The 83498-nt window shown below is 36.1% G+C and carries 52 protein-coding genes and 2 tRNA genes; 21 read left to right on the top strand and 33 right to left on the bottom strand.

The features are described 5' to 3' along the window. Positions 1–243 precede the first annotated feature (243 nt). From B0A80_RS09610 to B0A80_RS09695, 18 genes are all read left to right on the top strand, one after another. Positions 244–1815, top strand: coding sequence for a glycoside hydrolase family 10 protein (locus B0A80_RS09610; protein WP_089077151.1), 1572 nt, complete (start codon positions 244–246; stop codon positions 1813–1815). After that, on the top strand, positions 1802–3124 hold the full coding sequence (locus B0A80_RS09615; protein ID WP_089077152.1) for an MFS transporter: 1323 nt from the start codon (positions 1802–1804) through the stop codon (positions 3122–3124). The genes B0A80_RS09610 and B0A80_RS09615 overlap by 14 nt, the downstream gene beginning before the upstream one ends. Positions 3125–3146: 22 nt before the next feature. After that, complete coding sequence (locus tag B0A80_RS09620; RefSeq protein WP_070907089.1) at positions 3147–3488, top strand: hypothetical protein; 342 nt, start codon at positions 3147–3149, stop codon at positions 3486–3488. A 30-nt stretch (positions 3489–3518) separates the two neighbouring features. Continuing rightward, on the top strand, positions 3519–4406 hold the full coding sequence (locus B0A80_RS09625; protein WP_089077153.1) for an XAC2610-related protein: 888 nt from the start codon (positions 3519–3521) through the stop codon (positions 4404–4406). Positions 4407–4432: 26 nt separating this feature from the next. Next, complete coding sequence (locus B0A80_RS09630) at positions 4433–4882, top strand: GNAT family N-acetyltransferase (protein ID WP_089077154.1); 450 nt, start codon at positions 4433–4435, stop codon at positions 4880–4882. Positions 4883–4884: 2 nt separating this feature from the next. Further along, a complete protein-coding gene (locus tag B0A80_RS09635) occupies positions 4885–6498 on the top strand; it encodes a glycoside hydrolase family 3 protein (protein WP_089077155.1) in 1614 nt (537 codons plus the stop codon). A gap of 137 nt (positions 6499–6635) precedes the next feature. Continuing rightward, complete coding sequence (locus B0A80_RS09640) at positions 6636–7274, top strand: peroxiredoxin (protein ID WP_017495509.1); 639 nt, start codon at positions 6636–6638, stop codon at positions 7272–7274. A 226-nt stretch (positions 7275–7500) separates the two neighbouring features. After that, positions 7501–7809 (top strand): thioredoxin family protein, encoded by a 309-nt coding sequence (locus B0A80_RS09645; RefSeq protein ID WP_007805605.1) that lies wholly within the window; start codon positions 7501–7503, stop codon positions 7807–7809. Between the two features lie 84 nt (positions 7810–7893). Further along, positions 7894–8151, top strand: a complete 258-nt coding sequence (locus B0A80_RS09650; RefSeq protein WP_017495510.1) for a DUF6952 family protein — start codon at positions 7894–7896, stop codon at positions 8149–8151. A 392-nt stretch (positions 8152–8543) separates the two neighbouring features. Further along, positions 8544–9041 (top strand): thiol peroxidase, encoded by a 498-nt coding sequence (gene tpx / locus B0A80_RS09655; RefSeq protein ID WP_017495511.1) that lies wholly within the window; start codon positions 8544–8546, stop codon positions 9039–9041. Between the two features lie 9 nt (positions 9042–9050). Continuing rightward, positions 9051–9425 carry a diacylglycerol kinase gene (locus B0A80_RS09660; RefSeq protein WP_017495512.1) on the top strand — a complete coding sequence of 125 codons (375 nt, stop codon included), beginning with the start codon at positions 9051–9053 and terminating at the stop codon, positions 9423–9425. An 18-nt stretch (positions 9426–9443) separates the two neighbouring features. Next, positions 9444–11897, top strand: coding sequence for an FtsK/SpoIIIE family DNA translocase (locus B0A80_RS09665; RefSeq protein WP_089077156.1), 2454 nt, complete (start codon positions 9444–9446; stop codon positions 11895–11897). Positions 11898–11904: 7 nt separating this feature from the next. Further along, positions 11905–12597 carry a LolA family protein gene (locus B0A80_RS09670; protein ID WP_089077189.1) on the top strand — a complete coding sequence of 231 codons (693 nt, stop codon included), beginning with the start codon at positions 11905–11907 and terminating at the stop codon, positions 12595–12597. Between the two features lie 8 nt (positions 12598–12605). Then, complete coding sequence (locus tag B0A80_RS09675; RefSeq protein WP_070907093.1) at positions 12606–14060, top strand: LptF/LptG family permease; 1455 nt, start codon at positions 12606–12608, stop codon at positions 14058–14060. A gap of 2 nt (positions 14061–14062) precedes the next feature. After that, a complete protein-coding gene (gene ribB, locus B0A80_RS09680) occupies positions 14063–15196 on the top strand; it encodes a 3,4-dihydroxy-2-butanone-4-phosphate synthase (RefSeq protein WP_017495516.1) in 1134 nt (377 codons plus the stop codon). A 3-nt stretch (positions 15197–15199) separates the two neighbouring features. Next, the gene (locus B0A80_RS09685; protein WP_017495517.1) at positions 15200–15598 is read left to right on the top strand and encodes an acyl-CoA thioesterase; all 399 of its coding nucleotides are present in this window, start codon (positions 15200–15202) and stop codon (positions 15596–15598) included. Between the two features lie 150 nt (positions 15599–15748). Further along, positions 15749–15833: transfer RNA gene (locus B0A80_RS09690), tRNA-Ser, on the top strand. A gap of 213 nt (positions 15834–16046) precedes the next feature. Next, a tRNA-Ser gene (locus B0A80_RS09695) sits at positions 16047–16131 on the top strand. A gap of 188 nt (positions 16132–16319) precedes the next feature. Here B0A80_RS09695 and B0A80_RS09700 read toward each other — a convergent pair. The 31 genes from B0A80_RS09700 to B0A80_RS09845 form a co-directional block, all read right to left on the bottom strand. Beyond that, a complete protein-coding gene (locus tag B0A80_RS09700; RefSeq protein ID WP_089077157.1) occupies positions 16320–16979 on the bottom strand; it encodes a GNAT family N-acetyltransferase in 660 nt (219 codons plus the stop codon). A gap of 259 nt (positions 16980–17238) precedes the next feature. After that, complete coding sequence (locus B0A80_RS09705) at positions 17239–17748, bottom strand: hypothetical protein (protein ID WP_089077158.1); 510 nt, start codon at positions 17746–17748, stop codon at positions 17239–17241. Between the two features lie 157 nt (positions 17749–17905). Continuing rightward, complete coding sequence (locus B0A80_RS09710; protein ID WP_089077159.1) at positions 17906–21019, bottom strand: efflux RND transporter permease subunit; 3114 nt, start codon at positions 21017–21019, stop codon at positions 17906–17908. A gap of 2 nt (positions 21020–21021) precedes the next feature. After that, entirely contained in the window at positions 21022–21321 is a 300-nt protein-coding gene (locus tag B0A80_RS09715) for a DUF190 domain-containing protein (protein WP_026109881.1), read from the bottom strand. A 10-nt stretch (positions 21322–21331) separates the two neighbouring features. Beyond that, complete coding sequence (locus B0A80_RS09720) at positions 21332–22339, bottom strand: efflux RND transporter periplasmic adaptor subunit (protein ID WP_089077160.1); 1008 nt, start codon at positions 22337–22339, stop codon at positions 21332–21334. Then, positions 22336–23595 carry a TolC family protein gene (locus B0A80_RS09725; protein WP_089077161.1) on the bottom strand — a complete coding sequence of 420 codons (1260 nt, stop codon included), beginning with the start codon at positions 23593–23595 and terminating at the stop codon, positions 22336–22338. The genes B0A80_RS09720 and B0A80_RS09725 overlap by 4 nt, the downstream gene beginning before the upstream one ends. A 92-nt stretch (positions 23596–23687) precedes the next feature. Then, positions 23688–25055: a HAMP domain-containing sensor histidine kinase gene (locus tag B0A80_RS09730; protein ID WP_089077162.1), complete on the bottom strand. Its 1368-nt coding sequence runs from the start codon at positions 25053–25055 to the stop codon at positions 23688–23690. Continuing rightward, on the bottom strand, positions 25045–25734 hold the full coding sequence (locus B0A80_RS09735; RefSeq protein ID WP_017495525.1) for a response regulator transcription factor: 690 nt from the start codon (positions 25732–25734) through the stop codon (positions 25045–25047). Before B0A80_RS09735 ends, B0A80_RS09730 begins: the two co-directional genes overlap by 11 nt. A 221-nt stretch (positions 25735–25955) precedes the next feature. After that, the gene (locus B0A80_RS20770) at positions 25956–26102 is read right to left on the bottom strand and encodes a hypothetical protein (RefSeq protein WP_165769240.1); all 147 of its coding nucleotides are present in this window, start codon (positions 26100–26102) and stop codon (positions 25956–25958) included. Positions 26103–26366: 264 nt separating this feature from the next. Next, positions 26367–27419 (bottom strand): serine hydrolase domain-containing protein, encoded by a 1053-nt coding sequence (locus B0A80_RS09740; protein ID WP_165769241.1) that lies wholly within the window; start codon positions 27417–27419, stop codon positions 26367–26369. Positions 27420–27634: 215 nt separating this feature from the next. Beyond that, entirely contained in the window at positions 27635–28768 is a 1134-nt protein-coding gene (locus B0A80_RS09745; RefSeq protein WP_089077164.1) for a nuclear transport factor 2 family protein, read from the bottom strand. A gap of 44 nt (positions 28769–28812) precedes the next feature. After that, on the bottom strand, positions 28813–29274 hold the full coding sequence (locus tag B0A80_RS09750) for a nuclear transport factor 2 family protein (RefSeq protein ID WP_089077165.1): 462 nt from the start codon (positions 29272–29274) through the stop codon (positions 28813–28815). A gap of 103 nt (positions 29275–29377) precedes the next feature. Beyond that, entirely contained in the window at positions 29378–30409 is a 1032-nt protein-coding gene (locus B0A80_RS09755) for a helix-turn-helix domain-containing protein (protein WP_089077166.1), read from the bottom strand. Between the two features lie 397 nt (positions 30410–30806). Next, positions 30807–32057 carry a crotonyl-CoA carboxylase/reductase gene (gene ccrA, locus B0A80_RS09760; protein ID WP_089077167.1) on the bottom strand — a complete coding sequence of 417 codons (1251 nt, stop codon included), beginning with the start codon at positions 32055–32057 and terminating at the stop codon, positions 30807–30809. 116 nt (positions 32058–32173) lie between these two features. After that, the gene (locus B0A80_RS09765; protein WP_089077168.1) at positions 32174–32875 is read right to left on the bottom strand and encodes a 4'-phosphopantetheinyl transferase family protein; all 702 of its coding nucleotides are present in this window, start codon (positions 32873–32875) and stop codon (positions 32174–32176) included. Positions 32876–33175: 300 nt separating this feature from the next. Then, complete coding sequence (locus B0A80_RS20775) at positions 33176–33334, bottom strand: hypothetical protein (protein WP_157495779.1); 159 nt, start codon at positions 33332–33334, stop codon at positions 33176–33178. Between the two features lie 239 nt (positions 33335–33573). Then, positions 33574–33945, bottom strand: a complete 372-nt coding sequence (locus tag B0A80_RS09775; RefSeq protein ID WP_089077170.1) for a hypothetical protein — start codon at positions 33943–33945, stop codon at positions 33574–33576. Then, positions 33945–36329, bottom strand: coding sequence for a penicillin acylase family protein (locus B0A80_RS09780; protein WP_089077171.1), 2385 nt, complete (start codon positions 36327–36329; stop codon positions 33945–33947). Before B0A80_RS09780 ends, B0A80_RS09775 begins: the two co-directional genes overlap by 1 nt. 166 nt (positions 36330–36495) lie before the next feature. Then, complete coding sequence (locus tag B0A80_RS09785) at positions 36496–38148, bottom strand: cyclic peptide export ABC transporter (RefSeq protein ID WP_089077172.1); 1653 nt, start codon at positions 38146–38148, stop codon at positions 36496–36498. 169 nt (positions 38149–38317) lie between these two features. Beyond that, positions 38318–39040, bottom strand: coding sequence for a thioesterase II family protein (locus B0A80_RS09790; protein ID WP_089077173.1), 723 nt, complete (start codon positions 39038–39040; stop codon positions 38318–38320). A 37-nt stretch (positions 39041–39077) separates the two neighbouring features. Further along, positions 39078–41411, bottom strand: coding sequence for an outer membrane beta-barrel family protein (locus tag B0A80_RS09795; protein WP_165769242.1), 2334 nt, complete (start codon positions 41409–41411; stop codon positions 39078–39080). A gap of 100 nt (positions 41412–41511) precedes the next feature. Continuing rightward, a complete protein-coding gene (locus B0A80_RS09800; protein ID WP_089077175.1) occupies positions 41512–43137 on the bottom strand; it encodes an MBL fold metallo-hydrolase in 1626 nt (541 codons plus the stop codon). 173 nt (positions 43138–43310) lie between these two features. Further along, positions 43311–49256, bottom strand: coding sequence for a non-ribosomal peptide synthetase (locus tag B0A80_RS09805; protein WP_089077176.1), 5946 nt, complete (start codon positions 49254–49256; stop codon positions 43311–43313). Between the two features lie 86 nt (positions 49257–49342). Further along, complete coding sequence (locus B0A80_RS09810; RefSeq protein ID WP_089077177.1) at positions 49343–52408, bottom strand: type I polyketide synthase; 3066 nt, start codon at positions 52406–52408, stop codon at positions 49343–49345. Positions 52409–52428: 20 nt separating this feature from the next. Then, positions 52429–58722 carry a non-ribosomal peptide synthetase gene (locus tag B0A80_RS09815; protein WP_089077178.1) on the bottom strand — a complete coding sequence of 2098 codons (6294 nt, stop codon included), beginning with the start codon at positions 58720–58722 and terminating at the stop codon, positions 52429–52431. 87 nt (positions 58723–58809) lie between these two features. Next, positions 58810–59802 carry a TauD/TfdA family dioxygenase gene (locus tag B0A80_RS09820; RefSeq protein ID WP_035746294.1) on the bottom strand — a complete coding sequence of 331 codons (993 nt, stop codon included), beginning with the start codon at positions 59800–59802 and terminating at the stop codon, positions 58810–58812. A 179-nt stretch (positions 59803–59981) separates the two neighbouring features. Continuing rightward, positions 59982–64772, bottom strand: coding sequence for a non-ribosomal peptide synthetase (locus B0A80_RS09825; RefSeq protein ID WP_089077179.1), 4791 nt, complete (start codon positions 64770–64772; stop codon positions 59982–59984). A gap of 79 nt (positions 64773–64851) precedes the next feature. After that, complete coding sequence (locus B0A80_RS09830; protein WP_089077180.1) at positions 64852–66117, bottom strand: condensation domain-containing protein; 1266 nt, start codon at positions 66115–66117, stop codon at positions 64852–64854. A gap of 45 nt (positions 66118–66162) precedes the next feature. Then, on the bottom strand, positions 66163–77283 hold the full coding sequence (locus B0A80_RS09835) for a non-ribosomal peptide synthetase (protein WP_089077181.1): 11121 nt from the start codon (positions 77281–77283) through the stop codon (positions 66163–66165). Positions 77284–77542: 259 nt separating this feature from the next. Beyond that, complete coding sequence (locus B0A80_RS09840; protein ID WP_089077182.1) at positions 77543–78076, bottom strand: UpxY family transcription antiterminator; 534 nt, start codon at positions 78074–78076, stop codon at positions 77543–77545. 250 nt (positions 78077–78326) lie between these two features. Beyond that, entirely contained in the window at positions 78327–78959 is a 633-nt protein-coding gene (locus tag B0A80_RS09845; RefSeq protein WP_124020465.1) for a hypothetical protein, read from the bottom strand. Positions 78960–79266: 307 nt separating this feature from the next. On the opposite strand from B0A80_RS09845, the gene B0A80_RS09850 reads away from it, so the two are divergent. Next, the gene (locus B0A80_RS09850) at positions 79267–80025 is read left to right on the top strand and encodes a response regulator transcription factor (RefSeq protein ID WP_089077184.1); all 759 of its coding nucleotides are present in this window, start codon (positions 79267–79269) and stop codon (positions 80023–80025) included. Between the two features lie 258 nt (positions 80026–80283). Further along, the gene (locus tag B0A80_RS09855) at positions 80284–80703 is read left to right on the top strand and encodes a hypothetical protein (protein WP_089077185.1); all 420 of its coding nucleotides are present in this window, start codon (positions 80284–80286) and stop codon (positions 80701–80703) included. On the opposite strand, the gene B0A80_RS09860 is transcribed toward B0A80_RS09855, so the two are convergent. After that, entirely contained in the window at positions 80691–81236 is a 546-nt protein-coding gene (locus tag B0A80_RS09860) for a YbhB/YbcL family Raf kinase inhibitor-like protein (RefSeq protein ID WP_089077186.1), read from the bottom strand. The two genes, B0A80_RS09855 and B0A80_RS09860, sit on opposite strands and share 13 nt — an antisense overlap. 87 nt (positions 81237–81323) lie before the next feature. Further along, complete coding sequence (locus B0A80_RS09865; RefSeq protein WP_089077187.1) at positions 81324–82160, bottom strand: helix-turn-helix domain-containing protein; 837 nt, start codon at positions 82158–82160, stop codon at positions 81324–81326. A 259-nt stretch (positions 82161–82419) separates the two neighbouring features. Between B0A80_RS09865 and B0A80_RS09870 the strand changes: the two genes are divergently transcribed. After that, on the top strand, positions 82420–83442 hold the full coding sequence (locus tag B0A80_RS09870) for a proline-specific peptidase family protein (protein ID WP_089077188.1): 1023 nt from the start codon (positions 82420–82422) through the stop codon (positions 83440–83442). The last annotated feature ends 56 nt before the right edge of the window (positions 83443–83498 follow it).

Raw genomic sequence — 83498 nt, forward strand, 5'->3', positions numbered from 1 at the left:
CTCAGCCCGACAATACTTCGTTCAGACAGACAACCTTGACTCTGCTCAAACAGACAACTTTAATTTACAAACAACAAACTATAAACCATAAACAACAAACAATTTTACTCCGTTTATCAACCTACAATTAAACGAATAAACGATGAAACAATTAAACACTCCCCTTAAATTACTATTCTAAAATTATAATTTCTTATACTCATCTAAAAAAACTATTTTTGGTTTCTGTTAAAAAAGATTGAAATGCATAAAAATCAGCAACTATTATTCTCTATTCTATTTTTATTTTTCTTCGGATGGAAATCCGATGCACAGGAAAAAACACTTTACCCTAAAAACGAATTTAGAGGGGTCTGGATTGCAACTGTGGTCAACATCGACTGGCCTAAAACGGCTAAAGACAGCGTAGAAAAAGAAAAAGCGGACTATCTTGAGATTTTAGAAGCTTATAAAAAATTAAACTACAACGCCGTAATAGTTCAGATTCGAAGCGTTGGAGATGCTTTATATCCAACAGAACTCGCACCATGGTCCCGTTTCCTGACAGGGAAAGAAGGACAGGCTCCCAATCCATATTACGATACCTTGGCCTGGATGATCGAAGAAGCCCATAAAAGAGGTTTTGAATTTCACGCCTGGCTGAATCCTTATCGCGCTACTTTCGACCTGAACAAACAGCAGTTAAGTCCCGATCACGACATTTTTAAACATCCGGAATGGATGATTGAATACGCCGGAAAAATATATTACGATCCTGCATTACCTGAAGTTCAGGAACATTTAACTAAGGTGGTAAAAGAAGTAGTTGACAAATACGATATCGATGCCATTCATTTTGACGACTATTTTTATCCGTATACTGTTCCGGGAAAAACCTTTAACGATACTGCCTCTTATAAAAAATATGGAGCCGGACTAAGCATTGGTGATTGGCGTCGTGCAAATGTGAGCAACTTTGTACACACCATTTCGACCATGATCAAAACCAGCAAACCATGGGTACAATTCGGAATCAGTCCGTTTGGGGTGTGGCGCAATAAATCTCAGGATCCGAAGGGTTCCGAAACCCAATCGACTTCCAATTACGACGATTTGTATGCCGATCCTGTTTTATGGATGGACCAAAAATGGATCGATTACATCCTTCCTCAATTGTACTGGAGTATGAACAACCCAAGAGCTTCTTATTCAAAATTAGTCAAATGGTGGTCAGAGAACTCTAATAATACTGCGCTTTATATCGGACATGCCTCTTATAAAATCAGAGGAGACAATGACAAAAGCTGGAATTTTGCCAGCGAGATTCCAAATCAGATTGATTATGCGAGAAGCTTCAAAAAAGTAAGCGGAAGCGCGTATTTCAGCTCTAAATGGTTCATGAACAAAAACTTTGATATCGTTCGTCTTTTAGAAGAAAATCAATATAAATATCCGGCGCTTCCGGCTGCAGTACCCAATTTAAAGCACATTATAATCGATACACCGGTTTTCAGTGAGTATTCAAAAGACAGCAGTAAATACACATTCACGATCAAAAGTCCGTTGAATACAAAAGTGCGCTACATCGTAATTTATGGCGGAGATCATGTTTCGAAAGTGGACATTAATGACGCTACAAAAATTATCGATAAAATTACCGTTTACGAAACGAACGGAGTAATTTCATTCAGCATTCCTGCCGAAAAAATAAATCAGTACAAAGCCTGTGCCGTAACCTTTATTGATTATTATGCCAATGAAAGTACGCCCGCAGCTATCGACCTAAAAAAACCATTTAAACCTTATACCCCTGCCCAACCAAATGAAAACAGATAATAAACCATGGTTCTGGATTCCGTTTCTAAATTTCGCATCTGGATTGCCTTATGCCATAATTATCTCTGTTTCGGTAATTATGTACAAAAATCTGGGAATATCAAACGAAGATATTGGCGTCTACACCAGTTTATTATACCTGCCTTGGGTGATAAAACCACTTTGGAGCCCTTTTATTGAGTTGACAGGAACTAAGAGAAAATGGTTTTTATCGATGCAATTGCTCATCTCCATTGCTTTTTTGATCGTTGGATTTACGATTCCGACGAGTGGATTTTTCATGATGACTTTAGCCATATTCTGGGTTGCCGCTTTTGCATCAGCCTCCAACGATATTGCCAGTGATGGTTTTTATTTATTGGTTTTACCCAAAGAGCAGCAATCTTTTTTCTTAGGAATCAGAAGTACCTTTTACAGACTTTCGATGCTTGCCGGAAATGGATTAATTGTTTTGCTTGCCGGTTATTTAGAACATAAATATGGCGACAACACCAAAGCCTGGTCCTATACCATGATTATTGTTGGTTTATTAATGACATTTATTACCCTTTACAATTTCATTTTTACGCCGAAAGAAGAAATAAACGCCTTAGAAAGTACAGATAAAACACATCATCAAAACTTTGCAACTATATTTATAAGTTTCTTTCAAAAAAAACAAATTGGAATAATTCTCGCTTTTATTCTTGTTTTCAGACTTGGCGAATCTCAATTACTTAAAATGTTAAGTCCTTTTTTATTGGACGGAAAGGAAGTAGGCGGAATGGGATTAGATACCGAAGCTGTTGGAATAATCTATGGAACTCTGGGGATTTTTGCTTTGACTGTTGGAGGAATTTTAGGCGGAATCGCACTTTCTAAACATGGTCTTACCAAATGGATGTTTCCTATGTTTTTGACCATGCACCTCCCTATTCTTGGTTTTATCGGACTGGCTCATTTTCAACCACAGGATATTTTCCATCTTCATATCAATTTATATTTTTTCGAAATTAACTCTCCTTTAAACCTCTATACCTGTATTACTGTTATTCTGGAACAATTTGGATACGGTTTTGGTTTCACAGGTTTTATGATGTATTTAATTCATGTTGCAGAAGGAGAATCAAAAACGGCACATTATGCGCTTGCAACTGGTTTTATGGCATTAGGAATGATGCTTCCGGGAATGCTTAGTGGCTTTATACAAAAATATTTAGGTTATGAAAACTTCTTTATTTGGGTCGTAATCGCCACAATTCCGGGTCTTATTTTATCTCGTTTTTTAATATTCCCAAAAGATTTTGGAAAAAAGTCTGAAGAAGTTTAACCCCAAATCGAACATCTTACCTATGGAGATCAATGAAAATTTACAGGCCGAACGAAACCTGAAAGCAATTGAATTGGAAAAAGCAGGAGAAACGGAGAAAGCAATTGCGTTATACGAACAAAATATCAACGAAGGTTTTAAAGGAAATCATCCTTACGACCGATTGGCAACCTTCTACAAAAATCAGATTGATCTCGATAATGAGATTCGGGTTTTAGAAAAAGCCATTGTTGTTTTTGAAAAAATTACGCTCGAAGACCGACTCGAAGGTTTGCCGAAACTCTTCCGTTTCAAAAACCGACTCGAGAAAGCAATTGAAACTAAGAAGCAATTGGCAAAACAAAAGAAGGCAAAGTTGAAATAAAACATCAATCTCTAAAACTACAGAAAAAGCATGAAAACAAAGATCTGTATTATTACATTGATTATCCTATCAATATTATCATGCAGACAAAATGATGAAAATAAAAACAAACTGTCAGACCAAAAAAAGTCTGCTGCCAAAACATTTGAGCAAAAAGAAAAGAAACGTTTAGAGAAAAGGGCCGAAATCGAAAAACAGGACAGAATTGATAATTTAAAATTAGATAAAGTTTTATCTGAAGCTTTGAAAATTGCTATTCAAAATATTGGCAAAGATAAATTTCAAAAAAAATATACGGTCAAAACTGACCAGGATTACAACATTAAGGTTGAAATGAATATGGATAATCATTTCACCAAAAACGCTCCACACTTAATTATTTGGAGATATGGAGCAGATAAATTATGTATTGATATATATTCTAAAAATGGTAAAAAATTAAAAAAAGTACTATCGCACGATGAATGGTCGATGACTTATAGAAACGATACTATTAGAGACATTAATGGCGATGGATTAAAGGATTTCGTTGTAAATTGGTACGGTTCTGTGGGGTGTTGTCTAAAAGCATTTAGTAACGTTTATTTGCTTAGGAAAGACCATAAATCATTTTCCACTGATTTTGAATTTATCAATCCAACCTTCTCCCCTAAGGAAAAAATAATCAGAGGTATTTGTTACGGACATCCGGCAGAAACTGAAATGTATAAATACAAATGGAATGGAGAAGCTGTTGATACCATTGAATTTGTGAGCTATGAAAAAAATATCAAAGATCAAAAAACCGGAAAAATAATCATTTCGAAAAACCGCTCTTACAATAATAAAAAAATAATAGAACGACTCAATTCTGTACCAAACGAATATCAAAAAATTGAAGGTTATGACTGGTTTACTGGAAATCTTGATAATAATTAATCTTCAAAACTAACCTATTTAACATCATGAATAATCTAAAGCGAACAAACTCAGACGATACTGATTTTAAAAATTTAGTAGTTTTATTAGATCAGGATTTAAAGATCAGAGATGGAGACGACCATGCCTTTTACAATCAATTCAACAAAACCGATCTCATCAAACATGTTGTCGTTTTTTATGAAAATGATATAGCAGTTGGTTGTGGTGCTTTCAGGGAAAAAGAAAAAGATACGGTCGAAATCAAACGCATGTTTGTACATCCGGATTTCCGCAAAAGAGGAATTGCTTCTCAGGTGCTGGCAGAACTGGAACAATGGGCTAAGGAAATTGAATACCGTTATACGATTTTAGAAACCGGTAAAAATCAACCGGAAGCCATCAGCTTATACCAAAAATTAGGCTACACTATCATTCCAAACTATCCGCCTTACGAGAAAATGGAAAATAGTGTTTGTATGAAAATGACTTTATAACAATGAAAATGACAGCACAAGCATTAAGACAAAAAGTGGGACAATTCTTTTTTCCTGCAGTTTTTATAAACGATACCGAAGAAAACATTCAGGAAACTGAACGTTTAATAAAAGAACACAACATTGGCGGACTTACCTTTTTCCACAGTCGTGCCAGTGCTGCAACAAACTACGAAAGCAAGAAAAAAGTTGAATTCAATGACGACAGCTATCAAAAAATAAAAGCCCTGATTGTCCGTTATCAAAACGCTGCCACTACCCCTCTCCTAATCAGCATTGATGCCGAATGGGGCTTGGCCATGCGTATTGAAAAAACACCGCAGTACCCCTACGCCATTACGTTAGGCGCCTTACCGGAAGATAAATCGAATCTGGTTTATGAAGTGGGGAAACAAATTGGTTTAGATTTAAAAGCTGCCGGGATTCACTACAATCTTTCTCCTTTAGCCGACATTAACAACAACCCGAACAACCCCGTAATTGGCTATCGTTCTTTTGGTGAAAACAAAGAAAAAGTAGCTCATTTTGCTGTGGAATATCTTAAAGGCATGTCCGAAGTGGGAATTTTAGGCTGTCTGAAACACTTTCCCGGACATGGTAATACTAATGTCGATTCGCATCTGGGGTTACCGGTTTTAAGCGAGACTTTAGAAGAATTACTTGAAAACGAGCTATACCCTTTTATTAAAGGAATTGAACACAATGTCGATTCGATTATGATTGGGCATTTAGCAGTTCCAAGTTTGAATGAAGGAAAAAATACTTCGGCAACTTTATCAAAACCTATTATTGAAACACTTTTACGAGAAAAACTGGGTTACGATGGTCTGGTCATTTCTGACGCGCTGAACATGCATAGTGTTTCTAAATTATACGAAACCAAAGGGGAATTAGAATGGGAAGCCTTTAATGCAGGTAATGATATTTTATGTTTCGCCGAAAATGTACCCGAAGGAATCGAAGCCATTCTACAAAATGCTTCTCCGGAACGTATTGAAGAAAGTTTCAACCGAATCATCAAAGCCAAACAAAAAGTTGGAATTCTGGCTGAAAATCACTTTACTTCAGGTGAACTAAATTTCGAAAGAGCATCAGCTTTAAACCTTGAAATTGCTCAAAATTCCATCACAAAAATCATTGATGATTTCACCATCGAACAGATTTTTGAAGCGCAAAAAAACAACCAGTTAGCGAAGCTGAGTTTATACAAAAACACGAAAAATCCGTTTTTTCAGACTTTAAGTACCGTACTAAATTCAGCAGAATTTGCTTTTGAGAATGCCGAAGATTCATCCATTTCAGAAATCAAAAAAGGTCTCGAGCCATTCGAAACCGTTATTATTTCTTTGTTTGTTCCTAAAGCAAAACCAATGAATAATTTCGAAATCGATGATGAAGTTTTAGAATTACTTTCCGACCTTCTTCAAACCAAAAAGTGCCTGCTTTACGTTTTCGGAAATCCTTATGTTTTGCCAATAATTCCGAATCTTTCTAAAGCTTCCCGAATTATTCAGGTGTATCAGGATTTCGAAGAATTTCAAAAAAATGCAGGAATTCAATTTCTTGAAAATAATATCTACAGAGGAAACCTACCCGTAAATATTGAAATCCAATAACTTACAAAGATTAAATAGCTATATATAACCAAAAACTATCACCTAATAAATATTAATAATTACTTCTTATTGTAAGAATACGCACTTATGCCCTACTTTTGCACCAGAAATAAATTTTTAACTTTAAAACGAAAAATATGTCTTTAGTAGGAAAAAAATTCCCAAGTATTGCAGTTGATGCTATCTCTGAAATGGGTGATAATTTAAAAATCAACATTTTTGAAGAAGCAGTAAACAACAACAAAAAAGTATTATTGTTTTGGTACCCAAAAGATTTCACTTTTGTTTGCCCAACTGAATTACACGCCTTCCAAGCTGCTTTACCAGAATTTGAAAAAAGAAATACTATCGTAATCGGAGCTTCATGTGATACAAACGAAGTACACTTTGCATGGTTAAACACACCAAAAAACAACGGTGGAATCGAAGGTGTTACTTACCCAATCTTAGCAGATACAAACCGTAACTTAGCTAACATTTTAGGTATTCTTGACATCGAAGCTACAAGCTACAGCGAAGAAACTGATTCAGTTATCATCGAAGGTTCAAATGTACCATACAGAGCTACTTACTTAATTGACGAAACTGGAAAAATCTTCCACGAAAGTGTTAACGATATGCCATTAGGACGTAACGTAAACGAATATTTAAGAATGGTTGATGCTTACACTCACATTCAAACTAAAGGTGAAGTTTGTCCTGCAAACTGGGAAGCCGGAAAAGAAGCAATGTCTGCTGACAGAATCAGTACTGCTGAGTATTTGAGCGCTAATTAAGCTGCTAAGATACTAAGGTTCTGAGATGCTAAGTTTTTTAACTTAACTTTTGAATCTTACATATAGTTCTACAATAAAAGTCAAGAGATTCTAAGATTAAACTTAGATCTTAGAATCTCAACGACTTAAAAAACTATCAAATAAATCCACACAAAGTTATTCGGTTCGAGAGCAAAAACTTAGCATCTCAGAACCTTAGCAACTTAGTGTCTTAAAAATAAAAACTATGTTAATCGACTTAAACGAAGATACATTAGCAGATTTAGTTGCTAAAAACGAAAAAGTAGTAGTGCAATATTCAGCTTCATGGTGTGGAAATTGCCGTATTATGAAACCAAAATTCAAAAAATTAGCCACAGAAAACGAAGCTATCACTTTTGTTTTGGTTGATGCTGAAAATTCACCGGAATCAAGAAAATTAGCCAATGTAAGCAACCTGCCTACGTTCGCAACCTTTGTAAACGGACAATTGGTTGGAGAAACTCAAACCAACAAACAAGAAGTTTTAATCGACTTGGTAAACGCGATCGCGTAAATAGATTGTTAGATTTTTAGACGGTTAGATTTTTTGAACCTTATCTAAAAATCCAATAATCGAGTAATCTAAAAATCTAGAAAAATGAAATTACCCGTAATAAAGCAGTTAACCCAATTTATCGAAGAAAACGATCAGGATTATATCATTGAAACTATCGAAGTTTTAGAAGCAATGACTGAAATTCCGTCTTTAAAAGATGAAGAATTAGATGTAATTGGCGAATTAATTTCGAATATGTATGGTGCGCTTGAAGTACACAAAATGGTAGTTCAGGGCACTGATAAAAAAGAAGCTCTAAATGCGTTTATGAAACGTGTTTTAGGTTCCATCGATAAATAATCGAGCATACAAATAAAAAAAACATGACAAGAGAAAGCGTTTCAATTTTGAGGCGCTTTTTTTTAGTTTTCAGTTTTCTGTCTCAGTTTACAGTCACACTCTCAATTTAATCCACGAGTGTCCTCCTGAGCGAAGTCGAAGGAGACCCAAGCGATAGCGAATAGGCGAAGCAGATCACACAAGAAACTCTAAAATCAAAATTACCACTCTTTATCGATTCACTAGTGCGATTTCTCCTTCGTCGAAATGACCTACTTTGTGATAAATCCAAAATAATTCGTGAATTCGTGGCTATTAACCCCACCTTAATCTCTCCTTAAACCCATCAACAAATACTTTTAGATTCGAATATTAATCCTTACTTTTGAACCTCATTAATTTAAATAAAAATCATGGCTTCAATAACATTGGGAGGAAATCCTATTCATACTTCAGGCGAATTACCAACAGTTGGATCACAACTAGCTGATTTCAAATTAGTACAAAACGATTTATCAGTTGTTTCTTTAAGCAATTTTGCCGGGAAAAAACTGGTTTTAAACATTTTTCCAAGTATCGATACCGGAACTTGTGCTACATCTGTTAGAAAATTCAACGAAAGTGCCAGCAACTTAGAAAACACAACTGTATTGTGTATTTCAAGAGATTTACCATTTGCGCAAAAACGTTTTTGTGGTGCTGAAGGATTAGAAAATGTAGTTAACTTATCCGATTTCCAGGCTGGAGATTTTGGAAAAACAAACGGTTTAGAAATTGTTGACGGACCTTTGGCTGGTTTACATTCAAGAGTAATCATTGTAGTTGATGCTAATGGAAAAGTAACTCACACTGAACAAGTAGCTGAAATTGCAAACGAACCAAATTACGAAGCAGCTTTAGCAGCACTATAAGATCTTTAAATGGAATTTCAAAAAGACAATACCTTTGTTACCGGCCGACTAAAAAGTATGACCTATGCTTTTAACGGAGCGGTAAAATTAATCAAAACAGAACACAGCATTATGGTTCAATTCTCTCTGGGAATTATCATGACTATTGCCGGGTTTTATTTTCATATTTCACAAACCGAATGGCTGTGTCAAACATTAGCCATAGGCCTCGTTTTAAGTGTTGAAGGTTTGAATACGGCAGTAGAAAAAATTGCCGATTTTATTCACCCTGATTACAGCAAACGAATCGGTTTTATCAAAGATATTGCAGCCGGAGCGGTATTTTTTGCCGCGATGACAGCGATAGCAATAGGCTTAATCATTTACATCCCAAAATTTATATAGGCAACAGGAAACGCAAGAATGGCAAAAACAACCAAAAAGGAAACTTTAGACAAAAAAAACGAATCAAAGACTGAAAAGATAAAGTACGGAAACCTATCCAAACAACAAAAATTTGTTCTGGGATGTCTTCTGATACTCTTTTCTGTGGCACTATTAGTTGCCTTTATTTCTTTTTATGCCAACGGACAATGGCAATCTGACCAAAGTGCGGTAGGCCAGCTTGGCGATCGTACCGAAATTGTAGAAAACTGGCTCGGAAAATTTGGGGCATTCCTCGCCGATCTAATTGTATACAGAGGTTTTGGTATTGCCTCTTTTATATTCGTCCGTTTATTTTTCCTTACCGGAATGTTTCTCGCTTTGGAACTTTCTACCAAAAAATTAAAAAACACTTGGTTTTGGGATCTTTTTGCCCTTATTATTGTCTCTGTACTATTTGGATTTTTCGCCACTTCAGCACCTGAATTGGGCGGAACGATTGGATATGAACTTAATCTGTTTTTACAAGATTACATCGGAAAAACTGGAACTTTACTTACACTACTTTTCGGATTAATCGTATACCTTATTTTTAAAATCAAACTATCTCCTGAAAAAATTCAGTCTTATTTTGATTCTACTAAAAAAGAATTCAATTCTGAATTGGCTTCTATAAAAAAACCTCAGGAAGCCGAAAGTGCTTATAACTTAGAAGAATTTGCTATCGAGGAAGAAGATCCGGAATTGGACAACATTCATCTAAAATCTAATATCAGCCAATTCGAAATCAACAAAGAAGCTTTAAAACCAACTATTTCAAACGCCTCAGAAATTGATTTGAATCCGATTTTAAAACCAGTTCAAATGGATATCAATCCGGTAACTGTAAAAACACCTGTTCATACGGAAGAATTTGTAATCGAAAAAGCGGAAGAAGAAGATATTATCGAAGAGAATCTGGCTTCCCGTCTGGTAGCCGATTTTGGTTTATTCGACCCTACTTTAGACCTATCCAATTACAAATTCCCTACGCTTGATATATTGAAAGAATACTCAACTGGAGGAATTACAATCAATCAGGAAGAATTAGAAGAAAATAAAAATAAAATCGTTGATACACTTCGCAATTATAAAATTGAAATTGCGCAGATCAAAGCAACCGTTGGTCCATCGGTAACCTTATACGAAATTGTACCGGAAGCCGGGATCAGAATTTCTAAAATTAAAAGTTTAGAGGATGATATCGCATTATCACTTTCGGCGTTAGGAATCCGTATTATAGCTCCTATTCCAGGGAAAGGAACTATTGGTATCGAGGTTCCGAACAAAAACCCTACAATGGTTTCTATGAAAAGCGTTATTGGGTCTGCTAAATTTCAGGAAGCTGAAATGGAACTGCCAATTGCTTTAGGAAAAACAATCTCAAACGAAACTTTCGTGGTCGATCTGGCCAAAATGCCTCACTTACTGATGGCCGGGGCAACCGGGCAAGGAAAATCGGTAGGTTTGAATGCTGTTTTGACCTCTCTTTTATACAAGAAACATCCGGCCGAAGTTAAATTTGTACTGGTAGATCCGAAAAAAGTAGAGCTTACGCTTTTTAATAAAATTGAAAGACATTACTTAGCCAAACTTCCAGACACAGAAGACGCTATCATCACTGACAACGCAAAAGTAGTGAATACGCTGAACTCACTTTGTGTTGAAATGGACAATCGCTACTCTTTACTAAAAGACGCGATGGTACGTAACATCAAGGAATACAACGAAAAATTCAGAGCACGAAAACTAAATCCTGAAGCAGGCCACCGATTTTTACCTTACATTGTTCTGGTAGTCGACGAGTTTGCTGATTTAATTATGACTGCAGGTAAAGAAGTTGAAGTTCCTATTGCCCGTTTGGCCCAATTGGCCCGTGCTATTGGTATTCACCTGATTATTGCAACACAAAGACCATCGGTGAATGTTATTACAGGTTTAATTAAAGCCAATTTCCCCGCGAGAATTGCTTTCAGAGTAACTTCTAAAATTGATTCCCGAACCATTCTGGACACACAGGGAGCTGATCAGTTGATTGGACGAGGAGATTTATTATACACAAACGGAAATGATGTGATACGTGTACAATGCGCCTTCATAGACACTCCGGAGGTGGAAAAAATTACGGATTTTATCGGTTCGCAAAAAGCTTATGCCACAGCTTATTTGCTTCCGGAGTTTGTTGGAGAAGAAAATGGCATCAATCTTGATGTGGATATTTCCGAAAGAGACACTTTATTCAGAGAAGCTGCAGAGATTATTGTCAATGCACAACAAGGTTCGGCTTCATTACTGCAAAGAAAATTAAAATTAGGGTACAACAGAGCCGGTCGTTTGATCGATCAGCTGGAAGCAGCGGGTATTGTTGGTCCGTTTGAAGGCAGTAAAGCAAGAACCGTAAACATCACTGACTTAAGTGCTCTTGACCAATTTTTTAATAATGAACAAAATTAATCCCATCATGAAAACAAAAATTCAGGAAATCCAAAACAATTCTATTACTAAGATGACTAAAAAGTGCATTCAAATGGCGGTTTTATTGCTTTTGAGCTTCACTTCTATTCAGGCTCAGGATAAAAAAGCCAAAGATTTATTGAATGAAGTAACTTCAAAAATAAAAAGCTACAACAATATTGTTATTGACTTTAAATACACCCTGAATAACGCTAAAGAGAACATCAACCAGGACAGTAAAGGAAATGTAACCATGAAAGGCAATCAATATGTATTGAACTTTATGGGAGTAACAAAAATATTTGACGGTCAAAAAACCTACACCATCGTTCCGGAAGACGAAGAAGTTACAATTTCAAAAGTAAACGAGAAGGACGATACTGCTATTACACCTTCAAAAATGCTGACTTTCTTCAATTCCGGCTACAAATACAACATGGATATTGTGCAAAATGTGAAAGGAAGAAAAATACAATATATCAAATTAGCTCCTACAAACTCTAAAGACCAAAGAAAAGAGATCCTATTAGGCATTGATATTCAGACCAAACACATTTATAACTTGATCGAAACTGGAAAAAATGGAACAAAAACCACTTTAACCGTTAATTCTTTTAAAACCAATCAGCCTTTATCAAAAAATCAATTTACATTTGTAGCGAGCAAATATCCAAAATACTACATCAATAAATTAGATTAATTACAAGGTTGAAAATTTTAGACAAATACTTACTAAAAACATTCCTGATTACATTTACTACGGTATTTGTAATCCTTTTTTTTATCTTCATACTTCAAACCGTATGGCTCTTTATCTCTGAACTTGCGGGTAAAGATCTCGATTTGATTTTGGTTGTGAAATTCCTTTTATTCTCCATGCCGCGAATCATCCCGCTGGTTTTACCTCTATCGGTTTTACTGGCCTCTATTATGACTTTCGGAAATCTGGCTGAGAATTATGAATTTGCAGCGATGAAATCATCAGGAATATCACTTCAGAGAGCGATGCGAGGTTTGATCGTGTTTATCTTTGTTTTAAGTATTGTCGCTTTCTGGTTCGCTAATAATGTGATTCCGTATGCGGAATATAAATTTATTAATTTCCGAAAAAACATTGCACAAGCTAAGCCTGCCATGGCAATTGCCGAAGGGCAGTTTAATGATGTTGGTTTTTACAACATTAAAGTCAACAAAAAATCTGGCGAAAATGGAAACATTTTAACCGGTGTTACGATTCACGAAAAACCAACCAATACCGGCGAAAACAAAACCGTTATCAAAGCCAGAGATGGTGAATTGATGAGTAACGAAAAATCCAGTATTTTAAAATTAGTTTTAAATGACGGATATTACTACCAGGATGTTACTCCGAAAAAATACGAAGATCGCGCAAAACTGCCTTTCATAAAAAGTGCTTTCAAAAAACAGATCATTAATATTGATTTATCTGAATTAAACAAAACCGATGACGATAAAGAAAATATAAGCAACACAAACGGAATGCTGAACATTAACGAACTTCGTTACACACTGGATTCCCTGAACAAAAATCTGGATAATGAAATCATCTCTTTTTCAGAAAATATCAATCAACGTGTGGGTATTACCAAATCAGTCGTTCCTGTAAAAACAACCATCAAGAAAAAAAATCTGCCCAATGATCTTTTATCACGCTACACCAATAAAGAAAAGGCTGATGTGATAAGAATGGCTAGCAGCAATGTGACGAGCAATATCTATTCTATTGAATCAACACAAAACGATTTAAAAGAAAAACAAAGAGATATCAATCAACATTTAACGGCCTTATACGAAAAGTTTGTAATCGCTTTTGCCTGTTTTTTAATGTTTTTTATTGGCGCACCATTAGGAGCTATCATCCGTAAAGGTGGACTTGGTTTACCTATTGTATTTGCCGTTTTAATTTTTATCACCTTCCATTTCATCAATACTTTTGGAAAAAGACTTTCACAGGAAGGCGCAATGAATCCGTTTTTAGGAGCATGGATGTCCTCTTTTATACTATTGCCTTTAGCTGTATTATTAACGTATCGTGCTACTAACGACAACGGATTAATCAACTTTGATGCAATTACTACTCCAATCTCACAACTATTTCAAAAAATTTCCGAGCGGTTTTTTCCGGCTCAAAATCAAAAATAACTATGTCAACAACAAAAATACAACTAAACACCATTGAGGAAGCTATTGAAGACATTCGTCAGGGTAAAGTAATCATTGTAGTGGATGATGAAGATCGTGAAAATGAAGGTGATTTTCTGGCTGCAGCCGAAAAAGTGACTCCGGAAATGATCAATTTCATGGCTACTCACGGACGTGGATTAATTTGTGCTCCATTGACTGAAAGCCGTTGTAAAGAATTAGACTTAAGACCAATGGTAACCAACAATACCGATCATATGGAAACGGCTTTTACGGTTTCTGTAGATTTAAAAGGACATGGAGTAACGACAGGAATTTCGGCAGCTGACCGCTCTAAAACGGTTATAGCATTGACAGACTCAAATGTTAAACCACATGAATTGGCACGTCCCGGACATATTTTCCCTTTAGTAGCCAAACAAGGAGGTGTTTTAAGAAGAACCGGACACACAGAAGCCGCTATAGATTTTGCCCGATTAGCAGGATTTAAACCAGCTGGTGTTATTTGCGAAATTTTGAATGAAGACGGTACCATGTCTCGTTTGCCTGAATTGGCAAAAGTGGCTAAAAAATTCAATTTAAAATTAGTTTCGATTGAAGATTTGGTAGCTTACAGAATGCAACACGACAGTCTGATTGTAAAAAAAGAGGATTTTGATATTGAAACTCGTTTTGGAACTTTCAGATTAAGAGCATACGAGCAAACCACCAACAAACAAATTCATATTGCCTTAACAAAAGGAACCTGGAATCTGGGAGAAGCAATTTTAACAAGAATCAATTCGTCGCAGGTAAACAACGATTTACTAGGTACCTTAACTAATAATGCAGAACAGCAATTAGACGATATGTTTAAAGTGATTAATGAAAATGGTAAAGGAGCCGTGTTATTCATTAATCAGGATATGACGGCAGTAAATCTGTTGAACAGAATTTCCGAACTTAAAACTTTACAGGCAGGAGGAACAATGAAAGCTCCGAAAGTAATCATTGACAGTAAAGATTATGGAATTGGTGCGCAAATTTTACACGATATCGACATTTCAAAAATCAGATTGGTTTCTAACACGGAACAAACCAAACGTGTGGGAATGATTGGATACGGACTTGAAATTACCGAATACGTAAGTTATTAATATATGGGAACAGTAGAAGAAAGAATTATAAAATCGGAAACACGAATATTTAAAGCGGTTTTCCCGAGTACAACAAACCATTACGACACTTTATTTGGAGGAACAGCGCTTCATGTTATGGACGAAGTTGCTTTTATTTGTGCTACACGATTCAGCAGAAAAAAAGTAGTAACGATTTCAACCGGTCAAATCGATTTTAAAAAAGCCATTCCGGCGGGAACTTTAATCGAATTAGTAGCCAAAGTGATCAGTGTTGGAAGAACGAGTTGTAAAATTCACGTCGATATTTTTATGGAGCAAATGTATTCCGAGCTTCGCGAAACCGTAGTTTCAGGAACTTTTTCGTTTGTTGCGGTGGATGAAAACAAAAAACCGGTGCCAATTTTGGACGACCTGAACTAATTTTTCAAAAATCCATTTTTCGTAAATACTGATAACTAGATACTTGAAAATTATTTCAAAAAAGCTTAAAAAAAAGGCCTGAAAAAGTTTTGAGAACCGAAAAAGCATCTTATATTTGCACTCGCAATCAGCAAATGATCGCAACATACTGGAGAAATGGCAGAGCGGTCGAATGCGGCAGTCTTGAAAACTGTTGACTGTAACAGGTCCGGGGGTTCGAATCCCTCTTTCTCCGCTGAAGACGAAACCCTCAACATTGTTGAGGGTTTTTGTTGTTTTACAACTATAGTATTTCTTCTATACTTTTAAAAAAGCACCTAATCCCCTGAATGTGTTTATGTTTGCCTAAACATTAAAATAAATTAAATAAAAGGTTATCATTTATTTTTAATAATCAAAAAAGCATCTTATATTTGCACTCGCAATCAGCAAATGGTCGCAACATACTGGAGAAATGGCAGAGCGGTCGAATGCGGCAGTCTTGAAAACTGTTGACTGTAACAGGTCCGGGGGTTCGAATCCCTCTTTCTCCGCTGAAGACAAAACCCTCAACATTGTTGAGGGTTTTGTTATTTTATACCGGAATAGTTTCTCGAAACTTTTTAAAAATAGGCATCTTGAAAATTCTCTGTGCTCCCGCGGTTAAAACTGCAGGCAATATCTGTACTACGTGTATCGCATTTATTGATTATTGATATTACGTGACTTCTAAATTTTGTATTTAATCTGTCGTCATTTCATTTTGCTTTGGATCGTAAAGCATCGCCGTACATAAACAATTTTTCTTGTCCTTGTTTATCAGTATTGGGCAGTTTACACAGGATTTACAATTTTCCCAAAACATTTCGTCTGTAGTCAGTTCTGAGTAAGTGACCGGTTCAAAACCGAGTTCATGGTTCATTTTCATGACAGCAAGGCCTGTGCTCAGACTGAATATACAGGCATTGGGGTATTTCTCGCGGCTGAGTTCGAAAATTTTTGTTTTAATTCTTTTAGCAAGTCCAGTATGCCTGAACTCAGGAGCGACAATTAATCCGGAATTAGAAACATACTTTCCATTTTCCCAAGAGGAGATAAATGAAAACCCTGCCCACCTTCCGTCTGAGGTGAAGGCTATGACTGCCTCTCCTTTTTTCATTTTGGTTTCAAGAAACTCGGGAGAACGACCGGAAATTCCGGTTCCGCGGGCTATGGCAGATGCAAATGTTACTTCACAAATTTCTTTTATCCAAAAGGCATGGACAGGTCTGGCTTTTTCAATACTAAAATCCGGAATTTCTACAGCTTCCTTAAGTGGTAAAGAAGCTTGTTGTTTTTTTAACAGGGTTGAAAACGTAAAATGTCTTTCAATAGGTTCTATTTTATAGGTCAAGGTTCTCATAGTCGTTGAGTGTAGATCTTATTTGTTACTGTTTTTATTCCTAAAAAGAATAGAAATACAAAACACTACATCCAACTTGTATACCAATAATTCTTTATAATTTTTCAATTGCCATTAAAACCTTGTAAATCTTAGACATTAGATCCTAAACGGTATTTTTTGAGCACAAAAAAACGTCTCAAAATGATATGTTTTTATCATTTTGAGACCGCTTTAAAAGGAACTTATTTTTTAGGTATTTTTTCATTCTCTACAAAGATCACTTTTGCTTATTACTAAATAGCTTCAATATAAGATTGAATGCTATCAGAAAACAAAGTGCTCCTAAAATAGCGATCCAAAAATTTGCCTTCCCGGTAGTATGTGTAACGATGTCACTTTTCTTCTTGATCGCAGCCATATTCAATTTTATAATGTGAAAAATATCCTGACGAATTTTACTTTTTAAATTTTCATCTTTCCAATTACTTTTTAGAGCATCAAAATTAACCTGAAGATCATATGTCACTTTTTGCTCACCCTCTTCAGTAATATTTTCCATCTGTCTGGTCAGATTATTCTGAAATACAAGTATTGCATTTTCTTTATCAGAATTCATTTTATCCAATGAAAGAAGCATATTTCCGGAATAATCAAGCGTGTTGTAATTCGCCTTCAGAATATCCTTAGTATCGTTTTCAATAGAAAAATTATAATAGGCACTAACCAATGAAAGAATAACGATCATTACTAAAAGCAGAGCTGCTCTGAGATTTAAAAGTATTTTCATTTTTAAGATTATTTAGGTTACACAAGAAACTTCGCTTACTAAATCATAAAAAACTAAATATCAAATATTTACAATTTACAAATTTTCATTTTCAAATCCTAATAAAAAACCTCAGACCTTCTCACCAGAATAATTCAGAACATCTCCATGCCTGCGTTTACTTTATACTGCTCTTGTTCATCCACATATACAAGGGAGGTATTAATATTGGTGCAAAAATTAATGTACTGGTTAATCCGCCAATAATAACTGTTGCTAACGGTCTTTGTACATCTGAACCTATACCGCTGGAAATAGCCGCTGGAATGAGTCCAAGAATGGCTAAAACAAGAATACTGAGAATCGCCCGTAGTTGCTCCTTCGCTGTCTGCTGAATGAGCGATTGTGAAATTGGACTCTTAAATGTTGCTCTGTGAAGTGCTGAAACCAATAACACACCGGCCATTACCGAAATTCCAAAAATGGAAACAAAACCAACTCCGGCAGAAACATTGAAATAATATCCTCTGACTAACAAGGCCATGATACCTCCGCTCAAAGCAAATAAAACACAGCTCGTTGTTATTATCGTATGCTTGAAATTTTTATAGAGCATAAAAAGAAACACAAAAACCATAATTAGTGTAAGTGGAATTGTCAGAGCCAATTGTTTTCCGGCTCTTTCCAGATTTTCATACTGACCTCCATAAACTAGTTCATACCCTTTTGGAATATTCACATCGGTTTTTATTCTCTTTTGCAATTCTTTTACAAAACCGCCCTGGTCTCTGCCTCTAATATTGGTTCTTACGGTCACCATTCGTTTATTATTGTAACGGTAAATATTGGTCTGTCCTTCAGTAAAATTGATCTCTGCCAATTGTTCCATAGGAATAAGGGCTCCGTTTGCTGACGGAACGAGCAGCTTCTTAATCTCATCAATATTGTCTCTGAATTGTGGCAGGTAACGGATAACAATATCATAACGTTTGGTACCGTCATACACTGTAGAAATATTTTTACCCCCAATTGCAGCCTCAATCATATTTTGAATTTCGGAAACATTAATACCATATCGGGCAGCATATTCCCGGTTTATCTTTATCGCCAGCTGTTCCTGTGTTCCCTCCTGCTCTATATTTACTCCTTCGCTTCCCGGCATCGATTTCATAATCGCAACAATACTATCTGCTTTTTTCCTCATCATTCCCAAATCTTCTCCTACAATAGAAACGGCTAAATCTGCTGCACTTCCGGTAACAATTTCCATTACCTGATCAATAATAGGCTGTCCTGACGTAAATTTCACACTAGGGAGCTCTCTTTCGAGCTCTAAGCGGATATCTTTGACAAGTTCTTTTTTTGAAATGGTATCACTCCATAAATGATACTCTTTTAGTCCAATCAAAATCTCATTTCTATTAGCCGGGAAAGGATCAGTTCCGTCATCATTTCGGCCTGTTTGTGTAATCACAAAATCGATTTGCGGATATTTTGAAATGATACTTCTTATTTTAGGCGCATTTTTAGCATTTTCCTGTATGGTGATTCCCGCCGGAAAATTTCCTCTAAGAAAAATAGAACCTTCGTCTAATTCCGGTAAAAACTCTGTTCCTAATTTTAAACCAAATCCAATTAAAAGCAATACCAATCCAAATCCGATTACAACAGACTTTTTATAGTTCGTCAAAATTTTATGGAGGAATTTAGCATACAGCCGTTCAACAAACTCAAGCACCTTATTATTATGTTCCTTGAAAGATTCATCTTTAGCTGAAACTGCTTTATTGTAAACGAAAGAAATCAGGACCGGAATAAAAGTCAGTGCTGCCAACATCGAACCAACCACAGCGAAAGCTAAGGTTAATGCCATTGGAGAGAACAATTTACCTTCAACTCTTGTCATTAGCAAAATTGGCATGTAGGCCAATATAATGATGGTAACGGAAAAGAAAATCTCGCGTCCTACTTCCTGAGCTGACAGTAAAGTGATGTGTACAATGCCATTTTCTTTTTCTTCCGGTGTTGCTGTCCGGTATTTCCGGATTAGATGTTCTGCCATGACCACGGCACCGTCCACAATGATTCCAAAATCGATTGCTCCCAACGATAATAAATTCGCCGGAATGCCTGTAAACCTCATGATGATAAATGCAAAAAGCAATGAAAACGGGATGGTCAAAGCTACCACTAAGGCACTTCTCATACTGCCCAAAAAGAAAATCAAAATAATGATGACAATACTTACACCTTCAAAAAGCGTTTTACCAACGGTATGAAGGGAATGGTCAATTAAAAAACTGCGATCATAAAGCGTTCTGATTTTTACTCCTTCCGGCAGTTCTTGTCCTTGTAAGTCTTCGATCTTCTGTTTAAGTTCTTTGAGTACTTCACTCGGATTTTCGTATCTGCGCAGCAAAACAATTCCTTCAACCCCGCTATTTACATTCACTTTCTCATCGGCAATTGTGTATCCCAAAACCCCGCTTGGCGGAGGAGGGGCTATTTCGACACTTACGACATCACGAACAAATACCGGTACACCATTGACTGACTTCAATACAATATTTTCAATGTCTTTCTCGTTTTTGATTGCTCCTAAACCGCGCACGGCAAATCCTTGCCCGCCTCGTTCAATGACATTTCCTCCCGTATTCTGATTGTTGGCTCTGATGGCATTTTCAACGTCTGCAATCGTTAGTTTATACTTTTGCAATTTATCCGGATATGCCAGAATATGAAATTGTTTTAGAGGTCCGCCAAAAGTTACAATATCAGCTACACCAGCGGTCTGCAACAGATAAGGTTTTATAACCCAGTCCTGCAAATCTCTTACCTGCATTGGTGAGAGTGTTGGCGGGGCTTCTACAACATATCGGAAAATTTCACCTACAGCCGTCGAAAGAGGAGCCAATTCAGAAGAAACTCCTTCAGGAAGTTCGGCTGTTGCCAGGCGTTCCATTACCTGTTGTCTTGCAAAATAATCATCGGTACCGTCTTTAAATGTAAGCTGTACCACTGACAAACCAAAAATAGTCCTGCTTCTTCTGTCTAAGACATTTGGGGTGTTCTGCAACGCTCTTTCAATAGGAACTGTAACCTGTTGTTCTACTTCTTCGGCAGCGCGCCCCTGATACTGCGCCACTACTATAACATTTGTATCTGCTATATCCGGGTATGCTTCAATTTTTAACTGGGTAAAACAGATGTAACCAACAGCCATTAACGCGATGCTGATACCTACGACCAGCCAGCGATTTTTCAGAGAGAATATGAGTAAATTTTTAATCATGATTACCAGAGTTCAACAGAGTGGGTTATAATAAACCCGCCTCGGTATTGCTTTCTTAATTCAGTTAATACTTCTTTTATCTTTTTGTCCTCGTCGATAAATGTGAGGAGCATTGGTGTTTCATCAAATGAGAATTGTTGTCCCGGCTGCTTCAATCTGTTGTGTCTTCCAAAACCGGAATGACCTGTGAAAGAAGTTGCTCCCACAATACCATTTTCCAACAGTAAATGCATTATGAATTGATGTAGAGGTTTTCCTCCTTTCAATTCATCTTTGTCGATATAGATTTGTGCTTGTGTCATTTTTACTTTTTTAATAGCCAAACGATAATCCTTTTAGCTGCATTGCGCCTTTAACGACAACTAATTCACTGTTGTTCAATCCTTTAAAAACAATTATTCTGTCTCCTACTTGCTGACCGGTCTGAATTTCTCTTCTCTTAAAGTTATTTTCAGATTCTTTTACGAATACATAATTTTTTCCATTGACTGTAATTAATGATGTTTTACTTATGCTAATGAAATTCCCTTCCTTCAAACCAAAAGATACACTGGCAAACATTCCGGATTTCAATTTGTTTGATGGATTATGCACTGAAATTCTAATTTTTACCATTCGTGTTTCAAGATCAACCCTATCTACAACCGCATCTATTCTGCCTTTGAATGTTTCGTTAGGAAATGAATTAAAAGAAATGTCAGCTGTACTGCCAGATTTTACTTTGCTTATTTGATTCTCAGGAATATCGCAAATCAGATAGGCTGTTCCAACTTTTGCTTTTCTCAGCATATCCGGAGTGAAACCTCCCGAAATTAATCTCGATTCATGTTCTATCAGGGCTGCTTTTTCATTGGCCAAACTGGTTTGCTCTATGGATAAAGCGGTCTGTGCATTCAGTAAATCCTGACCTGTGGCTGCTCCGTGCCGATTTAAATCTTTAGTACGCTCTAATTCTGATCGTTTTTGTTTAATATTAATGTTTTGAATTTGACTGATACTAATCCGACTCTGCATAAGCTGCGTGTAACTGGCTGCCAGCTCAGAATTGTCAAACAGTACAACAGGCTGCAAAGCTCCTTCACCGGATGGTAACACGGTCGCCGCAATTTTTGCCGGTGCCGAAAATTGAGCTGTTATAGTGTTGGTACTGATGGTTTCTGTTTTAAAAAAATCAATCCCTTTTTTATCGGGAAAAAGAATAGACACTCCCTTATCTTTTATAATTGGTGCTGTTTCTTTCTCGGTTCGTTTATTCTCTTTTTTTCCGCAGGAAGTAAATAAGATTACTACTGAAAATGCGCAAACTATTTTTTGTATCATAATGCTAATTGATTGATTAAACCTGTTGTATAAAGTAATTGAATGTAGCTTTGCTTGTAAGACTGCATCGTATCGTAATATTGCTGCTGTGTTTCTAACCAACTGCGCTGTGCTTCTAAAAAGTCAACAATCGTGGTTCCTCCTTTTAGATAAGAATACTTGACATTATCTAAAATGGTTTTCGACTGTTTCAATAGTGACTCAAAATTTGCAATATTTTGTTTCTGCCTCTCATAGTTTTCATAAGCGATTTTAATTTCGGTTCTGACTTTTACTTCGAGAGCGGACAATTGATTTTCAACCTGATTTTTTACCAAAACCGATTTTTTAATTTCTCCCTGATTTCGATTAAAAATGGGCAAATCAATATTGGCATAAACCCCAAAGTACTGAACGGTATTTTGTGGGTTCCAGATAACTCCTAATTCGGGCTGTGGAAAAGAAAGCGATTTCTGCAGTTTAATATTACTGTCTGAAACGTCTATTAATGATTTTACGGACTGTAAATCGCTTCTGTTTTGAAATGCCTTAGCAAGCAGATCATCAATAGTATTGGGCATTGCAAATAAAAAATCATCTGACATGTCGGCACTAACATTCTCCTGCGTACCAAGCAATAATTTCAATTCGCTTTGATGGTTATTTACCTCCTGAAATGCCGTTTTAAGCTGAATGTCGTATTGTTTTGACAGTAGTTCGGTTCGGTATAAATCGGTTTGGGTAATTACTAAGTTTTTATACCGGTTTTGGTTTGTAAAAAGCAGACTGTCGATATTACTTTTAGCGGTACTGATAATCTCTAATCTTCTTTTAGCGGTCCAGACTTCCAGCCATTTATTAGCTACATCAAAAAAAAGATTGCGCTCTGTTTCACTATAGTTTTTTTCTGCAAACAAAACATTTTTGCCGGCCAACTCAATTTTATTTTTACGCTGTCCTGCTATTTGGAAGGGTTTAGTCAATTGCCACCAGACCTGACGATTTTGCTTGTCGTGCCATTGTGTGTTTTCATGAAATCCAGAGGATTGCATCAATTGCAGGGTCTGATTGTTCAGGCTTGGATTGGGACGAAGTTTAGCCGTGACTATATCCGATTCTGCAATCTTTACATTTAATTGCTCTGTTTTAAGAAACGGATTATTGCTTCGCGCGGTTTGAAGTGCTTTTTGCAGCGTACAATTTTCCTGTGCCTGTGTATGAAAACAAAGCCCCAGGGAAAAGAGTAAAAAAATAAACTGTTGTTTTTGAATTTGCATCGCTAAAAATATTTGATGCAAAATTCGTCTGACTATTTATAAAACGCCGTTAGAAAACAAATAGAAAAAAATTAGAATTCCATTAGAGCCCCTCACAAACTCTCTAATATTATGGTAAAAGTTGTTCCTTTTGAAGGTGTTGAAACTGCGGTAATAGTACCGTTATGCAGCTGAATAATCTTGTGGGTCAGAGACAATCCAATACCGTTGCCTTCTGCGTATTTTTTGTTGTCTCCTCTGTAAAAAGGTGTGAAAATGTTTTTTATATCGTTTAATGGAATACCAATTCCTTTATCTGAAAATTTCAATATGATCTTTTTTCTATCAAAGGAAACCGAAACCATGCTTTGGCGGTTCTCTGAAAACTTACATCCATTTTCGAAAAGATTGACAAAAGCAGTTTTTAATAAATATTCGTTCCCTTTTACTGAAATTTCGCTGTCATCTTCAAATTCCTGTTCAAAATGAATATCTACTTTATACTCTGAATTTGCCCTCTGTAATTGTTGTCTGGCATCCAAAAGAACCTCATCTATACGCACTTGCTTGAATGCTATTTCAGAAGGATCATAACTTGCTTTGGCAAAATCCAGCAAACTATTTGATAATCGGGCTAATTTTCGGGCATCGCTTAAAGCGCTTTGTATGGCTAATTGATATTCGCTTATTTCTCTGTTTTTAGTAATCGAAAGTTCTAATTCGGTAATAATCGCAGCAAGCGGCGTACGCAATTCATGGGATATATTGGAAACAAATTGTTTTTGGGCATCAAAAGAGTTTTCTAAACGATTAAGCATTTCATTAAAGGTATTGGCCAATTCTGAAAGTTCATCTTTATTTTCATTATCATTTAAACGTAAATCAAGATTAGTAGCTGTAATATTCTTCATCTGATCTGTCATTTCCTTAACGGGTTCAAATGCTTTTCTGGAGAAATATCTTCCTGCCGCGTAAATGAATAAAATAGAAAGTGTAAAGACAAAAATGATATTATGAAGCAGGTTATTTAATTTGCTGTAACCGTATTGATCATAAGAAGTAGCGGTAATAATGTAGCTCTTTTTTTCATACGTATACCTCAACCCTATCACCTGCCAATCCTGCTGATAAAAACGTTTTTCGCCCTTTTGGTAAATTTCCTTAACCATTTCGGGTGTTTCTTTTACAAAATCAATATCAACAGCATCATGGTAAAGAAGATTGAAATTAACATCATAAATCGCCACTTCAACTTCATTAAGCACTTTACGGTTGTTTCGATAAATACTTTGCAGGGTTTTTACCTCTACTTTGGCATTAAAAAACAAATTGGCCTTGGTAATTGCTTCTTTTTTCAGAACGGCATAAAACTCTTTTTCCCGGTCTTCTTTGGCTGAAAAATAAATAATTGCTGCAAATACAAGCAAAATTGCAGCTGTCATGATACTGAATAATATGGTTAAGTGCGTTCTAATCCTCATTATTTAATTTCAGGATAAATCCCATCCCAGATTTGGTATGGATAAGTTTCTGGTCAAAATCTTTGTCAATCTTTTTTCTTAGATAATTGATGTAGACATCAATAAAATTAGTTCCGGTGTCAAAATGAGTATCCCAGACCTTTTCTGCGATTTCTACTCTTGACAAAACTCTTTCAGGATTCAGAAGCATAAACTCCAAAAGATTGAATTCTTTTGGCGTAAGATTAATTTCTTTTCCATTTCTTTTGACTGTTTTTTCATTGAGATTCATTTCAAGAGTCGCATATTTTAAAACATTTCCTGAATTATTTCCTATGTTTATATGTCTTTTGAGTAGGGCTCTTATGCGAACCAATAATTCACGCATTTCAAAAGGTTTCACAAGGTAATCATCGGCTCCGGCATCAAAGCCTTCCACCTTATCGTCTGTGGTACCCAAAGCGGTCAGCATAATAATAGGCAAGTTGGGCTGGTTTTCACGAATGACTTTACACAAATCTAATCCGTCCATTTTTGGTAAAATGATATCGGTAATCATTAGATCAAACTCATTTTGCAGGGCCATTTTCTTTCCTGAAATTCCATCATAAACTAAAGTACAGATAAACCCCTGTTCTTCCAATCCTCTTCGGATAAGCTCAGCAACTCTTAAATCGTCTTCTACAATTAAAATTTTCATACTTACAAATTTAGATTTTATTTCACTTGCCAGTCCTTTTTACAAAATTTTTCTAATAATCCTCTTAGAAAAGTTCTGTAAATGTGCTTAAATAAACTTGATCTAATAAAGAAACCGTCACAAAACAAATTCTGTGACGGCTTCTCTATTTTAAAACTTCCTGATGATGCAAATTCATGAAATTTTAAAAGATGTAATGTGATGTCTTTATTCAACAGTGTCTACACTATTTGTGAAATCATTAAAAGTGCAATAAAAAAAATCGTAGTAAATACCATTAAATTGATAACCCTGTCTTTTTGCCGAATCGCTTTATTTGATATGCCCAATTTCTTTATTTTTTTCTTTCTTATTTTATCTTCATTCATGGTTTCTCTAATTTATATTGTTTTACACCTGTTAGTATCGGTATTCCGATTTGCATTTTAAAAACAATTGATATGCCAAAATATTTTTAACTAAACAAAACACTGACTAACAAACAACTAAAACTAAAAGCATATTTCTCAATTTACCAATACCTATCAAAATGATACGATCATCCATCCAAAATGGAAGGATTAAATTACTTTTCCAAAAAAAAAAATCTCAACCTGAGTAAAATAAATCCCTAAACGGTAAAAGTACCAAAGTTATGGAGAGGCAATACTTGCAATCTTGTTTACCACTTCGTTTATTCCGTTTAATTTGTCTGTGGGTATAAACATTCCGTTTGCCAGAAGAATTACGGTTACTTTTTTGTTGGTGAATTTCCTGAAAGCTGTGGACACGCCTCCGGAAAAACCATAAGATACTTCTCCTTTAACTTTTATGAAGTCCAGTCCATAAGTAAAATCCCTTTTGACTTCGTAATCAAAGGGTTTTAACAATTGAACTTTCGTTTGCTCTGAAATAAATTCGTTGCTGTCCAGTTTCCTATTCCATTCTACAAATGCATCAAGCGTTAAATTTAGGGCAGCAGCTCCGTATTCGTATTCCGGAAAGTTCCAGTTTCTTTTTAAAATCTGTCCACTATTTGCTGTATTGACATAGCCATAGGTTAAATTTTCAACGACTTTTAAATTATTACCTTCAAAGACGGCTTCTTTTTGTGATAAAGGAAACTGAGTATCCAGGATATATTCACTTAACTTTTTTCGGGTTACTTTTTGAACTATGCGATTTAAAAGCCAAAAGTTGGTTTGGTTGTAATCGAATTGGTTTCCTGGGCTGAACTTTATGGTATCGCTATATACTTTTTGTTTCGCATCTTCTTCTTTACTGTCCGTGTACTCAACAATATCCGGCAATCCTGATGAATGTGTTAAGAGATTTTTAATTTTCACCTTCTTCCAACTATCGGGTAAATCTTCTACAAAATCTGAAATAGTACTCTCCAACGACAGCTTGTTTTGTTCGATCAATTGATAAACGGCTACAACTGACATTACTTTTGTGGTCGAGAATAAGGGAAATAACGTTTTATCGGTTACCGGAACACTCATTTCAATATTTGCCAGTCCGTAATTTTTTTTGTGAATCAGTACTCCATTCTTTACTACGGCCACAGCCAAACCCGGAATATTGTACTGCTTCTTAATTTCTACTATATAGGCGTCAATTTTTTTATTGCTTTTGACTTGTGCCTCTATATTTATTGCCCAAAATGAACCTAGAATTATGGTCAATAAAAATCTGTTTATCATAGCATCTAATTGTTTTTTAATTCGTTTTTGAACTATTTCCGGAGACCTCATCTCTGTTAATACGTAATACTTCCAACTAGTTGCAGTTTGCCAAAATATCGGTTTTCAGGATATTTAACTTTTTAATTTACCCCAATATATTTAATCGAAAAAAATCCTGTTTTTTTGATTACCTTATTTGATCAAACTGCGTTTAGCGGATGTTTTTTTATGGTTTATTCTTTTTTAGGAATAGCTCTCCAACTGTAGCTTTTATGTACTATTCTCCAGTTTCCTTCGTATTTAAGAATTAGAAAGTAATCTGTAAAAGTGCGCCAATTGGGTACTTTAATTTCTACTTTCGCAATTGCGGCATCTTTCTCCATATCAATCGCAAGAATGCGTCCGATTCGGTTTAATTTTTCCCCAGTTTTTATGTTAGCGATGTATTGTTTACCGGAACGTGTCCACAGCGTATCATTGGTTATTGTGTACAAATTAAAATTGGGATGGAAGGCTTTTCTCAGTCTTTCTGGCTGTCCTTCTGCCGTACCTTCAATATAATCTATCAGAACTTCGGTGATTTGATCAAAGTCACTTTTTACAGTATTATTTCCTGCCTCTTTATCGTTTTCCCTGATTAATCTGAGTACCTCATTGGCCACTTTGGTACCTGAAGTAGGATCCTGCCCCGTTACAAACCTGCCATCTGTTACATAAAAAGCGTCTCTTCCTTTTTCTGAATAAACAAAGTTTCCTTTATTTGCTACAATTGCTTTATTCATCGAAAAGGGAAATGTTTTGTAATAGGCCATCTCTTTACTTTCAAATTCATCCGGAAAACCGGTGATTTTTCGTCCCACATAGAGTGAAACTCCGTTCTCGTCTTTCAAATAAGCAATTCCTGCTGTTCCATGGCAAATCGTGGAAATTATTCCATTTTTTTTATAGATTGCTCCTGCTAATTTCTGAATGGTCTGGTTTTCGGCTACACCAAACATTGCGGCACCTCCGCCTGTATAGAATATTGCGGAATAATCATTAGCCGTAACTTCTTCAGGTTTTCTGGTCTGTTTCAATTTACTCATAAACCAACTGTCGTATAAGTATGTTTTTTGGATACTGTCGGAAGCGTTAATGTATCCAATAGGAATTGCTCCTCCCTTCGGACTTATAAAATCAACCTTGTAGCCTGCCTTTGTAAATATGTCGTACGGAATTACTATTTCTTCAAAGTGATTGGATGTACTTATTTTCGTATTGCCATAAAAATCCTGATTTGAGGTGACAAATAGTATGTTTTTTTGCGCATGAATACTTTGAGGATACAGTCCCGTAAAAACTAGTGATAAAACGATTATTTTAAACATTTTTCTGGAGATTATCGGTTTTAGTTTGAACAAAAAGTACTGGGTTATCCTTTTGGTTTTACTTCCGCTTCAACCGTTTTATGAGGAGTACGGGTTGAAATTTTATCTACAATAAACCAGCCCTGATCTGTTTTCAGAAGATGGAAATAGTCAACAAACAATAGCTTTGCAGTGCTGATCTCTACTTTGGCACTGGCAGCATTATTAGTAAAATCAATAGAAACGACACGACCCGACCAATAATCCGGTTTAACATCACGTTTTTTGTATCCTACCAGATACTTCGATTTGGGAACGACTACGAATTCTTTTTCTCTGAAGCCTTTCAACTGCCAGGAACTGTGAAATGACTGACCTACTTTGACAGAGTCACTGGTGGCCTGACCATCCAGGTAGAGATTTAGTGTTTTTTGAATCAAACTCCAGTCATCAGTAGTATTTTGACTTTGGGCATTTGGTTTAAAAAACAACAGACTTAATCCGATAAACAAAAACACTTTTTTCATTTTTAATTTTTTAGGTTATTAATAATGAATGCAAATGTCCGGTATCGTCTTAGTTTACAGGGTATAGATTATAAAACTGAAGTCTCATTCTATAAATAAGAACTCATTTGGAGTACCGTTTTTGATATTCGGTGGGGGTTAATCCGGTTTGTTTTTTAAAGGCGGTGAAAAACGTTGATTTAGAATTGAAACCGCTATCATAACCCAAACTTTCAATGGTATAGTTTTTTTCGGTTTCTAATAGCTCTTTTGCTTTCTCGATTCTGTATTCTTTAATGAGATTGGAGAAGGATTTGCCTACTACTTCATTTACATATTGTGATAAAATATGTTTGGTTACTTTTAGTTCTTTTGCCGCTTCTTCCAAAGTGAAATTGGAATTTAAAAAAAGTTCTTTTTCTACTATAACAGAAAATTTTTGACTAATCAGATCTAATGTCTCTTTATCAATGCTTTTGTTTTTGTATCTCTCTTTTTCCTGAAAGAAAGTAGTTTCCTGACTATTTCCGTAAATTAACAGTAAAATGATCAGGTATAAAATAAAGGTAAACGATAATGCTCCGACGATATAAGAAGTGTAAGCAGCGAAAGTATAGGCTGCCCAAACCAGAGCTACTCCAAAATAGATGCTAAGGAACCATACTTCTAACTTTTTTAAGCTCTCCTTCTCTTTGATTTTCTTCAGAATTGGCTGAATATATTTAAAAGAAAAACCGATATAAACCAACCATTGAAGATATATGGCTTTTACAATCCACATACGCCAGATCTGAGGATGCTCTACATAAGAATAAAGACTTCCCAGAATTGCCATGATTACCAAATAAGGTATTGTATGTGCAATCCAGACTGATTTGGAATAGGGACTGTAAGATCGGAGATATAAAAATAGAAAAGGGCCAATAAGAATGCAGGCCGAAAGTCCGATTTGAATAAAAGTATTCGATAAATGAGGATTAAAATAAAAGAAAACCGATTTTATAATTCTGATACTTAATACTAACAACAGCAAGGATAAATAATAGTTTGCAAAAATTTTCTTTTTGGCATTTACCGCAAAATATAAGGAAAGCAGGAAACCATTAAAAGCTCCTAAGGCACTAAAAAAGAATAACAATTCATGTGATGATAACATTCTTATCTGTTTTTTGGTACGGTTTATTGTTTTATAATCTCTGATTTCAATGAATCCCTTCAGGCTCTGTTATCAGCCGGATTTACAGAAGAAACAGACTCTATTTTCTCTGCCAAGATAAAGTTTTTTTGTGAAGAAAAAATGCAATCGCAGTAAAAACCGACAATTTAAAAGAGGCCCTATTTTTTGAATATTACGTCTTTTAAATGGTATTGAAAACTCTTTTTTCTGTTCTAAACAATTACTGTTGCTGTAATCGCTTCCGAATAAAACAGATCACATCCAAAAATCGTTACCAGGCATAAAAAAACCTCCAGAATCATACGATTTTGGAGGTTTTGATTTATTTTTGTTTTAGATGTTTGTTTTGGTATAAAAATAACTTTGTGCTGTTTTATTACGAAGCAAGATTAATGACAATGTTTCCATATTCAACACTATTATCAAGCATTTTTTGATGTGCTAAAGGCAGTTCATCCCAGGTAAACACATCAGATATTACGGGATGGAATTTTTTCTGTAAAATCAGTTGATTGGCATGATACAATTCAGACAGGGATGCAAAATGAGAGCCTTGTATTCTTTTTTGTCTCATCCAGACGAATGAGGCATCAAAAGACATATTAAATCCTGATGTAGCACCGCAGAAAACAACCATACCTCCGGATTTTACAACATAGGTACTTACGGGAAGGGTTTGTGAGCCAATGTGATCAATAACAATATCAGGATTCACTTTTTTGCCTAATATGTCCCAAATGGCGCTTCCAAATTTCCTGACTTCTTTTAAGTATTCTTTGTATTCTTCTTTATTACCAATGTCAGGTAAAGCTCCCCAACAATTGAACTTTTTCCGATTAATATAACCGACAGCTCCAAGCTCCAGACATTTTTCTCCGCGCTCATCACTTGACGTAACGGCAACCGCATTGGCTCCTGCCAATTTAATTAACTGAATGGCGGAAGCTCCCAAACCTCCACTTCCACCCCATACCAATACATTGGTACCGGGCTTCAAATCGTTTGGAGCAAAACCGTAGAGCATTCTCCATACGGTGGCGTAAGTCAGCATATATCCTCCCGCTTCTGCCCAGGTTAAGTGTTTGGGTTTTTGAAGTAATTGTTGTGCACGAACTTTGGTATACTGTGCAAAGGAACCATAAGGGGTTTCGTATCCCCATATCTTCTGTGATTCGCATAACATCGGATTACCTCCGTTACATTCCTGACATATACCACAGGTTTGTCCGCAGTGTACGATGACTTCATCTCCAACTTTAAATTTAAATTCCGGATTATTCTTTAGTCCTTCTCCAATTTCCCATACTATTCCGGATGCATCACTTCCTGCAATATGGAAATCCTTGCCGTGAAATGCAGTAGGCGAAGCCGGTTCCCCCAATCCAGCCCAAAGACCATTGTAATTTACTCCGGCAGCCATCACTTTAACGAGAACTTCATTAAATCCCAATTTAGGGGTTTTAATCACTTCCTGCTGAAACGCCTGATAAGGAGTTCCATGATTTTCCGGTCGAATGACATAGGCATGCATTAAAGCGGGAGTATGTCCTAATGGCGGACATTCATCCATTTCATATAAATCTTTTAGAACTATTTCTCTTTCAAGTTCAAGTAATAATTTTTCCATAATTAGATTCGTTTTTTATTTTTAATTATTTTCTTGCTGTAGTAGTTGTGCAACCTTAAATTCCTTCTGCGACGACTACCTTCAATTCGCAGAAGGTCAATTCTATTTAAAGGCTGCTAAAACAGGATATGGGTTTGTCTGGATTTTATTTGATCGTACTTTGTGGTAATCGAACAAAACTTGTTATCAATTTTAAAGCTTTTTGTATACCAGGTATCTTCACCGTAGGTTACATGACCTTTATTGATTTCAATTTCCGTAAGCGGAATAGACATTCCTTTTCCGATTGCCTTGATTACTGATTCTTTTCTGGTCCAGAATTCATAAAACTTATCCAATCCATCACGATTGATTTCTGCAAATTCCTGAGTGGAAAATACATTTTCGAATAAGGAATAATTGATTTCATTGATTTCTTCAATATCAACTCCTATTTCCTGTTTGCTAAAAACACATACAACTGTATTGCCGCTATGTGAAATATTAAAGTTAAAACTGCTGTCTAACATATAAGGTTTCCCATAAATGTCTTTAACAATTTTATCGAATTCAAATGTGTTGTTTCCCATTATGTGAGATCCCATGCAAACCATTAGTTTTCCAAACAAACAGTTATATCTGTCATCCCATCTTCTGTATTTAAGTACTTCCTGTCTAAACTTTTGAGGTAAAAATTCCAGGTAGTATTTTAAAATACCCTGATCAAGATTACTATCACTTGAATACTGAAATAAGTAATATTCATCTTCTTTTAAATCTATTTTAGGAATGGATTCAAAATCATTAAAGGCTAAGTAATGTGTCGAATTTTGCATCATACTATTTAAGGTGTATAAAAATTTACAATGAGGTTTCTCGCTGTATATTTTGCATTAGACTTTACCAATATTTTATATTTTTTTAGTTTCAATGATACATACGTATAATTGAAATACTGCTCTCAGTATTGATTACAATGCCATCAGTTGTTACTTGCAACAATGACACTATTTTAACTGTTTCATATCCTCATGGAATATCTACGGATCTGATAAATCAAACTATTTTTAAATCTCTAAAAGGTTGTTTACAAATAATTTGTTCCATTTTAATTACCCTCTTCAAGGTCATATGCCGGTTTAAGAAGCAGAACTGAATATTGCTGCTTTTAAAGGACAAACTGCTTTACTTTTTGCCGTAGTGTCAGCTACTGATGCGCCTTGTTTGATTAAACTCATCTTAAGTGCGCACATTACTCCATTTTTAGCACAGTTACATTTTGGCTTACTATCTTTCATCTTTTTGGTGTTTTTGGTTGTTAATAGTATTTTTTTAGAAAAGAGCTTGATTTTACGGTTTGGGTGAATTCTGCCAGCTTTCAAAACTCGTACTCCAATAGACAATAGACCGCCGTCTCTTTTAGAAAGAGACGGTCTGTACCTATCATAATTGTAATCCTAAATAAAACCGGTCTGGCATTGCGGTGCGCTTTGGCCACTATCCGTCTTCTATAAATTTTACAGGTTTTATTGAAATCCTACGCCTGACTGGCTCTAGTAAGTTTCCTTTCTAAAATCAACGTACCAATTTTAAAGCCAAAAAAGAAGAGAATTGCGGTGTTTAAAGCACTAAAAAGCGGAAAGACCACATAGATAAAAAGACTTGATAAGCCTAAATTCACAAGAAGATCTTTTACATACTCTACGCGCGATTCGTAGATAAGAAATACGGTAGTGGCTACCACAAGTCCAATTAAAAAGCACTTTAGAAAAACCCTTTTGTTTTCAATTTTAAAAGCTGCAATAAAACCTGTTACAATGGTAAGGATCAATATTACGGTATAGTTGTTTATTAAAAATTGTGCTAATAATACAACTATGTACGGCAAGTAATTCAATATATTTTTCATTAGTTAAATTTTATAGTAGTTATAATTTTTTCGAGTTTCGCAGGATTGTTCACGAATTGACTCTTTTTGTACTGGCCTTTTCTCCAGGATTCGATTTGATCTTTGTAATGTCTAGAGTTTATTAAACCGCTCTGACCACCTGCCAAAATGGTGTGGGCCTGTATGCTTCCGTTTTTCACTTCGTATACTGCACGAAAAACCGGATGAAACTTTTCTGTATTGATGTTAATTGTATTTTCGTTCCCTCCTATATTATCAATTTTTTCTCCCAATCCAGGTACGAACAGGATATTTTTAATATCAAACTTAGACATCTTTTTGTAGGTAACTTTTTTCCATTGATCGCCATAACTTTGTGTCAGGGTATCCAATGTCTTTTCGAAAATAGCGTTTACCATTTTTTGTTTATTGTCACCACCTGGAATAGTATATTTTTTATCATTTAAATACTTTAAGAAGTTCTGCAGTGAAGGCTCTAGTTTTACCTGTAATTTATTTTTCGCAAATTGTTTTGCTTCTTTTAGAGAGACTCTTCGCAACATTTCAAAAACCAATCCCTGATTTCCGTCACCGCTCATATTTCCATCCCAGTTTTTTAGTTCTTTTACAATACCATCATACTTCTCTTTTTGTGGATAATTGTTCATTAATGTTTTAAAATCTTTAAGAGAAACATCAACAACATCGCTCTGCATTTTCTGAATTTCCGCAACTGACCAGTCTTTCTTTTCTTCCAATACCGAATAAATACGTTTGGCTCTGTAATCGTCTTTTGAACCATGTGCTCCAAAATAAACATTGTTTTGAATTGGCTGTTGGTTTGCTGAAAACAAAAATCCTTTATCTGGATTAAAAGCAGACCAGAATGCACCTAATGGTTTCGTTGGAATGTATTTTTTAGTACCGTCTAATACCTGACCTATATAATCGCTGCTTCTTGCTGGGAGTTCTCCGGCACATACTATTCCAATATTATTGTCTACATCGCTGTAAGCAAAATTTTGAGGAGGATAACTATAACCTTTCAAAGCGGTCGAAAAACCATCCCAATTTCGACTTTTCATCACTTCGTACATTGCTTTTACAGAATTACTTTTTTCAGCAGCATACCAATGCTGTGCATAATATTCTCCATTCTCTTCTTTGATCACTTTACCTTGTATTGTACTTCTGTATTTTTCGATATGGTCTGGTTTCCCTTTTACTTTAATAGTATAGTTTTTAATTTGGAAAGGAATCCATTTCCCTTCATAGAGATACAGACTGTCGTTTTTTACCTGAAGTTTGTATCTATCCACTAAATCCCATTCTCCATTTGTAATTCCCCAGGAAATTCTATCATTATGACCACTTACTATTACGGGAACACCTGGTATTGTAAAACCATATGCTTTTAGACTTCCTGTTACAATGTGAGCTTCATAAAAAGCTTCCGGAAGCGTCAAATACAAGTGCGGATCATTTGCCAAAATGTTATTTTTACTCCTTGTTTTGGTGTTGTTTACCACCCAGTTATTACTTCCTATACCTCGATAAAATTTATGATTTGTCATTAGCTGGGCTCCTAAATCAAATAGAGAAGGTTCTTTTTGAACCTTTTCTTCCAGAGCTGTTACCGAAAAACTTGCTCCTAAATGAGGGACATTTACATCGGAAGGTATTAAACCGGAAGGCAAAATAGTATTTATTCCTTTTGGCTGTAGAGGATAAAAATAAGTGATCTCTTTTCCTGGTAGTTTTTCAAAAACTTCCTGCTGGTCGATATGGTGATCGAAATAAGTTAATGTATAACTCAAATACCAGTTGAATAGTAATGAATACTCTGTTTTCCATTTTCTTGGCGCTTTTCCCAAGGCTTTATACAGAGGATCTGTATTCTCGTTATTATCTAAATAAGCATTAACTCCATCAGAATAGGCCTGTAAATAAGCATAAAATTCCGGGTTTCCTTTTTTGTAACTCGCCAGTATCTCTTCTGATTTTTGTTCAAATTCATATGGCTTCCAAAATTTATCTGACTTTAAAGTTCCCGACCATAGAAACTCTGATAATCTTCCCTGTACGATTCTTGAAATCATTTCCATTTGAAAATACCTGTCTTTGGCGTGCATGTATCCCAGTCCGTAAGCTGCTGCAGTTTTTGTAGCACTATAGATATGTGGAATTCCAACATTATCTACATAAATATCTAATTTTTGATCGCCGTGAATCTTTTGTATTCCCTCACTTTGTAGAGGTACGGACAACAAACCTGTTTTATAAGTTGTTAATTTTCCCAAAGAGCCAAATGGCCCCACTTTAGAAGTGCTAACAAATATCCAGCCCAGGGATAATAGCACAAAAAGTGCTATTTTGATTATTTTTTTAGTTTTATTCGTTTTCATTTTTTTGAGATTATATCTTTATAGACAATAATATTTATTTGATTAATCGACTTTGTTCCTTAATTTTTCCATTTTTACAAAGCACATAAGGCCCCACTCTTTTCACCGGAAAATAAAAAGAGAACTGTATGGGGCCAAAAAGAAATGTATTAGGATATAGACTATATTAAAAGATTTCTGCAAGTTCAGAAATGTTTGTTTTTTCTAATTTACCATACTCCATTTTAAGTAAAGTATCTGCAGTATTGTAATATTTATCATCATGTGTGATGGCAATAATTGTTTTATCCTCGTCTCTAACTAGCGTAGTGATAATTTCGGTATAGAACTTATGTCTAAAATATGGATCCTGATCTGCTGCCCACTCATCTAACACAATGATAGGTCGATCTTCTAAAAGTGTATTGATTAAAGCAATTCGTTTGCGTTGTCCTGTCGACAGGTGAGTGGTCGAAAAATAGCCGTCTTTGATGTGTACTTTTCCTTCTAATTCAAACAATTTCAGGTATTTATTTATTTTATCATAATCAACATTCGTTATTCCGTAGAACTCATCAAACAAATAAAAATCGCTAAAAACAGGCGCAAAAAGATTCTTTATTTTTTCTATTTCTTTTAGCGGAACTAATTCCCCGTCGATATAAGCTTCTCCATTATCCAAATCATACAAGTTTAAGACTGTATTAATAAAGGTAGTTTTACCCTCCCCGTTACCTCCATACACAAAAACAATTTCATTTCTTTTGATGTCAAAGTTAATCGGCCCGACTGAGAATTGATTTTCTCCAAAAGAAAAGGCATAGTTTCGTATTTTTAAATTTGAAAAATCTTTGTATTCTTCTTTATCATCAACCTCTTTCAATTTTTCAAGTTCGGTAAGTTCTTTTTTCAATTTTTCCATTTTTTTAAGAGATACTAATGCTCTGTTCATTACTGGGATAATCGACATTACACTTACAATAGGCCCCATTAAATACAATAAAACAAAAATGAAGTTTATTTTGATTGCTGTAGGCGTTTGAAAAACTGGTCCTGCAAACACCAGAATAAATGTAATAAGGCTATAAAATAATAACTGACTTATAATCTCACTATTTAGATATTTTAAAAGTGCCGTAACATATTTATCTTCTCCGATTGCGGCAATTTTCATTACTTTCTTATCGTAAATCTGGGTTCCTTTGTCGCTATTGATGTTAATTTCTTTGGCTCCGTTCAGAATGCTGTTAAAAATTCCAATAAATACTTTTTCTAATTCTCTTACTTCTTTTATTTGTACGTTACTGGTTTTTGCCCTAACTGCATATATGATTACTCCTACTGTTATGACTGCCAGACTAACTGCGAATAATTTCAAGGACAAAAATGCCATATATACCAAACAGGCCAGTATAAGAATGATCGAAGAAAAAAAAGTAATAACCATTAAAGAGGCATTTGAAATGTGATTTACATCAGTCGACAATGTGGTATATACCTCCTCTTTGTATTCCTGAAGTTTTCTGTATGGAGCTCTCAGAATTAATTTTATTACATCTTTTCTAACGTCCCAGTATATTTTTTGGGACAATCGAATAATACCTTCCGACAGCCATCTGCGCGAAACAAAAAAAACTAGAATAGTTCCTGCAAAAAGATATAGATAATTTTGCATGGATACTGTTTCGTTTGAGGCGATGGAACTGCTTATAATTTTATTAATTATTGTTATAAATGCAAACCCTGACAATCCTGAAACTATTGCCAGTAAAGAATATCCAATTAAGGGCCTTAAAGGTATAAGTTTATTGTCGCTAATTTTTGATATATTATTTTTCATATCTTTTTTTAATAAAATTGCAAATAGTCCCCGGCCCCACTACGCAGGAGTTTCTATTTTACTGATTTAGTTTCGGGTGGGATAATTGTGCTTTTGATAAAGCCTGACTATATATTCTCGCTAAAGACTATAAGTACAGGCTTATCTAATCGCTTTTACCTGGCTTCTGTTATGCACACACTGCTGAATAAGCAGCACATTCACTAATAATTTTTGCCAATGTTTTTACCTGCTTGTGAATAAAGAAATGATTTCCGGGCAGTACCTGATAGTCAAATTTTCCACTGGTATATAGTTCCCAGTTCTGAATGTCTTTGACCGTTTCTTCCTGATCTCCCATCACGGCAAAAATTGGAGTGTTAATTACAAGACCTACTTCAGAAAGTTTGTTTTTTTCTAAAATTTCAAAATCGGCTCTCATGATAGGACTGAAATAATTGTAGAGATCTTCATCTTCAAGTATTTCCTCCGGAACTCCTCCCAGAGATCTCAATTCTTCTTTAAATTCAGAATCACCTAAGGAGTGTCTCACTTTATCATTATAAGAAGCACCTGGCCCCGGATTACCTGAAACAATTAATATATGGGGCGGGTCCAGTTGTTCTTCCATTTTTTTTGCAACTGACAATCCTAAAGTTGCTCCCATACTATGACCATAGATGATATAGGGTTGGTTACTATTTCTCAATCTTTTAATTTGAGACACGTAATCATCTACAGCATCTGTCTTTTTATGAAAATGTCTTTCGAGATTTCTTTTTCCTCTGCCCGGAAGTTCTAAGGCATGATACTCAAAACTATTCTGAATATAATTCTTTAGGAAATCAAAAGAGTAGCAACTTCCTCCTGCAAAATGCAATAAAAATATCTGTGTTTTTTGATTTGAATACATAGCTTGTTTTTTTTAAGGATATAACTTTATAAGAGCGCTATTCTCTATTACTTTTTTGCTCTTTTCTGTTTTTCCCTTTATTGAATTTGTAATTGAAATTGAGATTCCATCGAGCCGCATTAAAATTGGTCATTTGGTTTACAACAAAGTTGCTCCCAATGGTTGTATCTCTTATTTTTCTGGTATTAAAAATATTATTTACACCCAACGTTAATGTTGCATTATTTTTAAATAACGATTTTCCCAATGCCATACTCAAATAATAATAAGATTTAGTATGTGTTTGAGCATCACTTACCGGAGCCTGGTATTCGAATTTACTTTGAAACGTAAGACTTTGAGGAAGCTTAATCTGACTTATTAAGGTGGCAGTCCAGGTTTCATTAGAATAATCCAGATTTGTTGTTCCTGCATTTCCCTTTTGGTCAAAACTATAGGCATTAAGAACTGCGTTCAAAGACAACCATTTTTCTGGAGTATATTGTGCTGAAAGTTCCACTCCAAATCGCGACTCTGAATCAAGATTTATTAAAACTGTTTCAAAAATATCATCCTCATTTTGTGAAGTGAAATATTGAAAATTATTTCTGGTTTTGGAGTAATACACTGATGGATTAAGTACCCATTTTTTCGTTTTACTTAAAAGACTCAACTCTATACCATCGGTTAAAGAAGGCCTTAGCTTAATGTTTCCAAAAATACGCGAATTAAAATCCTGAAGTTCAGGAAAAGGATTTAACTGTAACAGATTAGGCCTGTTGATGCGCTGACTGTAATTTAAATGGAAAGTCGATTTTTCTGAAAAGGCATAACTTAAATTTACAGACGGAAACAATCTCGTATAAGTACTATCGGTTAAAATACCTCTTGTATTTTGATCTTTAATTTCAATACTGGTGTACTCCGTTCTTAGTCCTAACTGATAACTGAATTTGTTTATCTTATCTCCATATTGAGCGTATGCTCCTAAGATCTGCTCTCTGTAGTCTAACCCATTATTGAAACCATCTATTGGCTGTAGTGTTCCGTTAACTTCCTCATCAGCTGCAAAGTCCGTAGAGATTAATCGATGTTCTACTTTTACTCCAACTTCTAAATTTGCGGTCTCACTTAAAGGAGTAACAAAATCAGACTGGATTACGATATCGTCATTACCTCTGTTGGATTTTGTGTCAATGACAGAGTAGTCTCCGTTATCTGGTGTAATGGTTCTTCGTTGAATGTTAAAATCCTTTGTGCTATTCCAAAAATCATATTGACCGTCTATGGTAAATTTCTTACCCGGTTTTTTAAAAGTTCTGGTATAGTTAAACTCCAACTGATTGTAACTTCTTCTTTCTTCTGAATCGGCGATAGTTCTGATGTGTGAATTACTAACTCCGTCTCCTGAAAGATAATAGTTAAAAGTATTGATATCTTTATCTTTGGTCTGATTACGATAAAATGCTGTTGTAATCGAATTATTATCATCTATAGCATAATCAAGTCCTAAATACACTAATGCTCCATCATCATGTCGGTCCTGATCTTCGCGCTGGCTTAAAAAAAGATTCTTTCCATCTGATGTCGTTACCTGATCTCTGGTGTTAAGCCCTACATAATCGGAATAACGGACTCCAAAATTGGAGAACAAATTAAATTTTCCTTTTTTATAATTAAGGCTTCCCAATATTCTGTGATCGGCTGGTATTCCTGTTGAAAGCGTCATACTCCCACTCAGATCCTGTTTGTTATTCTTTTTTAGAACAATATTGATAATTCCGGCTGACCCGGCTGCATCATAACGTGATGAAGGATTGGTAATCAGTTCGATCGATTTTATGGATTCTGCCGGAATTTGTTCCAAACCCTGAATCGATGTTAGTCCCGATTTTCTTCCGTTAATAAGTATTAGAACATTACTGTTGCCTCTTAAACTTACTGCACCCGAAGGATCAACTCTTACAGAGGGTACGTTGTCCAGCACCTGTGTTGCAGATCCTCCCTTTGAAATCAGATCTTTACCTACATCAAATACTTTTTTATCCAGTTTTAATGCCAACTGAGAAGTTTCAGCCGTAACAACAACTTCGTTCAGAGAGGTTACATTCGATTTCAACTTAATGATTCCAAGATTAATATGGGATTTAGAACCATCTACGTCTAATTCTATTGTGGTGCTTTCAAAACTTAAAAACTGAAACTCAACGTTGTATTTCCCTGTTTTAATCCCTTCAATTTTAAACTCTCCTTTATCATTGGTAATTACCGTTTCTACCATCAATGCGTTCTGCTTTACGATAACTGAAGCGTAGGCCAGCTTTTCATTAGGATCCTCTCCTGTTAGTATTCCTGATACTTGGGTCAAAGATTGCGCAGATACAGAAGACATACATAACAATACTAGTGCATATATGAATATTGATTTTATCATGATATTAATTATTATTTGGTTTGTTGCTATAAGAGCTTTTATTAAACTTTCCTGATTTTTAACTCAGGACAAGATCATTTTTGTATTCGATAATTTTCTCTCCATAAAGTCTTTCCGGATCTATATCATTGGCAAGACAGTATTCTAACAGTTTGTTTGACTCTACAATTGGAATAGATTCATCTGTGTATTTGATTGAACTGATGTACTTAAGCCAAGGCTCCATTCCCATTGCATATACAAATACTTCGCTAGGTTTAAAAACATCTACCATTGCTTTAGCCTGCTCGAAATTACATCCGGCCAATCGTCTGGATTCGTCTTTATCTCGTGCTAAAGTTTCCGGCATCAGAGGGCCATATAACCAGGATAATGGCGCTCCTTCGCATTCCATTCCTAAGAAAATAACATTTATGTCTCCCATTACCTTGTGAATACGCTCGTATAGTTTTGGAGATACGTTGCAGGAATCTGCCGCAAACAATATTTTTAATCCGTCTTTATAGGCAACGTGATGGCACAATTTACTTCTTACATCCAAATCACAATGTTCTCCCACAAATGGCAATCCTGTAATAGAACAATCGTCAAAATGAATGGTTTCCATTTCTCCCAGCTCTATAATATTTTTGAATCCTATTCTTTCAAACATTAATTTCAGGTTTGGATCCTGAAGAAAACCTCCGTTGCTTTTTGGAACTATGATGTTTTTGATCTTACGTCGAAGCCTCAGCAAGGTTTCGAAAAGAATATGATCCTGATGATTGTGTGTTACCAATACATAATCGATAGATTCCGGCAAATCATCATAAGAATAACGTGATATATCCGATTCATAACCGTAACTTACTAAAGGGTCCGCAAGGATTGTTGTACTTTTGGTTTCGGTAAGAATACAGGCATGTCCAAAATATCTTGTTAGAACACCGTCTCCGCTATAACGCTCGTATTTTTTAGATTTTTCTTTTGTGAAAAACGATTTAAACAAAGGAAGGTCTTCTACCTCAACTTCAAATATTCTGGCGATTTCTCCAAACGTTTTTGGGTGGTCTTCCATTTCAAAAAGCTGATCTATTTTCTCGCTTTTCAAAGGCAAGTTTACTCTTAAAATATCCTCTCCCGGCAATTTTGGTGTGCTTAGTACAAATGATCTTGAATCATCGTCATGTACTAAAAATAAATTGAAACTTTGAAGCGACTCATTGTAAAACTCTGTTTCATACAATAAGGATTCAAAAAAGCGAAATGACGGATTGTTATTGATATCATATACCAATTCTACAAGACCTTGCAAACTCTCCGGTATTTTATTGTACAATTCTGTAAGTGCATATCCTTTTGCCTCTTTTTTAAGCATATCGTTAAGAGCGAATACATCTTCTCTTAATTTCAGAAGATCTGCACATTGTTCTTTGGTGTTATCAATAAGTCCTTTGATTTCATCTACTCTTTTTCCATCATAATCGATGAAAGGTCCGCCTAACATTTTAGGGGTTTTAACTGCCGCCGCGTGAATCATCGGATTCTGAACATAAGAAGTCATAATTTTCAAATGTCTGTCCTTAATGTTCATTGCTGCCGTAGCCGGTGATATTAAGTGAGGCCATGCATACCAGTTGTCTACTAAAGGTTCGATAGCTAAATTTCTTTTAATGTATACTAAATCATCATTTTGGATTTCCATTTTTTATAATTTTTAAGTTTTATTTGAATAAATAGTGTTATAATTTCTCAAGAGTCTATTTTACAAACAGACATAGGTTGTTTTAAGAAGCTCATAAAGTGCAATGCAATATCTTTATTGCTCTTCATAAGTTCTTGTAAAAGAGAAGATTTTGTATTGATTTCTGTACTTTCCTAAACTAATTCTGCGGAAAGTTCAAGCAGGTAATTTTTAAAGTTAAAGTCTTTTGAAAATGATAAATTATATTTTTCCAATGAACAATACATACTCACTTCAATAGCATTCGAATAGGTATTGCAACTTAAGTCTAATCCTTCATTAAAGTCATTTTTAGAATAAGTTGTGTTATTTTCTATTACTGGAGCCGAAAAACTTTTTTCACTTTCATTAGTAATAAAATTTAAGAGTCCACCTACTTCACTTTTTACCGAAACGTCATAAACACGCTCCACATCTTCACAGATCACCTCATAAGGAATTTGCTGATGTGCAAGTGCTTCCATGTAAGCGCTGTAAACTTCTCTGACGTATTTATTTTTTGTACTATCCGAAAATTGCAAAACCGGTAAAGGCAAAAAGTTATTTACAACTCCCAGCACTTTATGACTCTCCATGTCTTTATCTCCAAATTCTCTCCCTTGTGCTAATATCAACTGTAATGTTTTATCACTATGTCTATTAAGCATTAACTGATGTAATGCCATAAAAAATGCAGAAGGAGTCAAACCTGTGTTATTTATTATTCTTGAAAAAGTTTTAAATGATTCCCCCGTTATCCAGGCCGTTTGCTGTACATAATCTTTTAGTCCAGTTGGTTTATCATCAATTTCATCTTTTGTTACAACATCTTTTAATGTCTCCAGCCAATATTTTCTATGTTCGTTTGCTTCTGCCGAGTGCAAATATGCTTTTTGCCATGTTGCAAATTCATAATATAAAGTATGATTAACTTCTAAAGGCTGGTCATTAAAATAAGCTCTAAGGTTTGCTATCAAAATACTATTTGTAAAGGCATCTGTAAGTGCATGATGAATACTTATAAACATATAAGAATTTTGATCTGACTGATTGTTGGTGTCCTGAATAATAAGTACTTTCACTAATGCTCCTTCAATTACATCAAAAGGTTTTGACAGTAAAGAAGTAAGCTGTTCCTGGTTTATTTGTGTATCCTGATAGACTTCTATTTTAACTTCTGAAGAAGGCAACATACGTTGTTTTATCAATTCACCTTGTTTGTAGAATTGAGTTTTTAAAATTGGAAAAAAATCTATAAAAGGTCTGAATTTTTCCAAGAAATCTTCTTTTGAAGCAAATTTGGGAGCAACTATCGGACCTATAATCCCTTGAGACATTGTTTTGCCCAGTATAAAATTCTGATTGGGCGTTACTTCAAAATCAGATGCTGTGTTGATCTCAATATGGTCACTATTATGTGCCTGACTCTCACTTAGCAATGTCAAATGATTTACCATAGTAACTAAGTTGTTCTTGAAGGCACTTGTCAATTCATCTATTGTTGCCTTTTCAAATAATAAAGAAGAATATCCTATGCTTATTTTAAGTTCACCCAGTGAAATCATTCCTACAAAACTCAGTCCAATATTATTGTAGTTTTCCGGACTTGAATTTCCTCCAATACTCTCAGCTCCATAAGTAAATACCAGGTCTTTCTTTGATGAAACATCGTATCCAAAATCTCCCAAATAATTATATTCCAAATCAAAAGTCGTACTCAAATCTACATCCTCATTTAAAAAATGTAATGTACTATATCCTATTCCTTTGTTTGGAATTTTTGACAAGTCTGCCTTTACTTTTAATAAATTTTCAAGAGCCTCATCTTTGGACACATTCAATACAAAAGGATAAAACGATGTGAAATATCCAACAGTACGACTTATATCGACAGTATCTATGATTTCTTCTCTTCCATGGCCTTCCATTTGTATGGTTACCCGATCTCTATGCAATGTCTCTTTAATAGCAAGTCCCAAACAGGTCAGAATTACATCATCTATCTGAGTATTATATAAGATGTGCGCTGAAGTTTGTAAAAGCGTTGTGGTCTCTTTGTCTAGAAACATAGTAGCTTTACTGTCACAATTTAGTTTGTACGCTTCATTTTCTTCTATTGCATTTAACGGAATAACACGTTGTGAACAAACCTCCTGCCAGTACGAAAGTTCTTCTGTTGTTTTTAAATCCTGTGCGTAGGCTTTCAGTTCTTTTGCCCAGGCTTGGTACGAGGTAGTTTTATAGGGAAGCTTATACTCATTCCCTTCTCTATTATTCGCATACAAATCGGCAAAGTCTTGCAACAAAATTCTCCAGGAAACCCCGTCCACGACTAAATGGTGGATGATAAAAGCGATACGATCACCATCTTTTAATCTAAAATGGCCAATTCTTACTAAAGGTCCTTTAGCTATCTCAAAAGAAGATTGTAATGCTATTCCGGCATTTCTAATAGTCGTCAAATAATCTTCGTCTTCCCTTAAATCATAAAAATGTATGGTATAACTTTCTTCCGTACTGCTTTTATTATATTGCTTTCTGGTATTATTCTCAACCGGAAAAACCATTCTAAGTACATCATGATGTTGTACCAGCTGATCGATAGACGTTTTTAAAACCTTTGGATCGACCTCATCTTCTGTTCGAAGTAAAACAGTATGATTATAATACTCCGGTTCATTAAATATTTTGTCCTTCACTTTACTAAAGAAGAATTCCTGAATAGGTGTCAAAACCACTTCTCCTGTTACTTCTGACTGATCGAGGATCTGATCATTTTTTTGCATTAGAGGCACAAGGTCTTCCAGTCTGGGATTTGATATGATATCACCTGCCTTAAGTACAAATCCATGTTGTTTGAGTTTTGAAACAATTTGTATTGATTTTATTGAGTCCCCTCCAATACTAAAAAAATTATCTTTAATACCTATTCCTTCTTTCTTCAATACTTCTTCCCAAACACTTACCAGTAGTTTTTCTTCTAAAGTTGTTGCAGCCACAAATACATGATTGTCTTCTATTACGGTACCATTCTGTAATTTGTATAATGCTTTTTTATCAATTTTTCCGTTAATTGTGAGTGGCATTTGTTCCAACTGCACATATTTTTGCGGAAGCATATATTCAGGAAGAATTTTAGAAAGAAAGGATCTGATGTTTCCGGAGTTAATTGTTTCTGATGCTACAATATAAGCGACAAGCTCCTTCGCTCCCTCGTATCCTTCTTCTACGCAAACAACAGTTTCCAATATTTGATCATTGAGCAGTAATTGTTGTTCAATGGCAGAAAGTTCAATACGGTAGCCTCTTATTTTTACTTGCTCATCATTACGTCCGACATAAATAATATTTCCCTCTTTTGTCCACTTTCCTAAGTCTCCTGTTCGGTACAAATTACCATCTGCAGCAAATGGATTTTTAATAAACTTACTGTTTGTCAGTTCTTCTCTGTTTAAATATCCTCTTGCAACTCCTGTTCCTCCTATGCATATTTCTCCTACTACTCCTACTGGGACCAGATTATTATAGTGATCCAGAATATGAATTTTAGCATTAGAAATTGGCTTTCCAATTGGAATATTACGATAGGCCTCAGTATCACTTTCCGGCATCTTAAAAATCGTTCCACAAACACTGACCTCCGTTGGACCATAGGCATTGTAATAAGTCCCGTATTTAAGATATGGCTTTATGATTTCATAATCCGGTGCCTCCCCGGCTGTGATGAGTGTCTCTAATGTCTTTAAATCATCTATATCAACCAGAGCAATGTAAGAAGGTGGTAATGTTGCGATATTAATATTATTCTCTTTTATGAAAGCAGTCAGTGTATTGGCATCTTTTCGCTGCTCTTCGTTTGCCATATAAAGGCTTCCTCCTGAGAGCAGAATCATAAATGTTTCCCATACCGATGCATCGAAAGAAAAAGGGGCAAACTGCAAGCCTCTGTTATTCTGATCTAGTTTAAAATAATCAATTTGCGAAAGAATCGTATTTACAATCTGACCGTGTTCAATCATCACTCCTTTTGGAAGTCCTGTTGATCCCGAGGTATAAATTACATAAGCCAAATCTGAAGGAAGTACATCAACTTCCACCAAATCACAATCACTAACATCAAAACCTAAATCTACGGCTATTAAGGCTCCCGTATAGAATTCCATATCAAACATATAAGATGTTGTCGTAATCAGTAATTCTAATTGAGTATCAGTAATAATATGTTCTTTTACCTGATCAGGCATTTCAGGTGCAATTGGAACATATGCACAACCCAGTTTTAAGATCGCAAGCATGGATATAATGTTCCACTCATTTCGTTCGAGCTGTATACCTATAAATTTCCCCTTTTCAATTTGATAATGTTTAAAGATGTAACGAGCCAAATCAGTTGAAGCTACATCCAATTCTTTGTAGGTGAATTTTTTATTTCCTGCAAACAAAGCGGTTCCATCCGGAGTTTGTTTTACTTGTCTTTCAAATAAGGATAATAAAGTTTCTTCCTCAGAATAATCCAGTATTATATCATTAAAATCTAACAATAGCTCTTCTCTTTCGTTTACAGATAAATAATCAATTTTTGAGATTGGTATATTAGGATGCAAAACTATTTTCTCCACTAATTGTTTAAAGTGTGTCAATAACCCTATTACATATTCTGATTCCAGAACGTCTGTATTGTAAATTAACTGACAGGCTAAATAATCTCCTTCTTCAATAAAGTTGATATCTAAATCCGTCAATACAGGAGTTTCTCTTAATCGTTTAATATTCTTTATTTGGGCTTCGTCTATCTTATATTGATGGTTATTGTCTACTGCATTTTGCAACAGAATCATCACATCAAATAAAGGAGACCTTGACATATCTCTTTTATAATTAATGAGTTTTAATAAGTCGGCGAAAGGATAAAACTGACAATCTAAGGCTGATAATGTATTTTCTTTTACAGTTTCAAAAAAAGTACTGAAGGACTGTTCCGGATCAATTTGATTGCGCAGTGGCAATGAGTTAATATAACCTCCGATTTGTTCTTTTAAATCTATGTGATCACGTCCTCCCACAGCAGTCCCAATAATGACATCTTTACTGTTGGTGTACTTATATAAAAGTACATTCCATACGGCAATCAGCCCCATAAAAATACTTCCCTTTTTATCAGAGCACAGCTTTTTAAACAGTGCTGTGGTTTCTTTAGAAAGATAGGCTTTAAGTGCAACTCCGTTAACAGTTCTCACTGCTGGTCGGCTCTTGTTATTTGTGAAATTAAGAACCGGTAACTCATCGGAAAATGTTTCTTTAAAATATGCTTCCTGAGTTTTAAACAGTCCTTTAGAGAGCTGCTCGTTTTGCCAGGCTGCATAATCTTTGTATTGAATATTTAGCTCGGGTAGTTCAGCTGAAACTCCCAACTCAAACGCCGAGTAAAATGCAAGAACATTTTTAAACAGAACATCAATAGACCAGGCATCACTAATTACGTGATGTATACTTAGATGAAAAATAAATTCACTGTCCTTGAGTTGAAACAAATGAACTCTAAATAAAGGCCCCTCACCAATATTAAACGGTTTTTCTAAGTCCTCTCTGGTAATAGTTTTAATCATTTCTTCTTTTTTGTCTAAAGTTCTAAAGTCAAAAAAGTTTATCGTAAAATCTATATCTTCGCTTTGCAGGATATGCTGCCTAATTTCTCCTTCCTTATTGATTCTAAATACAGTACGCAGTGATTCATGTCGCTCAATGGTGCTATACACGGCACGCTTAAAATTTTCAACATTGATCTCTTGTTTTAAATGTGCAGAAGACGTCAGCACATAATTAAAACCTTTTGAATCTGAATCGGCAAGTACAGAAGACAATATTCCAAGGGCAAACGAAGAAACTTCATAGCTTTCCTGGCTATTAACTCTTGGTATATTATTATGTTTATTCGAAGATGTATACTTGATTAAGTAGGAAACGATTTCCTGTTTGTTTTCTTTTATCTTTTTGATGAGCGTTTCATCAATCACATCATCTTTAAAACCAAGTTTCAGATCTTCTCCATCCAGCGATATTGTAATGTTACTATCATATATCTCGTTTAATAAATTGACCATTTTGTTACGTTTTTTGGGTTTAATAGTTAAGATTATTTTTTTGGTATATTATTTCACTTAAAGCGAAAAAGAAAAAAGGACTCTGTCTAAATGGTCATAACCGATTTGTAGCTATTTTCATTTTCCTGAAGAGTTACAAATTTCAATGCCATATCTATTTCTGCAGCCAATTCTTTGATGGTCGATTTTTGGTAGAAATCTTTAATCTTGATTTCGATGTCAAATCGTTTCTGAATCAGTTTAAGCATGGTAACACCTTTTAAAGAATTGCCTCCTAAGGCAAAGAAATCATGTAAAACTCCAATTTCATCTTTACTGAAAAATGATTTCCACATTTCAACAAGCTTTTCCTCGGTTTCATTTGATGGTGGTACATAGTTTACAAAAGACACCGCATTATCCTCTAAATCATCCTGGAAGGCTTCACTGTCATCATAATATTCTGTGGTGAGAGGTATGGCAATAGAATCTCCTTCTGATCCTGAAAAATTGAGAAACGCAAAAGGATTTACTTTTACAGGCAGTTTTGTTTTATTAAATACATAACCCGGCATTGACACTCTGTATGGCTTTTGCTCTCCGTAGTAAGTTTCCCAGTTAATATCGATACCATTCATCCACAATTCTCCTAATTTTTGACAAAGATGCTCCTGATCATTAATTTCCTGTTTGGGATGTCTGACCAAATTTATAGCGGTATTATTGGAAGTTTCATCGTGCTGTTGCTGCTGAAACAAGGTGGTTAAGGTATTTCCTGGTCCGACTTCAATAAAAATGCTATCCGAATCTTTTAACAATGTGGCTAATCCGTCTGAGAATCGTACTGTATGACGCAAATGATCAACCCAATATTGTGATGATACCGCTTCTTCTGAACTTATTAACTGTCCTGTAAGATTGGATACGAAAGGAATCTTAGGTGTTGAGAATTCGACTTTTTCTAACTCCTCTCTAAATTCATCCAGCACTGAATCCATTAAAAAGGAATGCCCTCCTAATGAAATTCTTAGTTTTGAACATAAAATTTCTTCGGTTTCCAATATTTCTATTAGTGCCTCTATAGCTGAATCTGTACCTGATAAAACGCAAGATTCCGGAGAATTAACCACTGCTAAACTCACCTGATCATTTAGGTAGGCTTTTATTTTTTCTTCAGAAAGCGATACGCTTAACATGCTTCCTTCCGGCGTCTTGTTCATCAATAATGCACGTTTGGCAACCAATTTTACACCGGTTTCAAAAGAAAACACTTCACTTAAACAAGCGGCAACATATTCTCCCGTACTGTGTCCTATTAATTTGTCGGGAGTGATGCCCCAACGCATCATTAATTTGGCTAAAGCGTATTCAAAAACAAATACGATAGGCTGCGTGAATTCATTTTTATTAATGTCTGTATTTTTTTCCGCAGCTGAATTTTCTTCATACAAAACCTTGGTAACATCTACTCCGGTTAGCGTTTTGATAATCGAAAATCCTTTGTCTATGAGCTCTTTAAAATAAGGCTCCTTCTCATAAAGATTTTTACCCATGTTAAGGTATTGCGCTCCGGATCCTGTACACATGAAAACGATCTTTCTCTTTTGACTTAGTTTACCGGAATAAACGGACTTACTTAAAGGATCTTTTAAAGTTTCAATGGCATTTTCTCTGGAGTTGCTTACCAGAAAACGATTGTACTTAAACTGATTTCTGCCGACCTGCAAAGTATAGGCCATATCCTGAAAATTATCTTTTTCATTTTCTTCAAGAAACGAAGTTAACCTTTCCTGATAGGCATTTAAGGCTCCTACAGATTGTGCAGAAAAACGCAATAACTTATAAGAATTGTTCTCAGCGATTTCTTCCTTTAGCGGCGCTTCCTGTAAAATTACATGGGCATTATTTCCTCCTATTCCAAAGCTGCTGACACCGGCTCTCAAAGGCTGGTTGTCTTTCGATGTCCAGGCCGATAATTCTGTCTGTACTTTAAAAGGCCCGGATTTAAAATTAATTTCCGGATTTGGATTTTTAAAATGTAGAGACGGCGGAAGCATTTTATTTTTTAATGCCAGTGTTGTTTTAAGAAATCCTGTAATTCCCGCTGCGCTGTCCAGATGCCCAATATTAGTTTTTACAGATCCTAAAGCGCAGTGATGATTGGTATTGTATTCAAAAGATTTATTAAGAGCTTCTACTTCTATAGGATCGCCCAATTTTGTACCGGTACCATGTGCTTCAATATAGGTTATCGATTCGGGTGTTGCATCTGCAATCTGCTGTGCCTGTTTGATGCATTCGTACTGACCGCTGATACTTGGAGCTGTATACCCTACTTTTCGATTTCCATCATTGTTTACTACTGAGGCACGTATCACAGCATAAATCTGATCTTTATCGGCTATGGCGTCTTCCAGTCTTTTCAGAACGGCTACTCCGGCTCCTTCCCCGGATACAATACCGGACGAATCTTCATCAAAAGCTTTGCAGTGACCGTCTTTAGAATTGGTCATTCCTTCCTGATACTGGTGCCCTTTGTATACTTTTGAATATACTCTTACTCCTCCGGCAATTGCAATAGAACATTCTCTCATCAATAAAGAACGACAGGCCTGATGAATTCCAACCAATGAACTTGAACAGGCTGTATCTACATAATAACTGGGACCTCTAAGGTTCATATTATAAGAGATCAGAGTACTGATGAAGTTTTTATTGGAGATTTGATTCAGATAAAATGAATTTACATTATCATTATTGGTGATCATCGTATAGGCTCTCCAGTTCATATTATCTGAAGCAGACAAATACAGTCCGATTTTATCTTTGTATGTTTTAGGATTGTATCCGGCATCTTCCAGACCAAGCCAAACCAGTTCGTGCATCATACGCACCTGAGGGTCCATTGACATTGCTTCTTGTCTGGTGTATCCAAAAAAAGAATAATCAAAACTATTAGGGTCTTCCAGAGAAGCCTGTGCTTTAATCAAATCCGGATTAGCAAGTTCTTTTTCCGTTACTCCCGCCGCTCTTAATTCATCATCGCTGTAAAAATGAACTAATTCTTCTCCGTTCATTAAATGTTTCCAGAACTCATTAATATTATCTGACTTGGGATATTTACCTGAAATTCCAACAATAGCAATATCTTTTTTTCTAATATTATTTTCCATAGTAATTAAATTGCATCGTATTACATTAAGTTTATAAATTCATCCAGAGCTTCTGATATATCTTCCGGAACTTGTTCGGTTTGTTTTTCCTGTGAATCAACAGCATTTAAGTATTGAAGAAACTCCTCGACATTAGGGTTTTCAAATAAGGATACGACTTTAATATCAAGCCCTAATTGCTTATTGATTTCGTTAAGTATTTTGACAATCTTTATGGAATTGGCTCCCAGATCAAAGAAATTGTCCTGCAGACTTACTCTTCCTGCCTCTTTCCCCAATACTTCTGCAATGATTCCGGTAATCAGTTTTTCTTTCTCTGTTTCGGGTGCTACGTATTGTTTTTCGCTGGCTATTTTAATTCCCGGTGTATTCCCCAGTTCTTTTTTATCGATCTTTCCGTTTATGGTGATCGGCAGCTGTTTTAAGGCTATAAACTCTGAAGGAATGCTATAATGCGGGATTAAGTTTTTCAGGAATCCTCTTAGCTGTTCTAACGACAATGTATCATCGGATACCACTATATAGGCAATTAAACTTTTGATATTAAACTGATTGATCTCTACCATTACAACAGCTTCGTCAATTTGATTGTGAGCCAGTAAAGCTTGCTCTACTTCTCCGAGTTCAATTCGATATCCCGAAATTTTAACCTGGTCGTCTTTTCTTCCCAGAAATTCGATAGTACCATCAGGCAGCCATTTTCCTAAATCTCCTGTTTTGTAAAGGCGTTTGTTCTCTGCATACGGATGTTCAATAAATTTCTCTGCTGTAAGTTCCGGTCTGTTTAAATAACCTTTGGCCAATCCGGCTCCTCCTATGCATATTTCTCCAATAACTCCAACAGGTACTATTTTGTGATCCTTGTCCAGAATAAAGGTTTGGGTATTGGCAATCGGTTTTCCTATTGGTATATTTCCTAATGGTAAATCCTCTCCTTTAAGCAAGCCATACATCGCAGAACAAATACTGGTTTCTGTGGGGCCATAGGCGTTATAGTAATTTCCTAACTCCAAATATTCTTTTACCTTATTATAAACAGGAGCTTCACCAGCTGTGATTAAAGTTTTTAATCTTCTTAAAGAATTTACGTCCATCAGACTCAAATAAGAAGGCGGTATTGTCGCTACAGCGATTTTATTCTCGATAATGTATTTCTCCAGCATTTTTGGATCCTCACGGTGTTCTCTGTCGATTACAGATAAACAGGCTCCTGATAAAAGTGCTGTGAATATTTCGGATATTGAAGCATCAAATGAGAATGAAGCAAACTGCAATCCATTATCATTATTGGTAATATCGAAAAGTTCGATTTGAGCGAGAATAGTGTTTACAATCCCTTTATGCTCAATCATTACTCCTTTAGGATTTCCGGTAGAACCCGAAGTATAAATGATATAGGCTAAATCATCCGTTGTAAGTTTTACATCTTCTAAATCTTCACTATAATTACTCGGTTCAAAATCGGTAACCAGATCAAGCAAGGTCCCTTTAAAATCATCGCTGATCGTTATATGAGACTTATCTGTAAGGAGTAACTTTATGTTGGTATCATCATAAATGTATGCTTTTCGGGATTCCGGATGTGCTGTGTCTATCGGAATATAAACCGCTCCCGCTTTCATAATGCCTAAAATCGAAATAATTACAGACGCATCTCTTTCTAACTGTACTCCTATAAAGTCTCCTTTTACAATATGGTGATCCTGTCTTAAACAATTCGCCAAACGGTTCGAAAGATGGTCCAGTTCCTGATAAGTATACTTTTGATTTTTAAATGATAATGCTGTATTTTCAGGAGTTTTGGCAGCCTGAAGTACAAACAAATCGATTAATGTTTTATCAGTCGGATAGGATACTGAATTGGCATTAAAATCAACGATAAGCTCTTGTTTTTCTTCTTTCGATAGGTAATCTATGCTTTTTATCTGCTGATTTGGATCTTGTACCAGTACTTCCAGCAATTGTTTGTAATGGTTTATAATACGTGATACCGCTTCCTGCGAATACAGGTCGGTATTGTAAGTGATGTTAAAAGCGAGATAATCCCCCTGTTCCTGAAACGCAATGTCCATATCGAACTTAGATACTTTATACCCCTTATCTTCTATCGTATAAAAAGCCGTCTGATCCAGATTTTTGTTTTCAGCAACATCTCTCATGTTTTGTAGCATAAGCATCACGTCAAACACGGCACTTCTGCTGGTATCGTTTCGAAGATCAAGGTCGTCTGCCAAATTATCGAAAGGATACATCTGATGTTCATAAGACGAGAGGGTATTTTCTTTTACTGTTTGGTAAAAAGAATCAAAACTCTGCTCCGGATCTACTGCATTTCGCAACGGAAGTGTATTGATATAAAAACCTATCTGATCACTTAAATCGGCATGCTCTCTACCTGCAACAGGCGTTCCGATAATGATATCCTTTTCGGCGGTATATTTGTGAAACAGGACATTCCAGGCGGCCAGCAATCCTATAAACAAACTTCCTCCCTGATTTTGTCCGTACTTTTTAAGTCCGTTTGTGACTTCCGGTGTAATATAAGTTCTCAGGCTATTCCCCGCATAAGTCTTAACGGTTGGTCTTACTTTTTGATACGGCAGATCTAAAGTAGGAAGTTCTCCTGTCAGTGTTTTTAACCAATATTCTTTATGAACATTGTTTTGTTCCTGCTGCAATTGTTCCTGCTGCCAGACTGCATAATCTCTGTACTGGATTTTTAGTGCCGGTAATTCCGGTTCTTTCTCTTCCAGAAGCTGTTCGTATAGTGCCAGAACATCTTTTGCCAGAACATTCATTGACCAGCCGTCGCAAATAATATGATGTATGTTATAATAAAAGATATAATCATCATCTGAAAGCTGCAATATACTGGCTCTTACCAACGGTCCGTTTGTCAGATCAAATGCTGCATAGGTGTCTTCTTTGATGTACTGCGCTACGTTTGTATCCTGATGCAGATCGGTTGTGTAATCCATATAATTTACATGGAACCCCAGTTCCTCTGTCGTTTTGATTACCTGTCTTACCTCACCCTCATCATTGATTTTAAATACCGTTCGCAAAGCTTCGTGTCTGCTTATAGTAGCTTCTATTGCTTTTGAAAAACATTTTACGTCATATGCTCCTTTTAAAGCCAGGTGAAAAGGCATGTTGTATACTCCGGCACTTCCTGTAAACTGACTCAACACCCATAATCTGCGTTGTCCTGCTGAAACCGGATAATCTTCGGCATCCTGAACTTTTTGTATGGAGAGGTGTTTTTTTATTTCTGAGTTTCCAATCAAATTAGCATGTGCCTTGATGGTCGTACTTGAGAATACTTCTTTTAATCCCAGTTTTACTTCAAAAACTTTATGATATTGGTTGATCAGTTGTGTTGCTTTAAGACTGTGGCCTCCCAGTTCAAAAAAGTCATCTTCAGTTCCTACGGTATCTAATTGAAGTACTTCCTGCCAAATGGCTGTAATTTGTGTTTCAAGTTCATTTACCGGAGCCACATACGCTACGCTTGATGATCGGCCTTTATTTAATGTCAGTAAATATTTTTTGTCTACTTTTCCATTTACAGTTAGCGGAATGGCATCTGTTTCTATAATCACAGAGGGTACCATATACACTGGTAATTTGCGCTCCAGATATCTTTTGATCTCTTTTGATTCTTCTTTTTGAGAACAAACAATAAAAGCAACAATCTCTTTTTCGTTCTCATTTTTACTGTCTACTAATACAACTGCCTGATGAATCCCGGGATGCAGCAGCAGCTGTTGTTCGATTTCACTTAATTCTATTCGGTAACCTCTTACTTTGACCTGATCGTCTCTTCGCTGTTTGTAGATGATCTCTCCATTGTCCATCCATCTGGCAATGTCTCCTGTTTTATAAGACAATGAACCATTTTCTGTTGCGATAAAACGTTCTGCATTAAGCTCCGGACGGTTTAAATATCCTTTTGCAACTCCTGCACCCGAAATTATAATTTCACCGTACATTCCAATATCGCAAGGATTACCCTGCTGATCTACAATTGCTATGGTGGTATTGGCAATAGGTTTCCCAATGCGTACCTCCGTCTGATCGCTTGTCATTTCTTTTACGATACAGCCTACAGTCGTTTCAGTTGGTCCGTATTCATTAAATATGCGAATGTCTTTGTCAATGTCCCACACATTCTGCAATTGATTCTGAGTCAATTGTTCACCGCCGCAAATAATGATTTTAACGTTTGTTTTATCTATACGCAGCTCTTTCAGTAACGAAAGGTGTGAAGGCGTTAATTTTAAAGTATCAATATTCGGGTTGGTAAAACTTTCTATAAGCAATTCGTTAATTGATTTTTCATCCGATCCGATCCACAATTGTTTCCCTCTGGTTAAACTTGTAAAAAGAGACGTTATGGTAAGATCAAACGAAATAGACGTAATCAATCCCCAGTTTCCTGTCTCCGCATCCGTAAAATAATAGTCATTCGACCATTGTATATAGTTTAAAAGATTGGCATGAGTGATCAGACAACCTTTTGGATTTCCGGTAGATCCTGAAGTGTAAATGCAATAGGCAATATCTTCCGGATGGACTTTATTAAATAGTGATGTATCGCCTTGTGCTTGAAATATTTCTTCTTTAGACGGATCAAGAACGGTTAAATCGGCATAAATTTCTTCCCCAATTATAGCCGGTGTACTGATAAGTAGTTTACAGGCTGCATCTTCCAGAACAAATTGAATTCGGTCTTTTGGATAAGCGGTGTCCATTGGAATATAGTAGGCTCCGGCTTTCAGAATTCCTAAAACACTAATCATAAAATAAGGCGAACGATCCAGTAAAACCGCAACAGGGTCTGCTTTTTGAATCCCACAATTCTGAATTAAATATTGAGCGAATTGATTTGATTTTTCGTCTAACTCTTTATAAGAAATAGTAACATCATCATAAGACAGCGCCGTGTTATTTCCTTGTACTACTGCCTGCTCGTTAAAGATTTCCAAAATAGAATCAAAAGAGGCATATTCTTTAGCTGTATCATTTGACGCAGCTATAATGGCCTGACCTGCTAAAACATCATTCTGATTGGTAAAAGCTCCCTTAAGCTGAGAAGCCATTAAAGCTGCTGCGGCATCGGAATACAAAGCCGTATCGTAATACAAATCTATGGTTAAGCTGTCGCCATAATCTACAGCGTTAATCTTTACTTCAAAAACATCCGTAACGCTAAACAGATCTCTTATTTTTAAAGTATCTGAAGAATAATTGTCATTCAGCTCTGCATACTCAAACACATAGTTGAAGGTTGTAGCTTCAATAACTTCCTTGTCATGAATTCTGTTTACATAGAAATAATCCGACCACATTCCAATTTCTGCAACTGTTTTTTTGATAAATGCAATGGCTTCTTTTTCAGATAGTGATGCAAATTCGTTCAGGCCAACCGGAAGTGTTTTTGCTACTAAACCAAATGTATTTTCAAGTTCGTTATAATATCTTTTAAACGGAAGATATCCAATTGTAAAAGAGTCTTCGTCAAATTTTGACAGATAAGCCGCGAACTGAGACAATAGCAAATGTTCGGCTGAACTATCCTCCTGAACCATTTTGGCTTTTAGTTCGGTATAAGCATCTCCGTCAATAAGGCAGATGGATTTTCTTTGAGGACTGAACGTCTGATTATTGCGATTCTTAAACGGTACAATGTCTTTGGTTAGATCTGTTGGATAATTTTTCCAGAAATTCACTCCTTCTTCTTCCGGATCGCTGAACAACTGCTGCTGCCAGGCCGAAAAATCCTGATATTCTACCACTTCTCTCTCTTCTTTTTCATACGAAGTTTCGTCGAAGATGGCTTTGGAAAGTTCGCTGCATAAAAAGGCGGTACTGTAACTGTCTGCCCAAAGTGAAAACAAACGCACTGCCAATACCTGATTTCCTTGTGAATCTTTCAGCAGACAAAAACGTATCGCACTATCTTTTAAAGGGTCGTACCCGTATCCTAAACTTTCCTGAACAGTCGATGTAATCGTAAACTGATCCAATGCCTGAACCGTTCTTTCGACTATTTCTGTTTGCTTTAATTCAGATACTGCCTGAACCAGGAAACCAACATTTGGTGCCTCGTTCATTTTAAACAATAAGGTTTCATTTTTACTTATTACGAGTGCTAATCCGCGTTTTAACTTTTCTATAGTCACATCACTTTTCAGATCAATAACTACCTGATTAAAATAGTTTTGTATGTTTTTTTCAGCTACACTCCATAAGTTCATTTGATTTATTGAAAGCTGATATCCTTCAACGTTATTTATTGTTTCTTTTTCCATGATTTTAGTATCTGATTAATTAGGTATTCAAACTGTTCCGGCAGAACGCGAACAGTACTTTGTTTTTGGATTAGGTATGTTTAGAAATTAAAATAAGGAGGCTATAATTTGTCTGCTACCTTCATAAGGGCTTCTTCCGTGTGACATCAACATGTTGTCCAGGAATAATACATCTCCTTTTTCCCAAGGGAATAAAACGGTAGCTTTTTGATAGGCTTCTCTGATTTCTTCGATTTCTTCTTTTGAGATTTCGGTTCCGTCTCCGTAGAAGGTGTTATTTGGAAGCTGGTCTTCTGAATTTACCAGATCAAAAAAGGAGGCTTCCAATGCATATTTGTTAAAAAAGTAAGCGTGATTGAACCAAACTGAATCTCCTGTAGCCGGGTGTTCCCAAATTGCTTTTTTAGTCCATGTTAAAACTAAATTGGTATCACTTTTCCATTCAAACGAAATGCCTTGTTCGTTGCAGGTTTTCTCTACTTCTTTTTGGTCTTCAGTCTGAAAAACTTCTTTCCAGGACAAACCATAAGCTTCGTTGAGGTTTCTCACATATTTCACTCCTTTTTCCAAAAACTTAGTTCTTGTTTTTTCGCTTAAATACTCCAGTACTTTTTTGTTATCGGCTATCGGAGTTTCACCTTGTTTGTCGGCCGGATCGATGCAGCAAAACACAATATTGCTTGGATGAACGGGCGCATAGGAGCTTTCGCTATGCATTTCGATCGAATATTCTTTAGGATAAGTTGTCGTGTGGTACACGTTCTTTCCAACTGAATATCGAGGTGATGATCTTAAATTATATTCAAGAGGAGTATCTGCATATAATTTGCTGAAATTTTCAAATTTTTCAACGGTGTTAATGTGAAATCCTCTAAAAAGTATGGCTCCGTAGGTATTCACTTTTTCCTGAAATTCAGCTCTGTTCTGAGCTACCCAGTCGTTTAACTGCATTCCGACTGCCGATGGTTTAACTACCAATGGAAATCCTGCCTGACCTGGCCATACTGAATAGTCAACTTGTGCAACATCGGTTACTTTTTGAGCTTTAATCCCTTTTAATTTTTGTATACTATTGATCATAATTTTATTTTTTTAGAATACAGCTTTTGACTGTAGTGTTTGTAATCAAAATATTTAGTTCGTAAGATTCAGAGTTTCACCAATCAGGTCGAACCAAAAATGATCTAACCTGATTCGCGGCTCTGTACTCTAATTTGAAAAAGAATTTTATCGCTGTAAATGCGATAAGCTAAAGGCTTTTATTTTTTAACCAATTTAAATTTGTTAGCATTAAGGCTTCTCAGGATTTGCTTGGTTTCTTTCTGGAAATCAATATCATCTATCCTTTCTGCTCTGTTTTCTAAAAGCTGTGACAATAAATACTTAAAGTCGTTCATCAGGATTTCGATAAAACTTTGATTGTACAAATCGGTGTTGTAATTAATGTTATAGTACAGGTGATTTCCTATTTCTTTAACATTAATAAGCATGTCCAGTTTTGATCCTTTTTGATCCTGAACCACAATCTGATCCGTCTCTTCCTGTGTAAGCAGTAAATCTTTATTATTTTCTGCTGCTCCCGTATTGTGATAGGATATCATAATATCGTACAAAGGATTACGGCTGGTATCACCTTTTATGGTTAAATCGTCCAGCAAGTTATCGAACGGATACATTTGATGTTTCATATTCTCAAACATGGCTTCTTTAACCTTATCAAATATCTGGTCAAAATTGTCCTCCGGATTGATTTGATTGCGAATCACAATATTATTAAAGTAAAGTCCGATTTGATTTTCAAGATCTACATGATCTCTACCCATAACCGGTGACCCGATGCTAATATCTTTCTGATTGGTATATCTGTAAAACAATATGTTCCAAACCGCTACTACTCCTGTAAATAAGGTTCCTCCTTTTGTTTTACAGTACGTTTCAAATTTTCTGGTGACCGTATCAGAAAGAAATGTTCTTAACGTTTGTCCATTATTGGTCATCACTTTTGGTCTTGCTTTCTGACTAGGGAAATCTAATACTCCTCTGTCTCCGGAAAGCGTTTGCAGCCAGTATTTTTTGTGCTGATCAAAAGCATTGTTTTCCAATTGCTGCTTTTGCCATACCGCAAAATCTTTGTACTGGATAGACAGGACCGGAAGCGAAGGCACCGTGTTATTTTTGAATGCGTTGTAAAATGCCAGTACGTCTCTCTTTAAGATGTTTATGGAAACTCCGTCTCCGATAATGTGATGCATGTTATAATAAAAAACATGTTTCTGATCGGATACCTGCAGTAATGCAATTCTTAACAAAGGCCCTTCTGCAAGGTTAAAAGGCTGTAAAGTATCCTGCAGTATATAATCTGCTACAGCATTTTCAATATTTGCTTCTCCTCTGAAATCCTCTTCCTGGATGGTAAAGTCAATTTCTGAAGGCGCAATGATCCATTGTCTGACCTCAGCATTTTCGCCTTCTTTGAATATAGTACGCAATGTTTCATGACGCTCGATAACAGCATCAATGGCTTTCTTTAAAAGCGGAATATCGTATCCTTCCAAAGTAAGCTGTGCAGGCATATTATAGGAAGTATTATTTTCTCCCGACTGACTCAACACCCACATGCGGTACTGACCGCTCGAAAGCGGATAATTCGCTTGTTTCGCAACAGGGGTGATTTTTTCGATTTCATTGCTTTCAGCTGCAGCACCAAATAATAGTGGACAATGTTCCTCGATTGTTTTGTTGACAAATAAATCTCTAAGTTCTAACTTGATTCCGTACTCTTTATGGTATCGGGTAATAAGTCTTGTCAGTTTTAAACTGTGTCCTCCAAACTCGAAGAAATTATCGGTAACTCCTATACGTTCTCTGTCTAAAATTTCTTTCCAGATGGTTACCAACTGCTCTTCATTAGTATTGCGCGGCGCAACATAACCGCTTGCATCTGTTCCTTGTGATGCCAGTTTTGGCAAGGCTTTTTTATTTACTTTTCCATTTGAGGTAAGCGGCATTTCATCCAGAGGGATGCACAAAGTAGGCACCATATATTTAGGAAGACTTTCTAAAAGATATCCTTTAAAATCTTCCAGTGTATAATTGTCTTTAAGGACTACATAAGCGACTAATTCTTTCGAATAAAACTGATCTTCATGTACAATAACTGTGGCATGATTCGCATACGGACAGATGTTTAAAGCTGCTTCTACTTCGCCAAGTTCTATTCTGAATCCTCTGATTTTGATTTGTTTATCGTTTCTTCCCAAATATTCAATATCTCCACTTGAAAGTCGTTTGGCAACGTCTCCGGTTTTATAGAGACGTTCTCCAGGATTGAATGGATTGGTCATGAATCGTTCTTTTGAAAGTTCTGGACGATTTAAATATCCTCTTGAAACTCCGGCTCCTGAAACAAACAATTCTCCGGCAACTCCCATGGGTACTAATTCCATATTTTCATCCAGAATATAGCAGCTCATTGTTGGGATAGGTCTTCCGATATCACTTACATTAAGGTTAATTTCACGTGTTCCGATCTCTTTAAAGGTTACGTGCACCGTTGTTTCGGTAATACCGTACATGTTGATCAAAGCACAATCCGGATATTGAGCCGCCCATGGTTTAAGAACTCCCGGTGTAAGTGCCTCACCTCCAAATATTACATAACGTACTTTCAAAGGATGTTTTTTGTCGATTACCTGCTCTTGTAAAGCATTGAATGCAGAAGGTGTCTGATTCAATACGGTTACTTTCTGCTCCGCTAAAAGATCTGCAAATGCTTCTGTATCTTTTGCAACCAGTTCAGGAACGATCACCAGTCTGCCTCCGTATAACAAGGCACCAAATATTTCCCAAACCGAAAAGTCAAAACTATAAGAATGGAACAGGCACCATACGTCTTTTTCGTCAAAATCAAACAAAGGTTTTTCCGTAAAGAAAAGTCTCACTACGTTGCCGTGTTCAATCATTACTCCTTTAGGCACTCCGGTAGTTCCTGATGTATAAATGACATAAGCCAGGTTGTCTAAAGGTAAATCCAACTCTAAATTGGTCGTTTCATAAGCAGAAAGAAATGTATCTGCATGATCTAAATTTACCAGCTGAACAGGGATATCTAATTTTACGGTTTCACTGCTTTTTGTGCTTACCAATACAATATTTGACTTACTGTCATTTAGTATAAAACTGATGCGCTCCGTTGGATATTCAGGATCAATAGGCACATACGCTCCGCCCGCTTTTAAGATTCCAAGTATTCCTATGATCATCTCAAAAGAACGGTTGATACACATTCCTACCATGACTTCCGGACCTACACCCTGCTCTTGTAAGTATCTGGAAAGCTGATTTGCTTTTTCGTTCAATACTTTATAGGTCATGTGTTTACCGTCTATAGTCAAAGCAACGGCGTCGGGAGTTTTTGCTGCTTTTTCTTCAAAAATCTCTACTATATTCTGATCTGCCGGATAATCTACTTCAGAGGCGTTGTAAGCTTTGGTAAGCACTTCGATTTCTGCTGCACCCAGCATATTGAAATCTCCTATTGTAGTAAACTGCTCTTCGGCCATTTGACACAAGGCTGTTCTGAAATGTTCGGTAATCATCTGAACAAAAGCGGCCTCCATTATCGAACTGTTGAATGTAAAATCGATCACCAGTCTGTCTTTCAGCATAGGCTGAATCGAAAGTAAATAGTTGTTGTTTTCTTTTACATTTACACTCTCTATTTCTAAAACCGGTTTCTGCTTGCTGTCACTGCTTTTAGACGGATAGTTGGTAAACGATAATAAAGTATCAAAACAATCTCCTTTTATTTCGTTCCATTGCTGAATTTTATTAAGAGACGTATGTTGGAAATTCCTAGCCGTTACAGATGTTTTCTGAAGCATTGCCAGAAAATCAGTAATCGTTTGATTCTGATCTATTTTTGCTCTTAACGGAATGGTATTGATATACAATCCTACTTTGCTGTCGTAATTGAGTTCCGCCGGACGTCCGGAAACGGTAACACCGTACACAATATCTTTAAAACCAGTGTATTTTGATAATAAAATGGCCCAGACAGCCTGTGTTAAAGTATTAGGTGTAACATGCTGTGCTTTAGAAAAATCATTTATTTTTTGCGTTAATTCCGCATCAAAATCAATGGTAATACGCTCATATTTTCCTTTTCCTTTGTTACGTTCGTGTAATGCTTTACAGAAAGGCAGTAATGAAGGTTCGTTAAAATCCTGCATATAAGTCTGCCAGAATTCTTTTTCTTCAAAGGCGTCTATCGCTTTAATATAATTGATAAAATCTTCGTATCGGTCTTCTTCTTGTGCCTCAGGTTCAACACCGTGCATTAGGTTGGTGTACGCACGTATCACTTCCTGAATGATCACTTGCCCGGACCATCCGTCCCATAATACGTGATGTTTCGTCCAGATCATTTTATAAGTACTCTCTCCAAACTTAGCCAGCGTGATACGCATTAAAGGCGGATTTGTAAAACTAAAATCTTCAAATCGGTCTTCGTCTTTTAGTTTTTTAAAGGTTATGTCTTTTTCCTGATCCGTACTATCGGTTAAATCAACCAATCGTAACGGAACTTCTACTTCTTTGTTTACAAACTGAATCGGAATATTTACTTTGTCGTAAATAAAACCGGTTCTTAGGATGGTATGATTGTTAATGACATGCTGCCAGGCTTTTTTAAAGCGAACTACATCCAGTTTAGACGAAAAAGTAACATCAAACTGGGTATGATAAGTGGTATTTTCTTTTGCTCCGGTACTGTACAAATAGGTACTGTGAAATAAAATCCCTTCCTGAACAGGGCTTAATCCGTACATAGAAGAAATGTTTTTTCGGTCCAGTTTAAAATCTTCTTTCTTTAAATAAGCAATAATATCGGCTTTGTTTTCTTTAATGAACGAAGTTATGTCCTGACGTTCGGTGATAATCTTAATATCAGAAGGTGTAAGTTTTCCTTCCTTTCCCAATAAAACTAAATCCTGTCCGTTAATTTTAAGCTGAAATCCAAGGTCTTTTAAGTTTTTTATGAATTTTTCCATGATTTTAAAAATATTTTCTTGTAACGTAGTCACTCTTTACTGTTAATATGAAATAATACGGTGCGTTATCGAATGGTAATCAGAATACAGCAATTCCTCTTAAGGTATCTTCGTATTCCGTAGCCGTTGTAAGGATACTTTCGATACTTTCTAAAAAGGAAGCGATGGTTTCAGCTTTAAAATAAAGATCATTATAGGTGAGTATAAAGTCAAAACTGTTTTCTCTTTCCTGTACTAAAAGATTAAGATCGTATTTTCCTAATCCCTGATTTTTATAGTTAAAAGGCTCTCCTTCTTCTTCGGTAACAGCATCGTATCGGTCGTACAAATACAAAACATCAAAAAGTGCTGTCCTGCTCATATCCTTTTTAGGGTTGATTTCTACAACCAGCTTGTCAAATGGAATTTCTTTATTGCTGTATGCCGTTTGCCAGGTATTGGCAACTACTGTGCAGGCATCTTCAAGTGTTCCATTTTTGTCCAGTACAGATCGTAACACTACCAGATTTTCTATAGGTCCTACCGTTGATTCTGTAAGATGGTTACGCATGTTCATCAAGCTACCGATCACGATATCCGAAAGTCCTGAAAACTGAGCCAAAGCCATCTTATAAGCAGCCAAAGTCACCATTTGCGGACTAGTGCCATTAACTGCTGCAAAGGATTGTAAACCATCTTTATTAAAAGAAAAAGAGCTCGTTGCAGTTTGATAAATATGAACCGGAACGCGTTCTGAATCCGTAGGAAGATACAGCACCTGATTGTCTGTTAATTGTTTTCTCCAAAAAGCAACCAAGCTTTCTGTTTCGTAAGGATCGACAGCTTGTTCCCATTCTGAAAAATCTTTGTATTGCATGGTAAATCCTAATGAGTCTTCGGGATGCGAAACGAAACTTAAAAAATCTTCTTTGAGAATCTTAAGACTATAACGGTCTGCCACTACATGATGAAGTACAAATAGTATCCTGATCTGATTTTCCAAACGTTCGAAATAGGCTTTTACCAATACTCCATTTTCAAAATCAAAGGATATCTTGCGTAATTCTTCCTGATTTTCTTTCAGATCAGGCTGTTCTTTAAGCAGCTTTTTTATATCCGTTTCTTCAGGAGTTGTAATGACTTGAAAAATCTGATCACCCTCTCTCACGATTTTGGTTCTTAAAACATCATGACGGTTGATCAATTGTGTAAAAGCACGATAAATTTCTTCAGTACTTACCTCTTTTTCTATGGTGAAACTCAATGGTATATTATGGTAAACTGGTCCTCCTTCGTAGAGATAATCTCTTTCGAAATGGTCGATGAACCACATCCTTTGCTGGTGATAGGATACAGGTAATTTCATATGTTATGGTATTAATAGTGATAGTTATTAGGGTTCATTATGAGTTTAGAATCTTAGTACACTTTCATCCTGAGATTCTTCGGCAATTTCAGATTCAAACAGAGCATCAAACTCTTTAAAATCTAATGAATCGCTTAATCCAAAATCGGAAGGGGTTAGTTCTCGGTCTTCTTTACTAATACAGTGTTCGATAAGCTGGGTTAAATATTCTACATACTTATCTGCCAGATTTTGAACGGTCTCTGATTGGTATTGTGCTTCGGAGTAATCCCAGGAAATTCTAAGTTCATTGGCCACAATAATCGCTTTTACAATAAATTTTTCTTCCAGTATAGAAGTTGGGCTGATATGATCTCCCGCATATTCCGGAGCTGATGAAAAGACTGCACTTTGATTCAGAACATTATCGATTTGTCCCAAATAATTAAAGACAACATCCCATCCGCAATCTTTTAAAGAATGGCGTATTTCTTCAGACGAGTGTAAATAACGCAAACAACCGTAGCCCATTCCTTTGGTTGGAATCCTGCGCAATGCTTCTTTTACCGATTTAACAATATCGCCTTCCGTTTCGGCATTTTCTTTTGACAGAATCACCGGATATTTATTGGTAAACCATCCTGTAGTACCGCTAACATCTATGTCTTTCAGTACATTTTCTCTTCCGTGGCCTTCAAATCCTAATGCCAGTCGTTTTGTTCCCAGAACATCTTCAAAAGTCATTTGAAGTGCGCTTAACATCAAATCGTTGATTTCTGTATTATAAGCTGAGTTGGCATCTTTCAACAGGTGTTTGGTATATTCCTGATTTAGAATTCCGATCTGAGTTTTCTTCGTTTGTCTGGTAGGCTTATTGGCCGAAAAATCGGTTGGAAGCGGCGTATAGTCGCTATTAATTTGCTGCCAGTACTCTAACTGAGATTCTATTTCTTCGGTCTCTGCAAAGTTTTTCAACTTATTGATCCAGTCTCTGAACGAATTGTTTTTGTTTTCCAGATACAGCTTTTCGTCTGTTGTTTCTTCTGTCAGCAGTGTTTCCAGATCGTCGATGATAAACCTCCAGGAAACTCCGTCTACCGCTAAGTGGTGTGATACCATGAAAAATCGGTTGTAGGGTACAGCGTCCGGTGTTTCAATAAGAACAAAACGCGCTAAATCTCCCTTTTCAATATCCAATGATTGTTGGTATTTTGCACAAATTGCCGTCACAGCTTCTGCAATATTCTTTTCGTCATCGATCGTTTCTGTTCGATAGAAATTAACCGATTCTCCGTAAAACTGTTTCCATTCTTCCTGTCCCTGAACGATCTCTTTTTTGTATATTGATCGAAGTGAATCATGGCGTTTGGCTATTAATTCAACCGTTTTTTCGAGTTTTTCTTTCGGGATCTTTTTATCGATGCTCAATAAAACGGCCTGATTGAAATGCGACAATACGGCTTCATTTCTTTCAAAAAACCATTGCTGAATTGGGGATAGAGATACTTCTCCTTCTAAAATTCCCTGCTCGGCGGTACTAAACTCCTTGCTATTTCGTTCTGCAGCAACCGCCAGTTCTGCGATGGTTTGATAGTCAAACAAATCCTGAACCTGAACCTGATAGCCTTTTTTCTTGGCACGGCTTACTACCTGAATGACAATGATAGAGTCACCTCCGAGTTCAAAGAAATTATCCGTCACTCCTATTTCGTCAACATTAAGCAGGTTTTGCCAAATGGTAACCAAATCCTCTTCTGCTTTTGTGGTTGGTGCTACATATGTACGTCCTGTTGCAGCTGTAGGCTCCGGCAATGCTTTTCTGTCGATTTTTCCGTTTGAAGTAAGCGGCATCTGATCCAGTACAACATACACCTGAGGAACCATATAATCCGGAACAACTCCTGATAGATAGGTTTTCAAATCAGATTCTGAATACCCTTCTTCAACAACCAGATAACTTACCAAGCGTTTAACTCCTGCAGCGTCTTCTCTAAAAGAAACTTCATTCTGTACAACACCAGGATAACCTTGTATCACACGACTGATTTCTTTTAACTCTACACGGTATCCACGAATCTTGACCTGATCGTCTACACGGCCTAAAAATTCAATCTCCCCTAAAGAATTTCTGCGAACTAAGTCTCCTGTTCGGTATAAAACAGCGCTTTTACCTGCTACAAATGGGTTGGCAATAAATTTCTCCTGCGTTAAATCCTCACGATTCAGATAACCTTTCGAGATTCCTTTACCTCCCAGTAATAATTCTCCTGAGACTCCAATTGGACATAGCGACAGATCACTGCTTACGATATAAGCTTCACTGTCTGAGAATAACTTACCAACCGGAATGGTAACGTAATCAAAAGCAGGATCTACTTTGTGCAATAATTTTCCAATCGTACTCTCGGTAGGACCATAATGGTTTACAATCATCACATTTGAATCTTGTGCCGCGATCTCTTTTACATAAGACACCTGAAGTACGTCTCCACCAAATATTATAGTACGTTCCGGCAATAACAAATCAGTATCGATGCGTAAAGCTTGCCAGTGACTTGGTACTATTTTGATACAATCAATTGGGTTAGCGTTAAAATATGCTTGTAATTTAACCCCATCCATTAAAGTATCTTTATTGAATAAGTGCAAACATCCTCCGCTTAATAGAGAACCGTACAATACGGTATTTCCTAAATCGGCAGAAAGTGAAGACATTAAGCCGAAACTTTTGTTGGCACTGATCGCAATCTTAGCTTCTAATCCTTCGTAATAGTCTACCAAATTCTTGTGACTTACCTGAACTCCTTTTGGCTGACCTGTGGTTCCTGAAGTATATACGACATAAGCAGTCGTCTCCTCTGTTGCCAATGTTGAGAAGGTAACCTCCTGCGGAAGTGCCTGGATATCGGCATATTGAATATCGATAGAAAATATCGGAACTGAAAAATCAATTACATCAAATAAACTGCCGGATTCGATTAACAAACATTTTACATTGGCTTCCTGTACCATGTACAACTGGCGCTCTTTTGGTAAGGAAAGATCAATTGGAACATAACCTGCTCCTGATTTTAAAATAGATACCATCGCCAATAAAGACCAGTTTGAAGTATCCATCATCATGGCGATCAAATCCCCCTGTTTTAAATCATACGTTTGTTGATAGTAATACGCCAATTTGGTAGCAGCTTCATCCAGCTCTTTGTACGTCATACGGCTATCATTATAAACAAATGCAATCGCATCCGGTGTTTTGGCTACCTGCGCATCAAAGTGAGACAATACAGTTCCTTTTCCTGATAATGTATACTCAGGTGTGTTATAATCAACTAAAAGTGCCTGCTCTTCTTCGGCGCTAAGCATGGCCAGATTTCCTATTGATGAAGTATCGTCTGCTAAAATAGTGTCCAGCAAATTCTCATAATGAGATCGGAAACCTGTAATCGTAGACGAATTGAAAAGTGCGCTGCAATAGTTGAATGAAAAAGAAATTCCTTCCGGACTGTCTTCTGCAAAAATGGTCAGATCGAACTTCGAAATGTCATAATCCATTGGCACAGACTCAATCGTTATATCACTAAATTCAGCAATTTTAGCTTCCGGATTGTTGTTTAAAACAAACAATACCTGGAATAAAGAACTTCTGCTTTTATCTCTGGCTTTCTCTACACGATCGACTACTTTTTCAAACGGAACTGCGATATGATTGTACGCTTCTAAAGTGGTTTGTTTTACCGATTTCAGCACTTCATTAAATGTTGGATTACCGGATAAATCAGTACGTAGTGCCAAAGTGTTGACAAAGAATCCAATCATCGATTCTAATTCCTGCTGCGGACGATTGGCTACCGTAGTTCCAACACAGATATCAGACTGACCGCTGTAACGGTACAATGCTACTTTGTAAACACTTAGTAATAACATGAATAAAGTTACGCCCTCTTCTTTGGCATAAGCTCGTAAAGCCTCACTGCGATCGCGATCTAATTTAAAGTTTATGTAGTCTCCTATACTGCTTTGAACAGCCGGTCTTGCATAATCTGTTGGAAGTGCAGAAGGTGCTACTCCTGTTAATTTAGACTCCCAATACTCTAATTTCTCCGCCAGATAATCTCCGGAAACCTCAGAACGCTGCCAAACGGAATAGTCGGTGTATTGGAAACTAAGTGCTGGCAATACCGCCTCTTTTCCTTCTGCATAGGAAGCATATAATGTTTTAAATTCATTAACGATAAGTGATGTCGACCATCCGTCTGTTGCTATATGATGACGAACCAATAATAAAATATGCTCTTCCTCTGATACCTTGATAATTGTAGCACGTAACATATAATCTTTAGACAGATCAAAAGAACGGCTTATTTCGTCTTTGATAAAAGCTTTCTGATCGGCTACAGAAGTAAGAACAGTAAGATTCCAATGCTCTGAAGGCTGAACTTTTTGATACGCTATTCCTTCTTTTTCTAAGTAAATAGTACGCAATGCCTCATGACGCTCTACAATTGTTTTTAAAGCTTGTGACAGATAATCAGTATTAAGAGCTCCTTTTAAGTTTAATAATACCGGTACGTGATAATTCTCACTTCCTTTTAATTTATCAATAAACCATAAACGTTCCTGAGCATAAGACAATGGAATGTCTGCAGGCAAGTCTTGTTTGACAACTAACGGAAGTGCAAGCGTATTGTCCTGACTTTCGATAAAAGAAGCCAAAGCAGCAATATTAGTATGGTCGAATATATCGGTAATATTGATGGCAACATTAAGTGTCGTTTTAATCGCTGATAGTAAACGAACGGCAAGCAAAGAATGTCCTCCTAATTCAAAGAAATCATCCGTAACTCCTATCTGTTCTACATTCAATAAATCCTGCCAGATCGCAACCAGACCTTTTTCGGTTTCCGTTTCAGCTGCAACATATACACGTCCTTCTGTAACTGTAGGCTCCGGCAATGCTTTTCTGTCGATTTTTCCGTTTGAAGTCAATGGCATCTGATCCAGTACAACATACACCTGAGGAACCATATAATCCGGAACAACTCCTGAAAGATACGATTTCAAATCAGATTCTGAATACCCTTCTTCAACAACCAGATAACTTACCAATCGTTTAACTCCTGTAGCGTCTTCTTTGAATAAAACCTCATTCTGTACAATTCCGGAGTACCCCTGAATTACACGACTGATTTCTTTTAACTCTACACGGTATCCACGAATCTTCACCTGATCGTCTACACGGCCTAAAAATTCGATTTCTCCCAATGAATTTCTACGAACTAAGTCTCCCGTTCTATATAAAACAGCGCTTTTACCTGCTGCAAATGGATTGGCGATAAATTTCTCCTGCGTTAAATCTTCACGATTCAGATAACCTTTCGAGATTCCTTTACCTCCCAGTAATAATTCTCCTGAGACTCCAATTGGACATAACGACATATCGCTGCTTACAATATAAGCTTCACTGTCTGAGAACAACTTCCCAACCGGAATGGTAACGTAATCAAAAGCAGGATCTACCTGGTGCAATAATTTTCCAATCGTACTCTCAGTAGGACCGTAATGGTTAACAATCATCACATTTGAATCTTGTGCTGCGATTTCTTTTACATAAGACACCTGAAGTACGTCTCCTCCAAATATTATAGTACGTGCCGGCAGCAATAACTTGTTATTTATGCTCAGCGCCTGCCAGTGGCTTGGTACTATTTTGATACAATCAATTGGGTTGGCGTTAAAGTATGCTTGTAATTTAACCCCATCCATTAAAGTATCTTTATTGAATAAGTGCAAACAGCCTCCGCTTAATAAAGAACCGTACAATACGGTATTTCCTAAATCGGCAGAAAGTGAAGACATTAATCCGAAGCTTTTATTAGCACTGATCGAAATCTTAGCTTCTAATCCTTCGTAATAATCTACCAAATTCTTGTGACTTACCTGAACTCCTTTTGGCTGACCTGTGGTTCCTGAAGTGTACACCACATAAGCTGTAGTATCTTCTGTTGCCAATGTTGAGAAGGTAACCTCCTGCGGAAGTGCCTGGATATCGGCATACTGAATATCGATAGAAAATACAGGAACTGAAAAATCAATTACATCAAATAAACTCGAAGATTCAATAAGCAAACATTTTACATTGGCTTCCTGTACCATGTACAACTGGCGCTCTTTTGGTAATGAAAGATCAATCGGAACATAACCTGCTCCTGATTTTAGAATGGATACCATCGCCAATAAAGACCAGTTTGAAGTATCCATCATCATGGCGATCAAATCACCCTGTTTTAAATCATACGTTTGTTGATAGTAGTATGCTAATTTAGTAGAAGCTTCATCCAGCTCTTTGTACGTCATACGGCTATCATTGTAAACAAATGCAATCGCATCCGGAGTTTTGGCTACCTGCGCTTCAAAGTGAGATAATACCGTTCCTTTTCCTGATAATACATACTCAGGTGTGTTATACTCAACTAAAAGTGCCTGCTCTTCTTCGGCGCTAAGCATGGCCAGATTTCCTATAGCTGAGGTACCGTTTTCTAAAATAGCAGTCAATAAATTCTCATAATGTGATCTTAAACCTGATACGGTTGCAGCACTGAAAAGATCTGTACAATAGTTGAATGAAAAAGAGATTCCTTCCGCACTGTCTTCTGCAAAAATGGTCAGATCGTATTTGGCAATATTATAATTCATTGCCATTGGTTCGATGGTAATATCACTAAATTCAGCAACTTTTGCCTCCGGGTTGTTGTTTAAAACAAACAATACCTGGAATAAAGAACTTCTGCTTTTATCTCTTGTTTTCTCTACGCGATCTACTACTTTTTCAAATGGAACTGCGATATGATTGTACGCTTCTAAAGTGGTTTGTTTTACCGATTTCAGAACTTCATTAAACGATGGATTACCGGATAAATCAGTACGAAGGGCTAAAGCATTGACAAAGAATCCAATCATCGATTCTAATTCCTGCTGCGGACGATTGGCAACTGTGGTTCCGATACAAATATCAGACTGACCGCTGTAACGGTACAATAATACTTTATAAACACTCGATAATAGCATGAATAAGGTTACGCCCTGCTCTTTCGCATAAGCTCTCAAAGCCTCACTTTGATCGCTGTCTAACTTTAAACTGATATGGTTCCCGCGACTGCTTTGAACAGCCGGTCTTGCATAATCTGTTGGAAGTGCAGAAGGTGCTACTCCTGTTAATTTAGACTCCCAATACTCTAATTTTTCTGCTAATACCTCTTCAGACAATTCTGTACGCTGCCAAACGGAATAGTCTGTATATTGAAAGTTAAGCACTGGTAAATTAGCTTCTTTTCCTGTTGCATAAGAAGCGTATAATTCTTTGAATTCTTTAACGATTATAGATTCAGACCATCCGTCTGTTGCAATATGATGGCGTACCAATACTAAAATATGTTCTGCATCTGATACCTTGATAATCGTAGCACGTAACATATAATCTTTCGATAAATCAAATGGTTTGTTTATCTCTTCGGCTGTAAATTCTTTATAATCTGCCACTCCCGAAACAACATTCAACTCCCAACGGTCTGAGGATTGTACCACTTGATAAGCAACACCTTCTTTTTCTATAAATATAGTACGGAGTGCCTCATGACGCTCTACAATTGTTTTTAAAGCTTGTGAAAGATAATCAGTATTAAGAGTTCCTTTTAGAGTTAATACCGTAGGCATATGATAATGTTCACTGCCTTTTAATTTATCTATAAACCATAAACGTTCCTGAGCATAAGACAATGGAATATCTGCAGGTAAGTCTTGTTTACTTACCAAAGAAAATGTTGAGGCAGTATCTTGTTTTTCTATAAAAGAAGCCAGCTCTGAGATCGTCGGATTACCAAATACGTTTGTAATGGTAAGACCAACGTTCATTACTTTCTTTATTGCCGATATTAAACGTACTGCTAATAGAGAATGTCCTCCCAGTTCAAAGAAATTATCGGTAATACCAATTTGCGCTACATTTAGCAGATTCTGCCAGATGGCAACCAATTCCTCTTCTGTTTTTGTTCCTGGCGCTACATATTCATATTCTCTGCTAAATGCTGGATCCGGTAATGCTTTTCTGTTTACTTTACCATTTGATGTCAATGGAATTTCATCCAGTTGTACCATTATTCCCGGAATCATATACCCCGGAATGTGTTCTTTTAAATAAGCAACAAGATCTTCTTTTGTTTTATTCTCTTTAAAAACTACATAGGCTACCAATTCATTTACTCCGTAAGCATCTTCTTTCGCAATAACAACTCCCTGATGTACAAACGGACAGCTGTTGATAACGGTATCCAATTCTCCCAATTCAATTCTGTACCCTCTGATTTTTACCTGGCTGTCTTCTCTTCCCAAGTATTCTATAGTACCATCCTGAAGCCACTTTGCATTATCACCGGTTCTGTATAATTTTCCTTCCCCAAAAGGATTTTGCACAAATCGGTAAGCATTAAGTTCAGGAAGATTGATGTATTCTCTGGCTACCTGAACACCACCTATGTACAGTTCTCCTGTAACACCTTTAGGCAGTATGTTCATTTCGCTGTCCAGAATATAAATCTGAGTGTTTGCCACGGGAACTCCTATCGTAACACGTTTTAAATCGACCGCATTAAAAGGAACAATCCAGCTTGTCACATCGATCGAAGCCTCTGTAGGTCCGTATAAATTGCTCAAAACAACATTTGGCAATACTTTTTGAAAGTCTTCTACCTGGCTTATTTTTAAAGCCTCTCCACTACATACCACATTTTTCAGACTGCTGCATTTAGAAACATCAATATCCAGTAAAAATGCACTTAACATAGAAGGTACAAAGTGAATCATTGTTACCCCGTGTGCTGCAATCAACTCTCTTAAATAATCGCTGTCTTTATGTCCTTCCGGTTTTGGAATTACTAATTTACACCCTGCCAATAATGGAAGGAAGAACTCCCAAACCGATACATCAAAACAGAAAGTAGTTTTTTGTATCAATACATCGTTAGCCGTTAAATTATAATACTCCTTCGCCCATAACAGACGGTTCACCAAACCTCTTTGTTCGTTCACAACTCCTTTAGGATTTCCCGTAGATCCTGAAGTGTAAATTACATAAGCCGCATTTGTAACCGGTATTGCTACAGCTAGATTAGTTTTGGACTGATTGACAAGTACTGAATCCTGTTGATCAAGATTAAGTATCGTAGTACCTTCCAGAAAATTAACTTTGTTGATACTGTCGTTATTTACCAATACCACTTCTGCTTTAGTATCTTTAATAATGTACTCTATTCTTTCAACCGGGTAATGAGGATCAATAGGTGCATAAGCTCCTCCGGATTTCATAATACCCAACATTCCAATAACCATTTCAAAAGAACGTTCCATACACAATCCTACTATAGATTCTGTTGTAACATTGATACTGCGTAAATAATGAGCCACCTGATTGGCTTTTTCATTTAAAGCTGCATAAGTCATTTCTTCTCCTTCAAAAGCCAAAGCAACTCCTTCCGGATTATTAGCAACTTGTTCTTCAATGAGGTCTATAAGCGTAAGATCAACAGGGTAATTCGTTGCCGTAGCATTAAAATCCTGTACTAATTCTTTTTCTTCTTCCTGACTGATGTAGGTTAGTTTTCCAATAGGAGTTTCCGGTTGAAATAATACTTCTTCCAGAATTTGTTTATAGTGTCGTATTAATCCTTCGATCATTTGATATTCGTACACCTCGGTATTATAAGCAACATCTAAAACAAGGTGCTCTCCGGCTTCTCTGAAATTAAGCTCTACATCAAATTTTGAAACTGTTTCTCCTAAATCAAGAATTGCATCGGTTTTTGATGTTGGTATTTCGATCGTCACCTCATTTGCTGATGTATTCTGAAGCACTAACAAAACATCAAACACACTGCTTCTTCCTGCATCTCTTTTTATGTTTAAGTTTTCTACTAAACTGTCAAAAGGATACATCTGATGGTTAAACGCCTCCAGTGTCTGTTCTTTAATTCTCTTGTAAATCGAAGTAAAATTCTCCCCGGCCTCCACAGTATTGCGCAAGGCAAGAGTATTTACATAAAAACCAATCTGATTGGCTAAATCTGCATGGTCACGTCCTGCTACCGGACTACCTATAATAATATCTGTATCTGAAGTATATTTATGAAACAGAACATTGATCGTGGTTAGTAAACTAATAAAAGTACTGCCATTGTTCTCTTTTGTAAAATGCTGAAGCATCGCTGTTGTTTCCTTAGAAATATAAGCTCTTAAACTTCTTCCTTTATGTGTTTTCACAGAAGGACGACGTTTTTCTGAAGGAAGATCCAGGATTGGTAACTCACCCGAAAGACTTTCCATCCAATACGCTTTATCCTTGGTAGAAACCGCTGAATTTATCTGTACTGCCTGCCAGTTTGCATAATCTTTATATTGAATGGCAAGAGGTGCAAGATCAGGAGTAATCCCTTTTACAAAAGACTCATAAAATGCAAATACATCTTTTGATAATACATTCATCGACCAGCCGTCACCTATAATGTGGTGCATGTTGTAATAAAAAACATAAGTATCCTCTTCAGTCTGTAATAAACTTAGACGAAATAATGGTCCTTTTTCTAAATCAAACGGAACGAATGAATCTTCTTTGATATAACCGGATACACTGGCATCTTTATCTGCAACATTTCTGAAATCAACATAAGACAGCCCGAAGTTTACGTCTGTTGTTGGCTGCACGTACTGTCTCACATCACCGTTTTCATCCATTTTGAAAGTAGTACGCAAGATCTCGTGACGCTCTATAGTAGCGATTATCGCTTTTTGAAAGTATCCTATATCATAATTACCTTTTAAAATGGTACGCATAGGCATATTGTACACCTCAGACCCTCCTTCAAACTGACTTAAAGTCCAAAGACGGCGCTGTCCGGCCGATACTTCGTAACTTTCAGATTCAGAAACCGCAGAAATTGACTCAAAATTAAATTTCGCACTGTTTTTACTGCTTTTAAGTAAGGCGATAAGACGATCTTTATTGGTTGAAATATCATTTTTATCCTCTGCAGTAAGAGCTGCTGTATTTCCTGTTACTCTTAAATTTTCTTCTGAATCATCAAGAAAAATTTGTACTTCTTTATGGGATAAGCCGGTAATTATTGATTTGATATCTTTCATCGTAATAGTGTTTTCTAAATGCTTTATTTTTGAATTAATAACTGATATATTTAAAATAACCTATGTACAACACCAAACACATTGTTCTAAAAGACAATGTGTTGTGATGATTTACCAGGTAGTAAAACTAGATTTTGATGTGGTAAAAAAGGATTGAGATAAGAGATCTTTTACACTTTACAACAAGTACAAAAATCACTTTAATGATTAGCTCCATTATATAGGAGGCGATAATCTAATTGAAAAGAAAATCTAAAACCTATGCCTTTGCAAATACGTTTTCTTCCGGATTGGATAAATACGACAAAGGTATTATGGCTGATATATTCTGGCGCAATGAACTTAATCGTACGCTGATTCTGTGCTGATTGTCAACTCTGAAAACTTCACATTCCAAACCTGATAGTTCGCCATGTTCGATTTTAAGTTTATCGCCTATTTTTGGCAGTGCCGATTCGACTTGAACATCGGTCATATCTTTTCCCTGGGTAAAGAGTTTGATATAAGCGATTTCTTCTTCGGAAACTTTGCCGTATTCTTTGCCGAAAGACAAGTAGGAACAACCGCTCTCTACATTTAAAGCATCATGAAAGTCTTTGTTGTTTCTAATGTTTACAAAAACATAACTGGGAAATAAGGGAATTTCAATTTTCTTGGTTCGGTCACTCCATTGTCTAATGCTGGTGGCCATAGGTAAAAAAGCTTCTAATTTTTTTTCCATTAATTCTTTGTAGACTTTACTCTCATGTCTGTACTTTACGTAAAGAACATGCCAACCTTGTTTTCGATCCATATTATTTGGTTTTTTTCGTCACCGGACATAGCTGCGCTATTACCAGTCACATGGTTATTTTTTTTAGATACGTTTTTTGGTTTAATAGCTTTACCTTTTTTACTCTAAAGTAATTTTGGTAATAATGTTTTTGTTGGAACTCTCAAGGTAAATTTTGATGCCTTTTGAGTGTGTGTAAAAATCTGAAAGTTGCGAATACAACTACTTATTTTTACTGAAGTAAATTTACAATATAGGTTTTCAAATTCTACTACACCAAAGTGTAGTTCAATTGGTTAGCGTTAAATACTACCTTATTGGGTAGTTTATAGTTTACAGAAGAAAGCTCAAAATCTTCCGGTGTAACCAAATGTTTGTTCTCGTTGTAAAAAGTAATAAGACCATTATAGGACATCGATACAGGTATTGTTTCTGATCCCAGGTATTCGATTGATTTACCCACAATTTTTGCTTTGATACCCATTAGGGTTAGTACGCGAAGCAGTTTAGCGTCGATTTCGGCAAAGGCCATATTGTCTTTGTGTTTGCAAACCGGTGCAATGGCACAAACCAATAGTTTTTTTAGAAGGTTAACATCACGAACGCCTTTTTTAATGGCAAAACGTCCAATGTGCCAGATTTCATTGATGGCATCTCCTTCTGCACATAAGAAAGGATTGATCCCAAACATTTTTTGAATGGGAAGCGGAGTAATGAAGTCCCATTTTAGAACTCTGATGGTACCGGTAAAGTCTCCCAATTCGTTTTTGAATGCGAATATTTTGGAGTTTTCAAGGAAGTTCATTTCTTCTTTGTAAACGGCATCAATATCTTTTTGATAGTGGCCCGGAAAAACTTCATTAGAGTGGTGATTGAAGTTTTCTGTGACTACAAATTTGGACATACGAAAGATGTCATTTTGACTAATTGCTGTGTGGTGGTTTTTGGCGAGTTTCATAGTATTTGTTTTCTCCAAAACTATCACCACAATTTACGCTTCATATTACACAAAATACTAGTTTACAGTATTTTAATTAAAAACTACCCTTAAGTGTAGTTTTTAAAAATGAACTTTAGAAGAAAAAAAATGGCCAAAAACCCAAATATCATTTTTATTGAAATGAAGTTAAATTCGTATAGAAATAAAATTAATTTAACATCATATCTCCAATTTTTCCTATATTCACAACCTGTTAAAAAACTATTAAAATATGGTAATTGAAAACGACTTTTTTTCCTCAAACAACACCGTTCAAAAGATCTCTGAAGATGAGAAAGGAAGACTGGGAAATTATTTAGAACTGGTCAAAGCATTTGCCAGAACAACTTACAGTAGTATTTATATTATTGATTACGAAAAAAAAGGGTTTGAGTATGTATCCGAAAATCCATTATTCTTGTGTGATCACACTCCGGCAGAGGTTCAGGAACTCGGATATGCCTTTTATTTTAAGTATGTGGTCAAAGAAGATCTGGATTTATTACTAAAAATCAATACCATAGGTTTTGACTTCTATCAAAATATTCCTGTAGAAGAACGTCTGAATCATACCATCTCCTATGACTTTAGATTGAAGAATCCCAATGGAAAGACTTTTTTGGTGAATCAAAAACTGACTCCTGTTTTCCTGACCAATGATGGAAAAATCTGGAAATCGATTTGTATTATCTCACTTTCTTCTGAATTGCAGTCGGGGAATATCAAAATTTATAAAAAGGGAGAAAATAAGATCTTCAGTTATGACCTTGAGGGGGATTTTTGGAAGGTGCTGAAAAAGATAGAACTGACCAGCCGTGAGAAGGAGGTTTTGCAATATTCTATAAGGGGTTTTACCATTGCCAACATGGCCGAAAGTATGTTTGTATCGGCTGATACGATTAAGTTTCACAAAAGAAAGTTGTTCACCAAACTGGGGGTAGGAAATATTGCTGAAGCCATCGCTTATGCCACCAGTAATAAACTGATATAATATTCTTTTATTCCTTATAAAAACTATGTTTCTATGCGTGGAGTATTTTCACGCAGATTTTTTCTGCGACTATGGTTTAAACACATAGAAACATAGACTTTACAGCCTAAAATAAGGCGTTTCACTTTTAATAAAACGCAGAGCGTTATAATAGAGCAATGTGTTTCTATGAGACACTCTTTACTCTTTACTCTTTACACATCTCTTAAAATCTATGTATCCATGTGTTGAATATTTTTCACGCAGATTTGGCAGATTGTGCAGATTTTTGAAATTATACTCTGTAGCTATGCTTTAACCGAAAATATAAACAGTGCTATTACGGAATTCACCATTAAAATGCAGTGTGATTATACCTACATTATTCCGGGAACCACTTTCCCTATAGATGTGTCAGTATTATTGGTAACTCCAACCACACTGACTGTTGCTGATCATGGAAAAGATATAGCCGATATGATCGCCGAAGGAATAAACAGCTGGATGAAAACCAATAATCCGCAAACCAATGCAGGAACATTTGCTTTCATCTTAACCGCTTATTCCGTAACCGATAGTTATGCGCCGATATTACAACAAGTTAAATCATTAATTAATACAATACTTCATAAAAAAAGCAGGATGCTCAGAACATCCTGCTTTATAATTTCAACATCAATTTATAACTATCTTTTATAATAAGCAACAATACTTGCTTTTGCTAAAGTCTGATTCCATAAATTAAACCCTACAATAGCCGGATTGGTATTTTCATCAAGTCCTAATTTATCCGTTTTAAGAGCATAAACAGTAATGATGTATTGATGAAATCCATGGCCTTCCGGCGGACAAGGGCCCCCAAATCCTTTTATTCCATAATCTGTAATGCTTTGAACAGCACCTTTTATCGGAAATTTATCTTTAGCCCCCGCATTAGTTACCAGTTCGTTTACATCTGAAGGAATATCAAATACAATCCAGTGCCAAAATCCACTTCCCGTTGGCGCATCTGGATCATACATGGTCACAGCGAAACTTTTTGTTCCGGCTGGCGCATTTTTCCAAAGCAACTGAGGAGATTGATTCTCTCCGGCACAGCCAAATCCTTTAAACTCTTGTACTTTAGTAAGCTCACCTCCCAAATCTTTACTGGTTAGTGTAAAAGTCTTCTGTCCGAAAATTGTTGTGGTAAAAATTAAGGACATTATCAAAATTGCATTTACTTTTTTCATTTTTTTATGGTTTAAGATTTTAAACAAATCTAACCCTGAAAATAAAAAGTAAATGGGGACAAAGGCTCAAAAACTATAGCCAAAAGCTCACTTTTTCTGTGCCTGTTTTGGTGTTACTCCATATTTTGACTTATAAGCCTGAGTAAAACTGGATAAGCTTTCATAACCTGCTTCAAAATAAACTTCTGAAGCACTTTTTTGCTCCTGATGAAGTAAATAATGAGCAAACTCCAGCCTTTTATGCTGAAACCATTTAATGGGTGATTCCGAATAATGTTTTTCAAATTCCCTTTTAAAAGTCGAAACACTCATATTACACAAAAAAGACAACTCCTTTAATGACAATTTACTAAGATGACTACTTTCAATAATCTGAAAAAACTTTTGTGAAGAATCATCGCTGTTTACTGTTAAAGAATACAAAAACTCTGTACCGTACATCCCCATCAAGTAAAGCATTAACTCTTCAAACTTAATTTCCAACAACTTATTTTTAATCTCAATCGAAAGTTTTGAAATATCTACCAAACTATCTACAAACCGCTTAAGAAACACATCATATTCAAAAGCGCGCACAGACTTACATTCTTCAGCTTCCTCCTTTCTCCATTCCATTTTTCTAATAAATCGCAGCAGAATTTCATTCGAAAAAAATAAAACGACACTTCTATAGTTAGACGAATCCGAAAGCTTCTCCGTCATTAAGCAATGTCCCGATTTCATAATAAGAAACTTCGAAGCATCGATCGATACAGCCGAATTATCAAAAACAACCTCCTTTGTGCCTTCAATTAAAAAACTAAATACATTCTGATTCAGAATAATTTGCTGTTTAGAAATCCTTTTCGAACTAGTATAATCATAGACGGTAATCAATCTTGATTGATCAAGACTTAACTCGTCAGGAAGCGTTAGTACATTCATAGTAACAAAAAAAGAAATAAATTTTAATCGTACAGTTAACTAATTCTGCATGAGTCGCAGATAGGAAATTTAACTTCTTACGACAATTACAAACAAGCTGTAAATATAAACTTTTCCACGCTCTCATTCCTCTACTGATTTAAGAGTTTTTAAGTAAATGCTCAATTAATCTTATTACCAATTTCTTCATGAGTTCAATCAAAAATAAATTCGTATTTTTAATTACAAACGAATGTTCTAAATCACTAATTCTAAAATTATGCGTTATAGTATTGCCATTCTTGCCTTTTTACTGCTGACCTCATGCAAAAACGAATCTAAAACCGATTCATTATCCAACTACTTTACTTACAGTAAGAAATCAGAAGTAGAATCGGCAGGCGTCAGGATGATACCCATAAAAACCCCTGTTGGAGAATTTAAAGTTTGGACAAAACGTTTTGGAAACAATCCAAAAATAAAAATACTGTTGCTTCATGGAGGCCCTGCAATGACGCACGAGTATATGGAATGCTTTGAGACATTCTTTCAACGCGAAGGATTTGAGTTCTACGAATACGATCAGTTAGGATCTTATTATAGCGATCAGCCAAAAGACAGCAGCTTATGGACTACAAAACGTTTTGTAGAAGAAGTAGAACAAGTACGCAAAGCGATCGGTGCCGATCACAACAATTTTTACGTCCTTGGGAACTCATGGGGTGGAATTTTAGCCATGGAATATGCCCTTAAATATCAACAAAACATGAAAGGTTTACTCGTATCCAACATGATGGCCAGTGCCCCGGATTACGGAAAATATGCCGATGAAGTACTTTCAAAACAAATGAAACCGGAAGTACTGGCAGAAATCAGAGCCCTTGAAGCCAAAAAAGATTTCAGCAACCCACGGTATATGGAATTACTTATTCCAAATTTTTATCAAAAACACTTATGCAGACTAAAAGAATGGCCGGACGGCCTCAATCGTGCCAGCAAACATATCAATAGTGAAATCTACAGCTTAATGCAGGGACCTAGTGAATTTGGAATCAGTGGTCGTTTAGCCAATTGGGATATTAAAAATCGCTTGCATGAAATTATAATTCCAACCTTAATGATTGGCGCAAAATACGATACAATGGATCCAAAAGCAATGGAAGAACAAAGCAAATTAGTCAAAAAAGGACGTTACCTCTATTGCCCAAACGGAAGTCATCTCGCCATGTGGGACGATCAAAAAATCTTCATGAATGGAGTAATTCAGTTTATAAACGATGTCGACAACAAAGTTTTTCAATAACAAACTAAATTCCAACCTATTAAAGACAACAATTAGTATGGCGTTCCCCTTTGGGT

This window comes from Flavobacterium tructae (assembly GCF_002217475.1).
Classification (GTDB): Bacteria; Bacteroidota; Bacteroidia; order Flavobacteriales; family Flavobacteriaceae; genus Flavobacterium; species Flavobacterium tructae.

Bases quoted from the DNA above. Each gene is read 5' to 3' on its own strand.
- B0A80_RS09610 (WP_089077151.1), top strand. From the start codon at position 244: ATGCATAAAAATCAGCAACTATTATTCTCTATTCTATTTTTATTTTTC.
- B0A80_RS09615 (WP_089077152.1), top strand. From the start codon at position 1,802: ATGAAAACAGATAATAAACCATGGTTCTGGATTCCGTTTCTAAATTTC.
- B0A80_RS09620 (WP_070907089.1), top strand. From the start codon at position 3,147: ATGGAGATCAATGAAAATTTACAGGCCGAACGAAACCTGAAAGCAATT.
- B0A80_RS09625 (WP_089077153.1), top strand. From the start codon at position 3,519: ATGAAAACAAAGATCTGTATTATTACATTGATTATCCTATCAATATTA.
- B0A80_RS09630 (WP_089077154.1), top strand. From the start codon at position 4,433: ATGAATAATCTAAAGCGAACAAACTCAGACGATACTGATTTTAAAAAT.
- B0A80_RS09635 (WP_089077155.1), top strand. From the start codon at position 4,885: ATGAAAATGACAGCACAAGCATTAAGACAAAAAGTGGGACAATTCTTT.
- B0A80_RS09640 (WP_017495509.1), top strand. From the start codon at position 6,636: ATGTCTTTAGTAGGAAAAAAATTCCCAAGTATTGCAGTTGATGCTATC.
- B0A80_RS09645 (WP_007805605.1), top strand. From the start codon at position 7,501: ATGTTAATCGACTTAAACGAAGATACATTAGCAGATTTAGTTGCTAAA.
- B0A80_RS09650 (WP_017495510.1), top strand. From the start codon at position 7,894: ATGAAATTACCCGTAATAAAGCAGTTAACCCAATTTATCGAAGAAAAC.
- tpx (WP_017495511.1), top strand. From the start codon at position 8,544: ATGGCTTCAATAACATTGGGAGGAAATCCTATTCATACTTCAGGCGAA.
- B0A80_RS09660 (WP_017495512.1), top strand. From the start codon at position 9,051: ATGGAATTTCAAAAAGACAATACCTTTGTTACCGGCCGACTAAAAAGT.
- B0A80_RS09665 (WP_089077156.1), top strand. From the start codon at position 9,444: ATGGCAAAAACAACCAAAAAGGAAACTTTAGACAAAAAAAACGAATCA.
- B0A80_RS09670 (WP_089077189.1), top strand. From the start codon at position 11,905: ATGAAAACAAAAATTCAGGAAATCCAAAACAATTCTATTACTAAGATG.
- ribB (WP_017495516.1), top strand. From the start codon at position 14,063: ATGTCAACAACAAAAATACAACTAAACACCATTGAGGAAGCTATTGAA.
- B0A80_RS09685 (WP_017495517.1), top strand. From the start codon at position 15,200: ATGGGAACAGTAGAAGAAAGAATTATAAAATCGGAAACACGAATATTT.
- B0A80_RS09700 (WP_089077157.1), bottom strand. From the start codon at position 16,979: ATGAGAACCTTGACCTATAAAATAGAACCTATTGAAAGACATTTTACG.
- B0A80_RS09705 (WP_089077158.1), bottom strand. From the start codon at position 17,748: ATGAAAATACTTTTAAATCTCAGAGCAGCTCTGCTTTTAGTAATGATC.
- B0A80_RS09710 (WP_089077159.1), bottom strand. From the start codon at position 21,019: ATGATTAAAAATTTACTCATATTCTCTCTGAAAAATCGCTGGCTGGTC.
- B0A80_RS09715 (WP_026109881.1), bottom strand. From the start codon at position 21,321: ATGACACAAGCACAAATCTATATCGACAAAGATGAATTGAAAGGAGGA.
- B0A80_RS09720 (WP_089077160.1), bottom strand. From the start codon at position 22,339: ATGATACAAAAAATAGTTTGCGCATTTTCAGTAGTAATCTTATTTACT.
- B0A80_RS09725 (WP_089077161.1), bottom strand. From the start codon at position 23,595: ATGCAAATTCAAAAACAACAGTTTATTTTTTTACTCTTTTCCCTGGGG.
- B0A80_RS09730 (WP_089077162.1), bottom strand. From the start codon at position 25,055: ATGAGGATTAGAACGCACTTAACCATATTATTCAGTATCATGACAGCT.
- B0A80_RS09735 (WP_017495525.1), bottom strand. From the start codon at position 25,734: ATGAAAATTTTAATTGTAGAAGACGATTTAAGAGTTGCTGAGCTTATC.
- B0A80_RS20770 (WP_165769240.1), bottom strand. From the start codon at position 26,102: ATGAATGAAGATAAAATAAGAAAGAAAAAAATAAAGAAATTGGGCATA.
- B0A80_RS09740 (WP_165769241.1), bottom strand. From the start codon at position 27,419: ATGATAAACAGATTTTTATTGACCATAATTCTAGGTTCATTTTGGGCA.
- B0A80_RS09745 (WP_089077164.1), bottom strand. From the start codon at position 28,768: ATGTTTAAAATAATCGTTTTATCACTAGTTTTTACGGGACTGTATCCT.
- B0A80_RS09750 (WP_089077165.1), bottom strand. From the start codon at position 29,274: ATGAAAAAAGTGTTTTTGTTTATCGGATTAAGTCTGTTGTTTTTTAAA.
- B0A80_RS09755 (WP_089077166.1), bottom strand. From the start codon at position 30,409: ATGTTATCATCACATGAATTGTTATTCTTTTTTAGTGCCTTAGGAGCT.
- ccrA (WP_089077167.1), bottom strand. From the start codon at position 32,057: ATGGAAAAATTATTACTTGAACTTGAAAGAGAAATAGTTCTAAAAGAT.
- B0A80_RS09765 (WP_089077168.1), bottom strand. From the start codon at position 32,875: ATGATGCAAAATTCGACACATTACTTAGCCTTTAATGATTTTGAATCC.
- B0A80_RS20775 (WP_157495779.1), bottom strand. From the start codon at position 33,334: ATGAAAGATAGTAAGCCAAAATGTAACTGTGCTAAAAATGGAGTAATG.
- B0A80_RS09775 (WP_089077170.1), bottom strand. From the start codon at position 33,945: ATGAAAAATATATTGAATTACTTGCCGTACATAGTTGTATTATTAGCA.
- B0A80_RS09780 (WP_089077171.1), bottom strand. From the start codon at position 36,329: ATGAAAACGAATAAAACTAAAAAAATAATCAAAATAGCACTTTTTGTG.
- B0A80_RS09785 (WP_089077172.1), bottom strand. From the start codon at position 38,148: ATGAAAAATAATATATCAAAAATTAGCGACAATAAACTTATACCTTTA.
- B0A80_RS09790 (WP_089077173.1), bottom strand. From the start codon at position 39,040: ATGTATTCAAATCAAAAAACACAGATATTTTTATTGCATTTTGCAGGA.
- B0A80_RS09795 (WP_165769242.1), bottom strand. From the start codon at position 41,411: ATGTCTTCTGTATCTGCGCAATCTTTGACCCAAGTATCAGGAATACTA.
- B0A80_RS09800 (WP_089077175.1), bottom strand. From the start codon at position 43,137: ATGGAAATCCAAAATGATGATTTAGTATACATTAAAAGAAATTTAGCT.
- B0A80_RS09805 (WP_089077176.1), bottom strand. From the start codon at position 49,256: ATGGTCAATTTATTAAACGAGATATATGATAGTAACATTACAATATCG.
- B0A80_RS09810 (WP_089077177.1), bottom strand. From the start codon at position 52,408: ATGGAAAATAATATTAGAAAAAAAGATATTGCTATTGTTGGAATTTCA.
- B0A80_RS09815 (WP_089077178.1), bottom strand. From the start codon at position 58,722: ATGGAAAAAGAAACAATAAATAACGTTGAAGGATATCAGCTTTCAATA.
- B0A80_RS09820 (WP_035746294.1), bottom strand. From the start codon at position 59,802: ATGATCAATAGTATACAAAAATTAAAAGGGATTAAAGCTCAAAAAGTA.
- B0A80_RS09825 (WP_089077179.1), bottom strand. From the start codon at position 64,772: ATGGAAAAATTCATAAAAAACTTAAAAGACCTTGGATTTCAGCTTAAA.
- B0A80_RS09830 (WP_089077180.1), bottom strand. From the start codon at position 66,117: ATGAAATTACCTGTATCCTATCACCAGCAAAGGATGTGGTTCATCGAC.
- B0A80_RS09835 (WP_089077181.1), bottom strand. From the start codon at position 77,283: ATGAAAGATATCAAATCAATAATTACCGGCTTATCCCATAAAGAAGTA.
- B0A80_RS09840 (WP_089077182.1), bottom strand. From the start codon at position 78,076: ATGGATCGAAAACAAGGTTGGCATGTTCTTTACGTAAAGTACAGACAT.
- B0A80_RS09845 (WP_124020465.1), bottom strand. From the start codon at position 78,959: ATGTCCAAATTTGTAGTCACAGAAAACTTCAATCACCACTCTAATGAA.
- B0A80_RS09850 (WP_089077184.1), top strand. From the start codon at position 79,267: ATGGTAATTGAAAACGACTTTTTTTCCTCAAACAACACCGTTCAAAAG.
- B0A80_RS09860 (WP_089077186.1), bottom strand. From the start codon at position 81,236: ATGAAAAAAGTAAATGCAATTTTGATAATGTCCTTAATTTTTACCACA.
- B0A80_RS09865 (WP_089077187.1), bottom strand. From the start codon at position 82,160: ATGAATGTACTAACGCTTCCTGACGAGTTAAGTCTTGATCAATCAAGA.
- B0A80_RS09870 (WP_089077188.1), top strand. From the start codon at position 82,420: ATGCGTTATAGTATTGCCATTCTTGCCTTTTTACTGCTGACCTCATGC.